The sequence below is a fragment of the Bradyrhizobium sp. SZCCT0148 genome, assembly GCF_018129985.1.
In the GTDB taxonomy this organism is placed as follows: domain Bacteria; phylum Pseudomonadota; class Alphaproteobacteria; order Rhizobiales; family Xanthobacteraceae; genus Bradyrhizobium; species Bradyrhizobium japonicum_H.
This window is the reverse complement of record NZ_JAFCKT010000016.1, coordinates 1-87,718: the sequence shown is the minus strand read 5'-3', so window position 1 is coordinate 87,718 and position 87,718 is coordinate 1. Positions and strand designations below refer to the sequence as shown.

The 87,718-nt window shown below is 64.4% G+C and carries 71 protein-coding genes and 1 tRNA gene; 24 read left to right on the top strand and 48 right to left on the bottom strand.

What is annotated here, in order from left to right; all coding sequences use genetic code 11:
• The first annotated feature begins 647 nt into the window (after positions 1-647).
• The 6 genes from JQ580_RS29935 to JQ580_RS29910 all read left to right on the top strand — a co-directional run bounded on the left by JQ580_RS29935 (position 648) and on the right by JQ580_RS29910 (position 6,186).
• Complete coding sequence (locus JQ580_RS29935; RefSeq protein WP_212284323.1) at positions 648-2,210, top strand: 2-isopropylmalate synthase; 1,563 nt, start codon at positions 648-650, stop codon at positions 2,208-2,210.
• A 191-nt stretch (positions 2,211-2,401) separates the two neighbouring features.
• The gene (locus tag JQ580_RS29930; RefSeq protein ID WP_212284321.1) at positions 2,402-3,406 is read left to right on the top strand and encodes a TRAP transporter substrate-binding protein; all 1,005 of its coding nucleotides are present in this window, start codon (positions 2,402-2,404) and stop codon (positions 3,404-3,406) included.
• A 208-nt stretch (positions 3,407-3,614) separates the two neighbouring features.
• Positions 3,615-4,238 (top strand): Spy/CpxP family protein refolding chaperone, encoded by a 624-nt coding sequence (locus JQ580_RS29925; protein ID WP_212284320.1) that lies wholly within the window; start codon positions 3,615-3,617, stop codon positions 4,236-4,238.
• A gap of 156 nt (positions 4,239-4,394) precedes the next feature.
• Positions 4,395-4,470, top strand: a tRNA-Lys gene (locus JQ580_RS29920).
• A 196-nt stretch (positions 4,471-4,666) separates the two neighbouring features.
• A complete protein-coding gene (locus tag JQ580_RS29915) occupies positions 4,667-5,689 on the top strand; it encodes an SMODS domain-containing nucleotidyltransferase (RefSeq protein ID WP_212284319.1) in 1,023 nt (340 codons plus the stop codon).
• On the top strand, positions 5,686-6,186 hold the full coding sequence (locus tag JQ580_RS29910) for a hypothetical protein (RefSeq protein ID WP_212284318.1): 501 nt from the start codon (positions 5,686-5,688) through the stop codon (positions 6,184-6,186). Before JQ580_RS29915 ends, JQ580_RS29910 begins: the two co-directional genes overlap by 4 nt.
• Before the next feature lie 14 nt (positions 6,187-6,200).
• Here the strand turns inward: JQ580_RS29910 and JQ580_RS29905 are convergent, their stop codons facing one another.
• Positions 6,201-7,442 carry a hypothetical protein gene (locus JQ580_RS29905; protein ID WP_212284317.1) on the bottom strand — a complete coding sequence of 414 codons (1,242 nt, stop codon included), beginning with the start codon at positions 7,440-7,442 and terminating at the stop codon, positions 6,201-6,203.
• 71 nt (positions 7,443-7,513) lie between these two features.
• The gene (locus JQ580_RS29900; protein WP_212284315.1) at positions 7,514-7,909 is read right to left on the bottom strand and encodes a hypothetical protein; all 396 of its coding nucleotides are present in this window, start codon (positions 7,907-7,909) and stop codon (positions 7,514-7,516) included.
• 190 nt (positions 7,910-8,099) lie between these two features.
• Between JQ580_RS29900 and JQ580_RS29895 the strand changes: the two genes are divergently transcribed.
• The gene (locus JQ580_RS29895) at positions 8,100-8,342 is read left to right on the top strand and encodes a hypothetical protein (RefSeq protein ID WP_212284313.1); all 243 of its coding nucleotides are present in this window, start codon (positions 8,100-8,102) and stop codon (positions 8,340-8,342) included.
• A gap of 604 nt (positions 8,343-8,946) precedes the next feature.
• Here JQ580_RS29895 and JQ580_RS29890 read toward each other — a convergent pair.
• The 8 genes from JQ580_RS29890 to JQ580_RS29855 form a co-directional block, all read right to left on the bottom strand.
• Positions 8,947-9,789: a hypothetical protein gene (locus JQ580_RS29890; protein WP_212284311.1), complete on the bottom strand. Its 843-nt coding sequence runs from the start codon at positions 9,787-9,789 to the stop codon at positions 8,947-8,949.
• A gap of 1 nt (position 9,790) precedes the next feature.
• Positions 9,791-10,147 carry a hypothetical protein gene (locus JQ580_RS29885; RefSeq protein WP_212284309.1) on the bottom strand — a complete coding sequence of 119 codons (357 nt, stop codon included), beginning with the start codon at positions 10,145-10,147 and terminating at the stop codon, positions 9,791-9,793.
• On the bottom strand, positions 10,144-11,697 hold the full coding sequence (locus JQ580_RS29880) for a hypothetical protein (protein ID WP_249134537.1): 1,554 nt from the start codon (positions 11,695-11,697) through the stop codon (positions 10,144-10,146). Before JQ580_RS29880 ends, JQ580_RS29885 begins: the two co-directional genes overlap by 4 nt.
• Complete coding sequence (locus tag JQ580_RS29875) at positions 11,694-12,146, bottom strand: hypothetical protein (RefSeq protein WP_212284307.1); 453 nt, start codon at positions 12,144-12,146, stop codon at positions 11,694-11,696. The genes JQ580_RS29880 and JQ580_RS29875 overlap by 4 nt, the downstream gene beginning before the upstream one ends.
• Before the next feature lie 226 nt (positions 12,147-12,372).
• Entirely contained in the window at positions 12,373-12,780 is a 408-nt protein-coding gene (locus JQ580_RS29870; RefSeq protein ID WP_212284305.1) for a hypothetical protein, read from the bottom strand.
• Positions 12,770-13,816: a hypothetical protein gene (locus JQ580_RS29865; RefSeq protein ID WP_212284303.1), complete on the bottom strand. Its 1,047-nt coding sequence runs from the start codon at positions 13,814-13,816 to the stop codon at positions 12,770-12,772. The genes JQ580_RS29870 and JQ580_RS29865 overlap by 11 nt, the downstream gene beginning before the upstream one ends.
• 94 nt (positions 13,817-13,910) lie before the next feature.
• A complete protein-coding gene (locus JQ580_RS29860; protein WP_212284301.1) occupies positions 13,911-14,249 on the bottom strand; it encodes a hypothetical protein in 339 nt (112 codons plus the stop codon).
• Positions 14,250-14,559: 310 nt separating this feature from the next.
• Complete coding sequence (locus JQ580_RS29855; RefSeq protein WP_212284299.1) at positions 14,560-15,831, bottom strand: tyrosine-type recombinase/integrase; 1,272 nt, start codon at positions 15,829-15,831, stop codon at positions 14,560-14,562.
• 802 nt (positions 15,832-16,633) lie between these two features.
• Between JQ580_RS29855 and pks2 the strand changes: the two genes are divergently transcribed.
• The 5 genes from pks2 to JQ580_RS29830 all read left to right on the top strand — a co-directional run bounded on the left by pks2 (position 16,634) and on the right by JQ580_RS29830 (position 28,555).
• Positions 16,634-22,909 (top strand): sulfolipid-1 biosynthesis phthioceranic/hydroxyphthioceranic acid synthase, encoded by a 6,276-nt coding sequence (gene pks2 / locus JQ580_RS29850; protein WP_311982625.1) that lies wholly within the window; start codon positions 16,634-16,636, stop codon positions 22,907-22,909.
• Positions 22,902-24,326, top strand: a complete 1,425-nt coding sequence (locus JQ580_RS29845) for a condensation domain-containing protein (RefSeq protein WP_212284296.1) — start codon at positions 22,902-22,904, stop codon at positions 24,324-24,326. The genes pks2 and JQ580_RS29845 overlap by 8 nt, the downstream gene beginning before the upstream one ends.
• A gap of 71 nt (positions 24,327-24,397) precedes the next feature.
• Positions 24,398-25,705: a condensation domain-containing protein gene (locus tag JQ580_RS29840; RefSeq protein WP_212284294.1), complete on the top strand. Its 1,308-nt coding sequence runs from the start codon at positions 24,398-24,400 to the stop codon at positions 25,703-25,705.
• Positions 25,698-27,077, top strand: a complete 1,380-nt coding sequence (locus JQ580_RS29835) for a hypothetical protein (protein WP_212284292.1) — start codon at positions 25,698-25,700, stop codon at positions 27,075-27,077. Before JQ580_RS29840 ends, JQ580_RS29835 begins: the two co-directional genes overlap by 8 nt.
• A 185-nt stretch (positions 27,078-27,262) precedes the next feature.
• The gene (locus tag JQ580_RS29830; RefSeq protein WP_212284290.1) at positions 27,263-28,555 is read left to right on the top strand and encodes a hypothetical protein; all 1,293 of its coding nucleotides are present in this window, start codon (positions 27,263-27,265) and stop codon (positions 28,553-28,555) included.
• 38 nt (positions 28,556-28,593) lie between these two features.
• On the opposite strand, the gene JQ580_RS29825 is transcribed toward JQ580_RS29830, so the two are convergent.
• The 5 genes from JQ580_RS29825 to JQ580_RS29805 form a co-directional block, all read right to left on the bottom strand.
• Complete coding sequence (locus JQ580_RS29825) at positions 28,594-29,760, bottom strand: ABC transporter permease (RefSeq protein ID WP_212284289.1); 1,167 nt, start codon at positions 29,758-29,760, stop codon at positions 28,594-28,596.
• Positions 29,761-29,762: 2 nt separating this feature from the next.
• On the bottom strand, positions 29,763-30,923 hold the full coding sequence (locus JQ580_RS29820; protein WP_212284287.1) for an ABC transporter permease: 1,161 nt from the start codon (positions 30,921-30,923) through the stop codon (positions 29,763-29,765).
• Between the two features lie 9 nt (positions 30,924-30,932).
• Positions 30,933-31,649 (bottom strand): ABC transporter ATP-binding protein, encoded by a 717-nt coding sequence (locus JQ580_RS29815; RefSeq protein ID WP_409363235.1) that lies wholly within the window; start codon positions 31,647-31,649, stop codon positions 30,933-30,935.
• Between the two features lie 11 nt (positions 31,650-31,660).
• Complete coding sequence (locus JQ580_RS29810) at positions 31,661-32,908, bottom strand: efflux RND transporter periplasmic adaptor subunit (protein ID WP_212284283.1); 1,248 nt, start codon at positions 32,906-32,908, stop codon at positions 31,661-31,663.
• Positions 32,909-33,253: 345 nt separating this feature from the next.
• Complete coding sequence (locus JQ580_RS29805; RefSeq protein WP_212284281.1) at positions 33,254-34,477, bottom strand: APC family permease; 1,224 nt, start codon at positions 34,475-34,477, stop codon at positions 33,254-33,256.
• A 129-nt stretch (positions 34,478-34,606) separates the two neighbouring features.
• On the opposite strand from JQ580_RS29805, the gene JQ580_RS29800 reads away from it, so the two are divergent.
• Positions 34,607-35,428, top strand: coding sequence for a universal stress protein (locus JQ580_RS29800; protein ID WP_212284280.1), 822 nt, complete (start codon positions 34,607-34,609; stop codon positions 35,426-35,428).
• Between the two features lie 132 nt (positions 35,429-35,560).
• Positions 35,561-37,405, top strand: coding sequence for an ATP-dependent zinc metalloprotease FtsH (gene ftsH, locus JQ580_RS29795; protein ID WP_212284278.1), 1,845 nt, complete (start codon positions 35,561-35,563; stop codon positions 37,403-37,405).
• Positions 37,406-37,473: 68 nt separating this feature from the next.
• On the opposite strand, the gene JQ580_RS29790 is transcribed toward ftsH, so the two are convergent.
• Complete coding sequence (locus JQ580_RS29790) at positions 37,474-37,812, bottom strand: hypothetical protein (protein WP_212284276.1); 339 nt, start codon at positions 37,810-37,812, stop codon at positions 37,474-37,476.
• Positions 37,813-38,168: 356 nt separating this feature from the next.
• Between JQ580_RS29790 and JQ580_RS29785 the strand changes: the two genes are divergently transcribed.
• Positions 38,169-38,387, top strand: coding sequence for a DUF6894 family protein (locus JQ580_RS29785; RefSeq protein ID WP_212284274.1), 219 nt, complete (start codon positions 38,169-38,171; stop codon positions 38,385-38,387).
• A gap of 52 nt (positions 38,388-38,439) precedes the next feature.
• On the opposite strand, the gene JQ580_RS29780 is transcribed toward JQ580_RS29785, so the two are convergent.
• From JQ580_RS29780 to JQ580_RS29675, 22 genes are all read right to left on the bottom strand, one after another.
• Entirely contained in the window at positions 38,440-38,925 is a 486-nt protein-coding gene (locus JQ580_RS29780; protein ID WP_212284272.1) for a hypothetical protein, read from the bottom strand.
• Positions 38,926-39,228: 303 nt separating this feature from the next.
• The gene (locus tag JQ580_RS29775; RefSeq protein WP_212284270.1) at positions 39,229-39,855 is read right to left on the bottom strand and encodes an FMN-dependent NADH-azoreductase; all 627 of its coding nucleotides are present in this window, start codon (positions 39,853-39,855) and stop codon (positions 39,229-39,231) included.
• 3 nt (positions 39,856-39,858) lie between these two features.
• Positions 39,859-41,433, bottom strand: a complete 1,575-nt coding sequence (locus JQ580_RS29770; RefSeq protein ID WP_212284268.1) for an isochorismatase family protein — start codon at positions 41,431-41,433, stop codon at positions 39,859-39,861.
• Positions 41,434-41,453: 20 nt separating this feature from the next.
• On the bottom strand, positions 41,454-42,302 hold the full coding sequence (locus JQ580_RS29765; protein WP_212284266.1) for an MBL fold metallo-hydrolase: 849 nt from the start codon (positions 42,300-42,302) through the stop codon (positions 41,454-41,456).
• 30 nt (positions 42,303-42,332) lie between these two features.
• The gene (locus JQ580_RS29760; RefSeq protein ID WP_212284264.1) at positions 42,333-43,217 is read right to left on the bottom strand and encodes an amidohydrolase family protein; all 885 of its coding nucleotides are present in this window, start codon (positions 43,215-43,217) and stop codon (positions 42,333-42,335) included.
• Complete coding sequence (locus JQ580_RS29755) at positions 43,214-44,335, bottom strand: vWA domain-containing protein (protein ID WP_212284262.1); 1,122 nt, start codon at positions 44,333-44,335, stop codon at positions 43,214-43,216. The genes JQ580_RS29760 and JQ580_RS29755 overlap by 4 nt, the downstream gene beginning before the upstream one ends.
• A complete protein-coding gene (locus tag JQ580_RS29750) occupies positions 44,332-45,213 on the bottom strand; it encodes an AAA family ATPase (protein WP_212284260.1) in 882 nt (293 codons plus the stop codon). Before JQ580_RS29750 ends, JQ580_RS29755 begins: the two co-directional genes overlap by 4 nt.
• A 10-nt stretch (positions 45,214-45,223) precedes the next feature.
• A complete protein-coding gene (locus JQ580_RS29745) occupies positions 45,224-46,246 on the bottom strand; it encodes a xanthine dehydrogenase family protein molybdopterin-binding subunit (protein WP_106952329.1) in 1,023 nt (340 codons plus the stop codon).
• A 1-nt stretch (position 46,247) separates the two neighbouring features.
• Positions 46,248-47,840, bottom strand: coding sequence for a xanthine dehydrogenase family protein molybdopterin-binding subunit (locus JQ580_RS29740; protein WP_212284258.1), 1,593 nt, complete (start codon positions 47,838-47,840; stop codon positions 46,248-46,250).
• Between the two features lie 8 nt (positions 47,841-47,848).
• Positions 47,849-48,325, bottom strand: a complete 477-nt coding sequence (locus tag JQ580_RS29735) for a (2Fe-2S)-binding protein (protein ID WP_212284257.1) — start codon at positions 48,323-48,325, stop codon at positions 47,849-47,851.
• Positions 48,326-48,330: 5 nt separating this feature from the next.
• A complete protein-coding gene (locus tag JQ580_RS29730; RefSeq protein WP_212284255.1) occupies positions 48,331-49,149 on the bottom strand; it encodes an FAD binding domain-containing protein in 819 nt (272 codons plus the stop codon).
• A gap of 2 nt (positions 49,150-49,151) precedes the next feature.
• Positions 49,152-49,595, bottom strand: a complete 444-nt coding sequence (locus JQ580_RS29725) for an SRPBCC family protein (RefSeq protein WP_140480729.1) — start codon at positions 49,593-49,595, stop codon at positions 49,152-49,154.
• A gap of 2 nt (positions 49,596-49,597) precedes the next feature.
• Complete coding sequence (locus tag JQ580_RS29720; protein ID WP_106952325.1) at positions 49,598-50,035, bottom strand: SRPBCC family protein; 438 nt, start codon at positions 50,033-50,035, stop codon at positions 49,598-49,600.
• A 9-nt stretch (positions 50,036-50,044) separates the two neighbouring features.
• Positions 50,045-52,954 carry a flotillin family protein gene (locus JQ580_RS29715; protein ID WP_212284253.1) on the bottom strand — a complete coding sequence of 970 codons (2,910 nt, stop codon included), beginning with the start codon at positions 52,952-52,954 and terminating at the stop codon, positions 50,045-50,047.
• A 25-nt stretch (positions 52,955-52,979) separates the two neighbouring features.
• Positions 52,980-53,813, bottom strand: a complete 834-nt coding sequence (locus JQ580_RS29710) for a phosphoenolpyruvate hydrolase family protein (protein WP_212284251.1) — start codon at positions 53,811-53,813, stop codon at positions 52,980-52,982.
• A 3-nt stretch (positions 53,814-53,816) separates the two neighbouring features.
• Positions 53,817-56,021: an ABC transporter permease gene (locus JQ580_RS29705; RefSeq protein WP_212284249.1), complete on the bottom strand. Its 2,205-nt coding sequence runs from the start codon at positions 56,019-56,021 to the stop codon at positions 53,817-53,819.
• Entirely contained in the window at positions 56,014-56,796 is a 783-nt protein-coding gene (locus JQ580_RS29700) for an ABC transporter ATP-binding protein (RefSeq protein WP_212284247.1), read from the bottom strand. Before JQ580_RS29700 ends, JQ580_RS29705 begins: the two co-directional genes overlap by 8 nt.
• Positions 56,789-57,865: a branched-chain amino acid ABC transporter permease gene (locus JQ580_RS29695; RefSeq protein WP_212284245.1), complete on the bottom strand. Its 1,077-nt coding sequence runs from the start codon at positions 57,863-57,865 to the stop codon at positions 56,789-56,791. Before JQ580_RS29695 ends, JQ580_RS29700 begins: the two co-directional genes overlap by 8 nt.
• A gap of 1 nt (position 57,866) precedes the next feature.
• A complete protein-coding gene (locus tag JQ580_RS29690; protein WP_212284243.1) occupies positions 57,867-58,877 on the bottom strand; it encodes a branched-chain amino acid ABC transporter permease in 1,011 nt (336 codons plus the stop codon).
• 224 nt (positions 58,878-59,101) lie between these two features.
• Entirely contained in the window at positions 59,102-59,929 is an 828-nt protein-coding gene (locus tag JQ580_RS29685) for a helix-turn-helix transcriptional regulator (RefSeq protein ID WP_212284241.1), read from the bottom strand.
• Between the two features lie 124 nt (positions 59,930-60,053).
• A complete protein-coding gene (locus JQ580_RS29680) occupies positions 60,054-61,304 on the bottom strand; it encodes an ABC transporter substrate-binding protein (protein WP_094891189.1) in 1,251 nt (416 codons plus the stop codon).
• A 683-nt stretch (positions 61,305-61,987) separates the two neighbouring features.
• Positions 61,988-62,503, bottom strand: coding sequence for a YciE/YciF ferroxidase family protein (locus JQ580_RS29675; protein WP_212284239.1), 516 nt, complete (start codon positions 62,501-62,503; stop codon positions 61,988-61,990).
• Positions 62,504-62,587: 84 nt separating this feature from the next.
• Between JQ580_RS29675 and JQ580_RS29670 the strand changes: the two genes are divergently transcribed.
• From JQ580_RS29670 to JQ580_RS29660, 3 genes are all read left to right on the top strand, one after another.
• The gene (locus tag JQ580_RS29670; protein WP_212284237.1) at positions 62,588-62,782 is read left to right on the top strand and encodes a hypothetical protein; all 195 of its coding nucleotides are present in this window, start codon (positions 62,588-62,590) and stop codon (positions 62,780-62,782) included.
• A 111-nt stretch (positions 62,783-62,893) separates the two neighbouring features.
• On the top strand, positions 62,894-63,067 hold the full coding sequence (locus JQ580_RS29665; protein ID WP_212284235.1) for a hypothetical protein: 174 nt from the start codon (positions 62,894-62,896) through the stop codon (positions 63,065-63,067).
• Between the two features lie 320 nt (positions 63,068-63,387).
• Positions 63,388-65,709, top strand: coding sequence for a molybdopterin guanine dinucleotide-containing S/N-oxide reductase (locus tag JQ580_RS29660; protein WP_212284329.1), 2,322 nt, complete (start codon positions 63,388-63,390; stop codon positions 65,707-65,709).
• A 24-nt stretch (positions 65,710-65,733) separates the two neighbouring features.
• Here the strand turns inward: JQ580_RS29660 and JQ580_RS29655 are convergent, their stop codons facing one another.
• The 3 genes from JQ580_RS29655 to JQ580_RS29645 form a co-directional block, all read right to left on the bottom strand.
• Positions 65,734-66,720, bottom strand: coding sequence for a helix-turn-helix domain-containing protein (locus JQ580_RS29655; RefSeq protein WP_212284233.1), 987 nt, complete (start codon positions 66,718-66,720; stop codon positions 65,734-65,736).
• Positions 66,721-67,121: 401 nt separating this feature from the next.
• Complete coding sequence (locus JQ580_RS29650) at positions 67,122-67,829, bottom strand: hypothetical protein (RefSeq protein ID WP_212284231.1); 708 nt, start codon at positions 67,827-67,829, stop codon at positions 67,122-67,124.
• Positions 67,830-67,946: 117 nt separating this feature from the next.
• A complete protein-coding gene (locus JQ580_RS29645; protein ID WP_212284229.1) occupies positions 67,947-70,802 on the bottom strand; it encodes an ATP-binding protein in 2,856 nt (951 codons plus the stop codon).
• A 321-nt stretch (positions 70,803-71,123) separates the two neighbouring features.
• On the opposite strand from JQ580_RS29645, the gene JQ580_RS29640 reads away from it, so the two are divergent.
• From JQ580_RS29640 to msrA, 6 genes are all read left to right on the top strand, one after another.
• Positions 71,124-71,795 carry a sensor histidine kinase gene (locus tag JQ580_RS29640; RefSeq protein ID WP_212284327.1) on the top strand — a complete coding sequence of 224 codons (672 nt, stop codon included), beginning with the start codon at positions 71,124-71,126 and terminating at the stop codon, positions 71,793-71,795.
• Positions 71,796-71,869: 74 nt separating this feature from the next.
• Positions 71,870-72,559 (top strand): VOC family protein, encoded by a 690-nt coding sequence (locus JQ580_RS29635; RefSeq protein ID WP_212284228.1) that lies wholly within the window; start codon positions 71,870-71,872, stop codon positions 72,557-72,559.
• A gap of 237 nt (positions 72,560-72,796) precedes the next feature.
• Complete coding sequence (locus JQ580_RS29630; protein WP_212284226.1) at positions 72,797-74,110, top strand: epoxide hydrolase family protein; 1,314 nt, start codon at positions 72,797-72,799, stop codon at positions 74,108-74,110.
• Between the two features lie 31 nt (positions 74,111-74,141).
• Positions 74,142-74,990: an enoyl-CoA hydratase/isomerase family protein gene (locus JQ580_RS29625; RefSeq protein WP_212284224.1), complete on the top strand. Its 849-nt coding sequence runs from the start codon at positions 74,142-74,144 to the stop codon at positions 74,988-74,990.
• 203 nt (positions 74,991-75,193) lie between these two features.
• Positions 75,194-75,616 (top strand): OsmC family protein, encoded by a 423-nt coding sequence (locus JQ580_RS29620; RefSeq protein ID WP_212284222.1) that lies wholly within the window; start codon positions 75,194-75,196, stop codon positions 75,614-75,616.
• 139 nt (positions 75,617-75,755) lie between these two features.
• Entirely contained in the window at positions 75,756-76,271 is a 516-nt protein-coding gene (gene msrA, locus JQ580_RS29615) for a peptide-methionine (S)-S-oxide reductase MsrA (protein ID WP_212284220.1), read from the top strand.
• A gap of 19 nt (positions 76,272-76,290) precedes the next feature.
• Here the strand turns inward: msrA and JQ580_RS29610 are convergent, their stop codons facing one another.
• The 7 genes from JQ580_RS29610 to JQ580_RS29580 all read right to left on the bottom strand — a co-directional run bounded on the left by JQ580_RS29610 (position 76,291) and on the right by JQ580_RS29580 (position 87,381).
• Positions 76,291-79,137, bottom strand: coding sequence for an ATP-binding protein (locus JQ580_RS29610; RefSeq protein ID WP_212284219.1), 2,847 nt, complete (start codon positions 79,135-79,137; stop codon positions 76,291-76,293).
• A gap of 159 nt (positions 79,138-79,296) precedes the next feature.
• Positions 79,297-80,451, bottom strand: coding sequence for an MFS transporter (locus tag JQ580_RS29605; protein ID WP_212284217.1), 1,155 nt, complete (start codon positions 80,449-80,451; stop codon positions 79,297-79,299).
• Between the two features lie 55 nt (positions 80,452-80,506).
• Entirely contained in the window at positions 80,507-81,838 is a 1,332-nt protein-coding gene (locus tag JQ580_RS29600) for an ATP-binding protein (protein ID WP_212284215.1), read from the bottom strand.
• The gene (locus tag JQ580_RS29595) at positions 81,835-82,548 is read right to left on the bottom strand and encodes a response regulator (RefSeq protein WP_212284213.1); all 714 of its coding nucleotides are present in this window, start codon (positions 82,546-82,548) and stop codon (positions 81,835-81,837) included. Before JQ580_RS29595 ends, JQ580_RS29600 begins: the two co-directional genes overlap by 4 nt.
• Before the next feature lie 90 nt (positions 82,549-82,638).
• Positions 82,639-84,600, bottom strand: a complete 1,962-nt coding sequence (locus tag JQ580_RS29590; RefSeq protein WP_212284211.1) for a MacB family efflux pump subunit — start codon at positions 84,598-84,600, stop codon at positions 82,639-82,641.
• 1 nt (position 84,601) lies between these two features.
• Positions 84,602-85,840, bottom strand: coding sequence for an efflux RND transporter periplasmic adaptor subunit (locus JQ580_RS29585; RefSeq protein WP_212284209.1), 1,239 nt, complete (start codon positions 85,838-85,840; stop codon positions 84,602-84,604).
• The gene (locus tag JQ580_RS29580) at positions 85,837-87,381 is read right to left on the bottom strand and encodes an efflux transporter outer membrane subunit (RefSeq protein WP_249134535.1); all 1,545 of its coding nucleotides are present in this window, start codon (positions 87,379-87,381) and stop codon (positions 85,837-85,839) included. Before JQ580_RS29580 ends, JQ580_RS29585 begins: the two co-directional genes overlap by 4 nt.
• Positions 87,382-87,718: the final 337 nt, after the last annotated feature.

Genomic DNA, 87,718 nt, shown 5'->3' with positions numbered 1-87,718 from the left:
TCTTCCTGCGTGTGCATTTTCGCGCAGCGGACCGCGGGTGCCAGCCGGCACCCGGCCTTCCCTGCGCCCTCTTGGATTGGAGGGTGGAGCGACGAAGCAAAGCTCGGGCGAAACGCGCCGCGGGAACGAGAAGGCGTGTCTGCCAACACCTACTCACTGTCATCGCGGCGCTGCAGAGCCGGGCCCATCACGCCGCGTGCCGGGCCGCCAGGGTTCCGGCCCAGCGCAGCAACGCTTCGCGTTGCAGCGCGTCCGGGACACACGGAGAGAAGTGGGTCCCCAACCAGGTCAGGCCCCCTGACCATCTTTTGGCGTTGCAGTTGCGGCTATTTCTCGTCTAGAAACAGGCCAGTGAGCCCTCTGGCAACCAACCGTCAACGGTTTTGGCCGAGGATTTGGGGCTCAAAAGGGTCTGGCAATGCTGATTCGCGGCCAAATCGATGGGATTTCGGGGGAGGTGGCTCTGGCCGCCGCCACGATCCCGGCCGCGCTGCTGCCCACCCTCCTGATTGGCGGGCTTCTTCTTACTTGCCCCTGAGGGCCGGCTGGGCGCCACGCGCCTGGGCGCTCAGGGGTTGGTCGAGATCACCGGACACCTCAAGCGCCCCAGGGACTGACGGCGCGAAAGCTCAAAAGGGAATTCTTCAATGGCCACCGCGAACAAGTCCGATAAGGACCGCGTCATCATTTTCGACACCACGCTGCGCGACGGCGAGCAGTGCCCCGGCGCCACCATGACCTTCGAGGAAAAACTCGAGGTCGCGGAGCTGCTGGATGATATGGGCGTCGACGTCATCGAGGCCGGCTTCCCGATCACCTCCGAGGGCGACTTCCAGGCGGTGAGCGAGATCGCCCGCCGCTCCAAGAACGCCGTGATCGCCGGTCTGTCCCGCGCCCATCCGGCCGATATCGACCGCTGCGCCGAGGCCGTGAAATTGGCCAAGCGTGGCCGCGTTCACACCGTGATCGCGACTTCGCCGCTGCATATGCGGGTGAAGCTGAACAAGACCCCGGAGCAGGTGCTCGAGACTTCGGTTGCCATGGTCGCGCGCGCCCGCAACCAGATCGACGATGTCGAATGGTCGGCCGAGGACGGCACCCGAAGCGAGATGGACTATCTGTGCCGGATCGTCGAGGCCGTCATCAAGGCCGGCGCCACCACGGTCAACATTCCCGACACCGTCGGTTATACGGTGCCCGAGGAATACACCCACTTCATGAGGACGCTGATCGAGCGCGTGCCGAACTCGGACAAGGCGGTGTTCTCCGTGCATTGCCACAACGACCTCGGCATGGCCGTGGCGAACTCGCTGGCCGGCATCATGGGCGGCGCGCGCCAGGTCGAGTGCACCGTCAACGGCATCGGCGAACGCGCCGGCAACGCTGCGCTCGAAGAGATCGTGATGGCGATCAACGTCCGCAACGACAAATTCCCCTACTGGAACAAGATCGACACAACGCAGCTGACCCGTGCCTCGAAGGTCGTGTCTGCGGCGACCTCGTTCCCCGTACAGTACAACAAGGCCATCGTCGGCCGGAACGCATTCGCGCATGAGAGCGGCATCCATCAGGACGGCGTGCTGAAGGATGCCTCGACCTACGAGATCATGCGTCCCGAGATGGTCGGCCTGAAGCAGTCCTCGCTGGTGCTCGGCAAGCATTCCGGCCGCCACGCCTTCGTGCACAAGCTGGAGGAGATGGGCTACAAGCTCGGCCCGAACCAGCTGGAAGATGCGTTCACGCGGATGAAGGCCTTGGCCGACCGCAAGAAGGACATCTACGACGAGGACATCGAGGCGCTGGTCGACGAGGAGATGGCGGCTTCGCACGACCGCATCAAGCTGACCTCGCTGACGGTGATCGCCGGCACCCATGGCCCGCAGCGCGCGACCATGAAGCTCGACGTCGAAGGCCAGATCAAGATCGAGGAAGCCGAGGGCAACGGTCCGGTGGACGCGGTGTTCAACTGCATCAAGCGCCTGGTGCCGCACGAGGCCAAGCTCGAACTGTATCAGGTCCACGCCGTCACCCAGGGCACCGACGCGCAAGCCGAGGTCTCGGTGCGGCTGTCGCATGACGGGCGGTCGATGACGGCGCGCGCGGCAGATCCCGATACGCTGGTGGCCTCGGCCAAGGCCTATCTCGGCGCGCTCAACAAGATCGTCATGAAGCGCCAGCGCGACACCGTGACGACGGCGGCTGCGAGCTGACGTTCGCCGGCGGCTGGTTGAATGCGTCTCTCCCGCAAGCAAGCGGGAGAGGGAGCGCACCGGCGCTCATCTTGAATAGCTGCCCTGCTAACGACCAATAGCGACTCCGCCGTCCAGCCGCTATTGATGCAGCCGGCTTGAGGATCGGCCGCCCGCACGCCGGGCGGCCCAAAGAACATCAGGGAGAGATTATGCGCACCTTCGCGATCGCCGCATCCATCGCGGCATTGGCACTCGGGCTTGCCGGGCCGGCATCGGCTCAATCGCCGATCATCATCAAGTTCAGCCACGTCGTCGCCACCGAGACGCCGAAGGGCAAGGCGGCGGAGAAGTTCAAGGAACTCGCCGAGAAGTACACGGCCGGCAAGGTCAAGGTTGAGGTCTACCCGAACTCGACGCTGTACAAGGACAAGGAAGAGCTCGAGGCGCTCCAGCTCGGCAGCGTGCAGATGCTGGCGCCGTCCAATTCCAAGTTTGGGCCGCTCGGCATCCGCGAGTTCGAGGTCTTCGATCTGCCCTACATCCTGCCCGACCTGAAAACGCTGCGGAAGGTGACGGAAGGACCGCTGGGCGCGCGGCTGCTCAAGCTGCTGGATGCCAAGGGCATCACCGGCCTTGCCTATTGGGACAACGGCTTCAAGCAGATGAGCGCCAACAAGAAGCTGGTGACGCCGGCCGACTATCAGGGCGTCAAGTTCCGCATCCAGTCCTCGCGCGTGCTGCAGGCCCAGTTCAAGGCGCTCAGCTCTCTGCCGCAGGTGATGGCGTTCTCGGAAGTCTACCAGGCACTGCAGACCGGCGTGGTCGACGGCCAGGAGAACACCTGGTCGAACATCTATACCCAGAAGATGCACGAGGTGCAGAAGTACATCACCGAGACCAATCACGGCTACATCGGCTACGTCGTGATCGTGAACAAGAAGTTCTGGGACGACCTGCCGGCCGACATCCGCGACCAGCTCACCAAGGCGATGAAGGAAGCGACCGACTACGGCAACACGCAGTCGCAGAAGGAAAACGACGACGCGCTCGCCGAGATCAAGAAGAGCGGCAAGAGCGAGATCGTCAAGCTCACCGCGGAGCAAAGCGAAGCGATGCGCAAGGCGATGGAGCCGGTCTACAAGGACGCCGCAGGCCGCATCGGCCAGCCGCTGATCGACGAATTCCTTAAAGAGGCCAAGAGCACGACGAATTGAGCACGACGAACTCATCGTTTCGAACGATGAACCAGGGCTTCCGTGCCGTCTGCACGGAAGCCTTTTTGTTGCGAATGATTTCCGGTCGCGGCTGGAGGTAAAATCGCGCGTTACATCTTCGTAAGGACGTGCTCCCTGTCCAAGTTGTAAGTTGCGTGTCAGCCGCGGCGCGCCCATCTTGATGGACATCCTTCCAAAGGAGGTCCTGATGAAGAAGTTCACCATCGCCGCCATCGCCGTGCTCAGCATTGCCGGCTCGGGCGCGGTCTATGCCCAGTATCATCGCCCGTGGATGGAGCACATGCGCCACCACATCCGCATCAACCCCGAGGACCGCGCCGCCCTCGTCGACGCGCGGATCGCCGCCGTCCATGCCGGCTTGAAGCTCAATGCCGACCAGGAGAAGCTGTGGCCGCCGGTCGAGGCCGCCGTGCGCGATTTCGCCAAGCTGCGCATCGACCGCGCCAATGCGCGGATGAATGCCGGGCCCGGCGATGCCGGCAGGAATGCCGACAGGGACGCCGACAGGCCGGAGGATCCGGTCGCCCGGCTGCGCCAGCGCGCCGAGGACATGGGCGCGACGTCGGCGGCCCTGAAGAAGATCGCCGATGCCGCCGACCCGCTCTACAAGACCCTCGACGAGGGCCAGAAGCGGCGCCTCGCCGTGCTGACCCGCCACCGCGGGCCGTTCGGAGGCGGCGAAGACGGTCCCCACCGCCACTTCATGGAGCGCGGCATGGACCGCATGATGGAGCGCAACATGGAGCACTTCCATCGTGACCGCTCCGACCGCGACGGCGGCCCCGACCGGGACCGCGAGGGTCGGCTCTGAACGGGGCTGCATTTCGCGACGATTGACCCTGAGAAGCCGCTGGAATCCAGCGGCTTTTCGCTTTCTGGGGACTTTGGAAAAACCTTCCTTGCATCGCTTGCCATACCCGGATCGCTTTGCTAAACGACCGACCTCGCAAGGCATTGACCGCCTTTCGGGCGCATAGCTCAGTTGGTAGAGCAGCTGACTCTTAATCAGCGGGTCCCAGGTTCGAGCCCTGGTGCGCCCACCATATAAATCAAACACTTAGTCTGAAATCGGCGCAAGAAGCAGATCGCTTAGCGAAGAGCTTAGCGAAGGCGGCTGCTTGCCCTCGTCGCTGAGCTGCGATGCTCGTAGAAATTTCCCCGCTACGCACTCTTGTATCAAAGCGGGAAGCACTACATACAGTATATGGGGGAGCGCAGCTCGGGCTATTGGGGCTTTATATGGGGTCACCTTTTAACCCGCTTTTCGGCGCGGGTCTGAATACGCCATTCGGCTCTGGTCTCGGCGCTGCCAATACATTGCTTGGCTCGCCATCTCCGGCGCTCTCGCTGCTGTCGCCGGCGCCCGCGCCAATCGCAAATTGGATTTATGTCCGCGCCCGCTTCCGCGCATTTATGGAAAATCTCAAGATCACTGCCGCTCAGCTCGACGACGGCACGAAGAAGCAGGCCGGCGTCAGGGCATGCCTCAATAGACACTATTACGGCGTCTCGGATGAGGTCGCGAATAGCTTCTTGATGGGCTCATGGGGAAAAGCGACGCGGGTGCGGCCCTCGCGCGACGTCGATATTCTCTTCCTTCTTCCTGCTCATGTTCACGCGCAGTATCAGTCGCGCTCCGGCAATCGCCAGTCCGCGCTTTTGCAGGAAGTAAAGAATGTCCTGCTCGGCACGTATTACCAGACAAGCATGCGAGGCGATGGCCAAGTCGTCGTTATCCCCTTCAATCAGACTCCCATCGAGGTCTCGCCGGGCTTCCGCTGCACTGATGGCAGCATCATCGTCTGCGACACCAATAACGGTGGGCGCTATATCACCTCGACGGCCGAAGCCGAGGAGCAATCGCTGAGCGCTTCCGATACCTTCTGCATCGGCAATACCCGCGCGCTGGCACGAATGATGAAGCAATGGCAGCGCGAGCAAAATCTGTCGCTAAAGTCATTCATGTTAGAGCGGTTGGCGCTGGAATTTTTACAGACCTGGGCGAATAACCAGCGCGATCACTTCTGGTACGACTGGATGGTGCGAGACTTCTTCGCCTATCTGGTTGGCCGCGCCAATGGCTATATCCTCATGCCTGGTACCAATGAGCTGGTCGCGCTCGGTGATGATTGGCTCTATCAAGCGCGTCGCGCGCACAAGCATGCCGTCACGGCTTGCGAGCATGAGCATTCGAACTATGGCATCCTCGCTGGTCAAGAATGGCAGGCGATCTTCGGCAGCGCGATCCCGTTATCCACGTGACCGATAAGCTTGTCGAAGCGCTGAAAGATGAGTGCGAGCGGCAATTCGAGAATTGCCGCGATACCGCTGTCAGCAATATCGTCTGGTTGAAGGTCCTACGCTGGACCAATATCGCATTTACAGTTGCGCCGATCATCTTTGGCGCGCTGGCTACTTGGAAGCTTCTCGCGGATAGCACTGTCTGGGCTGCGGTCTTCACGCTGCTGGCGACGGTCCTGCCGCCTGTCTTCAAAGCAATCAATCTTGACGGCACTATCAAGGATTATGAGAAGCACGCCGGCGAGTTCATGAATTTGCGAGATCGCTTCCGACAGGCCAAGTTGATCGGCTCGCAGAAGCCCGTAGCGGAATTCGAGGCCGAGGTTCAGGCCCTAATGACGCGCATGGAAAAGGCTCGCAGTCGCGTCCTCGCTCCGCCGAATTGGTCTTTCAAGAAAGCCCGCAAGCAAATCGAGAGTGGGACGTATACGCACGACCACGATTTGCGGCAGCCGTGAAGGGCTGCTGGACGTCATGTTCGATTTTGGTACTTGATGAAAAATTCGGATAGCTTCTGCCTGCGCCTTAGTCGGTCCTGATCGAGAGGCAGATCGAGGAACTCATGAAATTCGCCTAAATTCTGGAATTGCTTGGCATTCCTAAGTAAGAAGAAAATAACCTGCCCTGCGAGCATCTCAGCTTGCACAAGGATGGCATCTGCCTCTTTGCTGATACTGTGCGCGGAATGCACCGTCTGATTTCTACGCAAGCGGATATGCGCAGCGATTAATCGAGCATCATCATGATCGCGAAAGATGCGGACTAGACGGTCGATGAGGAGATCGTATCTGTCCGTGCCCATTAACTTCTCTAACACTTGCCATATCCCGAGCAATGCAGCATCCGCTTCATGCAGATCGAGCGCGCGGCAATACCGAAGGAGAGCGTCGGAGATGAAGTGTCTCATTGGATTTTTTTGAAAGGTGCTCCACCAGCGCTGAATGCTGTTGCGATAATTAGCGGGATCCTTGAACTCGACCGATCGAGCTGTGTGCGCCCATCGGGGCTCATACCAGAAGGTCTCGGTCGCGAGTGACCCATCCGGATGATGGATTGAATGGAATGGACCTCGTCGAAATTTATTCACCGCATGAGGCGCGGTCATTCTGGCGAAAGGATTGACTGACTGCCCCGAATTAACAAGAAGATTGAGCATGCCGCGAAATCGATCGACGCAGTCGTTCGCCCTGTCGAAGGCATCGAAGGGATCATAGGCCGATAGATGTACTAGAACCGGGGATTGGGATGCGTCCTCAGTCGGCACATTGCTCGCTGCTCTGCGATCTTTTTGCGCGCTTTGAGCCTTTCTCGCCGCGCGCAAGAATTTGCCACGCTGGTTTGGTTGCCAATGGATGCGAGCGCCGTCGTCGCTGATCCAATCAATCGGATTTGGACCAGCATAGGTGATTGTCGTGTAAAGGACGAATTTCGACTTGGGCCGCTGTGCTAATTTCTGGAACTCCTGATCGCAGCGAACAAGAAATGTGTCGGGATCAGTTAAAGTCAAAGAAGGATCGGATGCGGCAGCAGCTATACATCTGGCCTTAATCGGCTCTGCAATTCGAGTCGCCCGGATGGCTGAGTTAAGAACTGGAAGCCAGAAAGAATATCCTGCCGCGTCAAAAGAGCGTCCATCTTTGTGGCGAATGCTCTTAATCTGGCTGAGCACTCGATTGCGATCAAACCCGCGCTCCCACTCGAATTCCTTCGACATATTCTTCCGTCCCTGCTCGCGTCACTCTATTCTGAGTGGCGAGAGGGTGTCAGCGGAAATTATTCCCGAAGCTAGGTTGTTAGCCAATTGGGCCAGCAGCCATCCTCTTCATGGCGGCCGGTACGATTGGTGCAGGTCTGATCTAGCAAGCGCTGGCCGACATGCTTCCAGATCGCGTCGGCTCCGAAATAGCGGATCGCTTCGGCCTTCTGCATCTCGACGATGCGAGAGCAGCGCGAGCATTCGACGCGGAGCATATGGCGCTGGATGTCAGCGAGCCGGCATTGCTGGATCGGCACCGTGGGTTTGCCGGCCGCGCGGGGGTCGTCCAGCAGCGATTGCCATAGGGGGTCGGGAATTGGGTCGGAGGGGGCTGCACCGGGTGCCGACGTCTTCCGCTGCGGCGACTCAGCGCGCTCGGCCAGCTTGTCGATTTGCTTCCTTGAGTACATCCGCCAGCCTGCCATTCGCTCTTTGCCCATGGCAAATACTAGAACATAACAAGAACAAAGAGTCGAGATCTAAATGGGCAGGTGCGCCGGTCGCTAACCCCTAAGAACCGCTTAGGTGATCGATGACAATTGTCCAAAGCGATTTCACCTGACGCCGACTAGCAAGCAGTAAAATGGAAATCCTAGTCCGCCCAAGGAGGAAGCGATGGTTCGTGTGAATAGTGACGTCGAAGCGATGGCGAAGGCCTTCGATAATCTCAGACGGAGGAAGCTGCGGATATCGAAGAAGGGCAATCCGCAAAGGGCCGGCACCGCGGCCAGAGCCAGATGGGATTGGCTTCTAAAGAACGCGAAGCGAAATGGTTCTGTAGGCGATTATCTCACTAGCAAGGGCCATCCGGTGACGCTCCGCAATGCGATCAAGCGCGGATTTGTCGAACTCGTGTGAAGATCTGAAGGTGCGCCATGGCAACGAAAGACGCGACCCAAATCAGGTCTCTCTTCTCAGTGCTAAAGAGGTCGAAGCGGAGGCATTTTCCTAGAGCTGGCGAGCGATTGGATGCTCCGAATGAGCAAGGAGTGTATGTGATCTATTCGCCGAGCGGAAAGGTCTTGCACGTTGGCCGGACCTATCGAGGCACGAATGGCCTGCGACAGCGCTTGAGTAATCATCTACACGCTGCATCGTCTTTCACCGAAAGCTATCTTAAGGGGCACGGTGCTCGGCTGAGGTCGGGATACAAATTCGCTTTCTTGGAGGTTTCAAAGCCGCGTCAGCGTGCTTTGCTGGAAGCGCTGGCGATTGGCATGCTCTGTCCCGCTCATTTAGGTGTCGGGGAGAAGAAAATGAAGTGAGGCGAGCCGCCGCTGGGACGCCGGACAGGGGGGCGGCGGCTCGCTCTGCCTGCCGCGATGACGAAAGGACCATCCGCAAGCTGTCGGGGTTATTTCATGAAGGTCGGACACTCGCCGACTTGTCCGCCCCCGGATCGTGATCGACACCGATCCGGGTACAGCCCTCCCGAGACGACGGCTTATCGGGAGGGTATTCGCTAAGCAGCTCTGACGCGCTCCGGCTTCGGCTTTTTGGCGCGCGCTATCCCGATCCCGAGTATGGCGCGCGCGTCTGCGTCTAGCCTGCGAGCAATGGCCAACCCTTGCTCTTCCGCGAGTTCGATCAGGGCTTCCTCGTCCCGCTCGCGGGCAAGCAGCTCCGCCTCCAGCTCCAGCAGCTTCGCCGCGCGCACGTCTGCCGACATCGCAAGCGCTGGCTGCGGCAGCCCGTCGATTTCTTCATGCAGCCGCTTCTCAAAAGCATCGGGGTCGAGCCAAGCGAGCGCAGCGCCGATATCCAGCTTTGCCGTCCAAGCGCCCTCAACTGGACTGTCAAATCGAGCTTGGAAAGGCCGCCCATGATCGATGGTGATCTTTGGTCGGCCGCGCTCGCGCTGAGCCGAAACATAATCGGATGCCAGCCTCTTGATGTCGTCGGCGGGGAGCGCCGCTTGTAGTACCCGGACGCGCTCAGCGGCGAGCGCCTTGATCTGCGCTCGCAGGTTCGGCACGGCTTGAGCCGGGGTCAACTTCGACGCCTCAGACGCGGCGCGGCTCGGCTTTGCCATCTCATAGGTCCCGGCCGCGCCCGAGAGCCAATGCTTGATATTAGCGACGAGGTTCGCCAGATTTCGATGCTGCTCTTGAAGATCGGTGAGCCGGCCTTGAAGGCGCGCTAGCTCTTGGTCCATGGACGCCAGCTCGGATGCGGGAGCCGTGCTGCGCGTTCTGGAGACTTCGGAAGCTCGGCGCGCGACCGAGCCGACTGCGTCATGCAGCTCCATAGCGCGCGTGTCGAGCCGGTCCAGCTTCACCTGAGCCAGGGTTGGCAATTGCAGCATGTCAAACCCTCCGCCACGCCTGCTCAAGAGCCGCGCATCTTTCGGCATATCGAGCCTCGGCATCGGACACGGCCGCCAGGGGGCCTGGCGGCGGCGTCGGGGGCGATTTGGCGCTGGCCGCGAGCTCAGCAGGCGCCGGCTGCCGCCACCGATCTGACAGACTTCGCTTGCGATCTTCATAGGCGGCCTGCCGGGCATCCTGCTCCGCATCGGCCAGCGGCAGCGATCCGGGGCGGTGAAGTCCGGCCGGCGCCGCGTCCATGATCATCTGCGCCACACGGATGGTAGCGCCATCCGGGACCACATCGCCGGCCAGCGTAATCCGCTTGCCGTCCTTGTCGAAAACCTCGCTCTTCATCTGATCAGTCCTCCTGAGAAGAGATACCGGGTAATCCGCCCGGCTCGGAAATCCACGTTGTCGTCGATATGGCCGGTACCAACCCAAGCCATGGACGAGTCGTAGGCGTACTTGCGCACCCCGACGCTTGTCAGAGCGCCGGCTACCGCATTGGCAATGTCATCGTGAGCACCGGGGCCATGGTCGATGCTGTCCTTGCCGGATCGCGCCACGCGGCGCTCGAGGCCGACGAGCTGCTGCAAGAGCTTCGGGTGGTCGAGCAGATCGACCTTGCGCGAATTCATAAGCGGCAGGAAATCGCGATAAAGATCGGACTTCGGCTTGGCGGCGCTTTCGTAGGTGATGCCATGCGCGCGGAAGGGCTCTTTGACCCATTCGCCGGCGTAGCGGTCCCCGAGCACTTTGGTGATGCCATAGGATCTGAGCAATTTGGCAAATTCTCCGACAACTTGCTCCGGCGAGAAGGGCGGCTTGCGCTCCCGCAGAGCGTCGAGCGTCGCGATGCCATTTTGCTTGGAAGCGATCGCCAGGGTCATGGAGTCTGCCGAGCCGCCCGACGGGTCGCAGAAGGCCGAATATTTCACTCTCTCGATCCGGCCGCGCTCATAGACATTTTTGGAGATGCAGGCTTCGACGGCTTCGCGAGTGATAAATGCTTCGATGTCGGCGCGGAACTGAGCCAGATACTCGGCGCGAGCAGATGCAGCATCACGCTCCATCTCAGCGTCGATGAAGCTCTGCGGGACGCTCGGGTTCATCTGGCGCGTGGCAGCCTGCCAGACAAGCACCGGGTCATGCTCGCGGCCGAAATGCGCCCGGTGCGCCTCATAGAGCACCCCGCGCCGGGCATAGGGCGAGCTGGCGCAAAGGAGCATGCTATTCGGGATCGTGCTCATCCCTGGCCGCAGCGCGTTCAGCACCTCATAGTCGGGTTCGGTGCTGTCCTCGGCTCGCCAGAATGCGACTTCGTCCAAAAGAGCCGCCACGAGGGTATAGCCGCGTACAGAGCGGAAGGAGCATGTGGCCACCTCGATTGAGACCGAGTTGGCGAGATCGAAGCCCTCCGCGGTCTCTCGGGTGATGAGCTGAGCCAGTATCGGCACGCCTTTGAGCAGGGCGGCGATGTAGCGGAGAATGACGCGGCTCTGCTTCCGGTCGGCCGCAATGACGAGGATGGTGCCGCGTTCGCCGGGAGCCAGATAGGGCCGATAGTCGAAGAAGGCGGCTAGGAAGACGGCGACAAGGGCGAGAATGAAGCTCTTGCCGGCGCGCCGACCGCAGACAAGCCATGCCTCTCTTGCGATCTGACTGGGCGCATCATTGCGGGACGTGCATTCGCGGTAGATGCCGAGCTGGTCCGCATCCATCGGCAGGGCGAAGAGAGCGCAGAGGAAAGCTAACCATGGTTGCCAGCTCTGCCAATCGTCCTCGAACCATGACGCGAAGAGCTGCGGATCATGGATGCAGTCGATGATGGAGCCTTCGCGCTTTGATTGGAGACGAGGTATTGGCTTCCTATGTTCAGCGGAAGCCCGATACCTCTGGATCATGCAGCCCTCAGTCGATGGCTGCCATTCAGTCGATGCAGCTCGTCGTCATCGATAATGCGGCTGCGCAGATAGTCGCGAGGGCTAGCTGGCGTCACATCCCGAGGACGCCGCTTGACGCCGAGTTCCTTAAGCAGCCGCCGCAATGAATTCGAGAGTGTCTGGTAAAGCATCAAGTCTTCATTCGATGCCTTGCCCTCGGCTAGGGCGAACTTCATCTCTAGCTGCTCCAGCGCCGTCATATGGGTGGACGCGGTCCGGACAAGCGCCATCTCGCTTGTACTGAGACGATCGACGCCGCCAAGATCAGCCGAAAGCAATTCGATGAGATCGCGAAATCTTCGGTAGTATAGAGTGCGCTGGTCGACTTCCTTCGGAAATAGACTTTTGCCATTCGTGACGCGCGACCTTGCCTTAGTCTTTCGCTGAGTGATTTGCTTGCTTGCCGCCATCTGCATTCCAGATGCTTCGAGATTTTTGCGAAGCTGTGTCTATATCTTCGCTATTTGCAACCCCGTCCGGCTAACCGCACATTCCAAGGCATCTTTTTCATCGTGAGCCGCTGATTGAAAATCAGAAGATGCGCTTCACTCTCTCATGCCAGCAAAAATATTCGATTGTCGTCGATGTCTTAGCGGGTCGAAATTGGACATCGAATAGTTCGATCTACTTTGCTTGCTAGTCTCTCCATGCCGGCACAATTATGCTCCCATGTGCCTCGCATAAGCGAAGTATGGCGATGATCTCCTGGCGGATTGAGGAGACTGTCGACGGGGCCGCTTCATAGCCGAGCTTATCCAGTTCGGCGGCGATGCTCTTCGCTGATCGGTCCAGGTCTTTCGCGACGAGTATCCTGATCTGCTTGGCCATGCTCGGCATGGCGCGTCCGTCATCATCGTAGCGCTTACCGAGATTGCGCCGGACCTCCGGGGCTTTCTTTCGAGACTCCTCGGTGGGGGAGCGGCTGAAGAAGCCATAGGTCTTTTGGGGCTCTTTGGGCTTGCGAGGGTTGGCTGCAAAGCGCTTCCGGTTGCGACCCTCGATTGGGAACATCACGCGATAGTCGATTTCATCGTCACGGCTCATCGGTCTTGCTCCTTGATATCATGCCGATCATTTGCATCTTTCGATCAGAAACCTCTTTCTCATAGACATTTCTCAAGAATGGTCCCCTTCCATACCGCTGGATGAATTGCTGCAAGCAAAGGTTGCCGAATTGATCGAGGCCAAATTTGCGGATCAGCACTCCGCCGATGCGTCTGTGTCTATCCGATGGCCGCTTGCGCGATCCGCGCAAGCGATTACTGTGGTATTGGCCGAGCCGCTGGATATCGATTTCTTTGAGATTGGCCTGGTCGGCTTTCTGCCAATAGCTTTGATGGTCGAAATTCAGCAGGTCCAAAGGCGAGAGGATGCCGATCTTGGCGAGCGCCTGCTTTCCTTGGTGGCGGCCCTCGATATGGAAGCAATCGACGATGCCATCGATCCGGCAAGGCTCGGATGCATAGTAGGTGTAGTAGTGCCCTTTACCTCTCCGGCCGGTGGAGCCGCCGCCATTGCCGATGCTGCCATTATCGAACCGCAAGGCGGGACGGTCTTTGCGCTGATGCGGCTGAACCCAATGCTCGTCGATAAAATCCAGCATTTCGCCTTTGGCCGAGTTGCGGTGATCGAAGGTGAAGTCGCGTGCAGCATGAGCGGCAATGAGCTTCCGCTCACCATTCATGGCCAGATGGGCCAAGAATTCGCGTGCCTCATCGTCGGGTAGGTGGGCTTCGAAGCGAAAGCGATAGGGCGGGTAAACCCGAACTTCGCGCCATCGCCGCCGGCGCTCGTCGAAAAAGAGTTGGCCATTCCATAGGATATCAAAGTGCTCGCAATGATCTTTCAGCCACCGTTGATCCTCTGCGCCCAGCAGCGTCTTCGATAGAAAATAAGCGCTGTCAAAATAGTGATAGCAATCGACATAGGGAATGGCGCAATAGCGGCGGACGTCCAGCTCGGTCGCCGAGGCCGGAGCGATATCGGCTGCTCGATACCGGATGACCGATGCGGACGAGCTTCTAATGGAGTCGAGCAGCGGGGTAGCGCTTTGATGGCGGATCGATTTATGCTTGGGCATTGCATCGCTTTCATAGGGCGGTGTGCGGGCGCTGGGCGAGGCGGCCTGCGCGAATCGGTGGGGCGCATCCTTGTGGTGGAGGATGCGCCCTTGCTTATGGCTTAAGGGCGTTCGAAGTGGCGCCTTCGATCAGCGCGAAGACGTCCTCGCGCCGATAGAGCACCTTCGTCGTAGATTTGCCGGGGGGCGCCTTGCCGATGTTCAATTGCACGCGGCGCAGCTTGCCTGCACCTTCGAGTCGGCAGATCGTGTCGTAGGAGATGCCGCCGAGCAGGCGCATGACCTGATCACGAGAATAGAGAAGTTGCTCGTCAAAGATTTTGCCGCTGCGAATTTCCTCGCGGCGAATGCTGCGCCGAGTATTGGGCGCGGAGATATGCTCAGTCGCGCTGTCGGGCTTTGGTGAATGACGCGAGCCGGACGCCATCGACATGACCTTTCTTGCCGACAAAGCAGTCGCCTTGTCGCTCTGAAGAAAGATCAGCCGGGCAGCGGGGCATCCGCATCCGTCTCTGATCGGCCCTAGCTGCACCCATCCCCGCCTTACGCCTCGCGGCTGCGTCTAGATGGACCCGAGAGCTCGGGTAGTGCAAATAAAGGCCACTTTCGGGGCAAGATCAATTTAGCAAATGCGGAGAATTGCGGCAAGGGCAGCAAAAGCTGCTTAGAGACCCGTCCATGCGCGCAATGGCTGCAAGCTGGGTAAGCTCCATCTTAGAGTCGCGCCAGCGCGGACGCGTCGCTTATGGAGCCGGCGCATCCTTCCGGCGAATGCCAAGCGTCACGACATTGGGCGCGGGGTCAATGAGCTGCGAGATATAATTCGCCAGCGCGCTGAGCGCGTCACCTTTCTGCTGAATGTACAAGCTGCGATTATAGACGCGCTCGACACCCTTGATCTTGTGACCGAGGACTTGCTCGGCGATGCGTTCACTTATGCCGAGGTCGGTCATCATCGAGCGCGCGGTGCGCCGGAGGTCATGCAGAGTCCAGTGTGCGAAGTCGTCAGGGAGCAGGTCATCGAAGTCTTTCTTGGCTTTCGAGAATCCGTTGATGGGCTTGCCGTCCAAGCGTCCCGCGAAGACGAAAGTGTTGCCGGCGATGCGCGGCTGCTGAGCGATGATTTCGATAGCTTGGCTCGGTAACCTCAGAGTCCCCGCATTGGCCTTTTCTCGCGGCTCTTTCGGGATATGCCATAGATCCCCATCGAGTTCGGTCCAGCGCATGCGAGTAACCTTCTCGCGACGCTGCGCCGTCAGCAAAAGAATTTTGACCAGAGCTCCAAAAGTTCCCATATCGCCAGCGGCGGCCCAGATCATCCGGATTTCATTTGGATCGAGGACACGCTCCCGACCGTCCTCATCCCGCGAAGAATGCTCGGTCCGCTGAGCTTTGACGGGACAAGTATAATAATTCTCGAATTCTTCGACCCATTTGAGGACGGCGCGCACGATTGCGATTGCGGCGTCAGCTTGGCGCGCTCCATTCTCCTCAACGATCTTCTCGTGCAATTCTTTGCCATCACCGCGCATGATGCTGACGACCTTTCGGCCCTTCCAGACCGGAATGACGTATTTGCGCAAGATGCGCTCCATCTCCTTCTTGGATCGGAGCTTGGCAGCGCGCCGCAAGAGGTACTGCTCGGCGACCGCATCAAAGGTCCACTGGGCAGAGACGCGAGCCTTGTCGGATTTTGCGCCGCGAAGGTAGGTGTCCTTATGCTGATAGAAGAGCCGCGCTGCCTTCCGCGCACCTTCCAGCGATAAATCGCGAGGCCATTCTTGACCGGTCTCCGGCAAGGGGATCTCGTCCGCTCCTTTCTCCTCATATCTGCCAAGCCGAAACCAGCGGGTGACCTTCTGGTCGTCGTAGTGGACGGCCAGCCAGGTACGAGAGCCACCATAGCTGACGCGGCAGACAAGGCCCGGCAGCACGGTGTCGAAATAGTCGACTTGCTTCCCTGGCGTCGGCTTGAGCTTCCGCATCTCCGGAATGGTCATCTTGATCTTTGGCATCGGCTGCACCTCAGCGAAGAATTAGCGAAGCTGCTAGAGCCGATTTGCGATCCATCGGCCGGCAGGCCGGAAGCATAGCATTTTCAAGCTAAGCCATTGAAATTATTTAAACAAAAGCGCGACAGATGCTTAATAGAGCTGACAGTTGCGGAGCCGAGAGCACTCTCTCTTAATCAGCGGGTCCCAGGTTCGAGCCCTGGTGCGCCCACCATATAAATCAAGCACTTAGCATTGATCGCGATACAGCAGGTGGCCTCATTTCACAGGCCATTCAGCACGTCTGCTCGCACTTCGCGCTTCATGGCCGCCGCCTCTGCGAGCTTGATCTCGCGACCATGGCAATGCGCAGACGTGTCTCGACGTCCTTCAAAAAGTGACCGGTCACGGCAGCGATCTGCGGCGCGCTTGCGCCGGCGATCGCGAGGCGAGCCGCCGCCTTATCTGCCCGGGTCGTAAAACGTAAGGTTGCCGACGCCAGCTCGCTCGCATGCGCTTGACCACGACGCCCTGAAGCCGTCGGGCGCCTATGGCCGCCGAGCGCGTTCGTCGGGATGGCCCGGCCACGACGCAAGTTGTGTCGAGGTTGGCGAGGATGTCGCGGTCCCTTGCAAGCACATGATGCGGGCAAGCGCGGTCCAGGCGAGATCAGCCTGGCGTGGTGTGCCGGCGTATCCACGGGCTCGATGCAGCCAGCCATCTCCCAGCTGCCAACATGCTGGACGATCGACAGGAGGCTCAATAGTTTAACTTCGCATGTATTGATTTGGACCGACGAGTCTTTCGCCCAAAGAAGGTCTTGATAGTGACTGCGATTGCTGTTGTTGGCATCGGCTGCAGACTCCCGGGATATATCGACTCCCCGGAATCCTTGTGGGGCGCGCTGCTGGCAGGCACCGACCTCGTTGGCGAGATTCCGCAGCAGCGCTGGAATGCCGACGATTACTACGAGCCCGTAGCGGGTGTGACGGGCCGCTCGGTTTCGCGCTGGGGCGCCTTCCTGGACGACCCATCAGGCTTTGATCATCGCTTTTTCGGTATCGGTGAACCCGAGGCCATCGCCATGGACCCTCAGCACCGGCTGTTGCTCGAGGTTGCTTGGGAGGCCTCCGAACATTCCGGCCGCGATCCGCGCTGCCTGTTCGGGACCGAGGCCGGCGTGTTCTTCGGCCTTTCCCACCAGGACTACATGCAGGTCACGCGTGACGCAGATGCGATGGGCCAGGCCTACGCTTTCACCGGAACGCCCTTCAGCATGGCCTCTGGGCGGGTTGCGCATGCAATGGGCCTTACCGGGCCTGCCATCACCATGGACACGGCCTGCTCGTCCAGCCTCGTCGCCGTGCATGCGGCTCGGCGAAGCCTGCTTGCGCGCGAATGCAACGTTGCGTTTGCCGGCGGGGCCATGTTGATGTTCTCGCCCGCGAGCTTCGCTTCGGCCTCGGGTCTCGGCATGTTGTCGCCGACAGGGCGGTGTCATGCGTTTGACGAGCGCGCCGATGGTTTTGTTCGCGCCGAGGGCTGCGGCGTGGTGATGCTCAAGCTGCTGAGCGACGCCCTGCGCGACAACGACCGCGTGCTCGCCGTCATCCGCGGGAGCGCCGTCAACCAGGATGGGCGCACGCACAACATTCTCGCACCTTCCCGCGCGGCTCAAGTCGCGGTGATCGATCGCGCGCTTGCCGAGGCACAGGTTGATCCCTCATCCGTCGGCATGATCGAGGCGCACGGGACTGGTACGCCGGTGGGCGACACGGAGGAGTTCCACAGTCTCTCAACGCAGTATGGACGACAGTCGCCCTGCGCCCTCGGCTCGCTCAAAAGCAACCTTGGCCATGCGGAATCGGCAGCGGGCGTCCTTGGCCTGATCAAGGCGACGCTCGCGCTGGCACATGGCGTCGTACCGCGATCACTTCACTTCCGTCGGCTGCCTCCTCATCTCCAGCCAATCGAGACGCGGCTTTTCATCCCGACCGACACCGTGCCCTGGCCTTCGACGGGTCCCGACGGCGTTCGCCGCGCAGCCGTATCGTCTTACGGCATGTCCGGCACGAACGCGCACGTCGTGCTCGAACAGGCGCCTCAGGCACCCGCCACATCTTATCGACCGAAAGCTGCGAGAACTCAGGAGCAGCCGTGGCTGTTTCCAATTTCCGCCTCCTCGCCGGAGGCGCTTCGCGTAACCGCTGCGCGCCTCGCGGATTGGCTGGACGTCAGCGCCGCCGGCCATCGCCCCGGTGACGTCGCGCGGACCCTTGCCTGCAGGCGTGGGCACCGGCCAGTCCGGCAGGCGCTCATTGCGGAAACGCTTGGCGACCTGACGGCGCAGTTGCGCGAACTCGCAGCCGGTCAGTTGATCGATGCGGACTGGGCCGAGCATGATAGCCGGGGTCCCGTGTTCGTATTCTCCGGACAGGGCTCGCAGTGGGACTCGATGGGCGCGGAGCTGCTCGATACCGACCCGGTCTTCGCCGGGGTGGTTGCCGCCATCGAGCCCCTGATCCAGGCGATCGGCGACTTCTCGGTGACCGATACCCTGCGTCGCCCCGCGCAACTCGAAGGCATCGAGCGTATCCAGCCGGCGATTTTCACATTTCAGGTCGCGTTGGCGGCGTCGCTGAAGGCACGGGGTGTAGCGCCTTCGGCAGTGATCGGCCATTCGATGGGCGAGGTGTCGGCGGCAGTCGTGGCCGGTGCACTCTCGCTGGAAGATGGCGTGCGCGTGATCTGTCATCGCGCCATGCTGTGCCAAACGCTCGCTGGATCCGGCGCGATGGCAGCCGTCGGGATGGCACCGGCGGCGGTTCGCGAAGATCTGGCGCGCCGACGGATCGACGATGTCGAGATTGCCGTGCTGGCTGCGCCGACCTCAACGGTCGTCGGGGGCTCCGTCGAGGCCGTGCAACGTCTCGTGGCTGCGTGGCAGGCCGAAGGTCTCTTCGCTCGCGAGGTTGCGGTGGATGTGGCCTCGCACACGTCGCAAGTCGAACCGATCCTCGCGCAGTTGTCGGAGCGCCTCGCGGAGGTGACTGCGCACGATCCGCGCATACCGATGTACTCCACCGTACTGCTTGATCCGCGTGAATCCCCGGTCTGCGACGGCGCCTACTGGATCGACAACCTTCGGCAGTCGGTTCGCTTCCGTCCAGCCGTGCAGGCGGCGCTCGAAGACGGACACCGCGTATTCGTCGAGCTTTCGCCGCACCCGATCGTGACCCGCGCGGTGCTGGAAAATGCTGCCGCGACGGACTTCGCCGTCCGCGCGCTTCCGTCGATGACGCGCGGCGAGCCCATGCGCAACGGGCTTGTCAACTTGATCGGCGCCATCCATGTCGCGGGAGCCTCGATCGATTTCAATGTCCTGTATCCGGACGGCCAGCTGCTTGATCTCCCGTTGCCGGCCTGGACGCACGATCCCCTGTTCCTTGCGCCGGCGGCGCCGCCCGCAGGCGCGCATCACGTCCCGTCGACGCACCCGCTGTTGAACGTCCACCGTGTCCTGCACGAAGAGCCGGAACGCCACATCTGGGCATGCGAGGTTGGCCTTGATGCCCACCCCTGGCTTGCGGACCATCGGGTCAATGGAACGCCGCTTTTCCCGGGGGCTGGCTTCTGCGAAATGGCGCTTGCCGCGGCGCGCACAGCCCTCGGCACATCGCTCGTCGAGGTGCAGACGATCACGTTCGACCACGCGCTGCGGTTGGAGCCATCGATGCCGATCGTCTGCACGGCAGTGCTGGACCGACCGGGCGAGTTGAATTTCAGGCTGGAGAGCCAGGCGAACCGCGAGGCACAGGTGCATGCAAGCGCCCGGCTTGCTGGCGCTCCCTCTGCGAAGCCACCGGCCGCACATGACTTAGCGGCGCTGCGCGCTGCTCACGCGACGCCCGTTGCTGCGGAGCAGGTGTGGCGGTGGTTCGACTCGCAGGGTATCCAGCACGGGCCATCATTTCGCGCACTGGCCTCGGACTTGGCGATGTCCGCGAACTGTACTTCGCTCCTTGCGGATCTTCGGCTCCCGAGCTCGCTCCGAACGGGCGGGCGTGGCTACACGGTGCATCCCGTGCTGCTTGACGCGTGCTTCCAATCCGTCGGCGCGTTCGCCCGGGTCGTATCGGAGACAAACGGGCGCCTGCTGCTGCCGCGCTCGGTACGAAGCCTTCGGCTCCACCGCACAGACGCTGACGTCGCCCACTGCATGACCCGCTTGGTCGCCGTCGACGCGCTGCACGTCGAGGCGGATATTGAATTGCTCGACGCCTCCGGTCGCGTGCTGCTCACTGTCGATGGCTTGGCCATGGGAAGCGGGGCGTCCGAATGGCATCCTGACGCCGTCGCCTGCAACGCGCGCCTGCTCGACATGGTTTGGCAGCCCTGGAATATTCCTCGCGCCACAGTCAGGCCGGACGACGGCGTCTGGCTGCTGCTCGATACCGATGATGCGGCGCACCGCTTGATGCTGGATCTGGAAGGAAGCCTGCGCGATCAAGGGTTCAAGTCTCGGATCATCAGCTGCGCCGGGGTGGGGCAGGGGAACGCATGGCGCGAGCAGATTGAAGACGCTCTGCGTCTGCATCGCCCTGGAGCCGTGGTGGTGGTCTTGCCACGCGGCCATGAGCCGGCGGATCCCGACGCATCTCGGGCGAACATCAGCAGCCTGCTCCACCTGACCAATGCAATGAGGCAATGCGAGCGGCGGCCCCGGCTCTTCGTGGTCACATGTATGGCCCAACGCGTCCTGCCTGACGACACGGTTTGGCTCGCGCATGCCGGTGTGCGGGGATGGCTGCGAGCCGTCGGTGCCGAATGTCCCGCGCTCCATCCCACCCAGATCGACGTGAGTCAGCAGCCTGACGTGACATTGCTTCGGTCTCAACTGCTGAGCGGCTCGGACGAAGACGAAACGGCGCTGCGCGGAGCGAGCGCGTATGTCGCACGCATGCAGCGAAGTCCCCTTGGTCACGCTGATCGTCGCATCGTGGACCACGACGCGGATCGCGATGGCCTTCGCCTGGAAATCCGCGTGCCCGGTGATCTGCAGAGCCTGGAGCTGACGGCGTTCGAGCGTCGTGCGCCGGGTGCGGGCGAGGTGGAAGTGGCCGTCCAGGCCACAAGCGTCAATTTCGCCGATGTGCTCGTTGCCCTGGGCCGCTATCCTTCATTCGATGGCCGTGCGCAGGGGCTAGGCCTGGACTTCGCGGGCATTGTCACCGCAGTCGGGCCCGGCGTTTCGGCAGTTCGCGTGGGCGACCGCGTGGCCGGGCTCTGCGGCGGGGGCGCGTGGGGCACCTATCTGACTTGTGATGCGCGCCTGCTCGTCACGATACCCCGCACGCTGACGGATGCCGAAGCGGCCGCCATCCTTACGACAACTGCCACGGCCATCCATGGCCTCGATGATCTGGCTAGGATCGGGCCCGGCGACAAGGTGCTCATCCACTCGGCGACCGGCGGCGTGGGGCAGGCGGCTGTGGCCATTGCCCGCGCGGCTGGTGCGGAGATATTCGCAACAGCGGGCTCGGAGGCACGACGCGAGCTGCTGCGCGCCGACGGCATCCGCCACGTGTACGATTCCCGAACCCCGGTATTCGCCGAGCAAATCCGGCAGGACACGGCGGGCTACGGCGTGGACGTCGTCCTCAACTCGCTCACGGGCGTGGCGCAGCGCGCCGGCCTGGAACTCCTTGCGCCGGGCGGACGGTTCGTCGAAATCGGCAAGAAGGATATCTATGGCGGCACGTGGCTGGGGCTGTCTCCGTTCAAGCGCAACCTCTCGTTCTTCGCCGTCGATCTTGCGCAGATGTGCATGACGGCTCCGGCCCGCGCGCAGGCGCTGCTGTCGCGGGTCATGCGTCTTGCCGGGGAGGAGCGGCTGCGCCTGCCGGACATCACGAGCTACCCCCTCTCCGAGGCGGCTTGCGCCATCCGACTTGTTGGCGGCGCCGGTCACACCGGCAAGCTCGTGCTTACCGTTCCAAAAGCCGGCTGCTACCGGGTACCAACGGCGCCGGAGCGCTTCACGCCGTTCAGGCGCGATGGTGCATACATTGTCACAGGCGGCCTTGGCGGGCTCGGCCTGTTCCTGGCGGATGCGATGTCCGCTGCCGGAGCGGGGCGCGTCATCGTCAACGCGCGCTCCAGGCCCACCGGCGCCGCGGCGAGTGTGCTCGTCGCGATGAAAGCACGCGGCACCGAGGTCAGGGTGATCAGTGCGGATATCGCGGAGCCATCGACCTCGCGACGTCTTGTCGAAGCTGCCACGGCGACGGGACTGCCGTTGCGCGGTGTCCTGCACGGTGCAGCCGTGATCGAGGACGGCATCCTTCCCTCCGTCACAGAGGAGAAGCTGCATCGCAACTGGGCAGCCAAAGTGGAGGGCGCCTGGCATCTGCATGTGGCAACGCTGGAGCAGCGACTCGACTGGTTCTGCTGTTTTTCTTCGGTCGCCGCGCTCTTTGGTTCGCCCGGACAGTCCGCATACGCAGCCGCCAACAGCTGGCTCGATACGTTCACGCAGTGGCGGCGCGCCCAGGGGCTGCCGTCGTCGGCCATCGCCTGGGCGGCGTGGGCGGATATCGGTGCCGGCGCGCATCTCTCGGCCCGTGGCGATGCGCGAATGATCGAGCCACGCGACGGTGCTTACGCATTCGAGGCGCTGCTGCGGCACGACCGGGGGTATGCCGCCTATGTCCATCTCGACGGCGCCCCATGGCTGGCGGCGCTCGCTGCGCGCAGCCCATTCGCGGCGGCGCTGTCGCAGGCACCGGAGGCCGCGGGTGAGCCGGCGCGCCAGCGGCGCGTGGAACTGAGGCGCGCGCCGTCCGAAGAACGGCCGGCCCTGTTGCGGCGCCTGATCATCGAGCATCTCGGTGTCATCCTGCGCCGCACCGTGAATCCAGACCGCTCGTTTTTCGACTACGGCCTCGACTCACTCGGGACGCTCCAGTTGCTGATCGCGTTAGAGGCAGACACAGGCATTCGGCTGCGTTCCGTGAACGTAACGACCGTGCGCGCACTCGCCGACACGCTGAATAACGCGATGCTGGAATTGCAGTCCGCTGGAGCAGATGCCCGTGACTGATCTGCGTCCATTGCACGACTGGTCAGGGCCTCCTGCGATGCTGACACTCTGGCGTCCGTCTGCGGCATCGATCGAACGTGCGAAGCGCGCACCGGTGTCTGCCGTATTGCCGAGCTACGAACAGGAACAGCATCTGCATGCCTTCCGCGCCTGTGAGCAGCGGCACGAGGCAATGGCGCGGCTGCTTGTCGTCGTGTGGGAGGAACCCGGGCGGTGTGATCTCAGAGCCATGACACATGTGGTGACCGCACATCTGCGCAGACACGACACGTATCTCAGCTGGTTCGAACAGCGTGACGGGGCCATCGTACGACATGTGCTCGCAGATCCCGCGGCCATCCAGATGGAGCCTGTGTCGCTTGGCGAGGTTCGCGCGGAGGATTGGCAGAAACACATCATGGCAACTCCTGCACCGTTTGCGTGGGATTGCTTTCGATTTGGCGTCCTGCAGCGCGCGACGGGGTTCACGTTCTTTGCAAGCATCGACCATTTGCATGCCGATGCGACCGTCATCGCGTTCCTGATGACGGAGATCCGCGCAGCCTATCGCGCCGTACTCGACGGCGAGGGGCCGCTTCAGCTTGGACCTCTGGGAAGCTATCTGGATTACTGCAGCAATCAGCGCCTGCGGGCTGCCGCGACGACGCTGGCGGATCCTGAGGTGAAGCGATGGATCGCATTCCTGCACCGCAACAGTGGGCGGATGCCCGCTTTCGCTCTCCCGCTCGGTGTGCTGGAGGATCGCTATCACGCGGAGTACATGCATCTAGACATCCTCGATGATGCCGTCATGGACGCGTTCGAGGCCGCATGCCACGCGGCCGGCGCGCGAGCGATCGGAGGCCTGTTGGCCTGCGCGGCGTTGACCGAACGGGAATTGGCAGGTCGCTCGCGCTACAGTGTCGTCACGCCCACGACGACGCGAAGAACGCCACAGGCTTTCCGGACGACGGGCTGGTGCGTCGGCTTGGTGCCGATCGATTTCGACGTGCAACAACGGACGTTTCCTGAACTTGCCTTGACTGCCCAGAGCAATTTCGACGAACGGCTAAGCCTTGCCGATGTACCGATCGAGCTCGTGCTCGAACTCGCAGCCGGGCTGCCGACCGTTGGGCCCGTCGCCACGGGCGGCGTCATGCTATCCTATATGGATGCAAACGTTGCTCCGCTCAGTGCACACATTGCGCGCGAATGGCATCAGGCGAACGGCCGGGTCTATATCAACCAGGGCATCGCCGCGCAGGTTGCGATCTGGCTGTTTCGTACCCAACGCGGTCTCTCGCTCACGGCGGCTTATCCGGCAAACGAGACAGCCCGCGCATCGATGCACCGCTATGTCGAAGCATTTGCGGGCGCATGCCGCGTGGCCGCCGACGCATTGCTGCCGATGTGCTCCGATGTTGGTCGTGAACGATGATGCAGCCGATGGCGTACCCAGCGAACGCGTCGGATAGGCCGCCGGCATTCTTGTCCTTTGCGGATCAGGCCATGTACCTCGCGCATGTCTCGCTCGGGCAGCACGCGGTCATTCAGGTGCTATGGCGCTATCTGCGGCCTGTCGACATCGAAGCGCTGACACGCTTCCGTGACAATCTTGCGCATGGGCATCTGGCGCGGCTGATCCGGCCGGCGCTGCTACCGTTCGGGCGACATCATTGGACCAGCGCGCCGCCGCCGTCGGCGGCTCTGACGCCCTCTAAAGCGCCGCTTGCCCCTGAAGCCATGCAGACATGGGCCGATGCGCAGGTGGAGATTCCATTGGACCCCGTTCGCGGACCTGCATGGACCTTGACGAGCCAGACCTTCACCGACGGCTCTACGGTGGTCTCCCTTGTGTTGTCGCACTGCATCGCAGACGGACTGACGACCGCAGTTGCCGTGAGCGAAGCCGTGCGTGGAGAGCGCCGGCTCGCGATCCATCCTGCGGTCCGCTCGGCACACAGCGCGGTGACGGTGCTGGCTGCCGAACTCCAGCGCATGGTGCGCGACGCACCAGCAACACTTCGAGCGCTCCGGCAGCTGGCCCATGCCGCGTGCACCTCACGCGGCACGCCGAAGACACCCGCCGCATCACGGGTCGTGCCAACTGCAGATGACCGGACGGTTGTGTTTCCGTCGGCTTTCATAAGCGTGCCGATGTCGGTCTGGGACGCCAGAGCACGGAGCCGCGGTGCGAGCCGTCTCACGTTCCTGACCGCGATGACCGCAGCGTTCGCCGAGGCCCTCGGTCGCGTTCGTGACGACGATGTGACGCTGCTGATTCCCGTGAATCAGCGCGAGGGTCTATCGCACACCGGTGGGAACGACGTCTCGCTTGCCACATTGAAGGTGCGCATCGACGAACCGCGCGGGCGCTTGCATGCGTTGCAGCGGCGTCTGCGGGCAACGCTGCTGCAGACAAGACGGGAGCCCAATCGACTTGCTGCGCTGCTGCCCCTGGTGCCCTTCGTGCCCAAGCGCGCATTTTCGGCCGCCAGCCATCTGGCGCTCGGCGCGCTCGCCGACCTGCCGGTCACGTGTTCGAATGTGGGCGACTTGCCCAAGGACATGCTCCAGATCGATGGCAACGCGGCGGATCGAATTTGCTTTCGCGGCATCGACCGCCCGGTCGCGCGCCGCGCGATCGAGGCGCGTCAGGGCGTGGCGACGCTCTTCGCCGGCGTCATATCCGGAAATGTCTTCCTAAGCTTCGTTGCCTACCAGCCTGGCGTAGTAACGGAGCCTCGGCATCTTCGAGCGCTGGTTGAACGTCTCTTGGCTGATCACGAATTGGCTGCCGAGTTCTTCGATGCTTGAGACGGACACGACCGGCGCCCTCAAAGCCACTCGGCACCGCCTCGCCTGGCTCGACCAGCTGGCCTATGAATTGTTCAGGGTCACCGGCCGGAGCCAGCTGATGCAATGCCTCTGGCTCTACGATCGTGAGGTAAATAGCGCCGCGCTGGGGCAAACCTATGAGCGACTCATCTCACTGTCGTTCAATCGGCTCATCGAGCCGTCATCCTTGCCATGGGGCAGGCCTCGCTGGGTGGCTGGGACGTCCGTTCCGTTCGATCAAAGTTCGGATACCCTGCCGCGATCGCAGCTGCTGCAGTGGGCGAACCAGCAGGCGCGCGCGCCGGTAGACCCTGTCGTCGGTCCGGCCGGGCGAATGGCCATCCAGCCATTCGACGACGGCAGCACAGCCGTGAGCATCGTCGGATCGCATCTGGTGCTCGACGGAATAGGAGCTTTGCGCGTCATCGCCGCTGCCGTGAACGGAACCGGCGTCCCGAACCCGTACTTGCCTCACGGAGCTCGCAGGCGACTGTCCGGCTGCCTGTCGGATGCGTGGCAGATCATCGCCGATGCCCCGCAGACGATTGCCGCACTCGCTCGGATTGCACAGGCGGGTTGGTCTCGACCCGTCGCTCCCGAGCAAAGACCGGCCGTTCCAGCAGCAGACGCAATCCACGACCCAACAACGATCGTGGAACTTCCCTCTGTTGTGGTGAGTGTTGAATCGCGTCTCTGGCTCGCGTGCGAGCAACGGCTTGGTGGCGGTATGAGCACGCTGCTGCCGGGCTTCGTGGCCTCGCTGGCATCGCGTCTGGGCCGCCGCCGTGTGTCGGATGGCGCGATCAGCCTGCTTGTCCCAAGAAGCCGAAGGCGTGGGCTGGCCGACGAACGCGCGCTGGCGATCGAATTCCATATGATGAACGTCGCTCCCGAAGGCCTGACCGAGAGCCTGGAGCCCGTGAATGCCGCAAGGGCCCTGCTCCGTGGCGCGAGGAAAAGCCAGACCGATGTACTGACCTCGTTGCTTCCTGCCATCGCTTTGATGCCCCGCACCGTCGCAAGCACGCTTGTGAACCGGTTGTTCGATTATGCCGACGATCTTCCGGTAAGCTGTTCCGACCTTGGAATGCTGCCGGAAGGGCTCGCGCGGATCGACGGCACGCCGTGCCGGCACTTGCTGACACGAGCCGTCGATGTCAACGTCACGCGCCAGGACCTGGAGCGGTCCCACGGTCATCTCGTCGTCGTGGCTTCCCGCTACGACAAGACCGTTTCTCTCTGCATCGAGGCCTGCCAGTTGCGACCCGCAGCAACGACGGTCGACGAACTTCGTTTGCTGGTCTCTCAAACACTCACCGACTTTGGGCTTGAGGCAGTCATCGACGCTTGATCCCGGCACGTGACTGAAGCCGGTCAATGCAAGTGAATTTCGAATCAATGGGAGATAAATCCTTGATGGGCAGTGGTCATATCGTGCAGCAGGACGACAGGGGGGCTTGACGATTGAGCTCGTCTGCCAACGAACGGCCTGACGGACGCAACCCCGAGGTCAGGGCGGACGATGTCCTGTGCTATATGGACCAGGCCTCATTCGTCGGATTGCGGGCGCTCGGACGCGAGCCGGCGATGCAACTCACCTGGCTCTATCCTCACGCGATCGATGAGGCGGCCGTGACGCAATTCAGCGAGCGGCTCGCACACGGATTGCTCGGACGCCTGCTGCAGCGTTCACCATTGCCATGGGGGCGGCACCGCTGGGTGGCGAACCCCGTGCCGGGCTCGGTGGCGTGGTTCCGCGACCCGCTCCCTCGTGAGCGTTTGCCCGAGCTGCGGCGTCTGCTGCTCGATCTCCCGGTGGATCCCGAGCGCGGACCTGGCTGGCGCCTGGCCGTCCAGGCGCTGGAGGGCGGTGGCTGCGTGCTGACATTGCTGGTGTCGCACACGATCGCTGACATGCGTGCCGCCAGTCTGGCCATCGCCGACGCGGTGGCCGGTCGACCTCTCGATCACGGGTTTCCGGCCCCGTCATGGCGCTGGTCCCCGGTGATGCTGGCGCGCGACAGTGTCGAGAGCCTGCGAGCCCTGCCTGACGTCTGGTCCGCCCTGGCGGCTCTCGCGCAGCGGTCGCGCAGGGCAGGTTTGCCCGCTTCGAGCCCCCGCGTGCGAAGCAGACGGGACCGCTTCGAGCCGGCCGTGGACGCGCCGGTCGTGCCGGTGGTCATGGACGCGGGGGCGTGCCAGCAGCGTGCGTCCGATCTCGGCGTTGCAAGCAGCACGCTGATCATGGCATTCGTGGCACGACTCGCGTTTCGGGTCGGCCGCGTGGACGCCTCGGGGCGGGTGAAGCTGGTGCTGCCGGTCAGCGACCGTCGTTCCGGCGACCGGCGAGGCAACGCGCTGCGGTCGATCACGGTGATGGTGGACCCTGAAGCCTGCCGCAACGATCCGCGCGCGTTGCAGCAAGATTTCAAGGCTGCGCTGGCCTCGCTGAACCGGCACGGCGATGATCTGTCGCCATTATTTCCACTGATTCCGTATGTGCCGCTGTGGCTTGTGCGGCATCTGGAGCAAGAGGTGCTCGGGGCTGGCCTGCCGGTTGGATGCAGCCTGGTCGGCGAATTGCCGCCCGACGTGAACCGTCCCTGTGGCGAGGCCTTGCTCCTGCAGGCTGCGCCCCTGCAGCGCTATACGGCCTCGGAGCTCGCGCGGCTCGGTGGCGTCCTCTTCCTCGCGTGCTGTCGTGTCGGCGAGCAGCTGTCCTGCACAGTGTGCGGCTACGTGCCGGACCGCGTCACGTCCCACGCCGAACTGATGCCGTTCGTGCGCGATGCGCTCGCGGACATGGGCCTGTGCGGGACGATCGGCTGACGATCAGCGATCGACAGGGTGCAACGCCCGCCGGGCGTTCAAGCGACCCGCAGGGCGTCCACGATCTTCATGCGGGCAGCCCGCACGGCCGGCAGGAATCCGCCGAGAAAGCCCATTATGAGGGCGAAGACGAGCGACCGCAGCACGATCCCGGGCGTCAGCACAAACCGAAATGCGAGCTCCGAGAGTGATGTCCAGTTGAGCGTCGTAATCTTCACCTGCGTCATCAGTGACGCAAGCAGGATTGCAACGGCCCAGCCGATCAGTGCAAGCAGCAGCGCCTCGACGAGGAACGCGATCAGGATCCGCGAACGCCGAAACCCGAGCGCACGCAGCACTCCTACCTCCATCATGCGGCTGGCCACGGCCGCGTACATCGTAATCGTGGCGCCAATGACCGCGCCGAGCGAGAACATCCCCGAAAGCGTGAGCCCGAGCATTTGAATGAACCCGGAGAGCAGGCGTGACTGCTCCTCATAGAAGGTGCGCTCGCGCTTGGCCTCGATGGTGAGGCGGGGATCCGCTTCGAGGCGCGCCTTGAGGGCATCGAAGCCGGAACGATCGGCGAGCCGTACCGTGATCGACGAGAAAAAGTCCCGGCGGAACGATTGCATCAGCTGCTCGCTGTCGCCCCAGATCTCGGAATCGAACCCGCTGCCGCCCGCGTCGAACCGGCCTACGATCCTCCAATCCCGCTGGGCAAACCGGAGGCTCGATCCGATCTCGACGTCTTCGAAGCGTCCGGCGAGGGCGCGCCCAATGACGATCTCGTTGGATCCCTGGCGAAACATGCGCCCCTCGGCGATCCGCACTTGCGGGCGCACGGCCAGAGCGGCCGGACCGACCCCGCGGATCAGGAGGTTGCTCGCCTGCCTGGACTTGCGTCTTTGCTGCGAGATCAGAACCGCCACTTCCTTCGATATGAGCGGCGCGCCTTCGGCTCCAATCATGATTTCGGGCTGGCTTTCGATGATCCTCGCCTGACGGCGGTCGATCATGCTCTGGATCTCGACTTCAGCGGAGCGGCGCACCAGGATGATGTTCGTATCTTCGCCGGTCGCGACGAGCGTTTGCTTGAGTCCGGAATCGAGCATGAGCACGGCGGCATAGACGAACACGACGAGAGCCATGCCCGTCGCGGTGAGGAAATTGGTGAGCTTGCGCTCCTGCAGGTTTCGCAAGCTGTAGGAAAGCAGCAACGGCATGGTCAGCCCAACGCCCGGAGACCGTTGACGATGCTGACGCGGGCTGCCCTGCGCATCGGCAGGGCTGCGGCGAGGATTCCGACCACCACCGCCGCAAGGGCCTGCAGCATGACGGTATTGACGCTCACGATCAGGGTCGGGAACAGCGTGGCGGAGAGCTCGGCCAGGTGCGCGGCGACCGGGGGCGTGAGCCCGATGCCGATGGCACCGCCGATCGAGGCGATCAAGACGGATTCTGCGAGGATCAATCGCGCCACGTAGCCGGGGCTGAAGCCGATGGCTTTCAAGGTGGCATACTCGCGGAGCCGCTCGCGGGCCGTCATCGCCATGGTGTTCGCCATGACCGCCAGGATGATGAAGATCACCACGAAGGAGACGACACGAATGGAGATGAGGATCGCCTCGGTCTGCTTGACGAAGCCGATCTGGAACGCGCGCTCGGTCTCGGTCAGCGTCTCGGCAAGCGAGTTTCGAAATATTTCGTCGATGGCCTGGCTGACGTCTGCGACGCTATCCAGGCTGGCGACGTCCACGGCGAACACGCCCACCTGGTCGGCCTGCGCCTTGGAGCGCAAACGCAATGTTTCGTTGAGGTAGTCCCAGCGGAAGAAGAGTTGCGACGTGTCGGTCTTCGGATCCCGGCCGTCGAAGACGCCGCAGATCAAGAATTCCCAATTGCCGGGGAAGATGGTCCCGCGCAGCTGGATCACGTCGCCCGGTTTGAAGCCGTAGCGTTTGGCAAGCTTGCGCCCGACAATCGCGCCGCGGCGCTCGCGCAGGAAGGCGTGCCGCACCTCGTCCGGGACCAGGATCTCGGGGAACATGTCGAGATAGGTCGCGGCATCGATGGCAAACTGGGGAAAGAAGTTCTTCGAATCCTTGTAGACGCCGCCGAACCAGCTCAGGTGAGTGACGCGCCGCACGCCTTCGACGGCGCTGATGCGCTTCTGATAGGATTTCGGCAGCGGCAGCGCGAAGGAGATGGCGTTTCGGGTCAAAAGCCGCGAAGGGACGGCGCCATCCACCCCCGCATACCACGTTTTGACGACGGTCTGGAGCACGCCGAAGGCGAGGATCGCGACGATGAGCCCGACCAGCGTCAGGGACGTGCGGAGCCGATGGCGCAGCACGTTGCGTGCCACGAGCGTGAGCCACTGGCTCATGACCGGCACTCACTCAAGCCGCTGCTCCACCAGATAGGAGAGATCGCCTTTCTCCAGACTCATGATGCGTTTCGCATGCGCAGCGGCGCGGTGATCATGCGTGACCATCACGATCGTCTTGCCCATGTCGCGGTTGAGCCGCTGCATGATCTCGAGCACCTCCTTCGCTGACTGCCGGTCGAGGTCGCCCGTCGGCTCGTCGGCCACAAGCACCGTCGGGTCGGTCACAATCGCCCGCGCGATGGCGACGCGCTGCTGCTGTCCGCCCGAGAGTTCCGAGGGCAAATGCTTGACGCGATCGCTGAGGCCGACCAGGCTGAGCGCAAGTTGCGCCCGATCCCTGCGCTCACGCCGCCCCAGGCTCGTGAGCGTGAGAGGCAGCTCGACGTTCTCGAGGGCCGTGAGCACCGGCATCAGATTGTAGAACTGGAAGATGAAGCCGACGTTCGCCGCGCGCCAGTCGGCCAGTTCGGCTTCCGGAAGCAGCGTGATGTCCTCGCCTCCCACCCTGATCGAGCCCTTGTCCGGACTATCGATGCCGGCGATCAGGTTGAGCATGGTCGATTTGCCCGACCCCGACGGGCCCATCAGGGCGAGGAACTCCTTGCGGCGGATGTCGAATGTGAGTTTGGCAAGGACCGGGACGATCTGCGCGCCGCGCCGGTAGCTCTTGCTGACGTCGCTCAGCGCGATCAGAACGTCCTCTCCGGTCCGCGCCTCGGAGATGTGAACCACGGTCACTTCGTGGCCTGCTTCACTGCGCGCCCGTCGACCAGATCGTCGAGCGGCCTGACCACGACGCGCGTGCCGGCTTTGACGTCGCGGACCTCGATCTGATCACCCACCTTTGCTCCGAGATCCACGCTCCGCAGACGGGCCTTGCCATCCTCGACAACATAGAGATGCTGTTTCCCATCGAACTCGAAGACGGCCGCCATCGGCACCGCAAGAACGGGCTTGCGCTCCGATTCGGACACTTCACGTTCGAGGAAAGCCACCTTGGCGCTCATGTCCGGAAGCATTCTCGGGTCGCGCTTCACGAACCGGGCTTTGACGAGGGTCGACGCCTTGGCGCGATCCACGGTCGGCACCATCCGGCTGACCACGCCCTCGAAACGCTCGCCGGGGATCGCGTCGAGCTGGATCTCGACCGGTTGTCCGACATGGATGCTGAGATACGACGACTCCGCGACGTCGGCTTCCACTTCCAGCGAGTCCATGTCGGCAATGGTGACGACCGCGCCCTTCGTGTCGACCGCCTGTGAGAACGGCGTGATCGTGTCGCCCACGTTGGCGTGCCGCGTCAGGACGACGCCGTCGAACGGCGCCCGGATCTGGGTCTGTCCGACGGCTACTTCGGAGGCGCGGAGATTGGCCTGCGCCGCGGCGATGGCGGCCCCGTACCCGGCAAACGCAGCGCGCGCCTTGGCAAGGCGTGCCTCGGCGGTTTCGCGCGTCGAGTCGCTGATGATGTTCTTCTCGCCGAGGGCCTCGGAGCGCTTGAACGCGATTTCCGCTTGCGTGAGCTCCGCCCGTCCCTGGGCGAGGTTGGCCTCCGCAACCTGCACGTTGGCGGCTGCCTGGTCGCGCATCGCCGCCGTGTCGCTGCTCTCGATCCGGGCGATCAGCTCACCCTCGTGCACTTTGCTGCCTTCGAGCACACCGAGCCATTCGAGACGGCCTGTCGCCTTCGAGGCGACGGACGCCTTGCGTTGCGCTACGACGTACCCTGTCGCGTTCAGCAGCGTCAGCGCCTGCGACGGATAGACGGAGTAGACGACCGCCGTTTCGACGACGATCTGCGTATGCCGCCGCCACATCCAGATTGCGCCGGCGATGCCGACGAGCAGCGCGACGAGAAGGACCCGTCCCAGGAGCCGGCGGAATTGCCTGCGGCGCCGCGAGCCAGCGCTACGATCGATGGCAAGCGCGGACAGATCGGGGGCGTCGGGTGCGCCGTCGTTCAAGGCCTGGGGCAAAGTCATGGTCTGATCATGGACTTTCGAACAAAACAGCGCAGACTTTGAGAAAATGTCTAATTGGGCAAGCCGTAAGCCATGCGCTTGACCACTGTCAATTAGCAGAAAGCGCCGCGCTTGACATCCATGAGTTCGCGCTCTCCAAATCTTCTCATGGTGTCAGACATGGCCGGTGGCACCCGCGCCGCGCGATTGCCATCCTCGACACTTCGACCCCCGAGGGACCATCCAGTCTGCCATCGCGGTCCAAGGGATCCGAGGCGACGTCGCGCCTGCGGCTAAGGCCGGTTGACATGCCGGGTCGCGGCAGAGCCGTACAAGGCTCGCTCCTTGGGTCGGGAAGCGCGATCCCTAGGTGATCGCGACCCCGATCATGGCCAGACACGTCAGGAGCCCCAGGATCGGCACCCAGATCGGAATCCGAACGTGCCGTTCGACCGAATGGACATGGCGCGCGCGAATGCAGAGCAGTGACAAGTTCACCATCGCAAACGTCGCCAGCGTGGCGACCGAGGTGCCGGTGGCCAGTCGTTCGATCGGAAATACGAGCGCGAGGGCGATCACGGAAATCATGACCAGGCCGGTCGCGATCACGGGTGTGCCGGTGCTCGCGTGGACGCGAGATAACAGGCGTGGCAGGTCGCCCTGCCGCGACATTCCGTAAATGACGCGCGCGGCCATGGTCATCTGGGCGAGGACGGTATTCAGCGTCGCGACGACGGCAATCACGTTGAGCGGCACCGGCTCCATGCCCGTTACGGTGCGGAATACCAGGCTGAGCGGAGCAGGCGAGGCGGCCAGGCGATCCGTCGGCACGGCTGTAATCGATATCGCGGCGATGAGAATGTACAGGGCCGATGTTATCATGAGAGTGAGAGCCATGGCGCGCGGAATGTCCCTGTGCGGAATCCTGGCCTCTTCGACCACGTTTGCCAGGTCCTCGAATCCGACAAAGGCGAAGAACGCGAGCAGGGATGCATAGGCGATTCCCGAGAGGGCTGCTGCGTTGATCGGTGGAAAGGCGACGAGCGCCGAGGGGAATGATGGCATATGCCAAATGGCCGCGAGAATGATCCATGCGAGCCCTCCGGCTTCGATGACCGTAAACACACCGGCCAACACGACGGACTCGAGAATCCCCCAGGCTGCGATCGCTCCCAGCGACATGACGACCGCGACGACGATGACTGGCGTGGGTAGATCGACGAATTGCCTGATATAGCCGACACTGCCCAGAGTGACCGCGCTGGCTGCGACCACACCCGTGCACAGTGTCAGGAGCCCGACGATCGTCGAGAGCAGCCGGGAATCGAATGCAGCTCGCACATAGGCTGCTTCACCGGCGCTCACCGGATATCTCGTCGCCATCTCCGCGTAGGATGCCACCGTGAGCCCCATCACCAAGGCTGCCAGCAGGAACGACCATACGGAATATGGGCCGGCGTGCCCGGCCACGGCGCCGATCAGAACATAGATGCCAGCGCCGATCGTGATGCCGGTCCCGTAGAGGACAAGCAAGGGAAGGCCGAGCCGGCGGCGCAGATTGCCTGAAATGTCGGCGGATGAATCGGTCATTTGAAGAGAAGCGATCGCTTGCTTGACCGGATGTCAGTAACTGACCGTCCTCAGGGCCGCTTGATTTGCGTCAACGGGATCGCCGGGAAACGCGAGATAAAGAGGTGATCCGAGCAAAGGAGCAGCGCGATGTCTCTTGCCAGCGTCATGGTCTACGTCGATTCCCAGCAGCAGGACGAGGGGCAGATCGCGGTCGCTGAAGGCGTCGCGAACAGCTTTGGGGCGGCCCTGCTCGGCGTCTCGGCCATCGCAGTGGAGCCTCCGTTCGTCGCCGAAGGCGTGATCATCGAGCAGACGACCGCCGACGATCTCGCGCGCATGCGCGCGACTCTTTCGGCGAAGGAGGCATGGTTCAGGCGCATTGTTCGCCTGCCGAGCGAAAAGGTGGAATGGCGTTGGGCGATTGGCTTTCCGACGGAATTCCTGGTCGAGCAGTCCAGGGCGGCGGACCTTGTCGTGGTCCGGCGCAGCCGGCTGAAGGCCAAATCCACTCACTATCTCGATGCGGCCGGAGCCATGTTGCGGCTGGGCCGTCCGATCCTCGCGGTGCCGGACGGCATCACCGCATTGTCGGGTGATCGGATCGTGGTCGGCTGGAAAGATGCCCGGGAGGCGCGACTGGCCGTTCGTGACGCACTGCCGTTTCTGACGCGGGCTTCGCAAGTCACGATCGCCGAAATCTGCACGTCGAGCGAACAGGATGCCGCGCGTGATCGGGTGCGAGACGTTGCCAGGTATCTTCAGCGGCACGGCGTCAATTGCCAGCACGAGGTGCGCGTGCATACGGCGGAACCCGACGCAGGCTATCTCGTTCGGCTGGCCGCCGACGTCGGCGCCGACCTCGTCGTGACCGGCGGGTATGGACATAGCCGACTGGGAGAATGGATTTTCGGCGGCATGACGCAGAGCCTGCTGCAGCAGGCTCCGACCTGCCTGCTGATGTCGCATTGACGCCAACACGCCAAACCGATCCCCTCTTTCAGTCGCGCGAATGGGAGCCGGTCGCGGTGTTGAGCTGAATCAAGCAGAGACCTCCCTTTCGTCATTACCATTCAAGCTGCTGATGGCGGATGGGAGAGCAGGTTGGAATCCGATCAAGGTTCACGGAAGCCGGGCCTCGCGATGGCGGCCATTCTGGCCGGTGGCTTGCTGCTCGTCGTGCTGCAGTTCGGCCTCGCTGCGTACAGTTCGACCGAAACCATTCCCTACAGCCAGTTCGAGCAGTTGCTCGCCCAGGACAAGATCGCGGAGGTGTCCGTCGGCTCGGATACGATCCAGGGGAAATTGAAAGAGCCGCTTCCGGGCGGCAAGTCCGCTTTCATCTCCGCCCGGGTCGATATGGCCTTGGCCGAAAAGCTCGCGGCGAAGGGCGTGAGCGTCACCGGCGTTCCCGGTGGTGGAGCGTTGCAGACATTGCTGTCCTGGATCTTTCCGGTCATCGCCTTCTTCCTGATCTGGTTCTGGATGGGCCGCGGGATCGGTGGCGCCCAGGGCCTGGGCGGGCTGATGTCGATCGGCAAGTCCCGCGCAAAGGTCTACGTCGAGAAGGACATCAAGGTCACCTTCGCCGATGTCGCCGGGGTGGACGAGGCGAAGTTCGAGCTGCAGGAAGTGGTCTCGTTTCTGAGGGATCCCAAGAGCTATGGTCGCTTGGGAGCGCACGTCCCCAAGGGCATCCTGCTCGTCGGACCGCCGGGGACGGGAAAGACATTGCTGGCCCGCGCGGTGGCGGGAGAGGCCGGCGTCCCGTTCTTCTCGATCTCGGGCTCGGAATTCGTGGAGATGTTCGTCGGCGTCGGCGCCGCCCGGGTTCGGGATCTGTTCGAGCAGGCCCGCAAGGCGGCGCCATGCATCATCTTCGTCGATGAGCTCGATGCGCTGGGACGCAGCCGCGGGCCGCAGTCGTTCGGCGGTTACGACGAGAAGGAACAGACCCTCAATCAGCTCCTGTCCGAACTCGACGGCTTCGACCCGAGCGGCGGCGTCATTCTGCTGGCGGCCACCAACCGGCCCGAGGTGCTGGATCCGGCCCTGCTGCGCGCGGGCCGGTTCGACCGCCAGGTGCTGGTTGATCGGCCGGACAAGATCGGGCGCGTCGCGATCCTGAAGGTGCACGCCCCCAAGATCCACATCAGCAAGGAGGTCGATCTCGACAAGGTGGCTGGTCTCACGACCGGCTTCACCGGGGCCGACCTTGCAAACCTCATCAACGAAGCCGCGATCGCGGCGACCAGACGGAGCGCCGCGGAGGTCACGTTCGATGATTTCGTCACGGCGATCGAGCGGATCGTCGCCGGCATCGAGAAGAGGAGCAGGGTGCTAAGCAAGGGCGAACGGCGCAGGGTCGCGTATCACGAGATGGGCCATGCGCTCGTTGCGGCCAGCCTGCCCGGCGTCGATCCCGTGCAGAAGGTGTCCATCGTCCCGCGCGGAATCGGCGCGCTCGGATACACCATTCAGCGTCCGACCGAAGACAGGTTTCTGTTGACGGTCGAGGAACTGAAGAACCGCATCGCCGTGCTGATGGGAGGACGCGCGTCGGAGCATTTGATCTTCGACGGGGCGATCTCGACCGGTGCAGCCGATGACCTTCAACGTGCGACCGAAATCGCGATCGAAATGGTCACCAAGTACGGGATGGACGAGACGGTCGGGCAACGCACCTATGCGCCGAAGCCGCAGGCCTTTCTCGTGGCGGTGCAGGACAAGATCGTTGCGGCCGCCGAGGCAACCGGCCGCGAGATCGATCTCGCCGTGCGCAATTTGATCGAGGAGGGAGACCGCCGCGCCCGGGAGATCCTGCAGCGCCGGCGGGCTGATCTCGATGCCGGCGCCGAACTGCTGATCGCAAATGAGACCCTGACGTCCGAGCAGTTTGCGCCGTTACTAGGTCAGCGTAGTGGCGAAAGCGGGTCGGTTGCCGCGTGATGGCACGGGGTTGAGGGACCCGACGTCGCGTTGCTTGTGGCCAGTGCCCGTTCAGCCTGTCGGAAAGATCAAAGACCGCGCGAGCTGATCTTCTTTCGCATGCGATGACACGAATCCTCCAGGAGCGTTTGAAGATTCACGATGTTCACCAACAGCTCATCGGCTTGTCGCCGTTCGAGCGATCCGAAGGCAAAGCCGTCGCGCAGCTTCGTGACTTGGTCCACGCGCTTACGCCCGGCTGCGGTTCGACTTTCGGCAAACTCGAGCTGCTCCAGATCGTGTCCGAGCCCGTCCTCTTCGCAAATCAGCATTTTGGTGATCGCGCTCCGGCGGTCGGGCGCAAGGTCGGCGCCATTCAGCAGCGCGATGTAGTGGTCGACATTCGCCCGCGCGATGTATCGATACATGGCGTATTCCCCCGTAACTCGACGGTTACGTGCACCCCGTACATATTACCGCCACGGCGGAGGCTGGCGAGGATGCTGTCCCCCGGATCGCAGTGGCGGTCCGGTGTCATGGTAGCGCAAAGGTGCAGCGAGCGCCATGGGGATGCCGGCGCGAGCCTGCCTCCTGATCAAGGCGCTGCAGCCTGCTTGATCCGCATCAAGCCCGAACTCCGTTGATGCCTTAATATGTCAGTTGCGTAACCCGATCGACGGTTACGCTCCCAGATGGCCGCCGAGGTCAATCCCCCATCTCGGCGGCTCCTTTTTTCAGAATCACGATTTCAACAGGGCGGCGCAGAAGCCGCCAGAATGGGTCCATGCAAACTTACTATTTCGACATCAAGGACGGCGTGCCGCTCCGGGACAGGTCCGGATTGGAGCTTGTGAGTGACGGGGCCGCCATCGCGCACAGCAAGAGCTTGGCCGACCAGGTTCGCAGAGAAAAGCCGACAGGCCATCCCGACCTGCGGGTCGTCGTCATCGATGAGAACGGCCGGGAAGTCCACCACGAGCGAATTTATCCAGACGCCACCTGATCACTGGCCCGCCGCCGCGCAAGCCGGGCCGCGATCGTTCGGCCCGGCCGCATTATTTCTTCTTGCCGCTGGCTGCTGGCGAAAAGATCTGATTGGCGGGCGGTTGCCCGCCGGTCGGAACGGCGATCGCGATGAAGCCGCGTCCCATCGAGGTGTGACAGGCGTTACAGCCGTCGGTCAGCCCGCGCATGGAAACGGCGAACTTGCGATTGTCTCCCGCCGCGATCGCGTCGGCGATCGAGAGCAGCGGCTGCTTCATCGTGGTCACGTTGCTGATCGGAATTGCCGGGTAGAAGAGGGCCGCTTCTGCCAAGCTATTGGTCAATTGGCGCAGTTCATACGCGGCGAGGTCCCAGTTACCCGCCTTGCCTGCATGCCACAACTTGAGATGCTGAAGTTGGACCATGCTCATGACCTCGACGAGGCGAGGCGCTTCCTGCTTGCTGTTCGCGGAGGGCGGAAAGTCGGACTGGGCAATTGCGGATGAGACCGCGCCCGCCGAAATCACCAGAACCGCGCACCAATTCTTCAGCGTCATCCGACCATTCCTTGCTGATTGAAGGCTTGAATATCAGGACCACGCTCCGGGCTCTTGCGGTGAATCAATCCTGCTGCCGCTCCGCGGCGGACGAAAACCACGAGGGGGAGCCGCGCGGTGCGGATCATCCGACAGCAGCTCGACGATGCGCACGTCGATCGCAGTGCCCGGCGGTGCCGCTGATGCCGACGACGACGCCTTGCCACCCACTGATGTCAAGATCGGTGCAACTATGGGCGCGCCGGACAGGCCGACGCTTGCCCGCATCGCACGGGGCTCGTGTTGCCAAGCGGTGCCAGGTGCTCAGAAATTCGTGGCCAGTGCGGCCAGACGTCGATGGGCCCTATTCCGCGCAGCCTCGATCGGCTGCTGCGGTCCCGTGGTTGGCCCGATCGGCACGAAACGGACATTGTCGATACCGATGAAGCGCAGGATGTCGCGCAGGTAGGGCGTCGCCATGTCGATGCGGCCGCGGTTCATGCCGGTGGCGAAGTCGCTGCCGCTGGCGAGAATCACCAGCGTCGGCCGGTCCTCGAGCAGCGGCAGATAGCCCTGCGATGGGTCGAACCGAAACGTCAGCCCGGGCTGCACGATGATGTCGAACCATTGCTTGAGCTTGTAGGGAATGCCGAAGTTCCACATCGGCGTCGAGATCAGCACGCGATCGGCCAACGAAAACCGCAGCGCCATCCGCTCGGCCTCTGCAAAGCCGGCGCGCTGCGCGTCGTTGAATGCCTGCCCGGTCAGCCGGGCGTATTTGGCCTCGACGATCGGGCCCGAGAATTCCGGCATCCGCTCTCGCCAGAGGTCCATGACGTCGAGGTCCCAGTCGGGCCGCGCCTGGCGAAATCCGTCGAGAAAGACGCGCGCACCGGCGGTCGACTCGGAGTCGGCGCGGGGTGAGCAGGAGATGTGCAGGAGCTTTGCCACCGCTCATCTCAGCGCGTTGATAACGGCGTCCGCTCTCGTGACGATGGCAACGTTCTGCATTGCGAAGTTGATCGAGGCATTGTGCCAGTCGGCGTTCATGGTCGAGCAGCAATCTTCAGGCACGATCATGAAGTAACCTTTGTCGGCCCCGGTGCGGGCGGTGTGCTCGACCGACATGTTGGTCCAGGCACCGGTGTTGATGATCATGTCGCGCCCGGTCGCCTTGAGGATGGTTTCCAGCCGCGTGCCTTCCCAGGCGCTCATCCGCATCTTCTCGACGACGAAATCGCCCGGCCGCGGTTCTAGCCCGGAAACGGGTGCCGCGCCCCAGCTGCCGCGCACCATCGCCTTGCTGTCGACCAAGCCTTCGAACAGCGGTGCGTTCAGCGTCACGCCGGGTGCGCCCGGCTCAACCACGAACCAGACGTGGATGATGGCGACGCCACGGGCCCGCGCGGTCTCGGCGAGGCGGCGGACATTCTCGACGACGTGCTGCTGCTTCGCATGCCCGGGCGCGCCCGACTCGGCGAAAGCTCCGCCATCCATGATGACGTCGTTCTGGAGATCCTGGATGATCATGGCACAGCGCTGCGGATCGAGCCGCATGTCGCCGTCGGCGAGGATCGGCGCCGTTGGCGAGGCGCTTGCCGCCTGGCCGCCGCCGCTTCGCCGGCCAGCCATGTAGGGCTCATGCCGCGGGCCGACCTTGGTCGGAATGGCGTAGACCGAATGCGTCGAGGTTAGATACAGCGTACGGAAATCCGGTCCGCCCCAGGCGAGGTTCGCGACCATCTCTGGCACGCGGACCTTGCCGAGCAACTCACCGCGTCGCGAATAGACCCAGACGCCGCCGGGCGCGGTGACCCAGACATTGCCATGCTGGTCGCATTTCATGCCGTCGGGCAGGCCGGCCTCCAGCTCGGAGCGGATGCCGCTTGCGAACACCCGCGCATTCGACAGCGAGCCGTCGGCATTGACGTCGAAGACGCGGATCAGCGCCTGCACGGTGTCGTTGACATAGAGCAGCGCCTCGTCCGGCGAAAAGCACAGCCCGTTCGGCTGGTCGAACAAATTGCGCTCGACCACGAGCTTCGGCTCGCCCCCGGGCACGACGCGATAGACGCCCTGAAAGCCGAGCTGGCGCGGCCGCTCGACGCCATAGACCGGCATGCGGCCATACCAGGGGTCCGAGAAATAGATCGCGCCGGAGGAGTGCACGCAGACGTCGTTCGGGCTGTTCAGCTCCTGGCCCTGGAAATGCGATGCCAGCACCTCGCGTCGCCCGTCCGACCGTTCGCGGATCAGCGACGAGGTCGCGTGCTCGCAGACGATCAGGTTGAGCTCGGCATCATAGGTCATGCCGTTGCACTTGTTCGAGGGACGCTTGACCTCGGCCACACCGCGCCGCGGGTCCCAGCGACGGCGTACGTCGCCCGGCATATCCGAGAACAGCAGATAGTGGTCGACCGGGTGCCAGATCGGCCCCTCCGTGAAGTCGAATCCGGTGCCGACCTGCGCGACCGGCGCGTAGGGGTCGACCAGGGTTTCGAATTCGCTTCGCAAGGTGACGTGCGTCATCGGTCGATCCCTCCGGTCATTCAGGCCGGGAACCAGTTGCGCGCGGGCAGGGACTGCACGATCGGTCCGGGGACCTGATCGTGCAGGCGCCCGACGACGTTGCCGCCTTCGATCTTGGCGGGGCGGTCGTGCACCGGCAGCAGATAGCGCGAATTGCTCAGCAGCTTCTTGATCGAGGCCTTCTCGGCGCGTTTGCTGGTGCCATGGTTGCCTGTCGTGCGCGGCTCCCAATCGTTGATCTCGTTGAAGGGCGTCACGATCTGATCGTTGAAGTCGTAGATCACGTCGCCGCAGATCGTCGCAATGCCGTCGGCGGTCTCGACGATGACGTTCATCGAGCCCTCGGTGTGCGCGTTGGCAGCGTCGCAATAGACGCCGGGCATCAGCTCGATCGGGCCGGTGATCTCCAAATCAAGGAAGCGCAGCGCGCTCTTGGTGTGCAGGCGGTCGATCAGGTGCTTGATGTCGGGCGCCGGATATTGCGGATGCATCAGGCCGGAGACGGAATATTCGAGCTCCTTGCGGTTGAGCACGACGGTCGTGTTCATCGAAAACAGATCATCCTTGCCGGCATGGTCGATGTGCAGATGGGTGTGGCAGACGAAGCGGACGTCGCCCATGCGCACGCCGTGGCGCGCCAGCTGGTTTTCGATCATGTTCTCGTGGTACTGCAGCCCGCGCATGCCCAGCGTCTCCATGATCTGGTTGGAGCGGTAGCCGGTGTCGACCACGACCGGATATTTGCCCCCGAGGATCAGGAAGCCGAGGGTGAGGACGCGGCGGGTGCGACCGCAGTCGCGGCCAAGCACCAGAAAGCTCGATTCCAGTTCGATATCGCCATAGTCCAGGATCTTGATTTCCAGCGCCATTCGTTGCCCTCCCTGTCTGTTTCTTGTTTGTCAAAGCCGGTAGACTCGCGTCGCGGTCGTCCTGAAGATGGCGTCCTGCTGCTCCGCGCTGAACGGCGCGGCCGCCGCGCGAAAGGCGCCGACGAGCTCGCGATAGCTGGTCCACAATTTCTCGATCGGAAAATTGGAGCCGAACAGGCAGCGCTCGGCGCCGAAGATGGCGACGGTATCGGTGAGCACGGCGGCAATGTGCGCCGGGTCGTTGCGATGGATGAAGGTGCCGAGCCCGGACAATTTCGATACGATGTTCGGGCAGGCGGCGAGCCGGGCCATCCCGCTGCGCCAGGCGGCGCGGCCGGAAGGCGATAGATCCTCCAGCATGCCGGCATGCTGGAGGATGAAGGTCACGTCGGGGCAGGCTTCGGCCAGCGCGGCGGCGTCCGGCATCTGCGGGGTGAAGACCTGCAGGTCGAAGCTCCAGCCATAGTCGGCGAGACGCGCGACGTTGCGGCGGATCATCGGATCGGCGCAGAGATCCGCCCGGGCTGCAAAGCGGTACAACGGGTTCTCATGCCAGTGCAGCTGCATGCGCACGCCGCGCACCAGCGGATAGCGCTTCAGGCGATCGAGCTGTGGGCGCACATCGTCCACGGCAAAATCGGCATATGCCACGATCGCGTGTGGCCAACCGTGCTCGTCCTTGGTCTGTTGCACCCAGGCCGTCTCGTCCTCGAAGCGGTCGTTGGCCCAGTTGGTCTGCACATAGACCGATCGCGTGACGCCGGAGCCCATGAGGTCATCAAGAAATTCTTGAATCGGATAGTCGCGACGGATCGGTTCATAAGGCCCGAAGATCCGCGGCTGCATGGGGCCGGTCAGCCAGGGCAGGTCGGCCTGCCGCCAGATGTGATGATGGCCGTCGACAATCCCGGTCACGCCGCTCTCCTTCGTCCCAATGCCAGAATGTGGGCGACGATCGATGCACTCGAACCGCCATCCACGAGGTCGTCGACGAAGCGCTCGATTGCGACGAGCGCTTCGGTCTGCGGGCGAAAACCGGGACTCGTCGCCAGCGGCGTCAGCCAGCTCAGGCGCCAAGCCCGCCGCGACAGCTTCGCGACGGCGTCGCGAAGTGCGTCGGGCTCGCCCCGCTCGAGACCATCGGAGACGATCACCACGGCGGCGCCGCGCGCATAGCCGCCGAAGCGCGGCACGGCGAGGAATGCTTGCAGCGCATCGCCGATGCGGGTGCCGCCGTCCCAGTCGCTGACGAGATGCGCGGCGGCGTTCATCGCCTGCTCGCGGCGCTTCAGCCGCAGCGGGCGGGTGATGCGGGTCAGCCGCGTGCCGAAGGTGAAGACCTCGACACTGGGGGCCGCCTGCACCAGCGCATGTGCGAGCTTCAGGTTCTCCTCGGTGCGGCTCTTCATCGAGCCGGAGACGTCGATCAGCAGCAGCATCTTGCGCGGGCGCTGGCGCCGCTTCATGTGACCGAGCCGCATGATCTCGCCGTCGCTGCGGACGCTGTCGCGCAAGGTGCGGCGGAGGTCGGCGAAGGGCCCGCGTCGGGCATGCATGCGGCGATGGCCGCGCCGCCGCGGCAACCGGCGTGGCGCTTCGCGAGCCAGGCGGCGCAATGCATCAGTGCTCGATGTCGCCCCGAAGCGGCGCTCGACCAGCGCCTCGCTTCGGGTTGCAGCGAGACCGGACTCGTTGGCGTCGTCGGCGAGCAGCGGTTCCTCATCACCGCGGCCCTCCTCCTGAAGCCGGACGGTCTCGTCGTCTTCGCCGTCCCGGGGCCGCTCGATGGCCTCGCTGCCGTGGAAATGCAGGTCGAACAGCCGGTCGAAGGTCGAGCGGCGTTCGGGCGGGGGAGCCAGTGTCGCCAGCGCGGCTTGCCTGATGTGCTCGATGCTGCGCGGGCCGAGCAGCTCGATCGCGGCCAGGAATGTGGTGGTCTGTTCCGGCGCGACGGCAAAGCCGTTCACGCGCAGCAGCGGTACAAAGGCGACGAAGATGCGCGCGGCGCGCGGGAGCTGCGGCTCGGCGGTCATGCGGTCACCTCCGCAAGCATCGCATCGAGCCGCGGCGAGATGAAATGTAGGTCCTCCTCGTCCTTCAGCGCCACGCCGATCGAGCGTTTGAACGCCTCCGGCCAGCGCGCGCCGCCCCTATGCAGCAGCGTCGCCGCCTCCGCCCAGTCGACGGCCTCGGCAATGCCGGGCGCCTTGCTCAGGGGCTCACGCCGCAGTTTCTCGACGGCCGCGACGACGGCGCGGGCGGTGGCCTCGGCGACGCTGGAAGCGCGCATCATGATGATTCGCGCTTCGCGCTCCGCGGTCGGATAGTCGATCCAGTGATAGACGCAGCGACGGCGCAACGCTTCGTGCAGATCGCGCGTCCGATTCGAGGTCAGCACGACCACGGGACGTTCGGTTGCGCGCACCGTGCCGCGCTCGGGAATCGAGATCTGGAAGTCGGAGAGGAACTCCAGCAGGAAGGCCTCGAACTCCTGATCGGCGCGGTCGATTTCGTCGATCAGCAGCACGGTGGAATCGGGCGCGCGGAGCGTGGCCAGCATGGGACGCTCGATCAGGAAGGTCTCGCCATAGATGTCGATGCTTTCGTCGCCGGCCTGCCGGATCGCCAGCATCTGGCGCGGGTAGTTCCACTCATAGAGCGCGGCAGAGGCGTCGATACCCTCGTAGCATTGCAGGCGGATCAGGCGCCGGCCGAGCACGGCAGCGATCGCTTTGGCCGCCTCCGTCTTGCCGACACCGGGTGCGCCTTCGAGCAGCAGGGGCTTGCCGAGCGCGAGGCCGAGATAGGCCGATGTCGCAAGGCCCTCGTCGGCGAGGTAATAAGCCGCGCGCAGCGCCTTCTCCAGGGCCTCCGGGCTGTCGATGCCGACGATGTTGCTGCGAACCGCCACGGCCGATCCCCTAGCGCCGCGCCTGCGGCCGCGCGCCGCCCTGGGCCTTGATTGCGCGCAGCACCTTTTCGGGCGTGATCGGCAGGTCGTCGATGCGCACCCCGACGGCGTTGAAGATCGCGTTGGCAACGGCCGGCAGCACCGGATTGGCGCACATCTCGCCGGGACCTTTGGCGCCGAACGGACCATCGGGGGCGGGGCGCTCCAGCACCGCGATATCGTGCGGGCAGATGTCGCCGGGGCCGGGCATCAAATATTCGACGAAGTCGCGGGGGCCGTGAACGGGATCAGGATAATAAGGCTCCGGAGTTTCGTAAAGCGCGTGGCTGACACCCATCCAGGCGCCGCCGACCAGCTGTTGCTCGACCAGACGCGGGTTGAGCGCGCGCCCGAGCTCGTAAGCCGAGTCCATCCGCACCATCGCGACCTCGCCGGTCTCGTCGTCGACATCGACCTCGGCGACCAGGCAGGCATGGGCGTAACAGGTCGCCGGCGACATCTCGCCGGTCTCCGGGTTCACTTCGGAGAGCGGAACGAGAAAGATGCCGCGTCCCGAAATGGTCTTGCCCTGCTTGAACTGTGCGGCAATCGCAACATCCTTGGTCGAGATCGAGCGATGCGGGGCGCCCTTGACGTGGATGTTGCCGCGGCCGTCGGTTTCGAGATCGGCAGCGTTGACCTCGAGCTCCTCGGCTGCAGCCTCCATCATGACGCCGCGCGCTTCCCGGGCCGCAGCCATCACGGCATTGCCGACGCGATGGGTGCCGCGCGACGCGAACGAGCCCATGCAATGCGGGCCGGTGTCGGAATCCGCCGTGTCGACATAGACGTCCTCGACCGGCACGCCCAGCGTCTCGGCGCAGATCTGCCGCGTCACAGATTTCATGCCCTGGCCAAGGTCGATCGACGACAGCGCCACCGTGAACTTGCCGCTGGGATTGGAGTGAACCAGGGCCTGGCTTGGATCGCCGCCAAGGTTCATGCCGATGGGATAGTTGATCGACGCCATGCCGCGTCCGCGATGCCGGGTCATGTCAGCGTCTCCTGGTGCCGAACACCGACGAGAACCGCGTCGCGCCGTGGGATGGTGCGGGCGGACGCGGCGGGGGAGGCGGCGGTGTCGGTGGGGGCGGATCACGCGGTGGCTCGCGCGTTGCAGTCACCGGCGCGCGGTCATAGCTCGTGCGTTGCTGTGCAGGTGCAGCCGGACGGCTACGCGACTCCGTCGGCGTCGGTGGGATCGCCGCGCGGCTGCCGCCGCCGTCCTTGCGCGAGGAGGCGCGCTTGAACTCGTCGCGGATCGGCCATTTGGCCTTTTCGGCGGCGACCTGAACGCATTCGATCAGCGCGGTGTTCTTGGCCTCGCGCCGGTGCGCCTTCATGTCGCCGTCGCGATAGGCGTTGAGAATGCGGAACTCCATCGGGTCCATCCCGACGAGGTTCGCGAGCTTGTCCATCTGGCACTCGATCGCGAAGTCCATCGCGGTGACGCCGAAGCCGCGCATGGCGGTCGCGGGCGTGCGGTTGGTGAAGACGCAGTAGACGTCGCCATAGACGTTCGGGATGGTGTAGGGGCCCGGCAGGTGGGCTGCGCACTTCACGGCGGCGTAGCTCGACAGCCGCGTATAGGCGCCGCTGTCGAAATAGGCGTGGATCTTGCGGGCGACGATGCGGCCGTCGCGCATCACGCCGTCCTTGATGTAGATGCGTTCGGCTCCGCGCGGCGGCCCATACTGCATCTCCTCCTCGCGCCCGAACACGTAGCGCACGGGGCGTCCCGTCAGCATCGCACCGAGGATGGCGAGCGGCTCGGTCAAGGTGTCGACCTTGCCGCCGAAGCCGCCCCCGACGGTGCCGCCGATGAAGTGAAAGGTGTTGGAGGGCACGTCCAGGATCTTCGCGCAGGTGTCGACCGAGAAGAACAGCGCCTGGGTCGAGGTGTAGACGACGTAACGGCCGTTGGTGTCTGGTGCGGCAATGGCGCCGTTGGTCTCGGTCGGCGCGTGCTCGATCGGCGACATCTGGTAGCGTTGCTCCAGCACGTGGTCGGCGGTCGCGAGCGCCGCGTCGGCATCGCCGAAGCGCAGGCGCTGATGGTCGTAGGCGTCGTGATAGATGAACGCGTTTTTCGGATAGGTCTCGTTGACCACGGGCGCGCCGGGTTTGAGCGCATCCTCGACGTCGAACACGGTCGGCAGGGGCTCGTAATCGACCTTGACCTTTGCGATGGCCTCGAACGCCTCGCGCTCGCTGTCGGCGACGATGGCGAGGATCGGCTCGCCCTTGTAACGGACCTTGTCGACCGCGAGCGACGGCTCGTCGTCCTTGCCGAAGTTGATCAGGCTGAGCAGGGTGTTGAGATTGACCGGCACGTCGGTGCCACGGATGATGCGACGCACGCCGGCCGAACGTTCGGCCTCGGCCGTATCGATGCGGCGGATCCTTGCATGCGCCTGTGTCGAGCGCACCACCTTCAGGTGCAGCATGCCCTGCAGCTTGTGGTCGTTGAAGTAGCTCGACGTCCCCGTGACATGGCCGAGCATGTCCTGGCGCTGGGTGCCCTTGCCGATTTCATTGAGATTATCGTCGCGCTCGTCGGCGAAGATGTCCTTGCGAAGTTCCAGCATGGTTGACCTCAGGCGCTGACCCGGCCGCCGGCGGCGGCCAGGATGGCGTTGATGATCGGCTCGTAGCCGGTGCAGCGGCAGATATTGCCGGAGATGGCCTCGACGACTTCGTCGCGGCTCGGCGAAGGATTGCGGTCGAGCAGCGCCTTTGCCGCCATCAGCATCCCCGGCGTGCAATAGCCGCACTGGGCCGCGAAATGGTCGGCGAAGGCGCGCTGCAGCGGGTGCAAATGCGGGCCTTGCTTCATGCCGTCGAGCGTCTCGATCGAACGGCCGCCCACGGTCTCCGCCAGCGTCAGGCAGGAGAGATGAAGCTCGCCGTCGATCAGAACGCTGCAGGTGCCGCAGCCGCCCTGGCCGCAGCCGAATTTCGGCGTCATGTCGCCGATCATCTCGCGGAGTGCAACCAGCAGATTGGTGCCGCCATCGACGAAAATCGCGACGTCGCGGCCGTTGTGACGGAATTGCAGGGGGATCTTGGACATGGGCTCTATTCCTGTCCCGACAGCAGACGTCGCAGATGGACGCCGACGATCTCGCGGCGATACCAGGCGCTGCCGAGCGCATTGTCGGATGGCGATGTTCCCTCGGCTGCGGCGGATGCGGCCGCCGCAATGGTCGCGGCATCCAGCGAGCGGCCCTCGAGTGCACGCTCGGCGGCACGGGCGCGGATCTGGGTCGGCGCCATCGATCCCAGCGCAATCCGGGCGCCCGCAATTCGCCCGCCGCTGATCGGAAGATGCGCAGCCAGCGTGATCACCGAGCCGCCCTTTGGCTTGATGCGGGCGATCTTGCGATAGCGGAATGCATCGCTGCTCGCCGGCCGGGTGCAGGAGACAGAGAGGACCAAGGTTCCGGCCTGCCGGTCGCGCGCCTGCAAGAACTCTTCGATCGGGATGTCGCGTGACCCAAAGCCACCCGCGACCGCGACGGTGGCATCGAGCGCCAGCAGCGCCACGGTGAAATCGCCATAGGGACTGGGTGCGAAGAGATTGCCGCCGACCGTGCCCATGTTGCGGACGGCGGGGCCGCCGATCGAGCGGGCGGGCGCGTGCAGGAAGGCGAGGTCGCGCTCGGCAAGGACGCGCGCGAAGGTCACGCCGGCGCCGAGCGTGACGCGCGGGCCGGAGGCATCGATCCGGGTCAGCGCCTGGTCCTGGGCGCGGATGACGGTCGCGATCGCCACATCGCCCTCGTTCAGCGCGCGCATCACCAGCGTGCCCCCGCCGAGATAGCGCGCGCTGCGGTCCGAGGACAACGCCCCGGCCGCTTCGCTCACGCTTGCAAACGTCTTCACTGTCACGGCCATGATTATGCGGCCTCCTTCAGATGGCGGCGGATCGCCTCGAACCCCGCCTGGTAAATGTCTTCTGCGACCATATGCGTGATGCGGTCGCGATCTTCCGGCTTGGTGGTGAAGCGGGACTCCCAGTGCCAGAAGGTGCGGTCGCCGTCGGTGACCGGCAGCAGACGGACATGGGCGACGTAGTTGAACATCGGCATCGGCGTATCGAGCAGGCAATAGCTGAAAGACTGCTCAAGGTCCGACAGCGCCAGCAACTGCTCGCGCAGCTCGGAGCCGTCGTTGAGCTTGAACCGCCTGATGCAGCCGATCCTGTCGGAGGACTGCGCGCGCTCGATCGAGGACGTCGCGACGACCGGGTGCCAGCGATCGTGCCCGTTGAAATCGCGCAGAACGGTCCACACCGCATCGGTCGGCGCGTCCAGTATCGTGCTCTTGACGACATGCGGCACGGCTAGCCTCCGAACACGCGCTTGAGCGCATCGAACCCGCCCTGGAACACGCCGCCGCCGATGTTGCCGACGAGTTCGGCCTCGCGCTCCGGCGCGCAGTCGAATTCGGCGGTCCATTCCATGAAGGTCTGGTCGCCGTCGGTGACGGGCGTCAGCCGAAGGGTTGCGACGTAGTTCTCGACACCCATCGGAGATTCCAGGATCGAATAGGTACAGAACATGTCGTAGTCGGAGAGGCCGAGCAGCTTCTCGCGGATTCGGTCGCCGTTGCGCAGGCGGAAGTCCCGTACGCAACCGATCTTGTCGGAGGGCTCGCCGCCCTCGATGCGGCTTTCGGCGATCGCCGGATGCCAGTTCGGCAGGCCGTTGAAATCGCGCACCCGCGCCCAGACGCGGTCGTTGCGGGCATTGACGACGGTGGAGACGTAAACGCGAGCCATGGCGCGACCTCAGCTCTTCTTCTTGGGCCCGGCTGGCGGCTCGCCACCTTCGGCCGAGGGGGCAGGCGGGGCGCCCGGCTTGTCGCCGCCACCTCCGCCCCCGCCGCCCTTGCGCGCGGATTCCTTGATGCCTTGCATGTCACGGGCTTCGCGGATCAGGCCAGGCATCTTGGAGAGGCTGCCGCCTTCGACACCGATGTCGGCGAGGATCGAATCGATCAACGGCGCCTGGACGCGGTAGCGCAGGGCGGAATCGATGACCTCGTCGGTGGCGCTGCGGCCGCCACTGCCACTATTCCCATGGCCGTTGAGGCCGTCGACCTGGAGGATGCGGATGCCCTCGATCTTCTCCATCGGCTTGACGCTCTCGCGCACGATGCCCTCGATGCGGTCAAGCAGCTTGCGGCGGAACAGCGAGTAGCGGGCCTGATCGGTCAGCACGTTCTCGGCCTCGTTCAGCAGCCGCTGCGCTTCCGCCTCGACGGCGGCGCGGACGCGCTCGGCCTCGGCGGCGATGCGGGTTTCCTCGGCCTGCGTCTCGGCGAGCAGCACCTCGACCGTCTTGCGCCGCTTGGCGATCTCGCTCTCGCGCGCCGTGATGACGCGCTCGGTGGCTTCGGTCGCGCGCATCCGCGCTTCCTCGGCCGACGCCTTGGCGGCGGACTCTTCCAGGGATTTCGTGTGGATCGCAATGGCCTTCTCCATCAGGACGGTCTCGACCTCCTTTTCGCGATTCACCTCGAGCTTGCGCAGCTCGCGCTCGCGACCGACGCGGGCCTCGTCGAGGCCCCGATCGGATGCGATGCGGGCGCGTTCGACCTCCTCGCGTGAGGCGATTTCGGCCTCTTGCAAGGATTGAACGCGGGCGACCTCCAGCTGCTCGATCGAGCGGCGACGCTCGATGCGAGCCGCCTCCAGCGCCTGCTCGCGCGAGACATCCGTGGTCTCGATTTCCTTGCGCGCCACGATTTCGGCCTGCCGGACCTGGCGGTCGGCATCGATCCGCTCGGACTTCTTGGTCGACAGCGCGATGACGCGGTCCTCGTCGGCGATCTCGATCGCCTTCTTCTGCTCGATGTTGAGCACCTCGCGCTTCTTGGATGAGTTGATGCGTTCGGCCTCCAGCGCCAGATCGACGGTGATGCGCTGACGCTCGATGGCGTCGCGCCGCTTCAGCTCGGCTGCCTCCAGCACGCCGGTGCGCTCGATTTCGAGCGAACGGGTGTCGCGCTCGGCCTGGATGCGCTCGGCCGCAACGGCCTTCTCCTGGGCGATGCGGGCCGCCTCGATCGCCTCGCGGGAGGCGATGTCGGCTTCCTCGACGGCGCGGTTGCGGGCGATCTCCAGCGAGCGCACGCGCTCCTCCTGGGCAATGCGTGAGGCCTCCGTGGTCTCGCGCGCGGCGATGCCGGCGACGTCGAGCGCCTGGTTGCGCTCGATCTCCAGCTGGCGCGTGCTCTGCTCGGCGGCGATGCGCTCCGCGGAGAGCGTCCGCTCTCGGGCGATGCGGGCGGCCTCTACCGCGCGCTGCGCCTCGATCTCGGCCTCCTGGATGGTACGCACCTGCTGGATCTCCAAGGCGCGGGTCCTCTCATCCGAGGAGATGCGCTCGACATTGACGATCAGCGTCTGGGCGATGCGGGCCTTCTCGGTCGCCTCGCGCGCGGCGATCTCGGCCTCGTCGACGGCGCGGGTGCGCTCGATCTCGCGTCGGCGTGTTTCCTCCTCGTTGGCGATGCGGGCGTCGGTGACGACGCGATCCTGCTGGATCCTCGCCTTTTCGATCGCTTCGCGCGCCGCGATCTCGGCTTCCTCGACCGTGCGCATCCGCTCGATCTCGCGCTGGCGCACCTCGCGCTCGGAGGCGATCCGGGTGGTATCGATCGAGCGCTGGTTGGCGATCCGGGTCTTCTCGATCTCCTCGCGCGCCAGCAGTTCCTTCTCCTCGATGGTGCGGGTCCGCTCGATCTCCTTCTGGCGGGTCTCGCGCTCGGAGGCGATGCGGGCTTCCGCGATCGCCTGGTCATTGGCGATGCGGGCGCGCTCGATCGCCTCGCGCGCGGAGATCTGCGCCTGCTCGGCCTCGGTCTCGCGGAGCGCCCGTTCACGGGCGACTTCCGTGCGCTGCAGCGCGCGGCGCATCTCGATGTCGCGTTCCTGCTCCAGGCGCGCGGTCTCGCTCTCGCGCTCGATCTCCAGCGCCTGGCGCTCGGCCTCCAGATTGCGGGTGCGGATCTTGATCATCGAGTCCTGCTCGATGTCGTTGCGCAGCTTCCGCTTGGCCTCGATGTCCTGCATCAGCTGGGTCAGGCCTTCGGCGTCGAACCGGTTCGAGGGGTTGAAGAATTCGAGGTCGGTCTGGTCGAGATCGGTAATCGCGACCGATTCCAGTTCGAGACCGTTCTGGGCGAGGGCCTCCGTCGCATTGGCCTTGAGGCGGGCGACATACTCGCCACGCTGCTCGTGCATCTGCTCCAGCGTCATTTCGGACGCAACCGAGCGGATCGCCGAGATGAACTTGCCGGCGAGGAGGGCGTGGAGCTGCTCGGGCTCCATGGTGCGGCGGCCGAGCGTGGCGGCTGCGATCGACACGGCCTCGCGGGTCGCCTGCACGCGGACATAGAAATCGGCCTCGATGTCGACGCGCATGCGGTCGCGGGTGATCACGGCGTCCTGCTTGGAACGCACGATGCCCATCGGCAGCACGTTCATGTTGACCGGTGTGTAATCGTGGATGAAGGGCATCACGAAGGCGCCGCCGTTGATCACCACGCGTTCGCCGAGGAAACCGGTACGGACGAACGAGGTCTCCTTGGATGAACGGTGATAGAGCCAATTCACGATGTAGACGCCGACCACGATGACGACGATCGCGACGATCAGCCAGAGGATCAATTCACCGACCAGATTGCCTGACATCTTTCCCTCCCTCGTACCTTCGGCGTTATCGCGCGCCGATCGCCTTGAATTGACGCACCTGCTCCGTCAGCGCCCGTTCCACCGGCAGCCGCTCCATCGAGGAGGCGCCGTAGAAGCCGTGGCAATGGCGGGTGTTCTTCATGATGAAATCGGCGTCGGCGGGATCCGCGATCGGGCCGCCATGTGCCAGCACCAGGATCTCAGGATTGACGCTGAGCGCGGCCGACGCCCAGGTGTCGATCCGCGCCGGGCAATCCTTCAGCTTCGGTGCCGTCTGCGCGCCGATCGAGCCGCCGGTCGTCAGCCCCATGTGGCAGACGACGATGTCGGCGCCGGCGATCGCCATCGCAGCCGCTTCCTTCTCGCTGAACACATAGGGTGTCGTCAGCATGTCCTTGTCGTGCGCCTTGGCGATCATGTCGATCTCGAGCGCGTAGGACATCCCGGTCTCTTCGAGATTGGCGCGGAAGGTGCCGTCGATCAGGCCGACGGTCGGAAAGTTCTGGACGCCGGCGAAGCCAAGCGCCTTCAGCTGGTCGAGGAAGACGTCCATGTCACGGAACGGATCGGTGCCGTTGACCCCTGCGAGCACCGGCGTTCTCGTGACCACGGGCAGCACCTCGCCGGCCATCTCCAGTACGATGGCGTTGGCATCGCCGTAAGCCATCAGCCCAGCAAGCGAGCCGCGGCCCGCCATCCGATAACGTCCGGAATTGTAGATCACGATGAGATCGACCCCGCCGGCCTCCTCGCATTTGGCCGATAGGCCGGTGCCGGCACCGCCGCCGACGATCGGCTCGCCGCGCTTTGCCATCTCGCGAAATCTCTTCAGCAGTGCTGCGCGTTCAAACCTGGCCATCTCTCACCTCGCTAGTCTGCGCCGCGCGCCGGGTCGCCCGAACAGGGTTCGGAACGCACCAACGATGGCGGCGGCGAAGTCGGGATCGTTGATGTTCTTCGGCATGCGAATGATCTGGCGATGACCCGTCTGCCGCACGGTCCGCTCCAGCGCGCGGAACAGCGCGGCGTCCGCATCGGGGTCCCAGAACGGCTGGCCGCGGGCATCGAGCGCGGAGACGCCGCCCTCGGGCAGGAAGAAACGAACCGGTCCGTCCATCTGGTTGAGCCGTTCGCCGATCCAGCGGCCGATGCGCTCGTTCTCTTCCACCGTCGTCCGCATCAACGTCACCTGCGGATTGTGGACATGGAATTTGCGGCCGCGGTAGCGCTCGGGAATGGTGTCGGGCGCGCCGAAATTGACCATGTCGAGTGCGCCGACCGAGCCGATATAGGGGACGCGCGTCCGGATGATCGCGCCGAAGCGGTCATCGGTGGCGGGAAACACGCCGCCCATCAGGAGATCGCAGACCTCCGTCGTGGTGAGGTCGATCACGCCGGCGAGCTGGCCGGACTCGACGAGTTTCTCCATGGAGCGGCCGCCGACGCCGGTGGCATGGAAGACCAGGCATTCGAAATCCTCGCGCAGCTCGGCCGCGATCTTCTGCACCGCCGGCGTCGTCACACCGAACATGGTGATGCCGACCGAGGGCAGGGCGGCAGCTGGGCGCGCCGCGCGCTGATCGAGCCGCGCCTTGACCATGCCTGCGAGGGCATTTGCGGCGTTGGCCAGCACCGCGCGCGAGATCGAGTTGAGCCCCTGCACGTCGGTGACGGAGTACATCATGGTGATGTCGGCGGGGCCGACATAAGGCCCGACATCGCCGGAGGCGACGGAGGAGACGATCAGCTTGGGCACGCCAATCGGAAGCGCGCGCATGCCGGGGGCAACCAGCGAGGCCGCGCCCGAGCCGCCAGCCGAGATCACCCCGGCGACATTACCCTGGCGCCGCAGCCAGCTGGCAAACGCATCGGCCATTGCCGTTACGGCCGCGCCGCGGTCGGGGCCGAATACGGCGGAGCCGCCGCGGCCGTGGTTCAGTGCGATCTCCTGCGCCGAGACATCGCAGCTGGAATGCTTGCCGCTGGTCGAGACGTCGACCAGCCGCGTGCGCAGGCCGGTCTCGGCGATGATGTCGCGGATGAAGCGTAGTTCGAGACCTTTGGTGTCGAGCGTGCCGACCACCAGCACGACGGGCGGACCGGCGGTCTGCGCCGCCGCCGGTTCGCGCCTGCGCCGCGCGGTGTCGTCGAGTCGCGCGACCTGTGTCGAGAGCGTGCGCGCTGCAGCCTCGATGCGGGCGATTGGCACCGGTTGCGACCACCGCGTCGGAGGCGTCGGGTTGGAGATGTAGATCCGGACCGGACCGTCGCGGCGCGGCGCCGGGGCCGCTTTTGTCTCCGGGCCGGATGCGGGGATGTCGAGATCCGGCTCGAGTTCGGCGTGAAGCCCGACCCCGAGCAGACGCTGCTGCAAGTTACGGTCGGCGGCGAGCCGTGCGGAGTCGATGATGCGGTTGATGCGGCCGTTGACCATGATCGCGACGTTGCGCGAGACCGCGGTGGCGACGCCGATATTCTGCTCGATCACGAGCACGGACATGTCGCCGTCCTCGCCGAGCCGCAGCAGCATCTCCTCGACCTGCGCCACGATGACCGGCGCGAGGCCTTCGGTCGGCTCGTCCATGATGAGCAGGTGTGGATTGGTGAGAAGCGCGCGCGAGATCGCCAGCATCTGCTGCTCGCCGCCGGAGAGCTGGCCGCCGCCGTGGCCTTTGCGCTCGGCAAGGCGAGGGAATGTGTCGTAGATGCGCTCGATCGTCCAGGCGCCGGACCGCAGCCCGCCGGCGAGCCGCAGATGCTCGTCGACGCTGAGCGAACGCCACAGGCGGCGGCCCTGCGGCACATAGCCTACACCAAGCCGGGCGATGCTGGCGGGAGGCCGCCGCGTGATGTCTTCCCCGCGGATCCGGATCGACCCGCCGCTGACGGCGACCAGGCCCATGATGGCCTTGCAAAGGGTGGTCTTGCCCATGCCGTTGCGGCCAACGACGGAGAACACGCCGCTCTCCAGTGTGAGGTCGACGCCTTGCAGGGCGTGGGAGTGACCGTAATAGACGTCGAGGCCACGGACCTCGAGTGCGGCCGCAGCGCGGCGGGCCTCATTCATGGCCGCCTCCGAGATAAAGCTCCTGCACCTCGGGGTCGGACTGGATCTCTTCCGGCAGGCCCTCCTTGAAGATGCGGCCGTTGTGCATCATCGTGACGCTCTCGACGACGCGCAGCGCCACGTCCATGTCGTGCTCGATGATGATGTAGCCGATATGGGGCGGCAGCGAGGTCAGGATCTCGATCAGCTCGGCACGCTCGGTCGGCGACAGGCCCGCGGCCGGCTCGTCGAACAGCACGAAGCGGGGCGCGCCGGCGAGCGCGAGCGCGATCTCGAGCTGGCGCTGCTGGCCGTGGGCGAGTTCGGCGACGCGCTGATCCTTCACGGCGGACAGATGCACGGCCTGGACGAGATTGTCCGCCGCGTGCATCAGGGCATCGTTCTGTCCCGGACGCAAGAACGAGAAGCGGCCGCGCGAGACGCCGCGGCAGGCGAGATAGACATTGTCCTGCACGGTCAGGCCGGGAAACAGCGCGGAGATCTGGTAGGTCCGGCGCAGCCCGCGGCGGATGCGTTCATAGGGCGGGAAATGCGTGACGTCCTCTCCGAAGAAGCGGATCGTGCCGGAGGAGGGCGGGAAGTCGCCGGTGATGCAATTGAACAGCGTGGTCTTGCCGGCGCCGTTCGAGCCGAGCACCGCGCGGCGTTCGCCGGGACGCACCGTGAGGGTGACGTCGGTGAGCGCGGCGAGCGCGCCGAACAACCGCGTCACGCCGCGCAGCTCCAGCGCGGCGCCGGCGCCGACGGCCGAGAGGCGGTGGGCGACGCTATCCATGGCGACGCCCTCCACCGGAACGGTCGGCGCCGCGGCTCTGGCGCCAGCGCTGCCACAGCCCGATGACGCCGTCCGAGGACCAGAACACGATGGCGAGGAAGCCGAGTCCGATCAGCAGCCGGAACCGGTTGCCGTCGAGACCGATCCTGACCAGGAAATCGAGCGCGAAGGTGCGTAGCAGCACGAAGATCAGCGCGCCGATGAAAGGGCCGATCGGGCGCGTGATGCCGCCCACGACGGCGATGATCAGCACGTCGATGCAGGCGCCGACGCTGACGGAGCCCGGCGAGATCTGGCGGTAGTTCCAGACCTGGAGGACGCCGGCGAGCGCCGCGATGAACGAGGCGAAGGCATAGGCCGCGACGCGGTGCGCGTTGACGTTGAAGCCCAGAGCCGCCATGCGCCTGGGATTGTCGCGCACGCCCTGCAGCGCGAGCCCGAACGGGGCGCGCGAGAGATATTCGACCGCGAAATAGCAGAGCGCTGCGACCGCAAGCACGATGTAATAGAAGGGAATGTCGGCGCGCCAGTTGACGCCCCAGAAGTGCGGCGTGGCCACGGTGTTGATGCCGGTATGGCCGTTGAAGATCGCCCAGTTCTGGTTGGTGAAATAGTAGAAGGCGGCTCCGATCGCGAGCGTGATCATGATGGTGTAGATGCCTTCGGTGCGCACCGCGAGCGCTCCGCCGAGCGTGCCGAAGGCGGTCGCCAGCGCCAGCGCCATCGGAACCGCAAGCCACCATGGCCAGCCCAGGCTGATATTGGCGTTGCCGCTGATGCCGAACACGGCGACCATGTAGGCCGAGAAGCCCGCGATGGTGAGCTGCATCAGGCTGACCATGCCGCCGTAGCCTGCGAGGACCATCAGGCTCAGCGCCATGGTGCCGAGGATCAAGGTGGACGCGAAGATCTCGATCAGGAAGAAGCCGTTGGCGATCAGCGGCATGATCACGAGAATGGCCGCGACGATCCAGGCCGCGGGATGGTTGATCTCAGGCCAGACGCGCGCCGGGCGCTGCGCCAATGCGGCGTGCCGTACGGCGATGCGGCTATCGTGGGCGAGCGACATCTCAGCGCCTCGCCAATAGGCCTTGCGGCCGGATCGCCAGCACCAGCACCATGATCAGGAAGGTCACGACGATGGCATAGGTCGGGATGTAGACCGAGCCGAGCTGCTCGGCGAGGCCGATGATCAGCGCGCCGAGCGCCGCACCGGGAATCGAGCCCATGCCGCCCACGATCACGACGACGAGCGAGGCGAGCAGGAAGCGGATGTCCTCGCCCGGCGACAGGGACTGGAAGGTGCCGCCGACCACGCCGGCGACGCCGGCAAGCCCCGCGCCGAAGGCGAACACGGCGACGAAAACAAGCTGGATGCGCACCCCGGTCGCCGCGAGGATATCGCGATCGTCGACGCCGGCGCGGACGATCATGCCGATCCGGGTGCGGTTGAGAGCAAGCCACATCGCAACGCCGATGACCACGGAAGCGGCGAAGATCACCAGCCGGACCATGGGATATCGGAGATACACCGGTTCGCCCGAGGACTTGATCGCCGTGACCAGCGGCAGGTCCACCGGCCCGATCAGCCAGTTCGGCGTCTGGATCTGGTAGAAGTCGCCGCCGCAGGCCCACAGCATGAGATCGGCGAACACGATCGACAGGCCGATCGTCACCATGGTCTGCCTGAGATCCTGTCCCTCCATCCTGCGGAATACGATCAGCTGCAGCAGGACGCCGACCAGGGCGGTGAGGATGAACGCGACGATGAAGCTGAGGATCCAGGAGCCGGTCGCCGTGCTGACGGCGTAGCCGACATAGCCGCCGAACAGATAGAGCGAGCCGTGCGCGAGGTTGACGTTGCGCATCAGGCCGAAGATCAGCGTGAAACCGCTGGCAACGAGAAAGTAGAGGCCTCCGAGCGTGATGCCGTTGAAGACCGCGTTGAGGAAGACGCGCTTGCGGCCGATGGCTTCTTCGAGGCCCGGCGGCCAGATCGCGAAGACCAGCCACAGCACCACAGCAATGGCGATGATCGAGATCAGCGCCCAGGCCGGATGGCGTTCGACAAAGCGGCTCATGGCTTCACCTCGCCCCGCCTGCGGGGAAAGGTCGCGCCGAAGGCCTTACCCCAACCCTCTCCCCGCAGGCGGGCAGAGGGGGCAGGCAGACCGTCACCGCCGCTAGCCTCACCATGAACGCGCGCTCCCTTCGGTCGCGACCCTCTCTTTCGGGATCGCGTTGCCCGCATCCTAACGGGGCTGCGAGGGCGACGTTTGATCGTGAGTATCTTTTCGTGGCCCGCTCAGGCGCGCAAAATCTTGGCTGCGCGACGATAATCGGTCGGCGCCATCCCGACATTGGCAGCGAAGAAGCGGGTGAAGCCGCTCTGCGAGGAAAAGCCGAGATCGAAGCCGATATCGGCGATCGGCGCCTCGCTCGCTACCAGCGCTTCCAGCGCCTGTTCCATGATCAGCGTGTTGAGATAGAGGTTCGGCGTCACGCCGGTCTGGACGCGAAACAGCCGGTAGAAATGTGGCCGCGACAGGCCGGATTCCCGCGCGATCGCGTCGAGCTCGATCTCGGCGCCTGGGCTTTCCGACATCATCTTGATGCACTTGCGCACGCGAAAATCGGTGACGGAGCCGTTTGCGCGAGGATCGCGCGCGATCTCGGCCTGCTGCCAGCTTTCGTCGTAGCAGACGTCGATCAGCCGCCGAAGCTCGGAATCCAGGCTGGACAGCGATGGTGCGCCGCACACGAGCGCGGCGGTCCGCCTGATATGCTTGTCGAGCGCCGGCGTGCGCCGGATCTGGGTGCGCCCGAAACGCATCCGGTGGGTGCCGGATGGATCGGGTGCAAACCATTCTGCGTTGACATAGAGCACGAAGAAGATTGCGCCGCCGTCGAGGTCGGTCGGCAGGAAATTGTGCGGCTCCCACGGATTGACCGCGACCACGGACGTCTCGTCGAGATCGTGGTGTCCGTCGGAGACGTCGATGCATGCGGGCATGCCGCCGACATGGAAGATCAGATGACCTTCACGATGGGCGTGAATGTTGAAAGGGCGGTTCAACTGATAAACCGTCGCCCGGCCAAACCGGCCATGGAAGACGGCGAGCGCACGGCTCATGCCTTCCCCTCCCGAATGTTCTTGTCTTTTCGCTCAGCGTTCAACAACGCCGGCGAGATTGCAAGAGCGGAGAGCGACCGCGTCAGCGAGTCGCTCCCCGGTTGTGCATCGCAGGAGTGATGCGTCAGTACTTCTTACATTCCGGAACGGTGCGGCTCGGCAACCCGATCTTGGAGAAGACCGCCGGGTCGTAGCCGAGCGTCTGGTTGACGTTCGGGATCACCTTCACGACCTTGCTGAACAGCGCGCCCTTGCCGTCGTCGACGACTTCGGTGACGAAGTTGGTGCCGATCGCCTGGCGGTTGGCATCGAGCTTGATCTTGCCGTTTGGCGCATCGATCTCGATCTTGGCGAGCGCTTCCTTGTACTTGGCCTGGTTGTTGGAGAGATCGCCATTGACCGCACGCAGCGCCAGGATCAACGCCATGGTCGAGCCGTAATAATTGGTGGCGAGCAGCGACGGACTCGGGAATCGCTTGTTCGGCGGGAAGGCGTCCTGATAGGCCTTCACGAATTTCTGCCAGCCCGGATCCTCCCAGGTGTCCGCCTGGCCGCTCGCCGCGATGGTGCCGACAAGGGCGTTCTTGGCATTGCCTTTCGACGACAGGATGGTCTGGTCGATCATGATGGAGCCGCCCATCAGATGCGCCTTGCCGCCGGCCTGTTGATACTGATTGAGGAAGTTGACGGCGTCGGCGCCGCCGAGCCCGAGATAGATCGCATCGACGTCGTCGGGCAGTGCTGCGATGACCGAGGCGAAGTCCTTGGTGCCGAGCGGCACCCATTGCCGGTTGGTGACCTGTCCGCCGGCACCGCAGAACTCGAGCACGAGGCCGAACACCTGGGTGTAGATGAAGGAATAGTCTTCGCCGACGGTCGCGATCTTGCGATACTTCTTTTCCTCAAAGGCGTATTTGCCGAGGCCGACCTGCCACTGCGCGCCGTCCATGTTGTAGCGGAAGAAGTTCGGGGCAGGATCGACATAGGTCGTTTCCTGCGCGCCGGAGGCCGCGTTGATGAAGGTCAGCTCGGGATGGGTTTTTGCGAAGTTCTTCACCGCGATGCCCTCGTCGCCGGAGAGCGGCGAGAGCAGGATCTGCACCTTGTCCTGCTCGATCAGCTTGCGCACGGCGCGCACCGCGCTGTCCGGCGTCGCGTCGGTCGAGGCGACGATGAATTCGAGCTCCTTGTCGCCGACCTTCTTGCCCAGGACGTTGAGGGCCGTCTGGTGGCCGCGCATGCCGTCCTCACCGAGCACCGTGTAGGTGCCTTCGAGGGTTGCGGTCACGCCCACCTTGATTTTCTCCTGGGCGAAGGCCGCGGTTGAAAGAAACAAGCTGCTCAGCGCGAGCAGTCCCACACTGCATTTCGACATTGTGCTCCTCCCTGTGTGTCGTCTTTTGTCGCCGCGTGGCTCCCGAAGGGCCCGCGACTTTGACGGGAAAGCTAACCGAAACCGGATGCGGTGCATGCGCTGGCGCCTCCTTTGGTTTGACGGGCAGTCTCATTTTTGAATGGTGCGGCGCAAATGGTTCCGCGGTGCAGCAGCGCGGATGCAAGAGGCTGCTCGGTGCGAAGAAGCACCGTGGGTCCCGCAGGAGCATTGCCTGTGTCGCGCTCAGCGGATCAAGGTGCGCCAAAATATTCCACTTTATCGAAATTCGGTTTCGGCGTATGTGTCACTCATCCCGGCTCACCCAAGAGGGGCGGCGTGAAGTCGTCATGTTCGCGAGCCGGGCTTGCGGTGGACGCGGCAGCGTCACGAGAGGCGCGGGCAGGGCGGGTAGTCTCTGTGAGCCCGAGGCCACGTGCGGACGACGGCGCTGTCAGGTTTCGTACGGCTCGTAGCCGCAAGCTCGGTCTAGCAGGGGGGTAAAGCGGCTTGTCCGCCATAGCTCGAAGAGCGACGGCGGAAGCGTGCTCACGCCTATGTTGCTCATGGAGGGAGATGGTGGGCACGGCGCTACGCGCCTTTGCCCACCCTACGCAATACGTTGGCGACGAAGCAATCCAGAACGTCTCCGCGGAGAGTCCCGGATTGCCTCCAGTACATCTCGATCAGGCGGCGGTTGACGCCTTGGCGTTGACGCCCTTGCGAAGCGCCACCGTGTTCAGCTTGGTGTTGGCGGCTTTCTCTTCGTTCAGATTGGTCGTGAGAAAGCGCACGATGTCGTCGTGGCCGAGTTCTTCCGCCCAGGCGATCAGCGTGCCGTAGCGGCACATCTCGTAGTGCTCCACCGCCTGCGCGTTGGCGACGATCGCGGCGTCGAGCACGGCCTTGTCCTCGATCTCTCCGGCGGTCTCGTCGGCTTCCTTGATGATGCCGTCGATCGCAGGACATTGCGTGCCGCTAGGCTCCTTGCCGAGCTTCGCAAACACCTTGCCGAGCCGCTCCACCTGCTTGTTGGTTTCGTCCAGATGGGCTTTCAGCCCGGTGACAAGGTCCCTGTTGGTCGCCTTGTCGATCATCTTCGGCAGCGCCTTCAGGATCTGCTGCTCCGCGTAGTAGATATCCTGCAGCCCGTGCAGCAGCAGGTCTTCCATTGTTTTGATGTCCTTGGTGAAGAAACCCATAAATGACACTCCTTTGGCAATGATGACACTGGAACGCTCTGCGGCGGCAGCTGTTCCATTCCGTGGTGACACGAGGAGAGCCGAATGAGCGACGGAATTGATCATCTTGCGGGGCTGCTCGGGCGCGCGGCGATGGACGTGTGGGGCGATATGCCCCGCGATATCCAGGAAGCGCTGTTCGAGACCGCCATGAAGGGCCGCGCCACCGAGCGCGAAGAGCTCGCCCGCCTGCTGCACGAGCGGCACCCGCGCACGCTTCATCCGGCCCAGCCGGGCTAATGCCGTGGGTGGAACGATCATACGTCGCGCCGATTGATAATCGGGCGTCGCGCCGCCGAATGGTTCGTATCGGGCCGCGGAGGCGCAACGCTCGATCGTCGGAAAATCCAGATGAACATCGGAAAATGGTACGACCCGATCTCGCAACGGTGGATCATGCCGCGTGAGGCGCGCGCTATCGCCGGATATGGCCGGTCCAATGCCGAGAAGGCGCCGGAGGATCGCACGAAAGGCGAGCCGCAGCGGATCTGGCAACTGTTGGTGGATTGCTGCGCGAGTGAGTGATGCCGAACATCGGCAGGTTCTGTGCTCCACGATCCGGCGCGCATTCAGAACGTGATCAGGAACACCGCGAAGGCGATGACGATCGCTGGGCTCGCGACAGCGACGCTGATCAGCGTCCTGCTCCTGCTATATCAATCAAACGGATGATGCCTTCAGTTCCTGCCGGGCAGGCGTCCCATCGGCCTTGGGCGAACACCCCTGCAGCGGCCTCCGGCCTCGCCGCGGGGCAGCCCAGCGTTTCGCTGATCTCGACGAATTCCGGATTGGATCGGTATATTACCATTCCGATTGAAGGCCGACGCCGGAACAAGGATCAGATGATGGACGATACGATTGGTTTCCCCGATCCCGGTCTCGACCTCTCGGACGGCTTCAAGCCGCACACTTCGCACTGGGGCGTGTTTTCCGCCCGTCAGGGCGCGGCCGGGCTGGAGGTCAGGGCCTATGCGGGCGATCCCGATCCGAACGGCATCATCGACAATTTCCCCGGCGCGCTCCGCCACCAGGCGCGCATTGCCCAGCCGGCGATTCGCCGCGGCTGGCTCGAGCGCGGGCCAGGGCCCGACGATCGCCGTGGCCGCGACGAATTCGTCTCGGTGAGCTGGGAGAAGGCCCTCGACCTCCTCGGCGACGAACTGTCGCGCATCCGCGACACCCGTGGGCCCGGTGCCGTGTTCGGCGGGTCCTACGGCTGGTCGAGCGCCGGCCGCTTCCATCACGCCCAGAGCCAGGTGCATCGCTTCCTCAACATCGCGATGGGCGGCTATGTGCGCTCGGTCAATTCCTATTCCTCGGGCGCGTCGTCGGTGCTGCTGCCGCAGATCCTCGCGGGCTATGAGGACATCACCAAGCGCAACGTCACATGGGAGCAGATCGCCGGTCACACCGACATCGTGCTGGCGTTCGGCGGCATGGCGCTGAAGAACTCCATGGTGGCCGGCGGCTCCATCAGCAAGCACGTCGAGCGCGGCGCCATGGCAGCGGCCCGCCAGCGCGGCTGCGAGTTCATCCTGGTCAGCCCGCTTCGCGAAGACCTGCCCGTCGAGGCCGGTGCGGAGTGGATGACCTGCGTGCCGAGCACCGACACCGCCTTGATGCTTGGCCTCGTCCATACGCTGGTCAGCGAAGGCCTGCACGACCAGGCTTTCCTCGATCGCTACACCGAAGGGTGGCCCGTCTTCCTGCGCTATCTCACCGGCGAGAGCGACGGGCACGCAAAGCATGCCGAATGGGCCGCCGCGATCTCGGGCGTCGATGCCGAGACGATCCGCAAGCTCGCGCGCCGGCTGGCCGGAAGGCGTGCGCTGATCACCGTCTCGCACTCGCTGCAGCGCGCCGAGCATGGCGAGCAGCCGGTGTGGATGGGCATGGTGCTGGCGGCAGCGCTCGGCCAGATCGGCCTTCCCGGCGGTGGCTATGCCTACTCTCTCGGGGCGATCGGCTATTACGGTCGCCGCGTCAACGACGTCCCGGGGCCGACGCTTGGCCAGGGCCGCAACGGCGTCGCCGATTTCATTCCGGTGGCGCGCATCGCCGACATGCTGCTCAAGCCGGGCAGTACCTATCGCTACAACGGCGAGACGCGAACCTATCCGGACATCCGCATGGTCTACTGGGCCGGCGGCAATCCCTTCCATCACCACCAGGACATCAACCGCCTGCGCAAGGCCTTTGCGCAGCTCGATACGTTCGTCGTGCACGAGCTCGCCTGGACCGCCACTGCCCGTCATGCCGACATCGTGCTGCCTGCGACGATGACGCTCGAGCGCGAGGACATCGGCTATTCAAGCAACGACCCCTTGATGGTCGCCATGCATCAGGTCGCCGAGCCGTTTGGGCTTGCGCGCGACGACTACGATATCTTCGCCGATCTCGCCGACCGTCTCGGCGCCCGCGAACCCTTCACGGAGGGCCGCACGTCGCGGCAGTGGCTGGAGCATCTCTACGAGCCGACCCGCGCCTCGCTTGCCAGGCGCGGACTGGAAGCGCCAAGCTTCGACGAGTTCTGGGCGCGCGGCAGCCTCGTCGTGCCGCAGCAGCCCGATGATGGCGGCCGGCTGCGCCGCTTCCGTGAGGATCCCGTCGATCACGCGCTGCCGACGCCCAGCGGGCGCATCGAGATATTCTCGGCCAAGATCGCCGGGCATAATGATGCGGATTGTCCGGGACATCCGGTCTGGCTCGACAAGACCGACATGCCCAGGCCGGGGGCGCCGTGCTTCCTCGTCGCCAACCAGCCCGTGACGCGGCTGCACAGCCAGCTCGATTTCGGCGGACATTCGCTTGGCGCGAAACATCGCGGCCGTGAGGTCGCGCGGATGAACCCGGTCGATGCGAACGCGCGCGGCATCGGGGACGGCGACATCATCCGCCTGTTCAACGATCGCGGGGCGTGCCTTGCCGCGGTCCACGTCACCGATGGCATCGCGCCCGGCGTGGTCCAACTTCCGACCGGCGCCTGGTACGATCCGATGGATCCCGAAGACGAGGCGCCGCTGTGCGTTCACGGCAATCCGAACGTGCTCACGCGCGACATCGGGACTTCGTCGTTCGCGCAAGGCTGCACCGGGCAGTTGACGGTCGTCGAGGTCGAGAAGTTCACCGGCAATCTGCCGCCGATCCGCGCGTTCGATCCGGTTTAGCCCTCTCGTTCTCCTGGGGCAGCACTACGCCGCGGCGCTGGCGATCCAACTGACCGCCGGGGAAGGACGCCGCCGCGGTGGCGCTTCGACCTCGAGCCGTTCATCCCTGCTGGCCAGGCGCCAGCGTGCCGGCGATTCACCACTGATGCGCTTGAACACGGTCGAAAAATGCGCCTGCGTGCTGAAGCCCACGGCAAGCGCGATTTCCGCCAATGGCCGCTCGGTGGTTGCGAGCAGCACCTTCGCCTGCTCGGTCCGGTAATTGAGCAGATATTCGCGGGGACGGTAACCGGTCGCGATGCGGAATTGCGCCGCAAAGTGCATCCGCGACAGGCCGGCGACATTGGCGAGTTCGGACAGGCTGATGCAGCGGTGGAAATGATCCGCGATATATTGCTCGACACGCCGTAGTCGCCATTTCGGCAAGGCATTGACCCTGACGCGCGGCAGTTCCATCCGGGTGAGATGCATCGCCAGGGTCTGGCCGATGCACTGCGTGAAGCGCCGGTCAGCGGCATCGCTCTGCTCGATCAGCGCCTTGGCAAGCTCGGCGGCGAGTGGATCGCGCAACAGCACGAGGTCGTTGAGCCCGTCAGTCGCGACGACATGTGCCGGAAGATGATCCGTGGAGATGTGGACGTGCAGGAAGGCGCATGGCGACTGGAATTGCACGCCGAGAGATTTCGAGGGAGCGGTGACATAGAGCGTCCCCGCAGGCATCGTGCCGTCGAAAATGATCTGGCGGTCACGTGTCAGCTTCGCGCGCGTGGTCTTCAGGGCAATGCCGATGAAATAGCGATCGTCGGGTGTCGTCGTTTCGTGCGACGAGCTGCTCCGCAGGTCCTCCCATCGCGAGATGGTGACGTCCTCGGTCGTGCCGTCCGCTGCGCGATCGATCTGGCGCCATCGGCTCTCCCGGGCGATCACCTGCGTCGGGCGAAGAATTTCCTGATCACGCGAGCCGGCCGGAAAATCGATCCAGGTATGCGCCGCGTGCAAATTGTTCGACATCGCTCGTCCTCTCCTAGCTTTGCCGCTGTTTGCAGTGACCGGCAAACGCGGAAACCGATGCTTTCCATGCTCGGAGGATAGGCGTGGCTTGGCCAGCGCGCCCGTTAGTGGTGATTAGGATCTGTTAGATTTTGTGGGCGGTGCGACAGGCCGCCGCAGACGTTTGATTAAGTCCGATTTGTCGAAGATTTGTGCGACTGCCTCTGTTTGAGAGGGCCTCAGGGAGCATCGTGAAAATCGACGTGCCGGTGAGAACTCGGTCTCTGGACGTCGCGTCGGTGCCGGGTACAGTCCTCGCGCGTTTCAAGGAAGCCGCCGTCAAGATGAGCACGAAGTGATGTCGTCGGTGGCTTCGTCATGGATTGCTGGACGTTGAGGCGGCCACAGCAGGCCCGCCTGCGCTATTCGAAGACGGCGTCGAAGATCTCGACGTCCATCAGCACCGGCTTGGCAATCACGGTTCCATCGGGCCGCACTGTCTGCGCGCGTCGAAGTGTCGGCAGCACGATGCCGCCGAAGCTGTCATGAGCCCAGGAGGAGTCTGCGACCTTCATCCCGAAGAGGTCGTGATCTGTCCGCCGCTGCAGCGCGCTCTCGTCGAAATAGAACACCTGTTCGGGCGCGAGCATCATCAGGTGAGCCGGGAATTGTGCCCGCAGCCGTCGCCAGGTTTCGGCATTCTCTTGCCAGGGCGACAACTCCTCGGTCACGACGTCGGGATGGGCAAGCAGGAATGGAATCGTCAGAAAGCTCCAGATCGCGACGCCGCAGAAGAAGACGAGGTACAGCTCATCCGCAAGCGCTTGTGGATCGACCTCGGGAAATGCAAGGCTGGGATTAGGCCACGACCGCAGCACCTCACCGTCCAGGCTTTCGATCGTGATCGCATCCGGTTGAAATGAGCCGGAGTGCTCACCCCCGGTGATGCCGGTGAAGCGCACAGATTGCGCCCGGGTCGAGCCTTCCGCGGTGACATCCTTGAATTCCCGGGCATGGCCGGCACCGGAGAACAGCGTGCCGCCAACGGACAGGTGGAGCGTGAACCGGCTCAAGCTGTTCCAGCGGGCCATTCCGCCGCTGGCATCGATTACATCGTCAAGAAGCGCCATGTCCCGCCATATCCACCGTGAGTGTTTCCACCATGGCGGGGCCCATGCGGCTTGGCGTGTTAGAAGTTGTTAGGAGTTGCGAGCGGGCATCATGGCGGTATCTCGTTGAAGATACTCTCAATTCAGGTTGTTCAGCAGCTCCCTGGCAGCGATCAGATCGCGGGTCTGCAACCCTTCCTGGTAGCGCGCAACGAGGGGGGTGAGCAAAGCGCGGACGTCGGCGGGCTGGCCGGCCCGCTCCCAGATGCGGCCGAGGCTGATCGCCCCGCGAAGCTCCCAGCCGACCGCGGATTGACGTCGGGACAGATCGAGCGATTTGCGCAAGATCGTCTCCGCCTCTGCAGCGTTGCCCGATCCGGCGAGGATGTCACCCTTGATCCTGAGCATCTCCGGCATGTCGAAGGATTCGCCGTGATCGGGAATCTGGGCGATCGCCTCGTTGATCGTCTGCAGGGCTTCGTCGGGCTGGTTCTGGGCCGCGAAACCCTCCGCGAGTGCCGTGGCGAACACTGTCGTCATGATGCGGTGCCGTGTCGCGTACAACGTGGCCTGGCTGCGGCGAAGGTGCTCGATACCCGCCGCGACGTCGCCGCGGCGCAGCAGCAGCTCGCCCTTTTGGCCGATGCCGACCGCGTGGTAGGGGCCGAGGAAGTGCCGTGCGGAATGATCGATCAGCCGCTCGATTTGAATTTCGGCATCGGCCCAGTCGCCGACCCAGAGGAACACGTAGATCGTCCAGATTAGGGAGATGCCGAGGGTGAGTGGCTGCTCCAGAAGCTCGGCTTCGCGAACGGTGTATCTGGCGACCTCGACCGCTCGCTCGGGCCGGCCCGTGAGCCAGAGCCCGCGCGCCAGCGCAACCAGCGCGACGATGCGGTCGTCATAACCGAGATGCCCGATGTTCAGCCGTTGCGAGCCGGGATTGTGCACCATCGCGCTCTCGCAGAACCGAACCGCCTTGTCCTGGTTGCCGATCAGATGGTGCGCGACGCCGAGCATCCAATTCACATTCAGCGCGGCCGCGGAATCATTCAGTTTGCGCGCAACGCCTTCGCCCTGTTCGCCGGTGTCGAGCGCGCCGTGAAAATCTCCGACCCTGGTCAGGTAGATGTGCAAGCCGCGCAGCAGCCAGAGCTGCCAGTGCAGGTCATCGAGCTGACGGGCGAGTTCGAGGCTGCGCGTGAAGGCCGACCGGACCGCTTCCGTATTGCCCTGCGTGAACATCACGGAGACGCCGAGCGCGGCCTGCAGGGTCATCTCCCGGCGGCTGTCGACGGCGCCCGTGTCGAGGGAGTCCAGCGCCTGCTGGGTCCACCGGTAGCATTCCGTCAGCAATGTCAGCTCGAGGAAGAACTGGGCCGCCGAGGTCGCCAGATCCACGCCGAGGGCCCGGTCGCCGCGGTCCGAAAAGCTGAAGGTCAGCGCGGCCCTGACATTGGGCAAATGGTCGGCATAGGGGAGGAAGCCGCCCGCGCTCTGCATGCCCGTGGATTTGACGGCAATGTCGTGCAGGACATTGCGGAAATATTCGGCGTGGGCGCGCGCGACGCGGTCCGCTTCGCCGTGCTCGACCAGCTTGTCCGCCATGAAAGCGCGGGTGGTGTCGAGCAGGCGATAGCGCAGCCGCCGCTCCGCCGGCGAGGTCGCGATCAGGGACTTGGAGAGCAGGTTCGAAATGGCTTCCACGCCTTCGGCCTCGCCGATGCCCTGGCAGGACGCGACCGCAAGCGCGGCTTCCAGCGTGAACGGCCCGACGAACACCGACAGGCCGCGCAGGGTCGCGCTCTCGGTCGGCGGCAGCAGATCGTAGCTCCAGGCGAGCGCGGCGCTCAGCGTCTGGTGCCGCGGAATCGCGGTGCGCCGTCCCCGCCACAGCAGCGAGAAGCGGCTGTCGAGCAGTGATGCGGTGCCTGCGATGCCATAGGCGTTGACGCGCCCGGCGGCGAGCTCGATCGCCAGAGCAATGCCGTCCAGGCGCCGGCAGATTTCGGCAACGAGCGGCGCATCCTCCTCGGTGAGCTCGAATTCGCTCAGGCTCTCGGCAATGCGCTCAACGAAGAGCTGGCTTGCCGGATAGGCAAGAATGTCGGCGATGCCGAGGCCTTCACGCTGCGGCGGGCAATCCAGCGGAAACAGCCGGTGGACGCGCTCACCTTCGGTGCGAAGGGATTCGCGGCTTGTGGCCAGGATATGCAGCTGCGGCGCCTCGCGGACCATGCGCTCGGCCAGAGGGGCGAGCTCGTCGAGGATATGCTCGCAGCTGTCGAACACCAGCAGCATGCGCCGGCTGCGCAGGACTGTCAGGAGGCTCGGTATCGGATCGTCCGCATTGACGGTCAGGCCGAGTGCGGAAGCAATCGTGCCGGGAACCAGCCGGACATCCGTCAGTGCGCCGAAATCGACGAAACACACTTGGTCATCGAAGGCCGCGAGCTCGCGATGCGCGACGGCGAGTGCGACCGACGTCTTGCCGATACCGCCCGGGCCGACGATTGTGACGAAGCGATGCTGTGCAAGCTCGGCCACGATCTTATCGACCGCATCGTCCCGCCCGATCATCTTGGCAAGCGGCGTAGGGAGCGAGCGGGGAGCGGCCGGCGGGTCGGCCCGGCTCGCCGCAGGCGCGGTCCGGAGCAGCGGGGCCGCGAAGCAATAGCCGCGGCCGGGGACGTTGATCACATAGCGGGAACCTTCGCCGGCAGTGCCCGAGGCCTTATCGTCCAGGGCCTTGCGAAGCGTCGTGATGTGGAAGCGCAGGCTTCCCTCGTCAACGTTGACGTCGGCCCAGACGCGCTTGATCAACTCTCGCTTGTCCACAACCTCGCCGGCACGTTCGGCGAGACAGATCAGGATATCGAGCGCGCGGCCGCCGAGATGATGCGGTGCGCCGTCCTTTTCGAGCAATCGCGATTTCGCGAACAAGCGGAAGGGCCCGAAGGCAATGGCCGAATCCTGCTCGTTGGTGTCTGGCACGGGCGAGTAATCCGGTGGAGTGGCTGATGTCCGCACTTTGAATTACCAGAACGCGCTGTCCAGTAAACTGGCCGAAAGTGGCGAAATCGCGTGACCGTTGGCCGATTGCATGGAGGCGGTCCCGGCAATTGCACCCAAAAGCAGCAATTTTGGGCACCGCCGGGTCGGCTGAGCAGTCCCGTCGGCAGCGATCGAGAGGGCGCTGACCGAATGACTGCGCCGCCCTTCATAACAAAATCTTGCAACGTCTAACGGGCTAAACACCTGCGATGCATCCAGTATGGCCTTCGAGTTAGATCCTATTTCAACGGGGAGGCCATGATGTCCATTATCGACGCTCGGCCGAACGACCATGTCGTTCGATCTCAATTCGTCGCCAGTCTCGATGAGCAGTCGCGTGATTGGGAACTCGTGTTGCGGGAATCCCATCATCGCATGAAGAACACGCTGACGCTGCTGGGTGCGTCAGTCCGTCGCGATTTCTCGCGCGCGGGCAAAGGCGACGTGTCGCTGGCAGTGGACCGGCTCGAGCGGCGCATCGTCGCCTTCGGCAGGCTCTATCAACTCCTGTCCGATCATGACGATCTGCCGTTGATACCCGCAGCCGCCTTCTTTGAAGGTCTGTGCAAGGCGATCTCCGAGGCCGTGCTGGAGCCGGCGGGCATCCGTTGCGAGGCTGCGATCGAAAGCGGGTTGCTGCCTTCTGCGCAGTGTCATCGGCTCGCGCTGATGCTGACGGAACTGGTGACGAATGCGGCAAAGCATGCCTTCCCGAACAAGAATGGTGCGTTGATCCGCATTGGCCTCGCCAGGCGCGACGGCACTTGGCTCTGCACGGTGGCCGACAACGGCATCGGTGCCACCGGTCCGCTTCAAGGCACCGGCAGCCGGATTCTTGAAGGGCTCGCGCGCAGCATCCACGCGCATCTGCAGGGCGAGGCGGGGGAGGGCGGCACGCGGGTCACCATCGTGCTGCCGATCGCCGCGGCGTAACGACGAGGCGAGCTTTGCCTTTCCTGACAACGGCTGGCGGACCGAACCCGCTGCTTGAAACATAGGAGTTCGACATGTCTGTGATCGAGATCAATCGCGAAGCTGAAACCAAACCCTCGAAATCTCGCGGAGTTGACGCAAAGCTCGAGGTCCTCGTGATCCCGGTGTCTGATGTCGACCGCGCCAAGGCGTTCTATGCGCGGCTCGGCTGGCGGCTGGACGCCGACTTCGCCTCCGGCGACGACTGGCGCGTGATTCAGTTCACGCCGCCGGGGTCGGCCTGTTCGGTGATCTTCGGCAAGAACGTCACGGCCGCAGTGCCCGGCTCCGCGCGAGGCCTGTATCTGGTTGTCTCCGATCTCGAAGCCGCACGACAGGATCTGCTCGACCGCGGCGTCGAGGTCAGCGCGTCATTCCATGGGGCGGGCGACGTTCACGCCGGGCCTGACGAGCCTTATCTGTTCGGCAGCGTTCGAGTCAGTGGTGCTGACCCGAAGCGCGGCAGTTATGCTTCCTTCGCCGCATTCAGCGACCCCGACGGCAATGGCTGGCTGTTCCAGGAAGTCACCACACGATTGCCCGGACGCATCGCGCCCGACAGCACGACCTTCGCCACGACGACCGATCTGGCCGCAGCGCTGCGTCGCGCGGCGCTGGCGCATGGCCAGCATGAGACACGGAGCGGCGGACACGACGAGAACTGGGCAGATTGGTACGCCGACTACATCGTCCGCGAGCAAGCCGGCCAGCCGCTGCCAACTTGAGCTGCGGCAAGATATCTCCCGATCCTGGCCGAACGGCGCGCGATGATGATCGCGCGCTGTTTCGCATGGCGCCTCTGCCGTCGCCCTCTTGCCTTGCGTGGACTCGCAACGGCTAACGCAAGCTAACAAGCCATAACGCGCAAATTGCCGGGGCCTGAGCCAATCTCCCTGCACACCAAGGGACGTATCGAATTCGAATTCGGTCAGCGTCACCGACCAAAGCAAGGGAGACCCAACATGACCACGCAAGCACGATCCGACAGCCTCAATCCAGACCGCCGTCAATTGATGAGCCAGGCCGCGATGACGGCGATCGCCGCCAGCGTGTCGAGCCTGTTGCCGCTGCATCCGGCCAAGGCTGCCGCCGGCGGCGCCATTCGCCCCTTCCAGATCAGCGTGCCCGAGCAGGATCTGCTCGACCTGCGCCGGCGCCTGGCCGCCACGCGCTGGCCGGATCGCGAGATCGTCACCGATCAGTCGCAAGGCGTGCAGCTGACGACGGTGCAACAGCTCGTACGTTACTGGCAGAACGACTACGACTGGCGCAAGCTGGAAGCGCGGTTGAACGCGCTGCCGCAATTCGTGACCGAGATCGATGGCGTCGACATCCACTTCATTCACGTCCGCTCGCGGCACGGGAATGCATTGCCGATGATCGTCACGCATGGCTGGCCCGGCTCGATCATCGAGCAGATGAAGATCGTCGGTCCGCTCACCGATCCGACCGCGCATGGCGCCAAGGCCGCGGACGCGTTCGACCTCGTGATTCCCTCGCTCCCCGGCCACGGCTTCTCGGGCAAGCCGACGGTGCTCGGCTGGGACCCCCAGCGCATCGCGCGGGCCTGGATCGTGCTGATGAAGCGGCTCGGCTACAACCGTTATGTTGCGCAGGGCGGCGATTGGGGTAACGCGGTCACCGAGCAGATGGCGCTGATTGCGCCGCCTGAATTGCTCGGCATCCACACCAACATGCCCGCGACCGTCCCCGACGACATCGCCAAGGCGCTGCAACCGGGCGGAACGCGCCCGGCGAACCTTTCGGCCGAAGAGCGCCTTGCCTACGACCAGCTCGACGATTTCTACAAGCACGGCCTCGGCTACGCGATCGAGATGTCAAACCGGCCGCAAACGCTCATCGGTCTCGTGGATTCGCCCGCGGGCCTGGCGTCGTGGATGCTCGACCACGATGCGCGCAGCGCCGCGATGATCGCGCGCGTGTTCGACGGCGGTACGGAAGGGCTGTCGCGCGACGATGTGGTCGACAACATCATGCTCTATTGGCTCACCAACACCGCGGTGTCGTCGGCGCGGCTGTACTGGGAGAACAAGCTGGTGTTCTTTGCGCCCAAGCACGTCAATATCCCGGTCGCCGTCAGCGTCTTTCCCGACGAAATCTACGCCGCGCCGCGGAGCTGGGCCGAGAAGGCCTATCCCAAACTGATCCACTACAACCGCCTCGACAAGGGCGGACACTTCGCGGCCTGGGAGCAGCCGGCGCTGTTCTCCGCGGAGGTGCGGACCGCATTCCGGCCGCTGCGGCAATCGATCTGAGACGCGAACCCAGACATCAGGAGTGCAAGCAATGAACCGTCCCGAACGCAATTTTACGACCGGTGACATCCGCCTTGAGCGCCGGCTGCCGACCTATTGGCGCGTCACCTTCGATATGCCGCCGGTGAATATCTTTGGCCCGAGGCATCTTCCATTGCTCAATGACGTCGTGACAGCGATCGAAACCGATCCGGACGTGAAGGTCGTCGTGTTCGACAGCGCGGTCGAAGGCTTCTTCATCACGCATTACGACTTTCTCGCGCCGCTCGAGGATTCACTCAAGGTCCCGCCCGGGCCGACCGGCCTGCAGTCGCTGCCTGACACGCTGGTGCGCCTCAGCCGCGCGCCGGTCGTCTCCATCGCCGCGATCCGGGGCCGCGCGACGGGCGTCGGCAGCGAGCTCGCGCTCGCGAGCGACATGCGCTTTGCCAGCCGCGAGAAGGCGATCCTGTCGCAATGGGAGGTCGGGGCGGGGCTCGTGCCGGGTGGCGGGCCGATGGCGCGATTGCCGCGCCTGATGGGCCGCGGCCGCGCGCTCGAAGTGCTACTCGGCGCCGACGACATCCGTGGCGATCTGGCCGAACGCTACGGTTACGTCAACCGGTCGTTGCCGGACGCCGAGCTGGATGGATTCGTCGAGGCGCTCGCCATGCGCATCGCGTCCTTCGATAAGGAGGCGATCGCCGAGACAAAGCGTCTCGTCGATGTCGCAAGCCTGCCGCCGGACGTCGATATCAAGCCGGAATGGGACGCGTTCCTGGCCTCGCTCGGCCGCCCCGCGAGCCAGGCCCGCATCAAGGCGCTGATGGCGCGCGGCTTCCATCGCGCCGGCGACGTCGAGAACCGGCTCGGCTTCCATGTCGGGCAGATCGGCAGCTAAGGCGTTTTCGAGCGACGTGGCAGCCGGTTCGCGTGAAGAAAACGCGTCGAAACAAGAATCAAATCTCGTTCCGATGGCATCGGAACGGGATTCGACGGAACCGCAGCGATGATCTGCCGGTTGGAGCGGCGGCGGGCGGTCATGCCGATGCCGCCTTCGATCGGTAAAGAGTGCCGGTGTGCAAGCAAACAAGGAGATGTGAGATGATCCGCAAGGCAAAGGCAGTATGGAAGGGCACCGGCCGCGACGGCACCGGCCAGCTCTCGAGCGACTCCGGCGTCCTCGCCGAGACGCCTTATTCGTTCAAGACCCGTTTTGAGAACGAGAGGGGCACCAATCCCGAGGAGTTGATCGCGGCGGCCCATGCCGGCTGCTTCACGATGGCGCTGGCCTTTGGGCTTCAGATGGCAGGTTTCACGCCGGAGGAGCTCTCGACCGAAGCTGCGGTGACGCTCGAGCCCGAAGGCAAGGGATTCAAGATCGCCAAATCGGCGCTCACCTTGCGCGCCAAGGTGCCGAACCTCGACGAGGCCGGTTTTGCCAAGATCGCCGGGGAAGCCGAGAAGAACTGCCCGGTGTCGAAGGTGCTCAACGCCGAGATCACGCTCGACGCCAAGATGGGCTAGCGGCGAGCTGTCAGTCCATGCCACTCGGCTCATGACCCGGATGGACGCAAAGAGGCATGCCCGGCTTTCGGCCGGGCAACGAAAGGAATACCATGAGGCAGATGCAGAAGCGACGGAACGGGCAATTGGGAGCGAACAGATGACGATGGAACGCGCAGTTTTGGCCGGAGGCTGCTTCTGGGGCATGCAGGATCTGATCCGCAAGCAACCAGGCGTGATCTCCACACGCGTCGGCTACACAGGCGGTGCGGTGAAAAACGCGACCTACCGCAACCACGAAGGCCACGCCGAGGCAATCGAGATCATGTTCGATCCCGCCAAGACGAGCTACCGGACCATGCTGGAATTCTTCTTCCAGATCCACGATCCGTCCACGCTCAATCGCCAGGGCAATGATCGGGGCACCAGCTATCGCTCGGCAATCTTCTATACGAGCGACGAGCAGAAGCGGATCGCCGAAGACACCATCGCCGACGTTGAGGCCTCGGGCCTGTGGCCGGGCAAGGTGGTGACCGAGGTCGCGCCCGCAGGCGAGTTCTGGGAGGCCGAGCCCGAGCATCAGGATTATCTCGAACGTTATCCTGACGGCTACACCTGCCATTTCATCCGGCCGGACTGGAAGCTGCCGCGCCGCGCGATGGCTGCGGGAGGCTAGATCGAGGCGCCACGCGTTGTCAGGCCTGCGATCGCGCAATCAGATCGCGGGCCATGCGCATGTCGGCGATGTCGGAGCCTTCGGCAAACGTCCCGCAGACATGGTCGAGCATCGCTCGAGCTTCCGCACTCTGGCCGGCCGCGCTCATCGACCGCGCAAGGCTGGTCGCGCATCTAAGCTCCCAGAAACGCGCCCCCTGCTCGACGGCGATGCCCATCGCTTCGCGGAAACGCGCCTCGGCCTGCGCCGAATGCCGCGCGCTTCTGAGCATCAATTCTCCCTTGATGCGGAGCAGCTCCGGCAGGTACCAGAGCTCCTGCCGATCGTTACAGCGGGTCAGGACGTCCTCGATCACGTCGAGGCCCCGGTCGACCTGGTCAGCTTCGAGAAAGCACGCGGCGAGCTCGCCGAGCAGCGGCAGGAAGCGCGGCAGGAAGCGCGCGTCGCCGGCGCGGTTGAGCTCTTCGCGCAAAAGCGGCAGGCCGGTGGCGATGTCGCCGCGCCTGGCCACAACCGCGGCGTTGAAGGCCCGTGCCCACAGGCCCCACAGCCGGATTCCGTGGCGCTCGGTGTGTTCGAGCAGCTCGGTGCCGTGGCGCTCGGCGGCAGCGAAATCGCCGGACCAGAACGCGATCGGGCAGGCGGCCTGCCCCAGCACGCTGCAGAAGGTCAGCGCATGGCCGTTGGCACGGCCTTCCTCGATGTTGTTGGCGGCGAGCGCCTGGGCCTGGTCGGCGAAGCCCTGTAGCCACAGGATGCGGGCTCGAAAATATTGCGTCGATATCCTGAGATCGAGCGGGAAGATCTTCGGCTTCTCCACCAGCACATGCAGCGATGCGTTCACCCGGTCGATCCGCTGCCGCGCCTCGTTCTGGTCTCCCAGATAATGCAACGCCACCGCCATCAGGCGGTCGCCCAACATGAGATCGGTGTTGTCGGGCGAGTTGGCGGCCGCGTTCGCAAAGCGCTCGGCGAGCACGCGGGCCTTGCCGAACTGCCCGTTGTTGAACTGGTCGATGCACAGGCCCCACAGCGCCCGTAGCCGGAAATCCTTGTCGTCGAGGCTCTCGGCCAGCTCCAGCGTCGTCTCGAGGATCGGGCGCGCCTCGCGCGCGCGGCCTTCGCCATACATCAGCGACCAGCCGAGTGCCGACAGCAGCTGCATGCGAACGCGGTCGTTGTCGCGATCGTCTGCGAGCGCCGCCAGTGCCGTCCTGCTGCGCTCGCGGCATTCGGCGAACAGCGACAGGCGCACCCACAGGGTGACCGCGGCCGCTGTCAGCGCGATGCCGATACTGGTGTCGCCGTCGGGCCCGAACGCCCAATCCAGCGCCGTGCGTACATTGTCGAGCTCCCCTCCATAGGTGCTGAGCCATTCGGGCAGCGGCGTCGAGGTGTCGGCCCCCGCGCGCTCGAAGAAATCGCGAAAATGCTCGGCATGACGCCGCGCGAACTGCCCGTTTTCGCCGAGCTCCTTCAGCTTCCCGAGCGCATAGGTGCGCGTGGTGTCGAGCAGGCGATAGCGCAGCGCCCGCGAGCCGGATGGCGAGATCAGCGATTTGGTGACCAGGCTGTCGATCGCCTCCAGCGTCTCCGGGGTGCTGAGGCCATCGCCGGACGCGATCGCAGCGGCCGCCTCCGGCGCAAAGGGTCCGGCGAACACCGACAATCGCCGCAAGGTGGCGCTTTCCGCCGGTGGCAGCAGGTCGTAGCTCCAGTCGAGGGCGGCGGCGAGCGTCTGGTGCCGCGGGACGGCCGTGCGCCGTCCGCGCCATTGCAGCGAGAAGCGGCTATCGAGCAGGGCGGCCGTGCCGGCAATGCCATAGGCATTGACACGGCCCGCCGCGAGTTCGATCGCCAGCGCAATGCCGTCGAGCCGCCGGCAGATGCTGGCGACAAGCGGCGCCTCTTCGGCGCTGAGCTGGAACGGCCCGGAGCTCTGCGCGATGCGTTCGACGAAGAGCTGCGCCGCGGGGTAGGCCAGAACCTCGGTGACGTCGAGGCCCTCGCGCTCGGGCGGGCAATCCAGCGGAAACAGCCGGAAGATCCGCTCGCCTTCGCTCCTGAACGACTCGCGGCTGGTGGCGAGAACACGAAGCTGCGGCGCTTCGCGAACGATGCGCTCCACGATCGGCGCCAGCGTGTCCAGCACATGCTCGCAACTGTCGAAGATCAGCAGCGCCGGTCCGGTCTTCAGAAATGTCAGGACCGCCGGTGTCGGATCCTCCGCGCTGACGGTCAGTCCGAGCACGGCGGCGATGGTGGTTGGGACATGGCTGGCGTCCCGCAGCGGACCGAAATCGACGAAGAAGACGCGGCCGTCGAAATCCGCCGAGCGCCGATGCCCGACTGTGACGGCGACGGCGGTCTTGCCGATGCCGCCAGGACCGACCAGGGTCATGAAGCGATAGAGCGTCAGGCCGTTGGAAATCTTCTCGACGACCTCCTCGCGTCCGACCATCTTTGAAAGCTGGGCGGGCAGGGAGCGGGGGAGCATGATATCGGCGGCGGCCGGCACGGTCTGCGAGGCGGCCTGGGCAAACGGGGCGACGAAGCAATAGCCGCGGCCGGGCACATTGAGGACATAACGGGCCGATTTGCCGGTGTCGCCGAGCACCTTGCGCAACGCTGCGACATGGAAGCGCAGGCTACCCTCGTCGACATTCACGTCGGCCCAGATGCGCTTGACCAGCTCTCTCTTGTCGACGACTTCGCCGGGACGCTCGGCCAGCAGGATGAGAATATCGAGTGCGCGGCCGCCGACGTGAAGCGGCACCCCTTCCTTCTCGAGGAGCCGGGACTTGGGAAGCAGCCGAAATGGCCCGAATGAAATGGCCGAGTCTTGATTGTTATTGTGAGCTGGCACGTGCCATTGCCCCCGCAACGGGAGTCAAAAGGTATCTCGTTGTGGTCTAGCAGAACGCGCCGTACAGTAAACCGGCGGAAAGCCGCATGGCTGGCAGACCTGCGCGGATGGCCTGGGCTCGTCTTCGATCCGCCTGAATAATGCAGGGTATGGAAGGGGTTAGGTCGCCATGGTCCGACCCGGGTCCTTTGTGACAATACCCGCCGTCAACGCGACCAGACTCATCAGCACAGCCAGCAGCCAGAAGGCCATGGGCAATCCGCCCAAACGTGCCACGAAGCCGACACCGGCGGGGCCGACCAGGATTCCCGCGTAGCCTGCAGTCGTGATCGCCGCAACCGCAAGCCCCGTGGGCATCACCGTCTGCCGCGCCGCCCGGCGGAACAGCACCGGCACGAGATTCGACGCGCCGAGCCCGATCAGCAGGAAGCCGGCGATGGCGACCGCCGCAACGGGCGCCGTCAGCAGGACCACGAAGCCGGCGATCGCAATGAAGCTGCCCCACAGCAACGTCGCGCGGTCGCCGATGCGCGCAACGACGGCATCGCCGCCGAGCCGGCCCGCAGTCATCGCGATCGAGAACACGATATAGCCGGCTCCGCCTTGCGCCGCGGTGACGAGACCTGCGCCGATGACGAGCAGGGCGCCCCAATCCAGCATCGCGCCTTCGACCAGGAAGGTGATGGCGCCGAGCAGCGCGAGCAGCAGCACCGATCCGTGTGGCAGCACGAACAGGGGGCCCTCCTGCACATGTACGGAACGAAGCAGGCGCGGTGAGGTCACGACCATCGCGACCAGCATCAGGACGGCGCAGATCAAGGTGCAGGCGAGCGTGCCGAATTGCAGCGAGAGCAGCGCCGTCATCAGCGCGGATCCGGCAAAGCCCCCGATGCTGAACAGCGCGTGGAAGCCGGACATCAGCGGGCGTGCCGCGGCGCGCTCGACCTCCACGGCGTGGATGTTCATGGCGACGTCGATCGAGCCGAGCGCGGCGCCGAATGCGAACAGCGCCAGCGCCAGCGTTGCGGGCGAGGCCGCAACGGCGAGCAGGGGCAGGACTAGCGCCAGCCCGAACCCGCCCGCAATGATGATCGGCCTGCTGCCGTAGCGCGCGCTCACGAGCCCGGTCACCAGCATCGCAATGACCGAGCCGATGCCGAGGCTGAGCAGCAGAAGTCCGAGCACGCCGTCATCGACGCCGAGCCGCGTCTTCGCGAACGGCACCAGCGGCGCCCAGCACGAGATGCCGAAACCGGCGACGAGGAAGGCAAGCCGGGTCGCAAGGCGCGTCGATGGCCGGTCGGCGGAAGACATGGGAACTCCGGGAAAGCAGGCGGGGCGATCGACAAGCCCGGGAAATGCCGCGGCTTTATGTCCGGAGCGCTTGCAAATCGTCACGGGCGGCCCGCGCGAGTTGCAGGCGGACGCGCAGGCCCCTTGGCGCGTTGTCGAGCAGCTGAAGCGATCCGCCGTGCGCGGTCACGATCGTCTGCGCGATCGAGAGGCCGAGACCGAATCCGGCCCTCTCGTCCATCGTGCGCGCTTCCTCTCCGCGCACGAAGGGCTCCAGCATCGCGGCCTTCCGTTCCTCGGGAATGCCCGGCCCGTCGTCGGAGACGTCGATGACGAGCCGGTCCCCGGCCGTCGACAGCGCAACCTCGATCTGAGTTCCGAAGCGGGTTGCGTTCTCGACGAGGTTGGTGACCGCGCGGACGATCTCGTCGGGCCGCAGGATGAAGGCGGCCCGGTCCGGTCCGGAATAGGTGACGGCGAATCCGGAATCCGAAAATTGGTCGCAAACCATTTGCAGCAGCGCCGCGACGTCCACCAGCGTCGGCTCGACCGGGCTCTCGCTGCGCAGGAGGGACAGCACCGATTCGAGCATCGACTGCATCTGGTCGAGGTCGCGCACGGTCTGCGTGCGTTGCGCCGGATCTTCGATGTATTCCGAACGCAGCCGCAGACGCGTGATCGGCGTGCGCAGATCATGGCTGATGGCCGCGAGCATGCGGGTCCTATCGTTCATCAGCGTGGTGATGCGATCCCGCATCCGGTTCAGCGCCCTCGCCGCAGACTTGATCTCCTCCGGTCCGTTTTCGGGCAGCGGCGCGGAGGATCGGCTCAGGCTGAAATCCTCCGCTGCGCGCGCGAAGGCCGACAGCGGCGAAGAGAGCGCGCGGCCGGCCCAGACGCCGAGCAGCGTCAGGCTGGCCACCAGGAACAGCAGCGTCGATGTCCACAGGCCGCTGACGAAGCCCGGCATTTTGGGCGAGCCGATCGTGGCGTCGAGCACGTCGTCGCCGGGAAGGTAGAACCGGACGCGCTCGCCGTCCGCGCCGCTGCCGCGAACGAACTCGGCCCTGACGCCGAGCGCGGAAGGGATGGGCAGGGAGGTCCGCATCGACTGCGGCGTGGCGGCAGCGGAGCCGCCGTCCCGCAATTGAAGCTCGAGCGCCGGAAAAGTCCGGCTGACGCTGTTCAGGACCAGCCCACGCTCGGCTTTCGGCGCGTCGGCGATGATGCGCACGATCAGCTCGATCTGCTCCAGCGGCGTGTCCGCCAGCAGCTTCGGCTGGTTGAGGAGAAAATATCCGGCGATCAGGACGTGGATCAGGATCAGCGACCCCAGGATCAAGGCAGCGATCTGGCCGCTGATCCGCCGGAAGCTGAAGAGCGCGACGATGTCGGCGGTGCGGCTCATGCTTCCTCCACCACCGGCGTGAAGACGTAACCCCCGATGCGGACGGTCTTGATCACGGACGATTCTTCCGTCCGGTCGAGCTTGCGACGCAGCCGGCTGACCAGCACGTCGATGCTGCGGCCGAAGCTTGCTCCGGGACGGCCGCGCGTCATGCTCAACAGGTTGTCGCGGGTGAGAACACGGCCTGCCCGCTCGCAGAAGGCCTGCAGCAGATCGAACTCGGCACTGGTCAGCGGGACCTGGGCGCCTTGCGGATCGCGCAATTCCCGCAGGCGAAGGTCGATGGTCCAGCCCTGGAACTTGAGACGCGCCGCGGTGGCGCCGGTGGCGAGGCCGCTTGAACGCCGGCGCAGCACCGCGTTGATCCTGGCGAGGAGCTCGCGCGGGTTGAACGGCTTTGCCAGATAGTCGTCGGCGCCCATCTCGAGGTCGAGAATCCGGTCGAGATCCTCGCCCTTGGCGGTGAGGATGATGATCGGCGTCGTGGAGTCCGTCCGCAGGCGGCGGCAGAGGCTCAGACCGTCCTCACCCGGCAGCATCAGGTCGAGCACGATCAGATCGACCCGGTCCTTCGAGAGATAGCGGTCCATCTCCTTGCCGTTCGCGACCGCGTCGACCGAGAACTGGTGATCGCGCAGATAGCGCGAGATGAGGTCGCGGGTCGGCTTGTCGTCCTCCACGATCAGGATGTTCTGGCTGCCGTCGGTCATGATTGAAATCGCATCGGGGGCACCGATCGTTGGTCGATTTGCGGACGATTGTCTCGTCCGAAGAACTACGGTCATGGTGCAATCCTACGGTCAGTCACGGCTCAGCGCCACCACGGGGTCGAGGAATGCGGCGCGGCGGGCGGGGAAAAAGCCGAAAGCGATCCCGATTCCCGTCGAGGTCAGGAACGCCGCGCCGATTGAGAACGTCGAATAGCTGACCTGAAATCCCGGCACCGCGAGGTTGATGGCGACGCCGAGCAGGACAGCGATCAGAATGCCGGCGATGCCGCCGATCGACGAGATCAGGGTCGCTTCGACCAGGAATTGCTGGAGGATGTCGCTGCGCCTGGCGCCCACCGCCATGCGCACGCCGATCTCGCCAATCCGCTCGGAGACGGACACCAGCATGATGTTCATGACGCCGATCCCGCCGACTACCAGCGAGATCACCGCGATCGCCGCCACCAGGAACGCGAGCGTTTGCGTCGTGCTGGTGATGGTGCGGCGGATATCGTCGGTGTTGAGGATGACGAAATCCCTCATGTTGTGCCGCTGCGTCAGCAGCGTCGTCACGGCGTCCTGCGCCAGATTGGTCGAGACCTCGTCGCTGATCCGGAGCAGGATGCTGCGCAGCGCACGGTCGCCGGTGAACTGGGCCTGCACGGTGGTGTAGGGCAGGTACACCGACAGGTTCTGGTTCGAGCCGAATCCGCCCTGCTGCTGGGCGATGATTCCGACGATGCGGCAGGGCACCTTGCCGAGCCAGATGACTCGGCCGATGCCGGAGGTCTGGTCGTCGGCGAAGAAAGTCCTGCGGGTGTTGTCGTCGATGACGACCTGCCGCTCGATGTTGCGGACGGCGTCGGCGTCGAACAGGCGGCCTTTCGCCAGCTTGGCCCCCTTGACCTGGAAGTAGCTCTCGCCGACGCCGTTGACCAGCACGTTGGACTCGTTGCCGCGGTATCGCACTGTCGTGCTGGTCGAGACCGTCGGCGTCACCCCGGCAATGAAGGCCTGCCGGCCGAGCGCGCGGGCATCGTCGACCACGAGCGTCTTGATCTTGCCGGCGCGCGCATCGCCGAAATCCTTGCCCGGGAAAACCTCGATGGTATTGGTGCCGAGGTTGGAGATGTCGGACAGCACCTTGCGCTGGGAGGCGTTGCCGAGCGCGACGACGGACGACACCGCGGCGATGCCGATGATGATGCCGAGCATGGTCAGGAACGCGCGCAACCGGTGTGCGGCCATCGCGGCCAACGCCATGCGTGCTGCCTCGCGCAAGCGCCCGATCGTGCCGAACCAGCGGACACCGCTCTCCCTTGCGGATCGGGAGACCTTGGCGGCGGGTTCTGTCGTGGCAGCGGATTCAGTGCGGCGATCGGAGGCGATCTTGCCATCGCGCAATTCGATGATGCGCTCGGCCCGCGCGGCGACATCGGCATCGTGAGTGACGATGATGATCGTCCGTCCCTCGCGATGCAGCTCCTTGAGGATCTTCAGCACCTCCTCGCCGCTGCGCCGGTCGAGCGCGCCGGTCGGTTCGTCCGCCAGGATCACCTCGGCGCCGTTGATCAAGGCTCGCGCGATCGAGACGCGTTGCTGTTGGCCGCCGGAGAGCTGGTTCGGGCGATGGCCGCCCCGGGTCGCGACGCCGAGTCGTTCCAGCAGTGCGTTTGCGCGCGTGCGGCGATCGCGCGCATTGATGCCGGCATAGACGGCGGGGATCTCGACATTCGCAGCCGCAGAGAGGTCCCCGAGCAGGTTGTAACGCTGGAAGATGAAGCCGAAATGCTCCCGTCGCAGCGCCGCCAGCGCATCGGCATCCAGCTCCAAGACGTTCTTGCCGGCGACGCGATAGGTGCCGGAGGTCGGACGGTCGAGACAGCCGAGGATGTTGAGCAGCGTCGATTTGCCCGACCCGGACGAGCCGATGATCGCGACCATTTCGCCGGGCAGGATGCATAGCGAGAGGTCATCGAGCGCGACGACCGTGTTGTCGCCGGCCGCGAATTCCCGCCGGACGTTGTCGAGCGCGATGATCGGATCGGTCATGTCAGAGACCTCCCCCTCCGGGCGGACCGCCGCTCGGCGCACCGCGTGAGGCGGTCTGCTCGCTCGCTTCGCCGGTGATGACGCGCTCGCCCTCGTCGAGGCCGGATTTGATCTCGACGGTGGTGCGATCGTTGAGGCCGGTCCGGACCTCCCGCTCGGCGACATCGCCGGATGCGGTCAGGGTGCGCACGGTGCTGCGTCCGTCGGATTTCCGCATCACGGCCAGCGACGGAATGACCTTCACGCGCCTGGCCTCGCCGGTGATGATGTGCACCTCGGCGGTCATGTAGGTTCGGAGCGCATAGTCCTTGTTGGGGACGTTGAAGACACCGATGTAGTAGATCGCCGTGCTGGTCGAGCTCGACGAGCTCGAACTTGAGCTGGACGTCGTGGTGGTGGAGGAGAAGCTGGCGTCGCTCTTGATCGATTCGGGAGCCGGCTCGATCTGCTCGAGCTTGGCTTCGTAGCGATGATCCTGGTCGCCGAGGATGGTGAAGTAGAGCGGTTGGCCGGGCTTTACCTTGACGATATCGGCCTCGGAGATCTCCGCCCGCACCGTCATCGTCTCGAGCTGGCCGAGCACGACGATGGTCGGCGCAGACTGCACCGCGTTGACCGTCTGCCCTTGCTGCGCCACGGTGGCCAGGACCGTGCCGTCGATCGGCGCGGTGATGCGGGTGTAGTCGAGGTTCACCTTGGCCGTCTCGACGCTGGCTTCGGCACCCACGATCAGGGCGTCGAGGGCGGCGATCTGGGCGCGGGTCTGGCGCACGGTCGCATCCGCGCTGTCGAAATCGCTGCGCGAGGTCGCGCGCTGGGCCAAGGTCGCCTGTTGGCGTGCGAGGTTCGCCTCGGCCAGCACCAGCGCGGCCTCCTTCTCGGTCTTCTGCGCGCGGTAGTTCTTCAGTGAGGCTTCCGAGCTGCGCAGGTCGTTCTGCTTGGTGACAGGGTCGATCTGGGCGATGACGTCGCCCGCCTTGACCGTATCGCCGACGCGCACGTTGAGAGCGGTGATCCGGCCCGACACCTGCGCGCCGACCGCCGTCAGTCGCGCCGGCTTCAGCGTGCCGCTCGCGAGCACCTCCTCGCGCAGATCTTCGACGGTGACCGGCGCCGTGATGTAGGACTGGGCCTTGTTCGACGTCCCCGGAAAGCGCATGGCTGCGACGACGCCAGTGGCTGTGACGGCAACGATTGCCGCGGCGATCTTCAGGCGCTTGGAGGTGATGATCCCGGTCACTTCCGCGTCTCCCGGAAGTGAGGTCCCGTGTTGCTGTCCACGATGATCGGCGTCGACACGTCGACCGGATCGGACCAGCCGCCGCCGAGCGCCTTTGCCAACGCAATGTAGTCCTTGGCCGCCGACACCTTGCTCTGGATCAGCGAATCCTCGGCCGAGTACAGCGACCGTTCGGCGTCCAGCACGTCGATGAAGCTGGCGCTGCCGGTCTCGAACAGCGATCGCGACAGCCGTGCGGCCTCGCGGTAGTTTCTGGCCGCTTCCGTCAGCTTGGTCGCACGCACGCGTTCGCGCGACAGCGAGACCAGGGCGTTCTCGACGTCCTCGAACGCGGTGAGCAGGGTCGAATGAAACGTCGCAAACGCCTGGTCGCGCTGCGCCTCCGCGATCCTGACCGTGGCCAGGCGCTTGCCGGCGTCGAAGACCGGCACCGTGATCGAGGGACCGACCGACCAGCTCACGCTGGAGTATTTCGCGAGATCGCCGGCGCGCAGCGCCGAGGTGCCGACCGAGCCGGTCAACGATACCGTCGGATAGCGATCGGCCTCGGCCGCGCCGATCTTGGCGGTCGTCTGGGCCAGCTTGCGTTCGGCGCTGGCCACATCCGGACGCCTCATCAGGAGATCGGCAGGCAGTCCGGTGGGGAGCGGCATGCGCGGTGCCGGCACGGGCGCAGACCGCGCCATCAATGAGGCGACGCCGTCGGGCGGCCGGCCAAGCAGGATGCCGAGCCGGTGAATGTCGGCCGCGAGCGCGGCCTGATGGGTTGGAACGTTCGCCTCAGTGCTGGCGGCCTGCGCGGTTGCCTTGGCGAGATCGACGGCGTTGCCGCTGCCGGCGTCGTATTTGCTGCGGGTGAGCTTTTCGGTGTCGCGCTGCGAGGCCGATGTGCGCTGCGCCAGCGCAATCCGGGCCTGATAGCCGCGCGCGTCGACATAATAGGCGGCGACGTCGCCGATCAGCGTGACCAGGCTGTTGCGCAGATCTTCCTCGGCAGATTGCGCGCCGCGCACGGCCGCCTCGATGTTTCGCTGCGTGCCGCCGAACAGGTCGAGCTCCCAGCTGGAATCGAAATTTCCCTGGTGCAGCGTGTAGGGCGCACCGTCGACGACGACCGAGGCGGAGCCCGAACTGGTCTTGTTGTCGGTCACGGACGCCGTGCCGCTGACGGAGGGAAACAGGCCGGCGCTGGTCTGCTGGACCGTTGCTCGCGCCTCGCGCACAGCCGCTTTGGCCTTGGCAACATCGGGGTTGGCTTCGACGGCTTGTTCGATCAGCCGGTTGAGCAGGGGATCGCGCAGGCGCAACCACCAGCGATCCAGTGTGCCGGTCTGCCGTCGCGGCGCCGATCTGGTGCTCCAGTGCGCAGGCATTTCCAACTTGGGCGGCCCTTCGTAATCCGGACCAACCGCACAGCCGGTCAGCAGGCCGCCCAGCGTCAGCGCGAAGCAGGCTGCTCCGGCGCGCAACTGCGTGGGCGTCGGATGATGAATCTCCTTTGCGGGTGGTACGGGGACTGCGACGAACGGATGTGACGGCATCAAATCGGCTGAGATCCATATGGCCTTGCCCCGAGAGGGGCGCCCATGGGCCGCGGAGGGGCAGGAACAGGTTGGAACCAATAGCCGAGCGATCGTGGCCTTTCAGCAGCCCGAATGTTGCTGGATGTAAACAGGTGTTGCCGGACATTCCGGGCCAAGGGCGCGCCCGTTTCGGCCTCTGTCAACCCGCGCGCGCAAAAATATTCCACTTTACCGAAATTCGGTTTCGGCGTATGTGTCGCCCATCCCGGCTCACCCAAGAGGGGCGACGTGAAGTCGTCACGTTCGCGAGCCGGGCTTGCGGTGGACGCGGCAGCGTCGGCACGAGAGGCGCGGG

Coding starts and splice junctions, on each gene's coding strand:
- JQ580_RS29885 (WP_212284309.1), bottom strand. CDS start 10,147: ATGAAGAGCGAGGTTTTCGACAAGGACGGCAAGCGGATTACGCTGGCC.
- JQ580_RS29740 (WP_212284258.1), bottom strand. CDS start 47,840: ATGCTGGAACTTCGCAAGGACATCTTCGCCGACGAGCGCGACGATAAT.
- JQ580_RS29660 (WP_212284329.1), top strand. CDS start 63,388: ATGGACGATACGATTGGTTTCCCCGATCCCGGTCTCGACCTCTCGGAC.
- JQ580_RS29655 (WP_212284233.1), bottom strand. CDS start 66,720: ATGTCGAACAATTTGCACGCGGCGCATACCTGGATCGATTTTCCGGCC.
- JQ580_RS29730 (WP_212284255.1), bottom strand. CDS start 49,149: ATGGCCGTGACAGTGAAGACGTTTGCAAGCGTGAGCGAAGCGGCCGGG.
- JQ580_RS29705 (WP_212284249.1), bottom strand. CDS start 56,021: ATGAATGAGGCCCGCCGCGCTGCGGCCGCACTCGAGGTCCGTGGCCTC.
- JQ580_RS29685 (WP_212284241.1), bottom strand. CDS start 59,929: ATGAGCCGTGCGCTCGCCGTCTTCCATGGCCGGTTTGGCCGGGCGACG.
- JQ580_RS29625 (WP_212284224.1), top strand. CDS start 74,142: ATGAACCGTCCCGAACGCAATTTTACGACCGGTGACATCCGCCTTGAG.
- JQ580_RS29720 (WP_106952325.1), bottom strand. CDS start 50,035: ATGGCTCGCGTTTACGTCTCCACCGTCGTCAATGCCCGCAACGACCGC.
- JQ580_RS29700 (WP_212284247.1), bottom strand. CDS start 56,796: ATGGATAGCGTCGCCCACCGCCTCTCGGCCGTCGGCGCCGGCGCCGCG.
- JQ580_RS29880 (WP_249134537.1), bottom strand. CDS start 11,697: ATGATCCAGAGGTATCGGGCTTCCGCTGAACATAGGAAGCCAATACCT.
- JQ580_RS29860 (WP_212284301.1), bottom strand. CDS start 14,249: ATGTCGATGGCGTCCGGCTCGCGTCATTCACCAAAGCCCGACAGCGCG.
- JQ580_RS29900 (WP_212284315.1), bottom strand. CDS start 7,909: ATGGCAGGCTGGCGGATGTACTCAAGGAAGCAAATCGACAAGCTGGCC.
- JQ580_RS29640 (WP_212284327.1), top strand. CDS start 71,124: ATGTCCATTATCGACGCTCGGCCGAACGACCATGTCGTTCGATCTCAA.
- JQ580_RS29735 (WP_212284257.1), bottom strand. CDS start 48,325: ATGTCCAAGATCCCCCTGCAATTCCGTCACAACGGCCGCGACGTCGCG.
- JQ580_RS29620 (WP_212284222.1), top strand. CDS start 75,194: ATGATCCGCAAGGCAAAGGCAGTATGGAAGGGCACCGGCCGCGACGGC.
- JQ580_RS29810 (WP_212284283.1), bottom strand. CDS start 32,908: ATGACTTTGCCCCAGGCCTTGAACGACGGCGCACCCGACGCCCCCGAT.
- JQ580_RS29825 (WP_212284289.1), bottom strand. CDS start 29,760: ATGCCGTTGCTGCTTTCCTACAGCTTGCGAAACCTGCAGGAGCGCAAG.
- JQ580_RS29755 (WP_212284262.1), bottom strand. CDS start 44,335: ATGACCGCCGAGCCGCAGCTCCCGCGCGCCGCGCGCATCTTCGTCGCC.
- JQ580_RS29840 (WP_212284294.1), top strand. CDS start 24,398: ATGTACCTCGCGCATGTCTCGCTCGGGCAGCACGCGGTCATTCAGGTG.
- JQ580_RS29870 (WP_212284305.1), bottom strand. CDS start 12,780: ATGAGCCGTGACGATGAAATCGACTATCGCGTGATGTTCCCAATCGAG.
- JQ580_RS29805 (WP_212284281.1), bottom strand. CDS start 34,477: ATGACCGATTCATCCGCCGACATTTCAGGCAATCTGCGCCGCCGGCTC.
- JQ580_RS29890 (WP_212284311.1), bottom strand. CDS start 9,789: ATGCTGCAATTGCCAACCCTGGCTCAGGTGAAGCTGGACCGGCTCGAC.
- JQ580_RS29605 (WP_212284217.1), bottom strand. CDS start 80,451: ATGTCTTCCGCCGACCGGCCATCGACGCGCCTTGCGACCCGGCTTGCC.
- JQ580_RS29675 (WP_212284239.1), bottom strand. CDS start 62,503: ATGGGTTTCTTCACCAAGGACATCAAAACAATGGAAGACCTGCTGCTG.
- JQ580_RS29770 (WP_212284268.1), bottom strand. CDS start 41,433: ATGACGCACGTCACCTTGCGAAGCGAATTCGAAACCCTGGTCGACCCC.
- JQ580_RS29650 (WP_212284231.1), bottom strand. CDS start 67,829: ATGGCGCTTCTTGACGATGTAATCGATGCCAGCGGCGGAATGGCCCGC.
- JQ580_RS29915 (WP_212284319.1), top strand. CDS start 4,667: ATGGGGTCACCTTTTAACCCGCTTTTCGGCGCGGGTCTGAATACGCCA.
- JQ580_RS29780 (WP_212284272.1), bottom strand. CDS start 38,925: ATGACGCTGAAGAATTGGTGCGCGGTTCTGGTGATTTCGGCGGGCGCG.
- msrA (WP_212284220.1), top strand. CDS start 75,756: ATGACGATGGAACGCGCAGTTTTGGCCGGAGGCTGCTTCTGGGGCATG.
- JQ580_RS29835 (WP_212284292.1), top strand. CDS start 25,698: ATGCTTGAGACGGACACGACCGGCGCCCTCAAAGCCACTCGGCACCGC.
- JQ580_RS29905 (WP_212284317.1), bottom strand. CDS start 7,442: ATGTCGAAGGAATTCGAGTGGGAGCGCGGGTTTGATCGCAATCGAGTG.
- JQ580_RS29745 (WP_106952329.1), bottom strand. CDS start 46,246: ATGACCCGGCATCGCGGACGCGGCATGGCGTCGATCAACTATCCCATC.
- JQ580_RS29580 (WP_249134535.1), bottom strand. CDS start 87,381: ATGCCGTCACATCCGTTCGTCGCAGTCCCCGTACCACCCGCAAAGGAG.
- JQ580_RS29670 (WP_212284237.1), top strand. CDS start 62,588: ATGAGCGACGGAATTGATCATCTTGCGGGGCTGCTCGGGCGCGCGGCG.
- JQ580_RS29935 (WP_212284323.1), top strand. CDS start 648: ATGGCCACCGCGAACAAGTCCGATAAGGACCGCGTCATCATTTTCGAC.
- JQ580_RS29800 (WP_212284280.1), top strand. CDS start 34,607: ATGTCTCTTGCCAGCGTCATGGTCTACGTCGATTCCCAGCAGCAGGAC.
- JQ580_RS29830 (WP_212284290.1), top strand. CDS start 27,263: ATGGACCAGGCCTCATTCGTCGGATTGCGGGCGCTCGGACGCGAGCCG.
- JQ580_RS29710 (WP_212284251.1), bottom strand. CDS start 53,813: ATGGCCAGGTTTGAACGCGCAGCACTGCTGAAGAGATTTCGCGAGATG.
- JQ580_RS29865 (WP_212284303.1), bottom strand. CDS start 13,816: ATGCCCAAGCATAAATCGATCCGCCATCAAAGCGCTACCCCGCTGCTC.
- JQ580_RS29820 (WP_212284287.1), bottom strand. CDS start 30,923: ATGAGCCAGTGGCTCACGCTCGTGGCACGCAACGTGCTGCGCCATCGG.
- JQ580_RS29895 (WP_212284313.1), top strand. CDS start 8,100: ATGGTTCGTGTGAATAGTGACGTCGAAGCGATGGCGAAGGCCTTCGAT.
- JQ580_RS29715 (WP_212284253.1), bottom strand. CDS start 52,954: ATGTCAGGCAATCTGGTCGGTGAATTGATCCTCTGGCTGATCGTCGCG.
- JQ580_RS29665 (WP_212284235.1), top strand. CDS start 62,894: ATGAACATCGGAAAATGGTACGACCCGATCTCGCAACGGTGGATCATG.
- JQ580_RS29595 (WP_212284213.1), bottom strand. CDS start 82,548: ATGACCGACGGCAGCCAGAACATCCTGATCGTGGAGGACGACAAGCCG.
- JQ580_RS29680 (WP_094891189.1), bottom strand. CDS start 61,304: ATGTCGAAATGCAGTGTGGGACTGCTCGCGCTGAGCAGCTTGTTTCTT.
- JQ580_RS29855 (WP_212284299.1), bottom strand. CDS start 15,831: ATGCCAAAGATCAAGATGACCATTCCGGAGATGCGGAAGCTCAAGCCG.
- JQ580_RS29630 (WP_212284226.1), top strand. CDS start 72,797: ATGACCACGCAAGCACGATCCGACAGCCTCAATCCAGACCGCCGTCAA.
- JQ580_RS29765 (WP_212284266.1), bottom strand. CDS start 42,302: ATGGCGCTGGAAATCAAGATCCTGGACTATGGCGATATCGAACTGGAA.
- JQ580_RS29925 (WP_212284320.1), top strand. CDS start 3,615: ATGAAGAAGTTCACCATCGCCGCCATCGCCGTGCTCAGCATTGCCGGC.
- JQ580_RS29875 (WP_212284307.1), bottom strand. CDS start 12,146: ATGGCGGCAAGCAAGCAAATCACTCAGCGAAAGACTAAGGCAAGGTCG.
- JQ580_RS29600 (WP_212284215.1), bottom strand. CDS start 81,838: ATGAGCCGCACCGCCGACATCGTCGCGCTCTTCAGCTTCCGGCGGATC.
- JQ580_RS29785 (WP_212284274.1), top strand. CDS start 38,169: ATGCAAACTTACTATTTCGACATCAAGGACGGCGTGCCGCTCCGGGAC.
- JQ580_RS29635 (WP_212284228.1), top strand. CDS start 71,870: ATGTCTGTGATCGAGATCAATCGCGAAGCTGAAACCAAACCCTCGAAA.
- JQ580_RS29690 (WP_212284243.1), bottom strand. CDS start 58,877: ATGAGCCGCTTTGTCGAACGCCATCCGGCCTGGGCGCTGATCTCGATC.
- JQ580_RS29590 (WP_212284211.1), bottom strand. CDS start 84,600: ATGACCGATCCGATCATCGCGCTCGACAACGTCCGGCGGGAATTCGCG.
- JQ580_RS29930 (WP_212284321.1), top strand. CDS start 2,402: ATGCGCACCTTCGCGATCGCCGCATCCATCGCGGCATTGGCACTCGGG.
- JQ580_RS29790 (WP_212284276.1), bottom strand. CDS start 37,812: ATGTATCGATACATCGCGCGGGCGAATGTCGACCACTACATCGCGCTG.
- JQ580_RS29695 (WP_212284245.1), bottom strand. CDS start 57,865: ATGTCGCTCGCCCACGATAGCCGCATCGCCGTACGGCACGCCGCATTG.